This window comes from Sphingomonas zeicaulis, assembly GCF_050433225.1.
In the GTDB taxonomy this organism is placed as follows: domain Bacteria; phylum Pseudomonadota; class Alphaproteobacteria; order Sphingomonadales; family Sphingomonadaceae; genus Sphingomonas_D; species Sphingomonas_D zeicaulis.
The window spans coordinates 1-115,343 of sequence record NZ_JBNPXQ010000010.1 but is presented as its reverse complement, the minus strand read 5'-3'; the positions used below and the strand labels follow the sequence as shown (position 1 = coordinate 115,343).

The following is a 115,343-nucleotide window of genomic DNA, read 5'->3' as shown; positions in this document are numbered from 1 at the left end:
CCGATGCCCCTTCGACGCCGTGAACATAAACATCATCCAGCCATAAATAGGGCCTATAGATATCGTCAACTGGCGCACTGAGAATTCGCTGACGTTGCGAAGCGTCGAAAATCGTCCCTATACCCGATACTACGCGTTCCTCGTTAGATAGATGCTCCGCTCCCGCTTCCACAGTTGCCAGGAGCGCAAACGTTTCGCTCGCCTCAACCGATTGAACAATCTGATTATCATTGTTAATCGGGACTCGTACATAAAATTGCGTCACCGAACCGGTGAACGTCAATGATTGCGCCGAGTTCCATCCGGCGCTAGCCGTAGCCGAAGAGGTTACCTGAATGGAGTTTAGGTAATCATCGCCGATAACTGTTCGAATGTCGTCCAGCTCTAAAGATACCGTGACGCTCTCAAGCGGGCCTAGAGCCTTTGATATCGAGACCCGAAATACAGCATATCCCTCTCCTTCCGCAACGAAGCTGCGGCCTACCGATAATCGGGCCTTCGCGCCGCTTGCCAATATCGTGACTTTTGCTGGTGGTCCGACGACCACCATTTCAGCAGCAGGGGAAAGATATGCCTCGAAGGTTTCGTGGCCCTCATTGGCCAAATTTGCACGTATAGCAATATTCGCGCTTTGCCGGAGCGCCCCGGCGTTGAACGATCGAGCGGCGTTCACCAGGGGGACGAAATCCGTATTTGAAGCCGCGAGGGTAGATCCCCGAACCCCGTCGATAACCAATGCTTGGCTATGGCTAAGATGAGTCCCTCGAAGATCGATGTTGTCTGCGCCTAATCCTCCAATGATAGCCATCTGCGCAAACACATCACTTCCATCCGCGCGCTCAAACGACGGAGCAGATATGAAGCGTTCATACCTACCGGATTCGTCTAATTTTCGAAGGCTAAACTGAATATTAGACGCCGCAACATGAGCATCGCTCAATAGATGTGAATATCCCCCAAACCAGTCGCTTGCATGCCGCTTCATCAGACCTAGTTCGTCACCACGCGCGATCGTAAGCATTGTCTCCAATGCAAACACGCTTTCCGGCTCCGCCGCCAGAAGTGCGTTTACGGCATTTGCATTCTCTAAGTACGATCCAAACGCCTGCGCCGAGACTATATTTCCCGAAAGTACTTCCGAATCAAAGGCAACCCCACCGAGATTCACTTCGTCAATATAACGGTAAATTGCCCTCTTAACAACGATGTCGCCGCCTAGGATTTTAAACTGACCACCGGTTAAAGTTCGTGCAACGCCATAGTCGATCAACTTCTCAGCTGCGCCAGCATCGTTTGCAGAAACTCGAAACGTGATAGCACTCTTATCTCGACTGCTGACTGGTCGATAGACGAACTCGGACTTTCGCATGCCAAAATTACCGACAAAGAGATCGTCATCTACGTGCAACGCACCACCTGAAATCTTAATATAATTGTCCAAGATCGCCGCGGCTCCGGAGGCAAGGCTCACTGCCGCCGACTTCGACCCGCCCTTTCTCGAATACGCATTCGATACGGAAAAAGATCGACTTGCCTGGTCCCACGAGACGTCTGCTCCAGACCGAGGCGTGCCGCCGAACAATGAGCCAACGAGCCCGCCAACGAGAAATCCGACGAAGGCACCAACTGCGGCACCCACAGGACCGGCGAGCAGCGTCCCCGCCTTCGCTAACTCCGTCGCCGCGATAGCACCTAATGCAGCGCCTACCGAAGCGCCGATCTGCCCCCCAATATTCCCCGGGCTCCAAATCAGCGACGCCAGCTTCGCTCCTATAAAGGAACCCACGGCAGAACCAAGTGCGCCGCCCACGTTGCTAAATACATGGACACTTGAGGAGGTTCCCGTGGCGATGGACGTGAGATTCTGCGCAATTTGCCCGACAACAGCGCCGCCAGCCGAATTCAGCACCTCCGCCGCCAAGCCGTCGATACCGACAACATTGACAATTTCAGCAGTAAGATAACTAGAAAGCGCGCCGATTCCAGCAGATTGCAGGTCAGCAATGAACTCGCTTCCAAAGTCAGCAAAGGCTTCTTTTACCGAGTGACCCAAGCCATTGGCCGTTCCGTTGGACGTGAAAAGCACGCCATCTAGGATATCGCCGAAATTACTGCCTATAGTTTTAAGAGCTGCAGACGCTACAATGCCGGCAAGCGCGTTATCACCGGCAATTCTATATCCAAGCTGCTGTCCCAGCAATCCTCCAGCATCCGAAAATTCGATACCAACGGGATTTCCTGGGATGATGATATCACTGCGAATAACCCGGTTGGTACCGGAAGCAAAGGTTTTCCTTACCGTCAAACCACCGTTGCCCTCTTCCCTGCCAATAAGAAAAGGTATACCATCTACTTTTACAATTGAGCCATCGGCGTTTCGCGCATAAATATTTAAAATTCTCGACGTCTCAATCCATGCCCCCTGCATGTCGACGTACCCGTATGACGTCCCGATCGGGTTCCCCAACGGATCATTTATAGTTCGCTCACGCGTCGGGGCGATTCCGATACGGGGTACGCTAACGTTCATCAGAACAGGAAATGGAAATGCAGGTACAATGTTAGCCCGGTTAACCTCATCTCGAAGTTGCTTTGAGCTTGGCAGTCCAATGAAGTTCAGGTATTCATCTACGGCTTGTATCGAGGAGTTGCTTGCAATCGCCAGAAGCATCCGCTCTCCGGTCATCACTCCCATCCATTCGGCGGCGAGATGCTCCCCTTCTGTTTCGCCCAAAAAACCCAATTTCAGTGCGTATGCCATCGATGTGGCTACACTCAATGTAGTCAGACCCGGACCGTCGGCAAACGTGCTCACAAGGTACGCATAATAGCTCTCGTTTTGGGTACCCATGCGATTAAATACTGTCAGTCCATTCGCAACCTGCGGAATGAAGCTGCGAGCTCTTAGCATCTCTCTCCACACCGCGGCCGAAGCTGCGTCTGACCCAGCGCTTACCAGCGGCAAATGAGCGGTCCAAGCTGTTTCAGGCAGACCATAATTACCGAATACGGCAGAATGATAACTGTTATAAGCGTCCCATTTCATGTCATCTGACGAATTTAGCGGAAGCGATTTCCTCGCCGCCCAATCGGCTTTCATAAGATCAACGCTGACTTGAAGCCATTGTTGATCCGATAGGTGCACGCCCTTACTTTCCCCAATTCCGCGCGCGAAGCTGTTCGCCACAGCACCATTGATCCCGTAGTTGATTGCGACATCGCGGGCCAGCTCGCCATACTCATAACCATACTCGGCCAGCTGGTTATAGTACCGCTCTCGCGCATTCGCGTCACCGGAATTGACTATCGCCTCCAAAACGGCACGTCTTTCATTGTTCAACGGCTGACCCATATATCCCCCAATTAACGGCGCGCTTCGGCAACATAGGCGCTCATTTGAGCGCGAATGATTGCCAAACTCGGAAGGCACTGCTTATCAAAGTAAACTGTTATGTGAACATCTTGCTCAAACATATCGTACTTGCATGAGGGGTGCGGGACCCGGAGGTCGCTGCCGCATTCAAGAAGGGCAGATTGATCGTTATATACCGGATCTTTGTTCATGCACATTATACTAGGATCTGAGCTATACTTGTCATTCAAAGTAGTACACCGAAGAGACGGGTCAATATGACGCATGACATCCGCATCGCGCTGACGGCCATGTTGATCGCTGATATAGTTTTTGCGAACGATCCAGTAGTACTGCTCAACGCCATTTCTCGCCCCACTTTCGTGCGTAAACTGCTCAGCGGAGGCACGCGCAAGAATAGTCGGAGGAAAGCCCGCACGCCTATTGCCGCTGTTAAAGCCAGCATCACAATCGATAAGGCGCGGGTCGGTATTTGGGACACGGATACTTACGCCATGTGGCTGAACGTCCGCGTCAAAAGCCCTGACATGGCTACGCTTGAAGCAATATGTTGTGCCTGATATGCTGATACATATCCGATCTGGATCGGCTGATGGATCGGACTCAGATCTAGAGTTGGCCGAATCTGGTACCTTTGAGCAAGAAACGACGCAGCAGACGCCTATTCCAACTATCAGGCGAGAGATCAGACGACGTTTTTTGGTTATCATCGGCCTGAAGCCCCCACCTCTGATATAGTTCTTGAGCAAGCGTTCGGACTTTTTCGCAAAGCGAGATATTTCGTCCTCGCCACTGTCAGGCCGGGCATAACCGAGTCTTGTCGGAAGCTTGAGCTTGCTGGTTGCGAAGACCCGCTTTTATGCGGCCTAGCAGTCCAAATTGTTTGCGTGCTAGTCGACGCCGCTTGTTTGTACAGCGAGAGCGCTGAGTGCCGATTGCATTTGACGCGGCGCCCCGTTTCAAATTCGGCGCCCAAGTAGAGTTGCGAGAGTTTATCTCCCGCTTGAGCCGCCCGCGCCATACTGCGCAGCTCGAAATCGAGGTCCTTCTTATCCAGTTGAATTCCGTAGTATGAGTTCGGCACCGCACAGGAAGGTGCCAGGAGCACGAGATGCAATATTAGCATAGGATTCGCACAGCGCTTGGTAGAGGTGCCCTTCATCGCTCTCTCCCTGCTTCATCGACTGCTTGTGCTATGGGACTTAGGAGGTATTGAATTATACGGCGCTCGCTGGTCTTGATCTCTGCCTGCACTGCCAATCCCGGGCCGAGCAGCCGATCTTTTCCATCAATCCGGATAACGTGCCTCCGCAATTTGATGCGCGCCGCATATTTCGGTCCAGCATTAGGCCGCTGCGCACTTGGCGATTCGAGGCGCGATGCATCCGGGCCGGAGCCCTCGACTGCGTCGCGACTAATTGACTCGACTACCCCTTCGATCGTGCCATAATCAGTGAAATTGAATGCCTCGACCTTTAGACGGACCGGTTGGCCTTCGCGCACAAATCCTATATCTTTATTCAGAATCTGTGCCTCCACGTCGACGGTGGCATCGTCCGGAACGATTACCATCAGTGGTTGCGCGGGCTGGACAACGCCTCCAATTGTCGCAATTGAGAGCTGCTGGATCGTCCCGCTGACAGGCGCTCGAAGCATCTGGAATTGTCGGCGCCGTGCCGACTTACGAAGGTCTTCGGCTGCTAGATTTGATTTATCGATCGCGTCCGTCAGTTCATTGACAGCCGCCTTGGCGAAGCTTTGGCGCAATCTTGCTAGCTCTGCATCGAGGGCTCCTCCCGCAGCCTTGGCTTTCTCGGCGGCTGCCGCGTGAACATCGATGTTACGCATGTGCTCAACGAGTAACTGCTCGTATTCCAGCAATCGTATTTTTGAGAAATAGCCCCGATCGCTCAACTCCTTTCGAGCGGCAAGTTGGCGTTCGACATAAGGCAGCGTTTGCCTTAGCTTTGCCATCTCGGCTTCTGCAGAGGCCAGTTCCGCAGCGCGCTCCGCTCGCTGCTGGATAAGGCTTGCCCGCTGCGCCTCATATTCGCCGATGTGCGCATTCACAAACTGAATTTGCGAGCGCTGTACGTCTTGAGGCGTTCCTGGCGGCGCTGTGAAGAGGGCGGGGCGGCCGGCGAAGTAACTGAGCAACGCGTCGTTTCGTGCCCTTGCGATTTCTGCTGAAAGGCGGCTCTGCGCGGCTTGCGCCTCGTCGGCGCCCGCTATCGTTGGATCCAGCTCGATCAGCAACTGACCTGCTACGACATGCTGCCCGTTCTTCACGTGAATTGCGCGGACCGAACCGATTTCGATCGGCTGGATTAGCTTCACGTTACCGGATGGGACGATCTTGCCCAGCGCCACGGCAACGACATCGACCTTGCCGACGATGGACCACGCCAAAGCAACGGTGAAAAGGCCACAGAGCCCAAGCAGCAGAATACGTACCGCGGGACTCGGGGGCTTTTCCATGATCTCCAGCGCAGCCGGAAGGAACTCATGATCGCTGCGAGGCTTTGCGACGGCATCGGCCGCGTTTTGCAATCGCCATGCCTCGCGCAGTATCCTCCAGTGACGCGACAAGGCCGGTAGTCGCTCGTCGAGTGTCATGCCGCTGCCCCCATCTGGGAGGTGTATAGCTGCGCGTACCGTCCGCCCTTCCGCAAAAGCGCTTCATGAGTGCCTTCCTCCGTGATCGCGCCGGCCTCCACTGTGACGATCCGGTGGCATTGCCGGACGGCCGACAACCGGTGTGCGATCACAATCACCGTGCGCCCATGGGCGATCCGGCGCAAGTTCGCCTGGATGACCGCCTCGCTCTCAGCATCGAGAGCCGAAGTCGCCTCATCGAGGATCAGGATTCGTGGATCGCCGATAAGAGCGCGCGCGATCGCCATGCGCTGGCGCTGCCCACCCGACAGATTGTTTCCCCTCTCATCGATGATCGTGTCATATCCGTGGGCCAGTTCGAGGATGAACTGGTGCGCACCGGCCATCTCGGCCGCCGCGATCACTCTTTCCATCGGCATCGTCGGATCGCTCAGTGCGATATTCTCCCGAACTGTCCGGTTGAAGAGGATATTTTCCTGCAGCACGACACCGATTTGCCTTCTGAGCCAGGCCGGATCGACGAGGGCAAGGTCGGCGCCATCCACTAGGACCCGCCCTTGCTCGGGAACGTACAGCCGTTGCACGAGCTTGGTGAGCGTGGATTTGCCCGAGCCGGATGGGCCTACAATTCCCAGCATCTCTCCCGGCGCGATCGTGATCGAAACCCCGCGCAATGCCTCGGGGGCATCGGGGCGGTAGCGGAAGCGAACGCGATCGAAGGTCACGGCCCCCGCGATCGGCGGAAGACTGGCACGATTAGGATTATGCTCCGGCTCCGCCGGCGCGTTCAGCACATCGCCTAATCTATCGATCGAAATGCGAACTTGCTGAAAATCTTGCCAGAGCTGCGAGAGGCGAAGGATCGGAGCTGCCACCCTGCCGCTCAACATGTTGAACGCCACGAGCGCGCCAACGGTCATATCTCCTGCGATCACCGCCTTGGCCCCGAAATAGAGAATGAAGACCGTTGTCAGCTTCGAAACCAGCTGGATCAGGTGGCTGCCCCAGTTGGCGAGCTGCGTGACGCCGAAGCCCGTGCTGGTATAGCCGGCGAACTGCTTCTCCCACCGATCGCGCATCTGCGGCTCGACCCCCATGGCTTTCAACGTGCCGATCCCGGTCACGGTCTCCACGAGGAATGCCTGGTTCTCCGCCCCTCGACGGAATTTCTCGTCGAGCCGGGCGCGAAGCCCTGGCGTGATTAGTGCCGAGATCGCTGCATAAATCGGCACCGAGAGTGCAACGATGAGCGTCAGGATTGGCGAGTAGAGATACATCATGGCGAAAAAGACGATGGTGAAGAAGAGGTCGATCACCACCGTGACCGCGTTCGACGTCAGGAATTCACGGATTCGCTCAAGTTCGCGAACACGTGCGACGCTGTCGCCAACTCTCCGCGACTCGAAGTACGAGAGTGGCAGGTTGAGCAGGTGACGGAACAGCCGTGCGGACAGCTCGGCATCGACGCGATTTGTCGAGTGCGCGAAAAGCCAGTTGCGCAGACCGGAAAGGGCCGTCTCCCATGTCAAAACGACCGCAAGACCGATCGCCAGTACATCCAGTGTCGACAGGGACTGATGAACCAGCACCTTGTCAATCACGAGCTGGAAGAAAAGCGGGGACACGAGCCCCATTAGCTGCAGGAAGAACGACGCGAGTACGACATCGCGCAGTGGTCTGCGGTACTTGACGAGGGCGGGAATGAACCAGCTGATGTCAAAAGGGCGCGCTGCACCTGCCATTCGTTCGCGCGACGTAAGGAGCAGTACGTTTCCTGCAAAGCGATCGCTAAATTCCGCAATCTCCCAGAGCTCAGGCCGCTCGGCCAATCCGCGCTGCACAAGGACACGGCTGCCGCCGTCACCATCTTCAATTTTCAGTAGTATCGCCGCGTCACCGTCGATGAGCGGTGCGATCACCGGCAGCGGCAGCTTCCTCAACACCTTGATATCCGCGCGTCGTATACGAGCGATCAAGCCAAGCGCTTTGGCCGCTCGGGCCAGATCTGGCAACGACCAAGCCGCTTCGCCCCGGCCCCGGGCATGGATAATCTGCTCTGATTCGGCGGGCACGCCAAGGAACTTGGCGAGCAATACAAAGCTCGCGAGTGCTGAATCTAAGCCATTTCCGGACGCACGGGCGCTGCCCGGCGCTTCAAGAGCACCAACCACCATTACTCGGAGAGACCCCCGTCCCCACTCAAACAGATATCGCGCATAGATCAAGCCCGTGCCGGCTGAAACGGCTTATCGCGCAAAATGCGACGAAGGGATGGAATATCATCCGATTTGGACGAAATAGGACTGGAAGCCAGCGGCTTGGCCGCTTCCGTAGCTGGCAACTTCGGTGCCCACCGATAGCGGTCGCAACCCTCATTAAGGTCCACTACAATCCAGTGCGAACGGTCTTCAACAGCATTGGGTGTGTCTCATTTTCTGAGCAAATTCGGACATCGCGCGTTCCTTGCTAATGGGCTGATTTCGGGGCGAATTTCAGCTTCCCGAGGGGCATTTCATAGCCGATCCGGCGCCTGAAAAACACCGGAAAAAGGCGATTTGTAAGCAAATAGCCATAGCTTGGGGTCAAACCGTCATTGCCGTCAGGCACTTAGCTGCATCAAACCATGCAAACTCGTTCCGATGGATGTTGCTGCCGCGCGCGAGGTCCATTCCGAGGATCAGAAAGTTGGTCGAAAGCCGCTTCCGGACGGCGCCACTCTTGGATTTATTTGCCGGGCGAGGGCTTGCTGAGGGTCGGGATATTGACGGCAATCGAAGGCTGAAATGGAGCCGCTCTGTTCCGCAACTCGGCTTCGCAAGCTGCACTCCCGATCGCCCTCTTCGCCGCCAACATTCTTACCCTGCCGGAGATTGCGCCACACCGTTTTGAGGGGACCAAAGGAGTTCCTCGTCAGCGTTCGCGGAGGACACCGTCGCGGGCGGCGCCGTGCGCCGCCCGCCCGATTTTTGGCGGGAACCAACCTGTCTCATCCGGTGCCTCCGTCACGCCATTTCGCGTGGGCCCGAAGCACAGTTTCGGCCGCCGAAATTGAGCCTTGAAGGCGCGCCAGCTCGGCCCAGCGCGACATTGGCGCGAAGCTCTCAAAGCCAGCATCGCGCTCAATGCCAAGCCCGAACGGCAGCCTCACGCTGGCGATCTCCCGCAGCGAGAAGTAGCCCAGTTCCGGGCAGCCGATACCAAGGTCGGCAAGGCCGAAAAGCGTGTCGTCATCGTCGGCCAGCTCGCTCGCCAGCCACGTTGCCGCGCCCAGCGGATTGAACAGTTTGAGCGCCGGTCGGGGGTCGGGTTCATGGCGAGCGTTGATCTCCGCTGTGCGACGAAAACCATGGTTGGCGCGGAGCCTGTGGCGAACATCGAGGGGAAGAACGATCATGCCGCCGCCCTCCCCTCACCCGCCGGCCCCGTATGGTGCGCCAGCAGGAAATCGGCCGCCTTGCTGGCGGCGCTCGCGGCACGAAAGATTGCCCGGTTGTCCTCGCGCAGCAGCTCGAGCCAGCAGGCGAGATAGTCGGCGTGGCGGACAGTCGGAACGATGCCGAGCGCTGCGCACAGGAACGCGGAACCCATCTCCGCGATCAGTTCCTCGCGGGCATAGAGCTGGCTGCCGAACCCGCCCGAAAAGTCGCGCGCGAGCCGCGATCCATGCCCCGTCCAGTGGGTGAGTTCGTGCAGGCAGGTCCGATAATAGTTGATCTGCTCGAAGAAAGCGGGCTGCGGCGGCACCTGCACGAAATCGGCCGACGGCACATAGAATGCCTTGTCGCCGCCAACCCGGAAATCCGCACCCGATGCCGCAATCAGCGCCTCCGCAACCGGTACGATTTCACGCTCGGGGAGCGGGGCTAGATCCGTTGCCAGTCCCGGGCGCAAGCCATCGCACTGCGCGACATTGAAAACGGTGAAGCGCTTGAGAAACGGTACCGCCCGCGCCTCCTCATCCTCGCGGGTGGCGCGTTCCGCCTCGCTCTTCGGAATGAAACGATCGGCATAGACGACGGTGACACCGCGCTCGCCCTTGCGAACAGAGCCGCCTGCTTCCAGCGCCTGCCGGAAGGTGAGCCAGCCTTGCGAGGAATGGCCATGTTCGATCGCGGCACCCCACAGCAGCAGCACGTTGACACCACTGTAGCAGCGGCCGGTATGTGCGTTGCGCGGCAGACCGGGGGCCGCGGCACCGGCGCTTCCCCAAGGCTGCGCCCAAGGGAAACGCCCCGCCTCAAGCTCGCGTACAATCTTCGCAGTCACCTCGTCATAGAGGCTGACGCGAGACGGCTGAGGTTGCGCCACTTTGGCGTGATCGCGAGTATGACGACGTGAATTCGATCGCATGTCCTGACCTCCTCTCCGCCCTCACCAACAGGCCTTCCCCGGATGCGGGGGTGGGCGGCGAGAGGGACCGGAAAGGCCCGTCCCGAACGGCGGCCCGCACCCAAGGCGTCAGCCGCCGGGGCGCAACGCAGTGGAGCAGCCATAAGGCTTGCGGGCGGCCGTGACGGGCCTAGGAGGGAGCGATGCCCGCACCCGCGAGACGGGAAAGGCCATCAGCAAACACCGCGGCAATGCCGCGTCCGCGCAACCGGCACAGCCGGTTCATCCGCCAGCGATCGTCACCTCTGGCCGAGACCCGTCAGGGGCTCGGTGCGCAGGCTTGCCGGAGCATAGAGCGCGACGCCGGAGGCGGGCGGTACCCCTGCTCTTCTTTCACTCAACACCCGCAGTTAGGGCGTCGCTGCCGAGGAGATTTAGGGCCGCAAGCATTGTTGATGAGCGTGGCTTCACATTCCGCTTCCGACCCCGACCTAGTCGTTCAACTCAGCCACCGCGAACGTCTGCTCCTGACAGAACCTGCCGATGGACTGCGGTGAACCGGACCGTCACCAAGGCGCCCTAAAATCGGTCGTTCAGCTTCTACGTAGAAATCCAAAAGCGGTCGTTTGCACAGGCGTCTCAAATCACTCCAGCACCAGACGGCAAGGATAGCTGCATATCGCCTTAGGTGGGCGCCACCCCGCATCGGTCGTGCGACACTGAGGACAGAACTTTGCCCGTCTTCGGGCATAGTGAGCTGAGGCATTGGGTCACTCGGCCGCAATCAGGTCATCATTTTTGAGCGCACAAGCCGTGCAAAGCTGGTGGGGCCAACTTCGCGACATCAATCTTCCGCCCCGCGCCAGGGTCTTGTCGGGATCGGTGAGCGCTTGGGACCAGATGCCGCCGTTCGCCTCGATACGTGCCGCTGGCGCGAGCCACATGTCATGATGCGACTGCGCGGGCGGAGCGAGAAGAGCTTGGATCGCCGCGTGAGCGATCAGGTCTACGACAAAGCTGAGTTCAACGGCGCCGGCGGGCGTGAAATGATTGCCGCAAGCGGGTTCCTCCACGGTAGAGTTACCGTTCGGCCATTCGCATGCCACGAAATGGGGTTTGCCGGTCGCACCGATGCCGCAGCGCAAACAGCCGCCCTCGGCGCCGATTGTGACAGCATGGCCAGCGGCGGCATAGCTCTCAGACCATCCGTAAAGGATCGGGATTTTGCGACCGTTCACCACATGCCAGCGGTTGAGCGCGCCTTCGGCGTCCCAGCTGCCGGTCGTTGCGATGATGAGATCGCTGGCCGAGAGAAGGTCTTCATAGCCGTTGATTAAGCTGTGCGCGCCTGTCGCATGGCCAGTGATAGCCAGGTGCGGATAGTCCTTCTGGAAGCGCGCCGCGAGCTCGAGTGCCTTGTTCTTCCCGATCGACTCCGCGCCGAGTTCGTGCCGGCCGATATTGGCCCAGTCAAAATCCTTGGGATCGACGTAATTGTTCGTGCCAACGCCCGCCCGCGCAAGCCTTGCCGCGACCGAGCTGCCGACCGACCCGCAGCCGATCAGGGTCACCGTCTTGGCCAAGAGAAGGGGCGTGCGACTATCCTTGCCGCGGCCGTGGATCCATGCGGGATCGGCGCGCGAGACTTGGCTCTTGAGGACATGAGCGGCGGAATAAGTGCGCGCGGTGGCGATGGGTTCGGGCATGCCCTTGGGCGTAAACCCCTTGGTTAGGGGGCGTTCGACATGGCCGTCACGCGAGCTGATCTTGCGCGCAGAGGTGGTAGTCGCCGCAACGAGCCCGGCGCCGCCACGTCCTTCCGCGCCGATCAGGACGAGAACGTCCTTGTGGAGCGTGCCCGCAACCTCGGCAAGGATCGCTTCTTCGGCCTCGCCCGCCGCAGCCGCAAGCGCCATCAGGTCGGCGCCCGTCAGGGGATAGTCGGCCGGGACAGGCGGCTGTTCGAGCCACAGAAAGGCTGCGGGCTCGCTGTGATAGGCCTTCCTGCCGGGCAATTTACCGAACCGCTTGGCAAGCCAGCGATCCAGTTGCTGCTGACTCTCGCCGGCGATGACCATGCCCTTGTCGCGCCAGACGCGGATCTCGCGCGACGGGCCGACGGGGTCGATTAGGCTGGTGACCCTCGTGCGGATATCACACGCATAGGCCCAGTAGGTCAGGAACTCCTCGCGGAAATCGCGCTCGACGATGGTGCCTTCGAGCAGCTCTTCGATCAGCCGCGCTGAGCGGCCGATCAGGTGAAGCCCGACAGCTCCCGGATCCTCGGCATCGACTTCGGCCATGATCGGCAGGAGGCACAGTATGCCGTCGCGCTCGACATGGGGCCAGGTCAGCATCTTGGGCGGATCGACGAGCGCGGTGCGGGGATAGCCCGCCGGAAAGGCGCTGTTAACGAGCAGATCGATCTGGCGGACGACCTTGTCGCTGCAGGCCATATCGATCCGCCAGCCCTGTTCTAAACTGCGGCGCGGATAGGTGGCCTTGACCTCTTCGCGCGTCAGTCGCCGGTGACGGCCCGGCAGCTGCTCGCGCAGGGTGGCGTCGAGGCGCACCATCGCGCGTTCGAAGCCCAGCGCGCCGAAGCCCGCGACATTAGGCATGACGGCCCCCGCCCGACGAGGAAACCGCTGCGTTGGCATAGCTTTCCAGACCGATGAGCGCTGCCGACGTCGCAACCGGCGCCGCGTAAGAGGCGGCCCTGGCCTCGTCTTCGCCTCGCTCGCTGAAATAGGTCGTGTTGTAGACCTTGTCCCAGCAGTTGAGCGCCTCGCTGCGAGTGCAATCGTCGTCGAACAGCGGCTCGAGCCAGGTCAGCGCGTTGTTGAGCTTCTCGCGCAGCATCCGCGCCTTGGTGTCGTCGCTGCCGCTGGTGATGAAGTCGTTCGGGGTGACCGGGTGACGCACGACCAGATTATGACTCAGCCGATCGCGGATCGCCTTCATCGTGTCATAGAGCGCGCGGTCTTCGCGGTTCGCATTGAGCCGTTGGCACTCGACGACGAGGACGGTGATGCCGAAGCCTGACAGGATCGACCCGCTCCAGCTATTGCGGCTGCGGGCAAACTTCTTGATCTCCCGGACGAGGCGGCGCAGCTGCGCGCCATCGGAGCTGTTGCTGCGCGCCTTGTCGAACCAGTTGGTGACATCACGGGCATCTGAGCGCTTCCAGCCACTCGAGGCGGCAAGTTCATAAACGGTGGCGCCGTTCTCCTCGACCTTGCGGTAGACCGGCATGTCCACGTGATAGCCCTTCTCATAGAAGATGCGCACACAATTGCCGCGCACTTCGGGCGCGCATTTGAAGCTGCCATCATCGACCGCATCTCGCACCATCTGCCGGGCCTGGAGCGAGGTCATCTCCGCGCCGCGCTCGCCGACAAGGTCGGCCTTCTTGAAATAGACGCCGTCGTCGATGTCATAGTCATTCTGCGGGTGCCGTAGCATCGTCTTCATGGCGTAAGAGCCCTGCTTGACGAAATCGTCGGGAGCAGGCTTCTCCGCCTTTTTAAGACCTTCGCGCAGGCGCCTACGGTTGGCGTCGCGCCGCTGGCGCATCGCATCCTGTTCGGTCTGGGGCAGCGTCACCTCGTCCTTATGAAAGGCGCAGATATCCTTGTCGCAATCGTACATCATCGGTCCTTTCAATCGGACTCGGCCCGGCGCAGGGTTTTCGCCGGGTCAAGCGGGGGCAGGGCTTCGAGCATGGCGCGGATCAGCCGGCCATCGGCGTCGTTCGGATCGTCGCAGGCACTGCGCGTCGCATCGGCATCGGTATGGGCCTGCTGGATGAGGCGCTCCATCGCTTCGGGCCGGCTGTCGTCGAGCGCGAGGAATTTCATCATGCTGGCAGGCACAGGCTTGTTGGGGAAGCGGACCCGGCTGATAGAGCGGCCGCAATCGCTCATCGCGATGGCGAGGAGCCGCGCCATATTGTCATAGGCGAACTCCTGCGCGGAGATGCTGAGCGGAGCGACATCGGCGCCGAGCGTCCACCCCAGCATCGAGCGATTGACCTTATTGCCGCGGATATGCTCGCCTTCGGGGCGCGGGCAGGTGCCGAGCGAAAAGATCTCGATCGCCTGGCCAGGGGCAGCATTGGCAAGCGCGTCGGTAAAGCCCACCATGATCGGGTTGTTGGCCCAAAGCCCGCCATCGCAGAAGACCTGCTTGCCGCCCTCCTCACCCGAAGGGTCGTCGATCGCAGCAAGCGAGCGGTAGATCGGCGCCGCGCTCGAGGCGAGGCAGATATCGGCCAGGCGATAATGATCGTCGCGCGGGCCGCTCTTTGGGGTTTTCTTAAAGACCCAGGCCTTGTGCGTGCTCATCCGTACAGCCGGGATCGCCATTGAGATGCCGCGCTTGTGAAAGACATCGTCCAGCGTGACGTCGCCGAGCACCTCATCGAGCGCGGCGCGCAGAGCTCTGTCCCCCCGGCGCACATAGAAGCCGCCGGCGCAGGCCCGATAGATCGCGCTGAGCTTACCCTTGATCCGGTGGGGGAAGATCTTTGCGCCGTGCGCGCTGTACAACGCGACAATGTCGCGCATCGGCACCCCGATCGCGGCGGCGGCACCGACGATCGCGCCCGTGCTCGTGCCGGTGATCAGATCGAACCCGAGACCAAGGTCAAGCGCCCGACCATCTTCACGTGCCGCTTGCTGCGTCACCATGCGATCGAGAAAGGCAGCTGTATAGATGCCGCGCATACCGCCGCCATCGAGACTGAGAACACGATAGGGGCGCATAGACGATCCCTCGCCCTTGTCCGCTGCCCCTTCCCCCTGCAATGCGCCCATCGAATTGGTTGACCCGAGTCGTTGATCAGGGGATAAATATAACGCGAATTTGGCGAACCAATAAACTTTCTTTATGCGTTAACGGGTAGCGAGATAAATTAATGGCAGAAAGTAAGCCAGAACAGTCACTTACAGGTCCCCGCTGGAGCGTCCGCCGACGGCTTGAGTTTATCGAGTTTCGCCTGTTTTGGTCGGGTAAGCTCAATCGCAGCGATCTGACGGAGATGTTCGGCATCTCCGCCCCGCAAGGGTCGGCCGACATCAAGGATTATGAACGGCTCGCACCCGAGAACATCACTTACGACCCAACCTTGAAGGCGTTCGTCCGGACCCCGGCCTTCTCGCCGATTTTTATCGGCGCCTTCACCGACCATTATCTCCTCCAAATCGTCGCTGTGGCCGGGGGGTGGATGCGGATGGAGGATACCTGGTTCGACGCGATGCCCCGCGTCGAGGTCGCGGCGCTTAATCGCCAACCGACCAACACCGCGAACCTGCTCAAGGTCCTCGCCGCGATCGAAGGGCGCAAGGAGATCGATATCTCCTATCTGTCATTGACCGGCTCGTCGTCGGAGGCGCGGACGATTGCACCGCACGCCTTCGCGTATGCCGCTGGCAAATGGTATGTCCGCTCTTGGGCGCGCGAACATAATGACTTTCGCGATTATGTGCTGAGCCGGATCGTGGATGTCGCCGGCGAACGGCCTTGTTCAGTTGATCCGGCCCTCGATTTCGAATGGGCACACGTGATCAATCTCGAAGTCATCCCCAATGAGGGGCTGTCGCCCGAGCGACGCGAGGCGGTCGCCCGCGAGCATCGAATGCAGGATGGCAAGCTCCTCATACCCTGCCGGCTCAGTCTCAGTTTTTATCTGATGAGCGAGCATAATCTCGACGTCGAGCCGGGGGTGCTGAGCCCGCTCAAGCAACAACTCCAGCTTACGAACCGGGTAGAAGTCGAGCAGGCGCGCAGTGTCGCGCGGGCGCTCACCAACCAGGCCTTGCGCCGGGATCCTGTGACATGATCCTCGCGCCGCCCTGGGGCCTAGCGCAATGACGATTGCCGCCGTCGCGCTTTATGGGAGCCAAGCGCGCGGCGATGCGGTGCTGGGTTCCGATGTCGATCTGCTGATGGTTACCGATGAAGACCATAACCGGCATGTCGGCATAGGAACGCTCTCGATCTATTTCTATCCTTGGAACTCCTTGTTGCGCGATGCAGCGGCCGGCGATTTGTTCGTGTGTCACATCGTGCGCGAAGCGAGGTCGCTTCACGATCCCGAGGATCGTCTGGGCGCACTCGCCCGGTCGTTTCGTTTCAAGCCCTCTTACTGCGAAGAGATCCGCAAGGCATCCGATCTGGCCTGGTATCTGGCTAGCTTCCCCGACATGCTCAACGGCGCGCTGGGTGCCAAGCGGGTCGCGTGGACCGTGCGCACTATCCTGATCGCGCGGGCCGCGGAACGGCGTACGCCCTGCTTTGCCGCCGACGCATTGGTCGCCTTCAGTGGCCTGCCGCTGGTGGGGACGCTGATCGGGCGCAAAGGCGAGAGTCGGATCGCGGCGGACACGCCCGATCTGCTCGCGCGTTTCCTTCATCATTTCGGGTTGCCGGCGCCGATGCGATCCGGGGCGCCTGCCGATTATCACGCCTATTTTGCCGTCGAGCGCAATGAGGTCGCCCTGCAGACCCTCAAGGCTGACGTGAGCAACGATTTCTACGGCTGAGCCCGATTGTGTCGTTCTACCATGCGGGTTGGGCAGACGCCGGATGTCGCTTATTGGCAAGATCTTCCGTTCGACACGCCGCTAGCGAACGGCAGCTTCGTTGTCTAATTGATTCTCGCATTGCTCATTCCTTTTCCCGATCGCCAATGGTTGTCTTCGAGGTCATCGGACAGCTGAGGCAGCGTTACGTCCGAGCCTTCATGATCGCGGCCGAGCGGATTAGGTGGACGTCTCTGAGTCCCAAACGAGGTTTGACCCTCTACAAAGCTGACGAGATCGTCCTGGGCATGGCTGATCGGGATGAGGAACGCGGGGGATCAAACCCAGCGAAACTCGGTCTCGTTCAGCCAAAGCGAATGGAGTAAAGCAGCAAGCTTCCGTGCGACGGCCGTTCTGGCACGCCTTGGGCCTTTGGCTTCGGCCATTTTCCTGCCCCACGCCTGAAGGGGAAATGGCCGCTTCACCTGTGACAGCGCGACATTGGCCGCTTCGTAAAGCGCCTTACGCAACATGGGATCTCCCGCCTTGGAGATATGTCCGCTCACATCGCGTTCTCCAGATTGACTGCGTCGGGGCACAAGCCCCGCATAGGCGCCGACATCCTCGCTTCTCGCGAAACGGTGGGGGTCTTCGATGGTAGCAGTGAAGGTAAGGGCCGTGATCGGCCCGACACCAGGAACGCTCATCAGCCGGGTGCAGACCTCGTCCGCCTTTGCCCGGTCATTGAGCAGGCGATTGGATGCGCGCAGTTGCTCCTCAATGGCCTCCATGGATGCAATGAGTGGAGCAAACAGGGCCTTCAGATCTGGGCGCTGGGCGTAGAACGCCGACAGGCGTTCGGCACGCCGGCCCGGTGTTCTGGCGGTGCCCATGCGCAGGCCGAACAGCTTCAGGAGCCCCCGCAACTGATTGGCCATGGATGTCCGCGCAGTGATGAGTTGGGCGCGGATACGGAGGGCTGCCCTGTCGATATGCGTGGCCGATGCTTTCATGTGAACGCGCTTGTACCAGCCGGTGCGCGCCAGCTGAGCAAGCCCTTCCGCATCGTGGACATCGCTCTTGTTTACGCGTGCAGAAAGCACTCCCTTCGCGTGCCGCGCGCAGATACATTCTATCGCGACACCACGCTCGACCAGCCCATGATACAGGAAGGTCGATAGCGTTCCCGTCTCCAGAACCACGCGCACCAGCTCGGTACAATGCCTGTTGAGCCATTTGGCTAGGACGTCGGGATCGCTTGCGACAACATCGCGACGCAAAACCTTCCCCTCCACGTCGACAACGCAGATGTGCGTCGTCTTGTCACTCACATCCAATCCTGCATAGATCGACATCGGTCACCCTCCTGCATTGAAGCGCTAGTGCGACTTCGTACCATCCAGGAGGGTGGCTAAATCAATTACGCGGTGTCCCAGTAGAAGGCTGGGGCGCATGTCGAGGTGCAAACACGAATGTTTTCCAATCTTTCGAATACGTGCGACGCCTGTCCGGTTCGCATTGGCGTAGTGGTCGACCCGTCCTACAAGCTGCTTGTGATTAGCGGGAGCCGCCATGATTGTTGATGAGGATGCACAAGGTGCGCAGCGTAACCTGGTCGACGACTTCGAGCGGGCGGTCATGGCCGGCGACAACGAGGCGGCACGTCAGGCGCTTAAGGGGTTGGTCGCCGAAAGACGAGGCATCGCTTGCACGGGTTCACTGGGGGAACTCGTTGCCGGGTTGGCCAATGCCCCGGATGGACAGCAGGCCGCCGCAGTCGCGCTTCTGAGGGCGATAGCGGTGGGGGGTGTTGTCCAGGCGAACGAGACGAACCGCCTTGCGCGTTCCATCGTTACGGTGGTCGAGCGGGCTTTGCCCGATGCCCTTCCGTTCGGGCAAATAGGGCCGAAGATGCGGCAGACATTCGAGAGATATGCCGCGCTCGAGCAGGTGCACAGTCTCGTGGTCGCTCGTCTCCAGCCGCTTAGGACGGTCTACTCGTCATTGGACTCGCTACTGGCCGCGAAGGCCGATTTGATGGGAGCGTTCCGCCATCCCTTCGTCCGACAGTACCTCCTTCCTTTCCGCGGCGGGGAGGCGGCGGAGGCCGTCGACGCCATGATCGCTCGCCTCGAACGCGTTCGTCGCATGGAAAGCTCGCTCGCCGACGATGTCGGCGCGGTTCAGCGCGAGATCGCGCTGCAGAGGAGCTGGGCGAACGAGCATTCGTCCTTCCTCACCGGCGACCATCTTGCCCCGTTCCTGGATCGTATCGCCTTACTCGTCGAGGAGCTTCTGGCCGGGGCACGTGGTCGCTTCCGCACGACCATTGAACTCGGGAGTGCCGCTTCCGAGCAGCAGAAGCGTCAGCCCCTCCATGAGGTCGGACGGGCGCTGCGGATCATCATCCCGATGCGGGCGACGGGCCCTGGCGAGGCTAAGGACTTGGTTGCCAAGGTCACCAGCTCGAGCGATCACATCCTGGTGGATGATGCCGAGACGCGATTGCCTACCGTTCCGCCCGGTGGTTTCGCGCTACCCGTATCCGCGGAGGTCGTGGACGCTTGCACCTCGCTGACGCTCGAAGTGCAGGTTGCCTGGTCGGAGGTAGGCGGGGCAACTCCGCGCGAGGAGGTTTTCGAGGTCAAGGTTCTCGCCCAGCGACCTGACGTCGAGTGGCAGCGCTACAGGTACAGCAACCCGTATGCCGAGGCGCCGGCAGCGGGAACTAGGTTCATCGGCCGCTCGGAGCAGGTTCATGCGGTCGTGGCGCGGATCCTGCAGGAGCCGATGGAGCCGACCTACATCGACGGGCAGAAGCGGGTCGGAAAAACGTCGCTCGCGCAGACCGCGGTGGATGAAGCCATCCTTCAAGCCGGCGATCGGCGACTCCACAAGCTCTACGTCCTCTGGGGGAACGTGTCGGCGGAAAATCCCCGGGTGACGCTGCGAAACCTCGGCCGTGAGATCGAGGAGTTTATGCTGGGCGCCCTCCCGCATCGTGATCTGTATCCACGTGGAGACTACGATGGTTCGCTTGCGCCCCTCCTGAAGCTGGCTAATCTGGTCGCGGAACGAGAGCCAGACCGCCGCTTTGTAGTGATCGTCGACGAGTTCGACGACATGGCACAGGAGCTGTACCTCCAAGGTCCTTTGGCCGAGACCTTCTTCGGCAACATCAGGGCTATCACGGCGACGACCAACCTGTGTCTTCTACTCGTCGGCAGCGAGAACATGCCCTACGTGATGGATCGCCAAGGGCAGAAGTTGAATCGCTTCTTCCGCGTGAACCTCAACTATTTCTCCCGCGTGGACGAGTGGGACGACTTCGCCGAGCTTGTCCGCAAGCCGTCCGAAGGGATACTGGACTGGCACCGCGACGCGATCGACGAGATTTACGCCTATAGCGGGGGAAATCCCTATTTCGCGAAGATTCTCTGCCGAAATGTGATGGCAAGAGCGGTCAGGGAGCGTGATTCGGACGTGACGGCCGCCGAGGTCAGATCGGTTGCCGCCGATGCGATCTCCCGCCTCGAGAGCAACCAGTTCGCCCACATGTGGCAGGATGGCATCCATGCGCCGGTTGAGGAGCGCGAGATAACCGCGTTGAAGCGGCGGCGCGTGTTGGCGGCGATCGGCAGGTGCTTTCGGGACAACGAGCCGGCGACGCTCGCCAGCATCTATGTTCGAAGAGGCAACGCTAGGTTCCAGGAGGCAGAGCTCGCCGGACTCCTCGCCAGCTTCGTGTCCCGGGACGTTCTTGTGGAGAAGGGGGGCGTCTACGATTTTCGACTGCCCCTGCTGAGGATGTGGCTGATGGACGTGGGTCTCAGCCGCCTCGCCAACGACATGCTGGCCGAAGAGCTTGCGGAAATCGATCAGAAGCTTGAGGACGACGCCTACGTCCGGTCGGAGGAGATTGCAGCTTTGGTCCGCGATTGGCCTGAGTATCGTGGCCAGCCGATCGGCGAGGAACGGGTGCGGGCCTGGCTTTCGCAGCGATCTGGCAACAGGGAGCAACGGCTGCTTTTTACGCTTCTCAAGTCCCTGCGCGTGGTCAGCATGCAAGAGAATCTGGGGCGACTGCGGATCGCCGGGCAGATCATCCGTGATGAACTGGGAACCCCTGCGCGCAAGAGCTTAGCCGAGCGCCGAGGCGATGTCGTGGTGACCTACGTGGACGGCGAAGGGAAAAGTGGCCAGCGATACGCCGGGGACTTCGCCGAGGAGAACAAAATCGCCACCGTGGCGATACTGCCGCCGTCCAGCTTCGAAGCAGCCTTCCTCACCTATACGCACAAACACAGCCGCGGCATCTTCCCCAAGGCGATTGTGATCATCGACGACATTGTCGCGACCGGCGGATCGCTGTCGAGGAAAATCACCGCCTTCGTGAACACGCACATGGCCTTACTCAAGAAGGCACAGCCACTCGTCCTCGTGCACGCCCTCTTCGGCACGCCTCAGGGAACTGATCGAGTGCGCACGGCCATCTCGGCGCTCTCCTACGGCAGGATCGACTTCAGGGTGGGCGAGACGCTTACAGAGGATGACTTCGCGTTCGAAGGCGAAACTGGCGTGTTCGGGACTGTGGGCGAACGTGACCGCGCCAAAGCGATCGCGGTGGACGTGGGTAGCCGGATCTATCCGGGCGATGACCCGCTGGGATTTGGGGGCCAAGGGCTGCTGCTTGTCCTGCCCATGACGGTGCCCAACAACACGCTGCCCATCCTACATTCGCGCTCGAAGGTAGGCGAGCCAGAGTGGGAGCCACTATTCGAACGCTTGACCAACTGAACGACTTACGTTCGCCGGCCAGACAACTGCTGAATGTCGACTTATGGCGAGAGCTGACGTTTGACGCGCAGTTCGGGAATGGCAGAAAAGTCCCACGATGCGGCGTTCGCTTCGGACAGCAGCAGACCAGAATTGTTCGTTCAGTTCCGCTCCATTGAACGGCTGACCCTGACGAAAGCGCCCTATCGGGCTGATGGAAGCAAGCGCTAGGCAACACCTGCCTATTTCAGTCTTCGAATCGGATCGCCCATCCCATAACCGACCATTCTAACCTGGACTTCTGACACTGCTAAAGCCGCGGAAAACCTTGCGTCTGCGCACAATGTCAGGACCGTAAGGCTTTGACACCTATATCTTTATGTAGTGAAAAGGGCCGATCGCAGACATGTCGCTTTTGAAATTTATCTCAGCAAAATTCGACACCTCTTAAAACTTTCCGGACGGTTAATGGATCGATCCAGTCTAGAGCTTTGCCTCCGGGTAATGCCCTTTGATTTCCGCGTTGAAAAAGCGTCCCAGTGATTCCGCGGTCATGAGACGCTCGTTCATGAACGCAGGCACGTTGAAATATTGGTAAACGCCGCCGTGCCTGAATTGCACCTCGAGCATCTCTAGCTCGGGATCGTATCCGACTTCGGCCAAGTTCCCAGACGTTACAGGCTGCCGTTCCATCATTGCCCTCCCTCATTCTCGCCCGCCTCTGGCGGCTTCCACTTCGGATCCTGTGCACGCCATGCTGCGACAAGCTTACCGTAATCTTCAGTGCCCCGAGCACGCTTCCAGCTACTTGCGACGAGCGGATCCTCGCTGTCTGGGCGGCGGTCTTTCGGTGGCAGGGTAACGCGGCAACGCACTGGGAGCCGCGCAGCCTCGCCAGTTATGATGGCTTCCCCGGTCCTTAGAACCGAGAGGCTGTCGGCTATACCGCTCAGGTTGTCGGGCAAAGCGGCTTGTACCTTGCTGCGGTCAGTCGAGTTCGTGAGCCGCAACGCGATGAAGGTCCCACATTGGGAGAGAATGGTGTCGTCAATTTCTGAAGGGCGCTGGCTGACGATCATTGCACCGATTCCGAACTTGCGTCCTTCTTTTGCGATTCGCTGAACCATCTCGCGCGCAGGGTTGTCGGCTTCTCGACCAAGATACCGGTGCGCTTCTTCCATAACGATTAGTTGGGGCCGCCTTCGACCACCCTCGTCGCGCTCGCGACCCCAGAAAAGCGCCTCATAAATTATCGACAGAATCGCGCCGATTAAATCCAGGAGAACGGCACTGGGGATGCCCGACAGATCGAGCACCGTTATCGCCTTCTCGTGGCCGATCCAGCTTTCGAGAAGGGCGGGAAGGTCGTTCGCCACATGGCCGGTCAGGTCAGGCTCCCAATCGCCGGGCTCGAGCAAGAACTCGAACTGACGATCGAGCATACGTGACCGCATGCGATCGAGCTGCTTGCGAATGCCGAGCACACCGATGTTATTCTGATAGGGCGCCGTGTTCGTCGTTGTGTGCGGCTGGTAGGTCGGCAGGCGAAGCGTAGCCGCGTCACCGGGAAGCACGATCGCCGGCTGTGTCTTTGCCTGATCGAGCCAGGTTTTGACCTCTGGATCGATCAGCTCGAGCCACAGGTTTCGCAAGCTGTACGGGATCGGGCTATCAACGGTCATTGAATTCAGGTCGACGCCCGGCAAGTTATCCACCTGCGCTATCGTACTCTTGGCCGCAAAAATCTTGTCGAGGATAGCGGTCGTTGCACGATCATCCATCTTCCCGCACAGGAAATTAAGGATTTCGGTGGGCCGCAGTGCCCAATACGGAATGACCAGTTGCTTTTCATCGTCTCCAGGCGTGATCCGAAAAATCTCAGCGTTGTCGCCAAGCGCGCGGGCATATTCCCCGTGTAAATCAAGCAGGAGGATACGCGCGCTTGGAAAGCCCGCTCCACCCGGCGCCGAGATCGATCGCAACAAGCTGGCGACGGTCGTTGATTTGCCCGACCCGGTCGAGCCAAGCACTGCGCTGTGACGCGTGACCAGCTTGTCGAGGTCCAAGCGGACTGGAATGCTCTCGGCGTTGGCAAGTCGCCCTACCACCACCTGTCCGGCAAACTCGGAGCCGTAGATCTTGGCCAGATCCTCCTCGGTGACAAGATGAACCTCATCGTTCACGTTTGGATATTGGCTGATGCCCCGCTCGAACGACGCCTCGACAATCTCACCGACGAGTTGAACGGTCAGCCATCGTTCACCGCGGTCGAGCGCATCCGTGAGCGTTGCTGGTGTCGCACTTGCGCCGACCTCCGATATGATCGCGTAAAGATCATGATAGCCTTGAGGTATCCGCACGAAGCTACCGACCTGGCCAACCCGGTAGCTCCGTCCTCCGATGATCGCGATCCCCGAGGCCACGCCCTCGAACTGACGCACGCTTATGGTCGCACCCGCGACAGAGCCGACGTGTCCGAGAAGGGTCGGAGCGTTCATCAGGCCACCGACGCGGTGGTAGGAATTAGCGGTGGCGTTACCGCTGTTGTTACCGGCGCCGGTGGTGTGGGAAATGCTTGAACCGAGCGTGACGCCGCGAAGAACCGGGCGAAGGGTTCGATTGCTCCGAGCGTGAAGTTTCCGTCATTGTCGAGATAGGTCGATCTTATCGGGCCCCAATCCCTGTTCGGAAGTTCGGCCGGTGCCTTCCATGCGCCGCGGATGCCGTTCACTTTGGCTTGGTCACGCGCATACACGCTGAAGTTTGGCAGGCGGCGCGCAAGATCGCACGCTGGTCTCTCTTCCTCGAGGATCTTGTATTGAAACGCGAAGACGCTTGAGGATGGATTCGCTGCGAGCGCTTCATCCAACCGAGCTGCAATATGTGCGTCGGCAAAGGAGAAGCCGATAGAGACCAGCAGCGTGTCGGGGGTGAGCAAGAACGCACGAAGACGATCAAGCAACGCGGCGTAGGGGGCTTTCTGCGTCTGGTCGTACTTCAGATGTTCGGGGAAGACGAGGTGACTTGCCGAGCTTTGGCCCGTTCGGATCACTTCCCCCTTCGAGCTGGCACGCCAGCCGAGCGAGCCATGGAGCTTCCAAAGCCGCGTCCATCGCGAGGGAAGGTCGCTGCGTGACACTGACACGGGGTCGAAGAACGGTTCGCGACCGCCCGTGAAGCCATCGAAATACGGCGCTCGCACGGACTCAAAGGCTTCTTCGAACAGAAGGTCGTAGTTCGTGGTGAAAATCTCGACTGGATAGTCACGCATTGTGCCCGTGATCCAGTTCACGAGATCAGCATATGCCGATCCGCTATCCGGCAATCGAACGTCCACGATCTTGCCGATCTCGGAGCAGATCGCTTCTCCGAAAGTGGCAAAGCCGGGGCCATCGAGGTCGTGGACTTTCGCCGATCCGATGACTTTGCTCAGAGAGCGAATCCGAGAAAGGATCGTCTCGATGTCGTGCTGCGGGAGTTCGGTTTTCAAGCCGTCGATCTGTTGCTGGTAAGTCGGTGCAAGCGTCTTGAGGACCTGATCAGTGAGGCCCGCAACCGCCGGGATAAGCGGATAAGTACCATCAGGCTTGGCCATGCCGGCAGAAGCTCCGGCGCCAACCAACAGCCCGATCCGCTTGCGGCCCTGCGCGATGATCGTCCGTAGAGCCGCCATATATTGATCAGGATTGTGAACACTGACGGCCAACTTACGCTCCCCCGACGTTAGCTCCCGCGTCCTTGCTTCGAGCTGCCAGCGCAACATTCCACGCTTGATGTCGCCCGTCTATCGAGATCGTGAAAGAAGGGTGTCATTTCCGACCGGATTGGAGCGAGATAGACCCAAAGCCGCCGACCATCTTAGTGTCACAACCGAGCGGTCGTGACCCCCTGCCGGATCCGTCGATGCCGTTTTTTTAAAGGGGCCTGTCCCAAGAAGCCGACCAACCTTTGCGGGTCGCAGCCTGCGCTGAAGGAAAAACCATATCGGCTTTCGACAAAATCTGCCGTCAGGTGGCCAGCCAAGGGACGGCAGAAAAGTCCCACTTTGCGACGCTTCCGGCTCCCATCCTGGCGCGGATCGGTTCGCAGCGGACAACCGGGCTGACCGCTTTCGGGGACGCTTGGATCGGTGTTGGTCGGCGGATCCTGGCGCGGAGCGGACGTCATGCGTAGGAATTGGGGCTACCGCAGATCACGCCCACATTCAGACGATCGCAGCGTTACAATCGTAGCACAGCTCTGGACATTATTTCGGGATGGGAATGCGAAGAACGGACGATTACCGCACCTAGTTTGCGTCTCTGTGGATCATTAAATGCTTTACCCCTGACATACCTCGCGCTCTTATCTATAAGCGTGATTATTGGGAGGCATTGTGGACGACGAGCCGGACTGGGCGGCGGTGAAAGGCATCGCTGACGAGAAACACTGGGTCGAGTTCATTCCCCGCGTAGGGGGCGAGTTAGTCGCGCCTCACATCAAACGACAGGGCGTGAAAAATGCGGACTTCATGTTTCCCTATTCTCGGGTTGTCTTGGAATTAAAGGTTGTCGTTACAGAATTAGCGCACAGCGAGCAGATGCTCGCCAAGGTAGATGCTGCCTTTGCTCAATTCCCTGGAGGCCTTTCCGACCCGTATCTTCAACGTGAACTGTTTTCGATACTCCGAGTTCCACTGAAGCGCATTCTGAAAACCGCAAATCGTCAAATCAGAGAGACTAAGCAGGAGCTCGGACTCGTCGGATGGCGAGGGCTGATCGTCTTAGTCAACGACGGATTTAGAGGCATTCCACCAGATTTGGCGATCGGTTTGGTTGGCGACATTATGGCGAGCGAGAGTTATTCTAGTTGTGATGGCTTGATCTATCAGACCAATCATCTAGTTGAATTGCGCGACAATCCCTACGCCAACTGGCTCTGGATTCCCATGTACAACCCTCGAAAGTCCGACGACTTTGTAGAATTTGTGAATCACATCGGGCGTGAGTGGCGCGCGTTTCACGAAGAGATTGGCGGTCCAATCGAATATTCTGCCGAACACGAAACGATGGACTTGTCGAACAGCTATGTGGTGAAAGGACCGACACGACATGAACGATACGTAGGACCAGCCGAGGTTGCGAACGAACAATCACCCTGTGGCCGTTAATTAGCGCAGCGCGGCACTCGCCATGACAGGTGAACGAAGGGCTATTTTCGAACGTTTGGCTCTCCAAAGCGGACGGGCCGCTCTCCACCCCTTTCCCACGCTTCCGGGCCGCTATCCTGGCGTCTACCGATGTACAAAAGGGGGAACAACCCGCCCGACCGCTTTCGGCGCCACCCATTACAGAACGGTCATTTTCGTCGGCCGCATGAATGGCTCCTGCAACTAAAAGCGCCGTCCCATGATCGAGGATTGCGGTAGCTTCATCGCCTTACGCCGCTGCGGAATGCCTAAGAGCATCGATACGCTCAGAGCAAATCATATGCACCACCTGTCCAAGCTCCTCGACACGATTAGCCAACCATGACAGCTGTTCGGCGCTGATGCGGTAATGCTTGGAATAGCGAGCTTTTACATAAGCGTCCTTCAATTTCTCGAAGAGCGCCCTGTCAGTCTTCCGCTCGCGAGGCCAGATATCGACGAGACGCCTATCAATTCTCTCCGCTTGTGTTCGCAAAAATCCGAGATTGTGCACATGAGGAGTATAGAATGTGCAAACCAGGAGTACGCAATGATATAGGCGCTCAGTCGCTTGATGCAGGTCAAACGCCGCCTTCTTGAACCACCCCTGGGCTATGGCATGCTCGGCTGATCCATGGAATTGCTTAGCCGTGACGAGCCATTCTTCGAAATATTCTTCCGCCAACGCCAGCGCCTGCTCGGGCGTCTTCGGCTTTGGCTCATGAAGCTCAGTATCGCCGTGCTCATACAGCGCAATTCCATCCCGCCGAACGTCCATGAAGAAGAATCGGCCATGCGCGAGTCCGTCGTTCACCTCCTGCAATGTGTGAACAATGAAATTAACCGGCGTCCGGATCGTGCCGGTGATCCCATATTCCCGGATCAGGCGATCATCGAGCTTCGCCCAGTATTTGACATGGTCGGTCAGCCGCTTGTCGTTGACGATGATCAGCAGATCATAATCCGACTTATAGCCCTTGGCGGTATGTGGCTCGTCAACCCAGCCGCCCCGTGCGTAGCTGCCATAAAGGATGATCTTCTCGATCCGTCCCTTTTTCTTCCATTCGTGACGCGAGAGCGCGAAGGCGTCCTCGAACTCCTCGAAAATGATCTGCACCACGCGTTGCAGCTCGCGCTGCTTGGCCGGCGGGAGATGGTCAAGGTCGGTACGCATCACAGCCCTCCTAACCCGTTCGCCGCGTCGTCGCCACCACCCCGTACGGGATTGCCCATCAGGTCGGCAATCACGTCGCCGATGGTGTTGGCGGTCGCGATGAGGTCGCTGTCATCGAGGTGGGCATAGCGCACCGTCGACTGGATGTTGCTGTGTCCGAGCAGTTTGCCGATCATCGGCAGCGTCTCGGACATCGCCGCGGCATGGCTGGCATAGCTGTGGCGAAGGTCGTGCACCCGCATCCGGCCAAAGCCGATACGATCCCGCAGGCGAGACCAATAGGCGTAAAGGTCGACGACACCCCCGGTGTCACCATTCCAGAACAGTTCCGCCCTCTCCCGCGCGCGCGGGATCCGATCGATCACCGCCCGCGCCACTGATCCCAGCCAGACGGTCCGCGGTCCCGTCTTGCTGTCCACGAGCTTGAGCCGGTTGCCGCTAACCTGCGCCCATGTGAGATTGCGGATTTCGGACAGCCGGCATCCGGTCAGCAGCAGGAGGCGGAGCCCCGCCACCTGCAGGGGCTGTTGGTCCGCATCCTCGTCAAGCGCCCTCCCCAGCCGCACAAGCTCCTCCACGCGGAGGAAGCGCGCCTTTCGGCGCGGCGGATAGCGCTTGATGCCGCTGGCGGGGTTCGGTCCCTCCGGCCGCAACCCCCATTCGGCCGCCTTGTTGAAGGCAGCCTGCAGGATAGCGATCGTACGGTTCGCCGCCCCCGGCCCGCCCCCCGCGGCTACGCCCGCGAACCATCGCGACACGGCAGCGCGATCGATCTCGTCCATGCACTTCGAACCGAATGCGAAATCGAGATAATACTGTCGATAGACGCGGTGCGTCCGTTGCGTCGACGGCTTCCAGGTCGGTGCGGCGCGCTCCCAGTAGATCGCGAGGAAATCGTTGAAGGACGGATAGGAGCGCGTCTTTTGCCGATCGGTTGCCGGGTTCTCGCCCACCTGCGCGCGCAGGATGATGCGGCGAGCGATCGCTAGCGCAGCGCTCTTGCCGATGAGCACCGTGTTGCACATCGTCAATGTGCGAAGCCTGCCCTCCATATGCACCTGCACGATGTAGACGCTCTTGCCGCTGTAATAGTGGCGGATGCCGAAGCCGGGCAGCTTGCGCGACCATCGGGTTATGCGGTGCTGGCCGACGCCGGCATCCCGCGAAAGGGCATCGATGCCGACAGAACCCATCTCGTCGGCGATGATGCGCTGCAGGGTCCGGGCGTTCATGAGCGCATCCCCAGCGCCTGCGCAATCGATGCCGATACCCGCTCGGCGGCATCGACGATCGCCTCGTCCGCGAGATGCGCATAGCGCGCGGTGGTCTCGGGCAGCACGTGGCCGAGCAGCTTGCCGACCTTCGCCAGCGAGATGCCGTGCGTGATCGCAACGGACGCGAATGTGTGCCGAAGGTCGTGCAGGCGCACGTCCGGGATCGCGGCGGCGTGCCGGATTTCATGCCACTGCAGATCGATGACCTTCTGGTTGAGAACGCCTTGAAAAGCGGCCCCTGACGCCTGCCGTCCGACACGGTCGAGAACGGCATTGGCCTGTGCGTTGAGATAGAGACGCTTCGGGCCGGTCTTGCTGTCTGGAAGATCGATGTAGTCCGCGCCTATCCACTCCCAGCGCAATCCGGCGATCTCGCCGCGCCGGGCACCGGTATAGATGAGCAGCCGGACGAAGGCAGTGAATTCCGGACTGCTGCACTCGTGCTGCGCGAGCACCGCCGCGAGCCGCCGAAACTCGCGCCTGGACAGACAGCGCTCCTTGAGCGGCCGCTTGTAGCGGGCCATTCCCTTGCACGGATTGGAGCCCTCCGGGCGATAGCCGAGCTTCTCGGCGTAGCCGAGCATGACGGACAACACCGGGATCGAGCGATTGAAGTCGCCGCTCCGCTCAACCATGCTGTCACGCCACGATACGACATCGGCACGCGTGATCTGGGCGACCGGCTTGTCGCCGAAGACCGGCTTCAACCGTCGCTTGATCCTTGAGCGATTGCTCCGCCGGGTGCTGGGCTTCCAGTGCGGCGCGTAATCGGTCCAGAACTCCTCGGCGAATTGGGCGAAGGTCACCAGAGGCTTGGCGGCCGAGGGCACCACCGGCTGCGGGAGGCCGTCGAGCGCAGCGGCGGCGAGAACGCGCTTTGCCGCCAAGCGCGCAAGCTTGGGCGACATTTCCTTGGCGTCGCCAAGGATCTCACGCCGAGTCTTGCCGCGGTGGCGATACTGCACGATCCAGCGCTTCGCACCGGCCGCGGTGTGGCGCAGGCCGAAGCCCTTGACCTCATCGTCCCAGACGAAGCCGGTCGTGGTGAACCGGCGGCGCGCTACGTTCCCATTCAGCCGCTCGCTGGCGGCCTCGACGAGGGGGTGATTCGCGTTAGATTCTGGCTGAAAAAGAGCGAGCAAATGGCCATCGAAGGCCGTCGAACTTCGCTCACCTTCCATGAGAGGATTTTGATCTAAGACATTGTCTTTAAATGTATTATTTTTCAGACTTTGCACCTGGGTGCGTTCGGTGTGCCTACATCGCCGAATTGTAGAAGGCGTCAAGATCGCGTTTGAGTGCAGACATCGATTCCGGGTGAATGTAGATCATGTGGCCGGACTCATAATATTTGAACGTCAGGTTCTGCCGCAGCGCGGGGTCGAGCTGCATGTGCTTCAGATCATATTCGGCGCCGAAGAAGGGCGTCGCCATGTCATAATAGCCATTAAGCGACAGCACCTTCAGACGCGGATTTTGGCGCATCGCCTGGCTGAGATCGAAGGAGGTCGCGGCGAGGCCCTGGTTGCTGCCGTCCGGCGCCTTGTGCTTCTGATCCCAGTTGCCGCGGATGCCGCTGTAGAAATTGGGGCGGTAGGTGAGCGGCGTCTTGTAGCCGAGCGTGCCGAACAAATAGGTGTTCAGCGCGCCGATATAGGCGCCGCTGATCGCCGTGTCGGCGGCGTCGAATTCGGGAGCTTCGCCTGCGGAATCGAAGTCGATGCCCACGAAGCGCGAATCGAGGCGTCCCGTCGTCCGGCGCTGGTCGCGCATCAACTCCTTGCGGAACCGCGCCAGGTCGACGCGCAGATTGTTGCGGATCAGGAATTCGGGCGACAGACCAGTATAGGCGCTCATCTGCGTGGCGATGGCGTTGCGTTCGGCATCGCTGAGGTCGTCGCCACGTGCCAGTGCCTGCAGATAGGGGCCCCGCGCCCAGTCCCGCACCTCGGTCAGCCACGGCTCCAGCGATGCCGGGCGGTTGGCGAGGCGGTTATGATACCAGGCGGTCGCGGCATAGCTCGGCAGGTAGGTCACGAAGATCTGGTCGAAACCGGGCTGGCGGATGCCGTAGTTCAGGATCGAGGAGAGCAGGATGATGCCGTTCATCTGCACGCCCTTGGCCTGAAGGCTGTGGACGAGCCCGGCGCCGCGCAGCGTGCCATAGCTTTCGCCCAGGATGAACTTGGGCGAGTCCCAGCGGCTGTTGATCGTCAGGTAGCGCTGAATGGCCTTGGAAAAGGCGTCGATATCCGGATCCACGCCGAAGAAGTCGGTCTGCTTCGCCTTGCCCAGCGGCCGCGACAGGCCGGTGCTCATCGCGTCGATGAAGACGATGTCGGTCTTGTCGAGGATCGACTGATGATTGTCGACGATGCGGAACGGCGCGTTGGCGGCGACGTCGGTGGTCGGCGTATCGACGCGCACCGGGCCGAAAGAGCCCATGTGCAGCCACATCGTCGAGGAACCCGGCCCGCCGTTGAACATGAAGGTGATCGCGCGCGGCGCGGCACCCTTCGCCCGATCCGCGACATAGGCGGTGTAGAACATGCTGCCGATCGGATCGCCCTCATCGTTGCGGATGGTCAGCGTGCCGGGGGTGACGGTGTAGGCGATATTGCGGCCATTGATGGTGACGCTGCCGCGCTTGGGCTGGGCATCCTCCACCGCGCTGGCGAGCGCGCTGTCCGGATCCGGCGCCTCCTTGTCCTTCGCCGCCGGCTTGGCGGGTTCCTGCGCAAGCACCGGCGCCGTGGCGGACGAGGCGAGAAGGGCAGCGGCAAGGGACAGGACAATCAAACGCATGGGCAGCGATCCTCGATTTTGATGGGATAAGGTGTGATGGGCTCAGGCGGCGTTGGGGTTCTTGCCGCCGCCCGCGATCCATTCGTCGATCTTCTCTTCCAGCACCGGCAGCGGCACCGAACCGAGCCCGAGGATCAGGTCATGGAACCAGCGCTGGTCGAAATTCGCCCCCAGCTTCGCCTCCGCATCGGCGCGCTTGCGGCGGATCGTCATCTCGCCCAGCTTGTAGGCGAGCGCCTGCCCCGGCCAGCTGATGTAGCGATCGACTTCGGTCTCCACCTCGTGGCGGGAGAGCGCGGTGTGATCGAGCAGATAGGCGATCGCCTTCTCGCGGCTCCAGCCATAATGGTGGATGCCGGTGTCGATCACGAGGCGGCAGGCGCGCCACATCTCGTAGGAGAGGCGGCCGAAATCCTCATAGGGCGTGCGATAGATGCCCATCACCGTGCCCAGCCATTCGGTGTAGAGCCCCCACCCCTCGCCATAGCCCGAGAAATAGGTCTGCTTGCGGAAGTCGGGCCGATTGGGGCCTTCGAGCGCGAGCGCCGCCTGGAAACTGTGGCCCGGCACGCATTCGTGCAATGTCAGCGCCGGGATCTGGTACAGCGAGCGCGACGGCAGGTCATAGGTGTTCATCAGGCAGCTTTCGAGGCCGCCGCGGCCCGCCGTGTAGAAGGGCGCGATCGAATCCGGCACCGGCCGGATGGTGAAGCGATAGCGCGGCAGCAGCCCGATCGTGTCCTTCAGCGCGCCATCCGCGCGCTTAGCGACATAGGCGGAAACGCCCATCAGCTCGTCGGGCGTCTTGGCGTAGAATTGCGGATCGGTGCGCAGGAAGGTCTTGAACTGGTCCAGCGTGCCGGAGAACCCGGCCTTGGCCTTCACCTGCTCCATTTCCGCCGTGATGCGCGCGACTTCCTTGAGGCCGATCTCGTGGATCTGCACCGCGGTCAGGTCCAGCGTGGTATATTGCCGGATCTGCGCCTGGTAGAAGGCGGCGCCGTTCGGCATCTTCTCCGCGGCCAGCGTCGTCCGCGTCTTCGCGATATATTCATCGCGATAGAAAGCCAGCAAAGTCTTGTAAGCGGGCACCACCTGTTCGGCGATGATCTGCCGCGCCTCGGCGCGCAGCGCCTCCTGGTCGGCTGCCGGGATCGTGCCGGGCAAGCTGGCGAACACCTTGTAGAACGGGCTCTGCGCCGGATCCTCGGTGACATAGGCGGCGATCGAGGCGTCACGGCCGACGAGCGTCGCTTTCGGCACGCTGAAACCGCGCTTCAACCCGGCGCGCATGTTGGTGATATGCTCGCTGAAATAGCGCGGCAGATCGCGCAGGCGGCCGAGATAGCGGCGATATTCGTCGGCGGTGCGGAAGCCACCGCGCGGCTCGATGCCCGACCAGAAATTGCTGTCCGCATTGAATGGCATTTCCCAGATCCGATAGGGACCGTCGGCGACGAAGGCGGCGATGCTGGTGCGGTAGACGGCGTAGTTCACCTTCTCTTCCGCCGAGAGCTGGTCGACCGGCACCTTGTCCAGCGCCGCCAGCGTCCGCGTCCAATAGGCGATGCGCGCTTCCTCGCTCTTCGCGTCCACCTTGGGCAGATGATCGGCGGTCGCGGTCCACGCCTCATCATCCTCCAGCCGCGCGAATTCATTCTGCCGCCACGCCCATTCCGCCTCGTAGATCGCGCGCAGTTGCGCGTCGGCGGTCTCGGCGACCGCGGCAGTGGGCGCGGCCGAAAGCGCGAGCAGCGCGGCAAGGATGCGGGTGGCGATCATCGGATTGTTTCCCCTGTGCTTCATTCGTCTGGGAGCGGCTTGTGGCCGCCGCCGTCGCGGCTGGGCAAGCCGTTTCATGCGCGTCTCAGCTTTCCGGCGCCGCGTTGGGGTTCTTGCCCCCGCCGGCGATCCACAGGTCGATCTGCTGTTCCAGCACCGGCAGCGGCACCGATCCCAGGCCGAGGACGACATCATGGAACCAGCGCTGGTCAAAGCGCTCGCCCAGCTTCGCCTCCGCCTCGGCGCGCTTGCGACGGATGGTCATCTCGCCCAGCTTGTAGGCCAGCGCCTGCCCGGCATCCTTGATGTAGCGATCGACCTCGATCGTCACCTCATGGTCGGAAAGCGCGGTGTGGCTGGAGAGATAGTCGAGCGCCTGCTGGCGGCTCCAGCCCATGTGATGGATGCCGGTATCGATCACCAGCCGCGCGGCGCGCCACATCTCATAGGTTTCGCGGCCGAATTCCTCATAGGGCGTCTCATAGATGCCCCAGCCGATGCCGAGCCATTCGGTATAGAGCCCCCACCCCTCGCCATAGCCGGAGAAATAGGTGGTCCGGCGGATCGGCGGGCGGTTGGGGCCCTCCAGCGCCAACGCCGCCTGCAGGCTGTGGCCGGGCACGCATTCGTGCAATGTCAGCGGGTTGATCGTGTAGAGCGGCCGCGCCGGCAGATTGTAGGTGTTCATCACGCAGCTATCGAGCCCGCCGCCGCCGCCCGTGCTGAACGGCGCGATGTTGGCGGGGGTCGGCAGGATGGTGAAGCGATAGCGCGGCAGCAGCCCGATCGTCTCGTTGAGCTTCCCGTTCGCCTTGTTGGCGATGTAGGCGGAATGGGCGAGGAGTTGATAGGGCGTCTTCGCGGTAAATTGCGGGTCCGTCTTGAGGAAGTGGAGGAAGCCAGCGAAATCGCCCTTCCACCCCGCCTTCTTCATCGTCGCCTGCATATCCGCATCGATGCGCGCCACTTCCTTCAGGCCGATCTCGTGGATCTGCTCCGGCGTCAGGTCGAGCGTGGTGAACTCCTTCACCTTGGCGGCATAATAGGCCTTGCCGTCGGGCAGGCTCTCCGCCGCGATGTTGTCCCGCGCGCGCGGCATATAGTCGGTGCGCAGGAAGGTTAGCAGCTTCGCATAGGCGGGCGCCACCTGGCCCGCGATCAACGTCCGCGCCTCCGCGCGCAGCCTTTCCTGCTCGGCGGGCGGGATGCTGCCCGGCATCTGGGTAAAGGCGGTGTAGAAGGGGTTCTCCTCCACCGCGCTGCTGGCGAGCGGTTCGACCGTCTTGTCGCGGCCGGCGACCGCCGGCTTGGCCGCCACGAAGCCGCGCTTCAGCCCCTCGCGCATGTTGACGATCTGTTCCTCGACATAGCGCGGCATGTCGCGCAGGCGGCTGAGATAGTTGTGATAATCCTCGGCCTTGGCGAAGCCCTGGCGCGGCGCCAGCCACGTCCAGAAGCCGAACGCCTCCTCATATTCGCCGAACCGGATCTGGTTGACATAGGCGGTCAGCGCGGTGCGGAACACCGAGGCGTTGATCGACGCCTCGTTGGACAATTGATCGGCCGGGATCGCATCCAGCTTCGCCAGCGCCGCACTCCAATAGGCGCGGCGGCGCTGCTGGCTCGCGGCATCGACATGCGGCATGCCCGTGACAGGACGGTTCGACCCTTCCGGATCGAGCAGCAATTCATTGGTCCGCCACGTCCATTCGGCGTCGAGCAACGCGTCGAGCCGGGCATCGGCGGTGCCCTGCGCGAATGCCGGCGTGGCAGACGCGCACGCCAGCGCCAGCACTATGGCAACGGTCTGGCGCATCGTCAGAAGCCCGCCGCCAGACCGGACCTGCGCGGATCGGCAACGCCGGAAAGCCCGCCATCCGCGGTCCGCTCAATCGCGTGGATCGATCCGAAGTGCCAGTTATAGGGCGTGGTCGGCTTCACGACGACGCCATAGGTGCGCGCCAGATCGTCGCGGGTCTGCTGCGTCACGCGCGTCTCGATCGTCGCGGGCAGGTCGATCTGCGATCCCTGGAAACGCGGCGCATCCACCGCCTGCTCCAAGGTCATGCCATAGCCGAGATAATTGATCAGCGTCAGCGCCACCGCGCGCGAGGAGAGGCCGGGCGATCCGATCACCAGCTTGGGCTTGCCATCCTTGGCGACGATCGTCGGCGGGAAGGGCGAGATCACTCGCCGCCCCGCCCCGGTGCCCGTGCCCGGAAAGGGATTGCCGGTGTTCATCGCGATGCCATCCACCACCTGGCCGGTGGCGAAGGTGCTGCCATAGACGGTGTGGGTGACGGAGACCATATTGCCCTCCGCATCCACCGCGACGATGTGATCGGTGTCGGTCGAGCGCTGGTCCTTCAGGTCGGCGGGCGTCGCGGCCAGTTCCATCCCCGGCATCGGCGCGGCGGCGCTGGCGGCGGGCAGCGGCTTGGCGGCGCTGCCCTCGATCAGGGTCCGCATCATCGCCGCATATTCCTTCGAGAGCAAAGTCTGCAGCGGCACGTCGAACGACAGCGGATCTTTCACATAGCTGTCGGTGGCGTTCTCCGCGAAGGCGAAGGTGCGGCGCATCCGGTTGAAGCTTTCGGCGGACTGCGAATAATGCGGCTGCGCCTTCAGATCCCAGGGCTCGATGATGTTGAGGATCATCGAGATCAGCGTGCCCGCGGTCGAGGGCGGCGGCGCGCTGATGATGTCATGCCCGCGGAAGGTGGAGCGCGTCGGCTCCTCCCAGCGCACCTCATAGCTGGCGAGATCGTCCATCGTGATCTGGCCGCCGGTGCGCTGCGCCTCCGCCACGAATTTGCGCGCCCATTCGCCCTTGTAGATATAGTCCGGCCCCTCCGCGCCGATCCGCTTCATCGTGGCGGCAAGGCGCGGCCGGGTGACGATAGTGCCGACCGGCGGAACATAGCCGTTGGGCAGGAACTCCTCGCGGCCGGAAGGATAAGCGGAAAGCCGCCCCATCGCCGCCTCCGCCATCTCGCCATAGAGGAAGCTGTACATCGGGAAGCCGTTTTCGGCGATGCCGATCGCGGGCTTGAAATAATCCGCCCATTGCAACGTGCCGAAACGGTCCGCCGCCGCCTTCAGCCCGGCGACGGTGCCGGGCACGCCGATGCGGATGCCCGATGTTTCCGCGACGACCTTCTCGTTCGAGGTATAGGCGATCCAGCCCGGCGAATTGGGTGCGCCCTTCTTCGTCTTGTTGAGTTCGGCGTCGAGATAATAATATTTGCCGGTCTTCGCCTCATAATAGAGGATCGACATGCCGCCGGCGAGCGTCGTCATCTGCGGCTCGACGATCGGCTGGATGATCACGCCGACCAGCGCCGCATCCATCGCATTGCCGCCCTTGCGCATCACCTCCACCATCGCCTTGGTGACGAGCGGGTGGTTGGCGGAGGCCATCGCCTTCTTCGCGAGGACCGCCGGCTTGGCGCCCTGTTCCTGCGCGACCGCGGCCGACGGCGCGGAGATCGCGGCCAGGCAGCCCAGACAGGCCGTGATCATCAGCTTCGCTCGTTTCGTCATCATTGCCCCCTTGTTGGCGTGATGGAAGTCTGCGGTGCGCCGGTCAGGGCGCGAGGATGCGCACCCCGAACACGGGGCCGCAGCGTGTGGTGTCGTCGGCGGGCTGGAAGCGGATCAACACGCTGTCCTTGCCGCGGGTCAGATCCTCGGGGACCGCATAGTCGCGATCGAAGAACTCGCCGGGCACAGCGCCGTCCAGCCGCTGGGTGGCGATGCGGGTGCCATCGACGAGGATGTCGAACAGCTTGCTGCGCTCCTCGCCCCAATAGGTCGCCTGCAGCCGCAGCGCGCCGGGCCGCACCTTCGCGCGGAACTCGAAATAGCCGAAGGTGCGCGCATCGCGACCGTGGCGGCCGCGATAGGTGACGGCATAGCTGTTCTTCGCGACGAGCTGGTGATCGCGCTCCGACTGCATCTCGCCGAGGTTCATCACATCCACCGATCGAGCCGCGAGATCGCGCAGCCGCGCCTGCTCGGCGCCGAAAGCGGCCTGCTCGCGCGTCCAGCCGGCATCGTCGAACGCCTTGAAATAGACCGCGGTGCGCCGATCGCGCATCTGGAAGAAGGGCGCGAAGGCGAGATCGCCGGGCCGGGCGATGCCCTGCGTGCGAAACCGCCCCGCGGCGGCATTCACCGGCACGAAGCCGGCAAGCACATGGGCGGCGACCAGCGCGGGCGCCGGCCCGTCGAAGGCCTGGTCGGCAGGGCTGAGATCGGCGGCGAGCACGACCGGGCCGTGCAGCAGCGCGATGGTCGCGGGATCGTCATTGGTCGGCTCGGTGCGCAGCGCCATCGGCAAGGTCAGGATGATGCGGTCCCCTGCCCGCCACCGCCGGTCGAGCCGCGCATAGCCATCCGTAACCACCAGCGGCTCCGCCCTGCCGTTGATCGCCAACGCGGCGCCGCGACACCAGCCGGGGATGCGCAGCGCGATCGGAACGCGGCCGTCGCCCGGCTGCTCGACGGTCAGCGCGATGCTGTCACCGAAGGGATAGGCCGTCTCCAGCCGCAGCCGCGCCCTTTTCTCGCGCCAGTCCAGCACGGACGGGATATAGAGATTGACCAGCAGCGCGCCGTCATCGCCCGCCCACCAGATGCTCTCGCCATGCTTGGCATGGGTTTCCATGCCACTGCCGACGCAGCACCAGAAATGGTCGAACGGCTTCGACCATTCCCGCGCCGCGCCCGACATCAGCGGCACCATATAGGCGAACATGCCGGTCGCCGGATCCTGATGCGCGAGCATGTGGTTGATGTGCGCGCGCTCATAATAATCGAACAGCCGGGCCTCGGGCCGCCAGGCATAGAGATGCCGGGTGAGCTTGAGCATGTTGTAGCTGTTGCAGCTCTCGCAGGTCTCTTCGGTGATGTGCTTGCTGATCGTGCGCGGCGCGGTGAAATATTCGCGATCGGCATTGCCGCCGATGACATAGCTGTAATCGCGTGTGACGGTTTCCCAGAAGAAACGCGGCGCGACTTCATACTCGGGTTTCCCGGTGATCTCGTGCAGCCGGGCGAGGCCGATGATCTTGGGGATCTGCGTGTTGGCATGGATCCACGGCAGCGAATCCTGCCGCGCGCTCAGCGGATCGAGGATCTTCCGGTGCCGGATCCGCTCCGCGAGCGCCAGCCAGCGCGGATCGCCGGTGCGCGCGTGGAGTTCGGCGAAACTCTCATTGATGCCGCCATGCTCGCAATCGAGCACCCGCTGCACCTGGTCCTCGTCGAGCGCGGCGAACAGCCTGTCGATATAGCCACCCAGCGCGACCGCGATCGGCAGCGCCCTGGCATTGCCGCACCATGTCTGCGCAGCGAACAGGCCCGCGAACAGCTTGTGCCAATTGTAGAAGGGCACCCAGCAGCCGTTGAGATCAAACCCCATCGACCGGATGTCGCCCGCGACCAGCTCGGGAAACAGCGCCTTGCCGTTCTCCACCACATCGCCGCGCTTGCGCGAAAAGCCAGCGACATAGCCATCGCCATGCGCGGCCTGACAGGCGGCAAGTTCATCGACGATATAATCGACCCGCCGCCGACACTCCGCATCGCCCGTCTGCGCATGCATCAGCGAGAGCGCGGCCAGATAATGGCCGAGCGTATGGCCGGCGATCGTGTCGCTTTCCCACCCGCCATAGACGTCGCCCTTCGGCGCCAGACCGGCGAAGGCGCGGAAATTATGGAGCAGGCGATCGGGTTCGAGGCGGAGGAGATAGGTGCGGTTGGCCTCGATGGCGTCGAGCCAGATTGAGGGTAGGAGGCGGATGGAATTGATCGGCAGCGGGCGGGCACGCGGTGGCTTTAGCGTCGATCCCGCGGCGGCCAGCGCCGGACGCGACAGCAGGGCGGCTGTCGCCGTTCCGACCAGTAACATTCTGCGGCTTATCGACCCATACGCCATGTCGCGCCCGAATCTCCTCTTTCGGCGGCGATGGTATATTATACGGTATACGATGCAACCTTGCTGATCAGTGTATCCAATGTTGCGACGTTATGGCCTGTTTCCGTGCCGTAAGCGGCCAGGCTTAACACCATGAAGCTTGCAGTTCTGAGGACCGAGCTTGCCAATGCGACATGCCCGGTTGGATCGTGCCACCGCGTTGTGTAGGTTCGCCGACGTTGTGACGGCGATCTCCCGGCGAGGCCAGATTGATCAGACAGCCACGGCGGGCATGCTGACGAAAGGATAATCGCTCAACGGTCTCAAGGCTTCGATTCCGAAGCCGGCATTTGGCGCAAGCGGCCGCCCTTCCATGGTTGCGTACGCCCAGTTTCGACGGCCGGAGCCGCACCCGATCGGACAAATGCAATCCTCTGGGCCGATGAAGATGGCGTAATAGCATCGCCAGCGTTGATCCGACACCGAAACAGCCTGCTCGACCTCAGTTGTAGCGGCCTAGGTACATCATCGCGATGCCGTAGGTATCGATCAGCGCGTGCGCCATGATCAACGCCCAAAGGTTGCGCCCGCTGCGGAACCAGGCCCATGCGAACACGAGGCCCATGACACCGGTGAAGAGGATACCGAGCCAACCCTGAATGAAGTGCGCGACGCCGAAGAACGCCCCGCTTGTTAGGATCGCGGCGCGCCGCGCGGCGGCGCCTTCGCCGAAGATTGCGCTCATCTGATGCAGGATGAAGCCCCGGAACAGCACCTCTTCGCCGATCGCCGCGCTGGTCAGGGCGTAAGCGAGCAGTTGCAGTGCCGCTCTCTCGTTACCAACGAGCGCGCCATAGCCACTGTAGTCGATACGGGTCGCGAGTAGCCATTCGAGGAGCGGCTGACCGACTTCACCGAACAGAATGCCCGTCACCGTGACGCCGCCTGTCCAGAGCAGCGTCGATCGCCAACCGTGGCGCCGCAGGCCGACCGGCGCCAGCGTTCCCGCCTCCACGAAGGTCCACAATAGCGTCAGACCGGCTAACAGCAACACGCGAAGCGGGATGGCGACCGGCGCAAAGAGCAACGCGACTATCGTCGCTAGTGCCAGACACCGTACGGGTGTCCGTCGAAACAGCGGCAGGCCGTTCATCCGCAGCACGCCGTCACTTGGGCGTGGATCTTGGCCAAGTTCGACGCGACTGCCGCCACGCGATGCGTGGGACGAGCCGGGGCTTCGAAGAGAGAACGGTACCTTGTCATGTCAACGACCTTCCCGATGACGCCCGCGCGCCGACGCGGCAGCGATTCCGCTGACGCATCGGCGACATGGCCGCACGGGAAAAAACACCGTGAAGGTTGCGCGAACCTTGCGATCACCACCCAGGAGAGGGCCGCTGAATCGTCAGCGGTTGACGACGGGGCGGGAGAGATACGGTGCCTCCCACTACGTCAATCGCCACCTTCTTACGTAGCGCATAGGTGCTCCTGCCCCCTAAAACTTCGTGCGCCTGTCCGACGCGGGCCAGCGGCAGAACCGCACCTACGACGGACCGAACGGGGCCGCGTTCCGCGAGGTCGGTAAGCAGATCAAGTTTGCCTCGATTCTGACCTGTAAAAACGAAGTGATATGCAGCGTTTTTGCCCCACGCCTCGACAAGGTTCTGTGGCTGTGGAATATCAACGATGCCGACGACGCGTCCCATGTCCGCGAGCGCCAACGGACTACGCGTCAGCGTTTCGCCACCGATCGTGTCGAACACGACGTCGACGCCGCGGCCGCCCGTCAGCCGCGTCACGGCGTCGACATAATCCTCCATGCTATGGTCGATCGCCGCGTCGGCGCCGAGCGATCGCACGCACGCATGGTCTGCAACACGCGCGGTCGTCAGCACGCGGGCGCCTGTCGCCTTGGCAACCTGGATCGCGATCGTTCCCACGCCCCGGCACGTCCGTGGATGAGAAGGGTTTCGCCGACAACAAGGCATGCACGCGTCACGAAAGCTTCCACGACGGTGCCCCGACCAGCGTCAGGCTGGCCGCCTCAACATGATTGAGGTTCGACGGCTTGCGGGCCACAAGGTTGACGTCGACGACGTGCCGTTCGGCACAGGATCCAGGACCGATAGGAAGTGCACAGTAGGTCTATCGTCTGCCGCGAAACCCGTCACGTCTGTCCTCGCTTCTTCGACGACGCCGGGAACGTCATGTCCGATGATCGCTGGCAAGGGCACCAGATCGGCATAGTCACCGCGACGGATCTGGCAGTTTATGTGGTTTGACGGCCGTTGGATGAACCCTAGCGCGTAGCTGCCGGGCGCCGACTGCCGGCACGGGAACGTCGGGCAGTTCGAATGCGTCGGCCCGCCGGAGCGACTAAGTACAACCGCCCTCATGGTTTCAACCATTGGATATCTCCCGTGAGTGAATTCGGGAGCGCAAGAAGCGAACACCCCTATGGATCTCACGCTATCGCAACAGGAAGGCCGGTGAGCCGCCGTGCCTCCATGTCCTCGTGTGCGGCGGCGAGGCTGTCGAACGTATATCGGGCCACCTGGAGATCGCTGAACAGGCCGTCACGGATCGCGCCCCAGAGCTGCGCCGTGGCAACCGCCACCGTTTCGCCCCGAACATATTGCGGCGTGCCGCCGCCCCGGAGTTGGACGGCGCGAGAGCGGAGCTGATCGGCTGCGGGAAGCGTCTGTCCCGACGCGGCACCGATCGTGGCGATCACGCCGCCATCCCGCACATAGGCGACCGCCAACGGGAAGGTCGCACGTCCGACAAAGTCGTAGACGACGTCCACGCCGGCGGGTGCGATCGCGCGGACCCTGTCGGAAAGCGCTGGATCGTCGGCGACAAATGAATGGTCGGCGCCGGCCGCGACCGACGCCAGTTTCCCGGCCGATCCTGCCACACCGATCACCGTTGCCCCAAGCGACCGCGCCCAGCGCGACAGGATCGACCCGACGCTGCCCGACGCCCCGAGCACGAGGGCTACCTCACCCGCCTTCAGCGGGTGCAAGGCGTACAATCCCATCCAGGCTGTCAGGCCCTTCGCAAGGAAGGTCACCGCCACCTCGTTAGAGATGTCGTCCGGCAAGCGAATCAGCGCCTCGGCGGGGACCAGCGAAGCGGTTGCGTATGCTCCCTCGACGAAGAAATAGGCGACGCGGTCTCCCGGGGCAAAGCCGATCACCCCGGGGCCGATGACGTCGATCTCACCCGCCGCTTCGAAGCCCGGCGTGGCAGGAAGCCGCATCGGATATAGGCCCTTGCGGACCATGACATCGACATAGTTGATGCCGATCGCAGTTTGCACCAGTCGTACCTGCCCGGCGGCGGGCAATCCGACCTCTGCCTCCACCACTTTAAGGACGGCAGGTGCGCCAGTCTCCCATATCTCGATTTTCCTGGCCATGCTCGACTCCTCCGGATTTAACCGCGTCATGCGGGGGCGACCGGCCGCATCGTGCCGGCGTGCGGGAACCTGCCATGGCGATAAGCGGCGTAGTATCCCGCCAGCTCGTCGCGGGAGCCGGCAATGAACGGCCCCTGCGCCACGACCTCAATGTTCTGGGGTTTTCCGGCGTAGAGCAGTATCCGGGCGCCTTTCGCGCCCGCTCGTAGCGCGAGCGTGCTGGAACCGCCGCCGGCAGGACCGGTCCAGCCGGCCATGTTCTCCGACAGCGGTTCGCCACCGGCGCCAGCCGTCACCTCACCATCGATCACCACCATGAAGGCGTTATAGGCGGCGGGCAGTTCCGGCGCGAAGCTAGCGCCCGGCTCCAGTCGGATGTCGGCCAGCGTGACGGGCACCGCATTCTTCGTCGGCGCCGCCGCCTCACCCAACCGACCGCTGTAGACCCTAGCCTCGACCCCCGGTTCGACATGGACCGGCATCGTCGCGCGCTGCAGGATCTGCACCCTCGGCGGCATGTTGCGCTGTTCCTCAGGCAGGACCAGCCACAACTGGAACAATCGCATGTCAGTCGATACCATCGCATCTTCCGAATGGACGATGCCGCTGCCCGCCGTCATCCATTCGACGTCGCCTTCCGCCAGCCGGCCGCCGGTGTCCTCCATCGTACCGTTCAGCATGAAGGTTACGGTTTCCAGCCCGGCATGGGGATGCGCGTCACCGAAGCGCCCTTCCAGGGTGATGTGGTCATCCGCCATCAGGAAGAAGGGATCGGTGGCGTGGAAATTTCCCGGAGCCACCACCAGCGCCGCCTTGTGACGCTCGCCATCGAAGCCAGGCCCGAGCGGCGGTATGACGGTGACGCGATCGATCGATCTGTGAAGCATGTTTCATCCCTTCGGGTGAGGCCTGACGATTGCCGACCCAGTCATCGTGTCGATTTGTGCCTCATCATTTCGAGATACCCTCGGCACAATCAAGACGGGGATCGAAGAACTCAGCGTTGCTGGACGGGCAACCCGAACAGGGAAGAATTTTCGCGATCGATCCTCTACTCAGGAGCGATACCGAAACACTTGGCTGGCGCGTCAGGAGCAAAGCCATGAATTCCCTGCGTGCCTTCCTCGATGACCAAGCTCATAACTATCCAGCGCACGAGCGGCCGGCGGCCATCGATTCGCCCGCGTCCCCATCGCACAAGGCGAGGACCCGATCGGCTCATATGGCAGTGGGCGTCTTGGTCGGCGTGACGGCAGGTCTCGGCGGAGCATTGGTGAGCGCCGACCTAGTGCAGGTGCGACAGGTGCTGGGCTTGAGCCCGACCCAGGCGGCATGGCTGTCGACCAGCTATGTCGCCGCCGTCCCGGCGAACCTGGTGCCGATCAAGGTCCGGCAGCAATATGGCCTGCGGCGCTTCGCGCTGGTCGCCCTCGGCATCTACGCCGCCGCGGCGCTCGCGCGGGCTTGGGTCACCGACGTCGCGGCGATGCTGCTGCGTGCCATCGGCGGCTTCATTTCCGTGACGTTGATCCCGCTGTGCCTGTTCCACACGATGCAGGCGTTTCCAACAAAGTGGCGCCTTCGGGAGCTGATGCTGGGAATCGGCATAACGCAATGCGCTGTGCCGCTGGCGCGGCTGCTGTCGCCCTCGCTGCTTGACGTTGACGGGTGGCGTTCGCTGTTCCTGCTCGGAACCGGCCTTACACTGCTATCCCTAGCCGCGGTCGGCGTCCTGCGCCTTCCCCCCCGCCGAGCGAACACGCGTGTTCGAGCCGCGGGATCTCCTGACGCTCGTCCTCCTTGGCGGCGCTCTGGCCGCGATCGCTGCCATATTGGGCCTCGGGCGTTCGCAAGGTTGGCTTCACGCCAGATGGATTGTCGTGACGGTGCTTGCCGCTCCCCCAGCGCTGCTGGCGGCCGGCGTCATGGAGCTGCGCCGCGCGACGCCGCTGATCGATCTGCGCTGGCTGACACACGGAGACGTCTGGCGCTTTGCTGGAGCGGTATTCCTCATCCGGCTGGTGCTGGCCGAACAGGAGATGGCGCTGGGTGCAATGCGCGGGGTGGGCGCACCTCCGCACGAATTTGAATCGCTGGCGGTGGTGATGCTCGCAAGCGCGGTCACCGGCGTTCTCGCCAGTACGATGTGCGTAAACTTCGAGAAGATCGCACGACCGATGATGCTGGCCATCGGCATCGTCACCGTCGCAGCGCTGGTCGACGGCATCGGTACGGGACCGCTCCCGATGGCAAGCCTTTACGCATCTCAAAGCGCGATCGCGTTCGCGGGGACCTTCTTCCTTGGGCCGGCGCTGCTGCTCGGCATCATGAGCGCCTTGCGGCAGGGCAGCGGCGCACTCCTCAGCTTCATCGTCCTGTTCGGGGTCGTCAATGCACTGGGCGCGCTTGCCGGCCAGGCGCTGTTCGGCAGTTACATGGATTGGAGGCTCGCGGCGGGCGCGGCTGAGCAGGCGGCTCGATCCGACACGATGCGGCTCGCAGCGGTGCTTGGTCTTGCCACGACCCTGTACTTGGCGGTGCTCTTCTTGTTGCGCGTACGGCGGCGCCTGGCCGAGCTACGGACCGAAACAGGTGCCGGTGCGGCAAGCAAGGAAGTAGCGCCTGCCGCCGGTTCGGGATGGACACAGCCGCGTCGCTCCGGCGATCGGAGCGATCATCGCGGCGCTGGCGATCGGGGGTGTGATCTTGATCTTGGCAGCGTTCGGACGGGTCTGACATGTGCCTCAGATTTCGCGGTCGAACCTCTCGTAGAGAAAGTCGACGAGTGCCCGCACCCGTGCGATACCGGCGCGTGCCGGCGGCATGAAAATCTGCAGGTCGCCCCCCTCGTGCGGGAAGTCTGGCAGCACCACCTCGAACTCGCCGCGTGCCAGCGGCTCTTCAACCATGAACTTGGGCACGAGCACGACGCCTAGACCCGCGCGCGCCGCGGCCAGCAGCATCCGCCCGCTGTCGGTGCAGAAGCGCGAGTTTATCCGCACTGGCTCCCAGCCGTCTGGTCCCTGTAGTCGCCAGCGGCCGGGATCCAGCGCATACAGGATGGTATCGTGGTCGGCCAGGTCCGCCGGCCGGGCGGGACGTCCCCGCGCATCGAGATAGGCCGGGCTCGCCACCATCGCCCATCGCACCTTGGCCAGTTTGCGGGTGATGAGGATCGAGTCCGGCACGGCACCCGGCCAGATCGCCAGATCATAGGCCTCCGCGATCATGTCCACCTGGCGGTCGGTGAACCGGACATCGAACTCGATGCGCGGATAGCGCGCCGCGAACTCGGCGAGCAGCGGCGCCAGCAGGAACTCGCCGAAGGCGGCGGGCACCTGGATGCGAAGCTGCCCGAAGATCTCGCTGGTCGACTTGGTAACAACCTCGCGCGCCGACTCCAGCTCGGAAAGGCCGGCGGCGGCGCGCTCGTGATATTCGCGGCCGATATCGGTCAGCGTCGTGCCGCGCGGTGTGCGCGTCAGCAATCGGGCACCGAGCACCCCCTCCAGGCGGCTCACACGGCGGCTGACGATCGATTTGGCGACGCCGAGGCGCGCCGCTGCATTCGCAATGCTTCCCGTCTCCACCACGCGGACAAACGCGATGACATCGAGCAGATCGACCGGCGCGGGTTCCGGCATACGCAACTCCAGGTTCCTGCCTTGGCGGCTATTGCAACAGCAGACGAGGGGTAAACCAGCCGGCGACGCAGCGGAAGACCGCATACGACCTCATGGAGGAACCAATGAATCAGCCAGCATTCGCCAGTGCCGCGCACCAACAAGCCACGATCACCCCTGCCCGCGCGGCAGTGGTCGAGCACAAGGATGGACCGTTCATCATGCAGGACATCGCTCTAGAAGCGCCGCGAGCCGACGAAGTTCTAATTCGCATGGTCGCGACCGGCATCTGCGCCACCGACTCGCATGTCCGCCAACAATTGATGCCGTTGCCATTGCCCGCCATTCTCGGTCACGAAGGCGCCGGCGTGGTGATGCGGACCGGCGCATCGGTCACCCATCTAAGGCCGGGCGACCATGTCGTGCTGTCCTATCATTCCTGCGGCCAGTGCAAGCCGTGCCTGTCCTCGCATGCAGCCTATTGCGAGAAGGTCTGGGAGGCGAATTTCGCGGGGGCGCGGCTGGACGGCACCATCGGCGTCGAGCGACACGGCGCCGATGACCTCCACGCGCATTTCTTCGGCCAATCGTCCTTTTCGACCTATGCGCTGGCTCACCAGCGCAACACCGTCAAAGTGCCGGATGATGTCCCACTGGAGATACTTGGGCCGCTAGGCTGCGGCTTTCAGACGGGCGCGGGCGCGATCCTGAAGGCGATGAAGGTGCCGGTGGGCGCGAGCGTCGCGGTCTTCGGCGTCGGCGCGGTCGGCCTTGCCGCCATCATGGCGGCGAGGGTCGCGGATGCCGCAACGGTCATCGCGATCGACGTGAATGCCGAACGGCTAGAGCTTGCACGAGAACTCGGGGCGACGCACGTCGTGAACGCCGCCGACGGGCCGGACGTTACCGCCGCGATCCGCGCGATCACGCTACGCGGGGTCGAATTCGTTCTCGATACCAGCGGGCGGGCCGCCAACCTCGATGCCGGGATCGGCGCGCTGGCGCCGATGGGCCATTTCGGCTTCATCGCCTTCAACGCGCATTCGGGCGCGTTCGTCGACGCATCGCGCCTGACCATCGGGCAGACGCTGCAGGGCATCATCCAGGGCGACGCAATTTCCGCGCTGATGATCCCCGAGTTGATCGGCCTCTACCGCACCGGTCGCTTCCCGTTCGATCGGCTCATCACCTTCTACGAATTCGCGGACATCAACCGGGCATTCGACGACGTAGCCGCCGGCCGCGTCATCAAGGCGGTGCTGCGGTTCGGTCCCGCGCACGCCTGAACCACACAGAAGAAAGGAAGCAAAGCCATGTGCAACAGTCATCAAAAGCACATCATCGCGAACGATACGCCGGCATTCTTCGCGATCGACAATTACGGCTTCCCCGAAGCCAGCGATCATCCGGCCGATCCGCCGCACTACTATCCACCCTATTTCAGCAGCGAGAAATTTCGGACTCTCGGCTACCATGTCGAGGAGCTTCGCGACGGCTTCTACTGGGTTACCAGCGGCGGGTACGACGCGGCCTTCGTCGTGACGAACGAGGGCGTGATCGCGATCGACGCGCCGCCGACGATCGGCGAAAACATGCTGGCGGCGATCGAGGACGTCACCGACAAGGCGGTGACGCACGTCATCTACAGCCATTGGCATACCGACCATATCGGCGCCGCATCGGTGTTCGGCTCCGGCGTGGAGATCGTCGCGCACGCCATCACAAAGGAATTGCTCGAACGCTTTCCCGACCCGAACCGCCCGATCCCGACCCTGACGTTCGACAAGGAATACACGTTGAACGTCGGCGGCGTGACTCTGGATTTGTCGTACAAGGGCGAGAACCACTGCCCCGGCAACATCTTCATCTATGCACCGGCCCATCGAGTGCTGACCGTCATCGACATCATCAGCCCCGGCAGCGCCACCTTCATGCATTGCGATGCATCGCAGAACATCATGGGCTGGTATCAGGCGCAACAGCAATTGACGGAGTTCGACTTCGACTTTCTGGTCGCCGGTCACCACATGTCTTACGGCACACCCGAGACAGTGAAGGCCTCCATCGAATATTTCGCCGACGTCCTCGACGGCGCGCAGGCCGCGGTCGACCGCTTCTCCCGCTCCGACGCGCTCATCGGTATCCTCGACGGTGCGGGCTGGGACAAAGTATTCGTCGGAACAGAGAATTGGATCAACTCGATGGCGAATTACGCCACGAAGTATGTGCTCGAGAAGCGCAGCAGCAACGGGAAGTTGTGGTTGGAACGGCTGGCCGGGGTGACCACCCAGACTAAATATCACGCCTACACGGTGCTGGAGTCGATCAGGCTCGAGCGCCCGCGGCCGAACTATCGCATGCGCGGTGAGAATGCGCCGCCCTTCCTGACCTGATCCCCCGCGGCCTCGCGGCAGCCGAAACTGCCGCAGGCCGTCTCCTTCCAGACACGGGCCAGGACGCGCGTGCCACGGATCGGCAGGCCCGCACCCCTTCGCAAAGGACGATGCGATGACGAACTTTCCGGCCCGAAACTGGATCAACGGCGCCTTCGCCGCGCCGATGGCGCTCTCCCCATCGATCAACCCGGCGACCTGCGAGCCGATCGGCAGCTATGCCGACGACGGAGCTACCGCCACACGCGATGCGGTCGACGCCGCCGCGACGGCGTTCCGACGGACGCCATGGGCGCATGATGCCGAGTTGCGCGCCCGAGTGCTCGACCAGATGGCGGACGCGATGGAACGCCGTCGCGAGCGGCTGATCGCCATCCTCGCTCGAGAACGGCAAGATCCGGAGCGAGGCAGCGCTCGAAGCCGACGGTTCGCCAAGCAAGCTGCGCTACTGGGCGGCAATGGCTCGTACCGAGGCCGGGCGCGCCCTGCAGCCACGGCCGGGAAGCATCTCGATCGTGCTCCGACAACCGATAGGAGTAGCGGGAGGCGTCGTGCCCTGGAATTCGTCGGCCGTCCTCGCAGTCCGGTCGTTCGCACAGGCGCTGGCCGCCGGTTGCAGCCGGTGCTGATCTTCAGCGCGTTGCGGTCCGGCGACTCCTCCGACATCGCGGTCTGCACCACATAATCGATCTGCCCGGTCTCGATCAGGTGCACCATGGTTTGCGCTAGGGAGAATACCACGAGCAGTGCAGCAGTCGCTTGCCGAAGTAAGCTTCAGCGAAGATAGAGTCGCATAATGGATTTGCATGGCTTCGACCTCAACTTGCTGGTGGCATTCGACGCGTTGATCGCCGAACGAAACGTCACCCGCGCCGGCCTGCAAATTGGCCGCACCCAGCCGGCGATGAGTGCGGCGTTGGGCCGCCTGCGCGACCTGCTCCGGGACGAACTGTTCGTCCGGGGACCCAAAGGCCTGCAACCTACGCCGCGTGCTCTCGAACTGGCGGAACCGATTTCGCGCGCGTTACGCGATATCCAGCATACGCTGGTCTTCACGCAGGCGTTCGAGCCGAGCGCGGCGTCGATGACTTTCTCGCTCGGCTTGTCGGGCCACGCCGAGAGCGTCGTGTTGCCGCCGCTGTTGCAGATTCTCGCGGCCCGCGCGCCGCTTATCGACCTGCGTGTCCGCGACTACGCCACGCGGGACGAGGCAACGCGGATGCTCGATGCCGGCGAGGTTGACGTGGCGGTCGGCCTGCCGCCCGTCGATGGGGGGCGCATTCTGTCCGCCCGCCTGTTTCAGGAACGGTTCGTCTGCATCCTGCGGAGGGACCATCCCGCCGTGAACCAGGCGCCCGACATCGAACGTTTCCTGTCGCTCCCGCACATCCTCGTCTCGCCGGAGAACGAAGGGCTTGACGTGGCCGACGCAGCGCTCGCCAGCAAGGGTTTGAAGCGTCGGGTGGCGCTGACCATACAGCACATGGCGAGCGCACCCGCGCTGGTCGCCGCCTCCGACATGGTGGCGACGGTTCTTGAGAGTGTCGTACAACGGTCGGGCTGCGCGGAGCAGCTCAATGTCAGCGAATTCCCGCTGCGCCTGAACCCGCTACCCTTCGTCCTCAACTGGCACCGCCGGAACGACCAACATCCTGCTCAGCGTTGGTTTCGCACCTGCCTGTCTGGTGCTTTTCCCCAGGTTTGGCAGAGATCGGAGCAGGTCTGTGCGGATCTTCGAGAGCAATATTATTGATTGAACGCAAGCGGGGCGGCCATCCATGCGGTGGATGACGATGCATAATGAATATCGATTTAGATTGATCAATCCCGTGACCTAATTGTCCGGCAACGGCGCGACTTCATGCGCCAAGGCTGGAGCATCATCATCATGACGGACCGTAAGTTTCGTGTCGGCATTATCGGCGCGGACACACAGGCAAGCTGGGCAAGCGCGTCCCATATTCCCGCCCTCGCAGCGCAACCCTCGCTGGTCCTCGCCGGCGTTGCCACACGGCGCGAGGAGAGCGCCAAGGCGGCAGCCGAGGCGTTCGGCGCCGAACGCTGGTATGCCGACCCTTTTAAGCTCATCGCGGACGAAGGGATCGACGTCGTCACCATCGCCGTGAAGGTGTCGGCGCACCATGATCTGGCGATGGCCGCGCTGGCCGCGGGCAAGGCAGTCTACGCGGAGTCTCCCCTGGGAGCGACGCTCGCCGAAACTGAAGCGATGGCGGCAGCGGGCAAATCTCTTCACACCGCGATCGGTTTGCAAGGCCGGCACAATCCCGCCGTCCGCCGCGCGGCCGAACTGGTCGCTTCAGGCAAGCTCGGCCGCCTGTTGTCGGCGCGCGTCGATGCCACGACGTTCGGCTATGGGCCGCAAGTGACGAGCAACTACGACTATTTCAACAAGGCCGCGTCCGGCGCCAGCTTCATGACGATCACCGTCGGCCACGTCCTCGACGTAATCGAAGCCGTGCTCGGCGACATCACCCAGGTGGATGCGCGCACCGCATTGCACTGGCCGCAGATCGAGGTGGTCGACACCGGCGAAACTTCCACTCGCGAGATCCCGGATCATCTGGACCTGATCGCCGCGACGGCGAACGGCACCCCGGTAACGGTCCAGGTGCTGGCCGGCGTGCCCGCAGGCGAAGCGCGGTTCCGCTTCGACATCCGCGGCACGGACGGACGCCTGACGCTGACCGGCGATCACCTCGCCGGCGTGCAGGTCGGCGATCTCCGCTTAACGTCCTCCGTCGATTTTGCCGCTCCCGACGCGCCCATCGCGACCGGCGTCGGACCTACAGCGGCCGACTTCTGGGCCGGCGCGGCAATCAATGTCGGCGAGGTCTATGCCTCGCTGGCGCGCGATCTGGTGGCACGCACCTACCACACGCCCGGCTTCGACCGCGCGCTCCATAACAGCCGCCTCGTCGCCGCCATCGAGCGTGCGGCGCAATCGGGTGAGCGGCAGACGATCTGATCAGGGAGACATGTCATGCGCTTGCGCAAACTTGGCAGCAGTGGATTGTTCGTGTCCGAACTTTGCTTTGGCGCGATGACCTTCGGCGGCACGGACGGCCTGTGGGGACAGGTCGGCAAATTGGAACAGCAGGATGCCGATGCGCTGGTCGGCGCTGCGCTCGACGCGGGCGTGAACCTGTTCGACACGGCGAATGTCTACGCACACGGCCGGAGCGAAGAGATTCTCGGCCGCTCGCTCAGGAACATCGGTGTCGCCCGGGATCACGTGATCGTGGCCACGAAGGTGGCCTCGTCTATGGGCGAAGGGCCGAACCAGGGCGGCGCGTCGCGCCGTCACATCCTCAGCGAGTGCCATGCCAGCCTGCGCCGGTTAGCGCTCGACCATATCGATCTCTACCAGGTTCACGCCTTCGATCCCGTCACGCCGATCGAGGAGACGCTGGAGGCGCTCGATACGCTCGTGCGTGCCGGTGACGTTCGATACATCGGTCTTTCGAACTGGGCTGCCTGGCAGATAATGAAGGCGATCGGCATCGCCCGGGCGCGTAACCTCGCGCCGATCACCTCGCTCCAGGCCTATTACACGCTCGTGGGCCGGGACGTGGAGCGCGAGATCGTTCCGCTGCTGACTGCCGAACAGGTTGGCATGATGGTCTGGAGCCCGCTTGCCGGTGGCTATCTCAGCGGCAAATACGCCGATGGCGACAATCTTGACGCGGCGCGGCAGATTACACTCGACTTCCCACCTATCGATCGCGTCCGTGGAGAACCGCTGATCGGCGTGTTGAAGGAAGTCGCGGTCAAGCATGGCCGCCGGCCCGCGCAGGTCGCTATAGCATGGCTGCTGAAACAGCCCGTGGTATCCACCGTCATCATAGGCGCAAAGCGCGTCGAGCAGTTGCACGAGAATCTACAGGCAGCGGAGGTCGAACTCGATCCGGACGACATGCGCCTCCTAGGCGCGGCTAGTCGTCTTCCAAAAGAATACCCCGGCTGGCTGCTGAACCGGGAAGCAGAGCAAGATATGTAATCGATATTGCGATTGTTAGCATAGTGCGCACGACGGCAAGGGTTCCGCGAACGGCAACACCGAGTTTCTCCAACGCCGGCTTCCGCAACGCCTCCACCTCCCTATTCTCCTGACAACAATCATCAGGAGATCGCGACATGCCTGCAGTCCTCGTCCACGGCGTGCCCGACACCCACCGGCTCTGGGACACTGTCCGCTCTCATCTTGAGCGCAACGACATTATTTCGGTCGATCTCCCCGGCTTTGGCAATCCGTTGCCTTCGGGCTTCAGGTCAACAAAGGAGGAGTATCTCGAATGGCTGATCAACCGGATCGCTGAGATCGGCGAACCCGTAGATCTCGTTGGTCATGACTGGGGATGCCTGCTGACAGGCCGTCTTACGTCGATCCGACCGGATCTGGTGCGGACCTGGACCGGCATTAGCGGACCGATCGACCCGGAATATCCGTGGCACTATCTCGCCAAGATCTGGCAGAAGCCGGGCGAGGGCGAGCAATGGATGCAGGACCTCGACCTCGAGGAATTTGCGGCGAACCTCGTCGATGCGCAGATGCCGAAAGATGCGGCGGATGAAGCGGTTCGGCATATGGATGCCACCATGCGGGCAAGCATCCTCGCCCTTTATCGTTCCGCCATCGATGTCGGCGCGGAGTGGAAGCCGGGGTTAAGCAACACCACCGCGCCAGCTCTGGTAATCTGGGGCCTGGATGATCCGTTTTTGCCGCACCGCTTCGCCGACGAGCTCGGCAATGCCACCCACGCACGCGCCGTCGTGAAGCTGCGCGCCTCGCATTGGCCGATGATAGAGCGTCCGGCCGATGTCGCGCGCGAGCTCGAGGCCCATTGGGCTCAAGTTTAACTCCCTGCGCTTGGGTCACGTGGGCTCAACCCCCGCATCCGCAGCGCGACCGGCAAGCCTTGGTCATTAGCTATCAGCCCAAGCATTCGTCCGTGAACGAACCCATCGTGAAGCGGCACGGCGAGCATTGCCCGGGCTGCACCACACAGGAGCACGCCTACATGGCCAATTCAGCAAACACCCGGATCGGCGTTGGAATCGTCGGTGCCAGTGCCGATCGCGGCTGGTGCGGAATTGCGCACGTCCCGGCGCTGCAGGCGCTCGATGCGTTCCAGATCCGCGCCGTCAGCACGACGCGTATAGAGAGCGCGAAAGCGACCGCTAGTCGACTGGACGCCGACCTCGCCTTTGACACACATCAGGCGCTGGTCCTGCGGCCGGAGGTCGACCTCGTGGTGATTGCGGTCAAGGTGCCGGATCACAAGCAGATCGTTTCCGACGCGCTCGCCGCGGGCAAGATGGTCTACTGCGAATGGCCGCTCGCGCGAAACCTGTCGGAGGCCGAAGCGCTGGAGGGGCTTGCTCGCGAACGGCAGGTGCGCACGGTCATCGGCTTGCAAGGCAGCCTGCACCCGCCGATCCGCTACCTTCACGACCTGGTCAGGCAGGGCGTGATCGGCAAGCCGCTCAGCACAAGCATCCGAGCGCATCTGAACGACGATATGTGGGTCGGCCGATATGATCCGCGGTTCGAATATATGGCTCGCGCGGAGAATGGCGCCACGCTTCAAAGCATCATGCTCGGCCACGCGCTCCAGCCGCTTGCGCACGTCCTCGGCACATTCGAGGGCTTGTCCGCCATCGTCGCCAATCAGCGCGGCGGCGGCACCCGCCTCTCGGATGGCACGTCCCTCTCGAAGGACGCGCCGGACGAGATCATCGTCGCCGGCGTTCTCAAAGGCGGGATCGTCACGTCGTTGCACTACAGCGCCGGGCAGTCCGCCGGCTTGGTGTGGGAAATCCAGGGCACCGACGGCAGTCTGCGGGTCGAGACGGCGTCGGGCTACATCCACTTCGGCGACATGACCATAACGTTGCGCCGCGGCAACGAGCCTGTCCAGCAGCTACAGGTCCCACCCGCATATGCGGCCCCCGACCTGCAACTCGAAGCGCCCGCGGCGGGTGTTGCCCGCCTCTACGCCCAGCTCGCCGCCGACCTCTGCGACGGAACCGCAGATGCGCCGGACTTCGCAGTCGCACTCGATCGGCACCGGGTGCTCGAGGCGATCACACAGGCCGCCGAAACGGGTCATCGCCAGCATCTGGCCCAACCCGATCTAGTTAACTTCAATCGCTGAAAACCAAGGAAGGGTCGTGTCGTCGGGCCTTTCGGGCCGACGGCGAATTCGCCTTATCACGCAGCCAGCAGGAGACCTTCGCCGTGACCACCAAGCTCAAGATCGACTTCGTTTCGGATATCGCCTGCCCCTGGTGCGCGATCGGGCTAGGAGGCTTGGAGCAGGCGCTCGCGGCCTTGGAGGGCCAGATCGACGCCGATATCACGTTCCATCCCTATGAGCTGAGCCCGGACATGCCGGCGGGCGGGCAGAACGCCTTGGAGCACATCAGCAGGAAGTTCGGCATGCCGCACGACCAGATCCGTTCCAGCCGCGAGATGATCCGGGAACGTGCCGCCGGCGTCGGCGTCACCATGAACACTGCTGACGAGAGCCGAGTCTACAACACGTTCGACGCACATCGGCTGCTCACCTGGGCGAAGGATGAGGGGCGGCAACTGGACATGAAACGCCGCCTCCTGGCGCTGTATCATACCGATCAGGTCGATCCCGGTGACCATGATGCTCTCGTGGCGGCAGCCGAAGAGGTAGGTCTGGACGGATCAGCGGCGCGTGCGGTCCTTGAATCCGATCGATACGTCGAAGAGGTCCATGCCGAGGAGGAGCTTTGGCGTAGTCGCGGCATCAAAAGCGTTCCGGCGGTGATCGTCAACGACCGACACTTGATCTCCGGCGCGCACCCCCCCGAGGAATTCGAGCGGCAGCTGCGTCGTCTCGCCGCCGAAATCGGCGTTGTCGGCTGACGCCCGCTCTTGGGCGCTCTCTGACGCAACGCGCGTCATCATACCTATGATCGAGCGCTTCATTGCGACGGTTCGGGAGTTCGCGGATCACGCCGATCGTTCCGATCCTGGACCGCTGGGCAATCCCGGATTGTCCGCCCATGTATGCGGGCTGCGGCAATGCTGTCGGTACGTCCCCCCGTCCAACCGCCTCTGCGATCGCAATAAGAACGGGCACCGTCGGGCTCGCTTCCGTACCGACCAGACCACCGCTGATGGAAGCGCGCCAGCCTCTTCGGCAAGCCGCCGGAAGATCACGCCACCGATCTCACCTCCAACCGAGGACTCGCAAGTGACCCTCCGAACGTGGCGACGAACTCCGCAATGCTGTCAGGTCCGCGGCTGTCCGCGATGGCAGCCTCAATGCCTTCCTCGCCCAACGCCTTCGCGAACGCACAGCCGATGTCGCCTGCGCGATAACACCAATCGTTATGAGCCGGTCCTTCAACAACGTGTGTCCGTCGACCGGAAAACGGACCGTGAATAGCCATATCAAAATTCGCAGATGAATTGTTTGAGTTTCAAATCTTGCTTGAAGATTGGATCCCATGGAGACACTCGCGAACCTGGAAGCGTTTGTCCGTAGCGCGGAGGCAAATAGCTTCTCGCGCGCGGCTCGCCGGCTCTCCCTCACGCCGGCGGCAGTCAGCCGCAACGTTGGCATGCTTGAACGAAATCTGGGCGTGCGGCTGTTCCATCGCTCGACACGCAAGTTGGCCCTGACGGAAGAAGGTGAAGCCTTCTTGCAGAGCATTGGTGACAGCCTTGCCGATCTTCAGAGCGCAATCGACGGAGCCTCGCAGATTAAGGGCGAGCCGGTCGGCGTCCTGAAAGTGAGCATGAGCCTTTCCTTCGCCATGGGTTACGTCATTCCCGCGCTGCCAGAATTTCTCAGCAGCTATCCGGGCATCCGGCCGGATTGGCATTTCGATAGCCGCCAAGTCGACTTAATTGCGGAAGGCTTCGACGTCGCGATCGGCGGAGGCTTTGATCTAAATCCCGGGATTGTTGCCAAGGCGCTAGCGCCTGTTCACGTCGTCGCCGTCTGTGCGCCAAGCTATTTCGGCAGAAAAGTTCTACCGACGAGCCCGGCCGATCTCGCCGAATACGATGGGATCCTCATGCGCTTCTCGACATCCGGTCGCATCCGGGAATGGATGATGCGGAATGCTCAGGGTGATGAGGAGCGCGCGCTGTTGAAAGAGACTGTCGTTATGAGCGATTCCGCCCCGATGATCCAAGCGGCCCTTGCGGGGCTTGGCATCGCAATGGTCGCTATGCCCGACGCCCTTCCGCATTTGGAGAGCGGCACGCTGATACGCATCCTGCCGAAATGGTATGCCGATGCGGGATCAATATCCCTCTACTACTCAGGTCGCGCCTTACAACCGCTCAAAACCAGAGCGTTCATCGACTTCTATACGGAACACTTTCGGCGAGAGCGCATCAGCGCACGGTTCGCTGGAAGCCTCAAATAAGCCTGCGCAATCCATCGACCTGACGATTGTTTCGAAAGAAACGACGGGCCCCTCGATTGCCTCTTGCCAACAGGCGCCGGAAGGTCGGACGCTGCTGGAACGGAGCGAGGTGCCCAATAGCTATCATCCGCGGGTTATGTCAGCCCGCAGCTTTTAGAGTACACCTGATCATACCTTGGCATCAGCCTCTGGGCGAATCACGGAAGATCTTGACCGAGGTGGCTGCGAGCGCCGGGAATCCCGCCCACGTTGCGCGATAGGACGATCACAGCCCCTCCCTGTACTGGGCCAGGTTTTAGGTAAGCGTACCTCCATCAACCGTGATGATGGTGCCCGTGATCTGGCGGGCGGCACCCGATGCGAGGAAGGCGACCGCAGCTGCCACGTCCTCAGGCTCGCCATACCGCCCCAGTGGGATCAACGCCCGCTGGAAGTCACCGAACTCGCCTTCGGCCGGGTTCATTTCTGTATTCGTTGAACCAGGCTGCACCAGATTGACGGTGATATCGCGAGGACCCAGTTCGCGCGCCAAACCTCGCGTAAACGATTGGAGGGCGGATTTCGTCATCGAGTAGACCGTCGATGGCCCGACAATCCGCTCGGCGCCGGCGGACCCGATCGTGATAATGCGCCCCCCGGCTGTGAGGTGAGGCATGGCCGCCTGAGATGCCAGGATCGGAGAGCGCGCATTGACGGCAAAGAGCGCGTCGATCTCGTCGACCGTGAAGTCCGCAACGTCCTTGTAGGTCGCGATCGCGGCGTTGTTGACAAGGATATCAAGACCCCCAAGGGCTTTAACCGCCTCGTCCACCGAGCGCGCAATGGCACTCGGATCTGCGCTATCGCCCTGAATTGCAACGGCGGCACGGCCCTTGCTCTTTATCGTTTCCACCACCTTTGCCGCACGATCGGCGGAATGCGCGTAGGTGATGGCGACGTCCGCGCCTTTTTCCGCGAGAGCAACCGCAATGGCCGCACCAATTCCGCGTGACCCTCCGGTCACCAGGGCGCGTTTTCCAGTCAGCTCAGTCATCAAATATTCCTTCCTCAGTGTTTGCGCGACGGGCGCGCTGCATGGCGGCGTTCACCGTTCATCACGCGATCGATGTTGGTGCGCACCCTGAAGATGGGCGGAATAACGCTTTACAATAAGCGGCAAATCAGTTGATTGATCTTCAACGGATCGTTTGCAATAGATGAAAATGCCGGCCCGCGACCGAATACCACCCGCCCGGCTAGGGGCGCGATGCCGGGGTACGGGTTCGGCGTAAGGAACGTCCGCTAAATCAACTTACACTCTTAAGAGTGAACGTTCCGGCTCATCCGGCACCGACGCTCTGAACCCATCATTCTATTGTCGTCTGGGGCGCCGCTTTGGATGCAAGTACAAATCGGGGTAGATCGGCACGTAGTCGGATGCTGTCATCTGTCCGCCCTGGACGAGCAGCGCGATAGCTGCGGGCCTGTATGGGAGTTCGCGGACCGGAACCACATCAGCTTTCCGCGCTTCGCTAGCGCTCCGCCATTCCCTGGTTCTTCCGGCCCCGTCTCGCCGACCAATGTGCCATACCCTCCTTCGACCGCCTACGTCCCCGACGCCTCTGGCCGCTGTCCCGGCTTACGCCGCGACCGCTGCCGGAGCTCTGTAATCCTCTTTTCTGGTCATGACCGCCCAAGCGATGCGCGCCATCTTGTTGGCCAGCGCCACCGAGACGAGCATGCGCGGTTTGCGCGCCAGCATCCGCTCAAGCCATGATCCTGCCGGCGCGCCGCGCACGGTCGCCTGCCTGACGACCGAGCTGCCGCCGATGATGAGCAACCGCCGGATGGTTCGTTCTCCCATCTTCGAGATCCGGCCAAGCTTCTGCTTGCCTCCCGTCGAGTGCTGGAGCGGCGCGAGCCCGAGCCAGGCGGCGAAATCGCGACCCTTGGTAAAGGTCTCGAGCGGCGGCGCGAGCGCGACGATCGCGGTGGCAGCGATCGGGCCGATGCCGTGGATGGTCATCAGCCGGCGCACTACCTCGTTCTCGCGGGCCCGCTTGGCGATCTCCTTGTCGAGGTTGGCGATACGGTCGTCGAAGCTCTGCGAGCATGTCGGCCATGACGCGCAGCATGGCCAGCGCCGCCTCGGGCAGCGACGATTCCATCTCCTCCTCGTCGAGAAGGTCGGCGAGCATTGTGACCTGCGCCAAGCCGCGCGGTGCGACCCAGCCGAACTCGGCGAGGTGGCCACGCAATGCGTTGACCAGTTGCGTGCGCTGCCGGACGACGAGATCGCGGGTGCGGACCACCATGCCGGCCGCCTGCTGCTCCTCGCTCTTGACCGCTACGAACTGCATGCCCGGTCGCTGCCCCGCCTCGCAGATCGCCTCCGCATCTACCGCATCGTTCTTATGCCGCTTCACGAACGGCTTGACGTAGGCCGGCGGGATAAGCCGCACCTCATACCACATCGCCCGCAGCTCACGCGCCCGGTGATGCGCGCCGCTGCACGCCTCCCTCGCGACCAGGCTCGCCGATTGCTTCGCGAAGAAGTTGAGAAGCTTCGCCCGGCTCAGCTTGCGGCTAAACACCATGCCGCAGCGCTCGTCAGCGCCATGCGCGTGGAAAACGGTCTTGGCGATATCCAGCCCGATTGTGATAGCATGCAACACGGACGCCTCCCTCAGTGGTGCTTCAACACCTCCACTCTGGCACATCGATGCCGTCGGGCGGCGTCCACCCCTTGAGCTTCCCGGAAACCGGCTGGGTGAGGCGAGCGACCATCGACAGGGCGCTTTCCTGCCGGTCCGCCTCGAGACGCTCTACCAGCAGTTTCTGTCAGGAGCGGATGGTCGCGGCCGCAAGTCTGAACGACCAACTCTGGTCAAAAGCAAAACCCGACCTTTACCAAGGTCCCGACGAACGCATCCCCCAAACTGCGCCAAACCATCCTTGCCACGGTTTATCATATACCGTATACGATGATGACGCACTATGGAGAACCCCGGAATGAATGCGTCAAATGTCCTGTGGCAGGGCGTCTATCCTGCTGCCACCACCCAGTTCGCTGATGACCTCTCGATCGATCTCGATGAAACGCAGAAGGTCCAGACGGCCCTGGTGGACGATGGCGTTGACGGGCTGATCCTGCTCGGCACCTGTGGCGAGAACAACTCGCTTGAGCCTGATGAGAAGCGCACCGTGCTGGCCGGCGCGGTCGAGGCGGTCGGTGGGCGGGTGCCGCTGGTCGCGGGCGTTTCCGAACTCACCACCGCACGCGCGGTGCAATATGCGAGGGATGCCGAGGCGATCGGGCTGGATGGGCTGATGCTGCTGCCGGCGATGGTCTATGTGCCGCGCGCGGAGGAACTGATCGCCCACTTCGCCGCGGTGGCCGAGGCAACCGCGCTGCCGATCATGCTCTACAACAACCCACCTGCTTATCGCGTCCAGATCGGCTTCGACGTGCTCGACGAACTGGCGGCGATCCCCAACATCGTCGCGGTCAAGGAAAGCGCGCCCGATCCGCGCCGCTTCACCGACGTGATCAACCGCTATGGCGATCGCTACACGGTGATGGCGGGGCTGGACGATGTCGCGCTCGAAGGGCTGATGCTCGGCGCCAGCGGCTGGGTTTCCGGCCTCACCAGCGCCTTCCCCACCGAATCGGTGCGGCTGGTCGCGGCGGTGCGCGAAGGCAAGTTCGATGAGGCTCTGGCCATCTACCGCTGGTTCATGCCATTGTTGCATCTCGACGCGGAGCATGACCTGGTGCAGTCGATCAAGCTGGCGGAACAGATCATGGGGCGGGGCAGTGAGCGCGTGCGGATGCCGCGTATGCCGCTGACCGGCCAGCGCCGGGCGGACGTGATCGCCTGGGTGGAGGCCTGCGCCGCGACCCAGCCCAGCAAGATGGCGGCCTGATCCACCGCATGCGGCACAGCTTCTTCTGCATCGATGGCCACACGGCGGGCAATCCTGTCCGCCTCGTGGCCGGTGGCGCCCCGCTGCTGCGCGGCGCCAGCATGGCGGATCGGCGGATCGACTTTCTCGAGCGGTTCGACTGGATCCGCACCGGGCTGTGCTTCGAACCGCGCGGGCATGACATGATGTCGGGCGGGTTCCTCTACCCGCCGACATTGCCGGACAGCGACATCGGCATCCTGTTCATGGAAACCAGCGGCTGCCTGCCGATGTGCGGGCATGGCACGATCGGGATCATCACCTTCGGCCTCGAACATGGGCTGATCCCGGTCTCCACGCCCGGCAAGCTGCGCGTGGAGGTGCCCGCGGGCGTGATCGACATCGATTACCGCACCGAGGGGGATCGGGTGGCGGGCGTGAAGATCCGCAACGTCCCCTCCTATCTCGCCCAGCGCGGAATCGCGATCGACGTGCCGGGCTTCGGGCCGCTGACCCTGGATGTCAGCTATGGCGGCAATTATTACGCGATCATCGAGCCGCAGGGCGCCTATACCGGGCTGGACGATCTCGGCGCCTCGCGCATCGTCGAGCTCAGCCGCACGATCCGCGAGCTGGTGCGCGCGGTCTATGAGCCGGTCCATCCGCTCGATCCGCGCATCCGCGGCGTCAGCCATGTGATGTGGGCGGATCGGCCACGCGGCGACGGCGCCGACGGGCGCAACGCGGTGTTCTATGGCGAGCGCGCGATCGATCGCAGCCCGTGCGGCACCGGCACCTCGGCCCGCCTCGCGCATCTCACCGCGCTCGGCCGGCTGGCGGTGGGCGATGCCTTCGTCCACGAAAGCTATATCGGCAGCCGCTTCATTGGCCGCGTCGAGGCGGCGACGACCCTGGGCGACATGCCGGCAATCATCCCCTCGATCGAGGGATCGGCGATCCAGACCGGGCTCAACACGATCTCGATCGATCGGGCGGACCCCTTCCATGCCGGGTTCTCCGTCACCTGACAGGCCGCAATGGCCGCAATCACACAGCCATAACCACGAACAGGGGGTAGCGCATATGGGTCTGCTCGGGCCGATCAAACCGATCGACAGCGGCGAAACGAAGCAGCATGGCCGCAGCCTGAAGGCGACGCTGAGCTGGCCCCATCTGATCGCGCTTGGCGTGGGCGCGATCGTCGGCACGGGCATCTATACGCTCACCGGCGTCGGCGCCGATCGCGCCGGGCCGGCGGTGATCCTGGCCTTCGCCATCGCCGGCGCGGTCTGCGCCTGCGCCGCGCTCGCTTATGCCGAACTCGCGACGATGATCCCGACCGCGGGCAGCGCCTATACCTATACCTATTCGGTGCTCGGCGAGGCGCTGGCCTGGGTGGTCGGCTGGAGCCTGATCCTCGAATATTCGCTGGCCTGCTCCACCGTGGCGGTCGGCTGGGGCGGCTATCTGGTGGGCTGGGTGCAATCGGCGGGGATCGAACTGCCCGCGATGCTGCTCGCGGGGCCCCATGGCGGCGGCATCGTCAACCTGCCCGCGGTGCTGGTGTCGCTGACGGTGATGGGCATGTTGCTGGCGGGCACACGGGAGAGCGCGACGCTGAACATCGTCCTCGTCATCATCAAGCTGGTCGCGCTCAGCATCTTCGTGGTCTTCGCGCTGCCCGCGTTCAATGCGGACAATCTCACCCCCTTCATGCCCTATGGCTTCGGCAGCACCGAGGTGGCCGGCGCGCCGCGCGGGGTGATGGCCGCGGCGGCGATCGTCTTCTTCGCCTTCTACGGTTTCGATGCGGTCGCGACCTCGGCCGAGGAAGCCAAGAATCCGGGGCGGGATCTGACGATCGGCATCATGGGATCGATGGCGGTCTGCACATTGATCTACATGCTGGTGGCAATCGCCGCGATCGGCGCCCTGCCCTATCTGACCCTCGCCAACTCGCCCGAACCGCTCGCGCTGGTGCTGCGCACGCTCGGCCAGCCGACCGTTGCCTATCTGGTGGCGCTGGCGGCGCTGATCGCCCTGCCCTCCGTCATCCTCGTCATGATGTATGGCCAGAGCCGCATCTTCTTCGTGATGTCCCGAGACGGGCTGCTGCCGCGGCGGCTGAGCCAAGTGTCGGCCAATGGCTCGCCCAAGCTGATCACGATCATCACCGGGCTGTTCGTCGCGGTCGCCGCCGGCCTGTTCCGGCTGGACGAGATCGCCGCGCTCGCCAATGCCGGCACCCTGATCGCGTTCATCGCGGTGGGCCTCTGCCTGATGGTCCTGCGCCGCCGCTCGCCCGAACTCATCCGCGTGTTCCGCTGCCCGGCGCCCTATCTGGTGGGGACGCTGGCGGTGCTCGGCTGCCTCTATCTGCTGTTCAGCCTGCCGAGCTCGACCTTGATCAACTTCCTGATCTGGAACGCGATCGGGCTGATCATCTACTTCGCCTATGGCCGTAATCGCAGCGTGATCTCGACGACCGGGGTGGGTGCCAGCGAAGCGGGGTTGCCGGCTTGAGCAAATAAAGCCCTCTCCCCCCACGGAAAGAGGGCAGTTCGGCGTGACACGAAATTCTCTGCAAGAGGGGGAACAGCGACATGCAACTCACCCGCAAAGCCTTTCTCGGCCTCGCAACCTCCGCGCTCGCCGCAGCGGCAATTCGCCCCACCCTTGCCGCCACACCCAAAACGATGGACAAGCTGAGCCCCGCGCGGCGCACTCTGATCCGCGGCGCCGACATCATCACCATGGACAGGGCGCTCGGTGAGATCACCGCCGGCGACGTGCTGATCGATAAGGGCCGTATCGCCGCGGTCGGCAAGGGGCTGCGCGCGGACGATGCCGAGCTGGTCGACGGCCGCGGCATGATCCTGATGCCCGGCATGATCGATGGCCACCGCCATATGTGGGAGGGGATGGACAATGGTGTGATCGCCAAGATCTCACGCAGCATCGGCAATTATAACGAGTACAAGCTGCGGACGATGGTCTGCTATCGGCCGGAGGATGCGTGGCTGGCGCAATACGCCAGCGCGATCCAGGCGATCGATTCCGGCGTCACCTCGGTCATCGACTATTGCCATATCTTCCACACCGCCGAACTCGCCGAGCAGGGCGCACGCGGGCTGATAGACTCCGGCATCGCCGGCACCTTCTGCTATCAGGTGTCGCACAGCCCCACCTACGAGGCGGGGGACACGGTGCGTATGGCGGATGCCAATGCGATGCGCAACGCGCCCGCCGACGACATCCACTGGCGCACCGTCAAGCAACTGCGCCAACTGGTGTTCACCGGCACGGACGGGCTCATCCGCTTCGGCCTGTGCCTCAGCCCCGGCATGAACGGCCGCCCGATAAAGGATCTGGCCGCCGAGTTCGCCAAGGCGCGATCCTATCAGCCGCACATCGTCGCGCAGCATCATCATCGCGCGAAAGAGGTGCTGGCGCCCGACCTTTTCAACCAGTTCGAGCAGCTCGGCCCTGCGGGGCTGCTTGGCCCCGACTATCACGTCACCCATGGCAACGGCATGACCGACGCCGAACTGGCGCTGTGCCGCGATACGGGGACGATGATCTGCTCCACCACGATGGGCGAGCACAGCTATCCCTACCCCTCCGTCCACGGCCGTGCGCGCGAAATGGGCGTCGCGGTGGGCATCGGCGTCGATGGCGCGCTCGCCTTCACCCATGATTATTTCCAGCATGTCCGCGGCGCCTTCTACAATCTGTTCCGCACGGACGAGGGCAAGGCGATCGCTGCGCGCTACCAGGGTGAGGATGCGCTCGATTTCGTCACCCGCCTCGGCGCCCGCGCGATCCGCGAGGAGGGCGTGACCGGCACGATCAGCGTCGGCAAGCGCGCGGACCTGCTGCTGCTGCGAACCGACCGCATCAATTTCCCGATCGTCGGCCCGCTCGCGGATCGCGTCGCCAACTATGCCAACCAGCCCGATATCGACACGGTGTGGATCGCCGGCGTCGTCCGCAAGCGCGGCGGCGCAATGGTGGGCGTGAACATGAAAGCGCTGAAGGCGAAGATCAACGAGGCATCGACCCGGATCAACCGCGACGGTGCGACCATCAACTTCGTATAAATCCCGCAGGGAGACGGAAACAGGATAAAACCACGGGTCGATGAGCACCGCTCATCGACCCGTGGATAGCCGGCCGGTCCGGCCCTGCCGACTATTCGGGAAGTGCGGGGTTCCAGCCTTCGGGCAAGGTGCCGCCATCGGCGATGAACTGGTCGAGCCGCGCCTCGAGCACGTCGAGCGGCACCGATCCCAGCGACAGGATGCAATCGTGGAAGGCGCGCTGGTCGAAGGCTGTGCCGAGCTTCGCCTCGGCCTCGGCGCGCTTGCGGCGGATCAGCATCTCGCCCAGCTTATAGGCGAGCGCCTGCCCCGGCCACGCGATATAGCGGTCGATCTCGGTTTCGATCTCGCGCTCCGAATGGGCGGTGTGATCGCGCATATATTGCTGCGCCTGCTCTCGGCTCCAGCCATAATGGTGGATGCCGGTGTCAATCACCAGGCGGGAGGCGCGCCAGATCTCGTAGGAAAGCCGGCCGAAATTCTCATAGGGCGTGTCGTAGACGCCCATCTTGGTACCCAGCCATTCGAGATAGAGCGCCCAGCCCTCGCCATAACCTGAGAAACTGGTCTGGCGGCGGAAGTCGGGCCGGCCCTTGGCTTCCGCGGCAACCGCGGCCTGGAAGCTGTGTCCTGGATTGCATTCGTGCAATGTCAGCGCGGTCAGCGTGTAGAGCGGCCGTGAGGGCAGGTCATAGGTGTTCATCAGGCAGCTTTCGAGGCCGCCGCGACCGCCCGTATAGATCGGCGCCAGCGCCGGCGGCACGGGCAGGATCGTGAAGCGCCGCCGCGGCAGGAACCCGATATAATCCGCCAGCACGCCATCCACGCGCTTGGCGACATAGGCGGAGAAAGACAGCAATTCCTTCGGCGTCTTCGGATAGAATTGCGGATCGGTGCGCAGGAAGACGAGGAATTCGGCCATGCTGCCCTTGAAGCCGGTGTCGGCCTTCACCGCCTCCATCTCGGCAGAGATCCGCGCGACTTCCTTCTTGCCCATTTCGTGGATCTGCTCGGCGGTGAGATCCAGCGTGGTGAAGCCCTTGATCTGCGCCTGGTAGAAGGCGGCGCCGCCGGGCATCTTCTCGCCCGCCAGCGTGGTACGCGCCTGCTTCATATAATCGTTGCGAATGAAGCCGAGCAGCTTCGCATAGGCGGGAACCACCGTATCGCGCACCACGCCCTCGGCCTCTGCCTTCAGCGCGGCCTGCTCCGCCGCCGGGATCGAGCCGGGAATCGCGGCGAACGGCGCCATGAAGGGATTGTCGGCGCCCGCTTCGGCGTAGGGCACGATCGTCGCGTCGCGGCCGGTAACGACGATGCGTGGCACGCTGTAGCCGCGCTTGAGCCCGGCGCGCATGTTCGCGGTCTGCTCGTCGAAATAGCGCGGAATGTCCCGCATCCGCGCGATATAGGCGCGGTAGGCGGCAACCGTCGCGAAGCCGCCCGAGCGCGGGTGGAGCCCCGCCCAGAAGAAGGTGTCGGCGTTGAAAGGCGCTTCATAGGTCTTGTAGCGGATGTTGGTGGCGAGCGTTTCCACCGAGGCCTTGAAGATCGCGTAATTGACCTTCTCTTCCGCCGAGAGCTGGTCGAGCGGGATCGCCTTCAGCTCGGCGAGCGCCTTGTCCCAATAGGCGAGCCGCGCGGCCTGCGACGCGGCATCGACGCGCGGAAGATGGTCCGCGCCGTCGATCCAGCGGCCGCTCGCGTCCTTCACCCGCGCCAGTTCGGTCTGGCGCCAGGTCCACTCGCGTTCGTACAGCGCCTTGAGGCGCGCATCGGCCTCCTGCGCATGGGCAGGCGAAGCCGCCACGACCGCTGCCGCCACCATGGCGAGCGTGAAGCTTCTCATCTCATTCCTCCGTGGTCGCGGCGGTACGCCGATCAGTTCGCCGCCGGCTCGGCGTTGACGATGGTCATGATGCCGGGGGGCATGCCGCGCTCGGCCTTGGACTTGTTCACCATGTCGCGAAGCTGTCGGCGCAGGTCCGCGGCGTCATAGATGATGCCGTCCTTCACGGTGTAGGCGATGCCGCCGATCCGCTCGACCTTGCCGGTGTCGTCGTTGAGCTTGATCGTGCCGGTGCCGAACAGCAGCTTCATGTTGGCGGCGGGATTGCCCTTGACGATGGCGAGGTCCGCCTTGCGCCCGACGCGGATCGTGCCGACCTGATCCTCATGGCCGAGCACCTTGGCGCCGACCTGCGTCGCGGCGTGGATCACCTCGAGCGGCGAGAAGCCGGCCTCGCGCATCAGCTCCATCTCCTGGATGTAGCCGAAGCCGTAGAGATTATAGATGTAGCCGGAATCGCTGCCGACCGAGACGAGCCCGCCGCGATTCTTGTACTCGTTCACGAACTGCATCCACAGCCGGTAATTCTCCTTCCATGCCATCTCGTCTTCGGTGGTCCAGTCGAACCAATAGGCGCCGTGGTTGACGCGGCTGGGGCGGTAGAAATCCCACAGCCCCGGCAGGGTATAGTCGGCATGCCATTCCGCGCGGCTCATCCGCATGAAATCGCGGCTGGTGAGATAGGCGGTGAAGGTGGGATCGAGCGCGAAATTGCGTTCCAGCAAGGTGTCCATCACCTCGTTCCACTTGTCCGATCCGGGCTTGGCGGTCTGCGCCCACAGCCGGCCGGATTCGCCGAAGCGCATCTGCTCGTCATTGTTGATGAAGTCGGCGGGCCAGGCCTGGATGCGCTTGTCGGTGAACATCGCCTCGGGCAGCCCGTACCAATGCTCCATCGATTCCAGGCCGTGCGCCGAGGTGGTCAGCACATTGGCATAGGCGACGCTGGGCTGGGCATGGTGCATCGTGCTGCGCAGCCCGATCTTCTTGGTTTCCTCGATCGCGGCGAACAGCACATCCTCGGCACCGCCGATGAACTTGATGCCGTCGGCGCCGCGCTTCTTGGCCTCCTGGATGGCAAGGCGCGCCTGCACCGGATCGTTGATCGGCGTGGTGCGGATCTGGTGGAACATGGGATAGATGTCGATGCGCGGCGCGACGATCTCGTTGCGGGCGGAGCGATCCTTGATCCCCTTCAGCCATTCGATCGGCTGCCCGCTGCCGAGATCGCGCACCGAGGTGATGCCGTTCGCCATCCACAGCTTGAGGATATATTCGGACGGCACCTTCTGGTCGTCCGCCATATTGTGGAGGTGGACATGGCCGTCGACGAAGCCCGGCATCACCGTATAGCCGGTCAGGTCCATCTCATAATCGCCCTTGGCGGCGCGTGCGCCTTCGTCGATCGCCTTGGGCACGCCGATGCTCTTGATCTGGGCGATGCGGTCATTCTCGATGACGAGGTCGATAGGCCCCTGCGGAGGTGCGCCGGTGCCGTCGATGATCGTCACGTTGCGCAGCACGATGCGGGCATAGGGGCCGACGCCTTCCTTGCGCGCGGGGATGGCGTCCGGCGGCGCGGTTCCGGCGGGCGCCGCCTGCGCCACGGTCGGCGTGGCGAGGGCAAGCGAGGCGGTCATGAGCAGCAGAGCGTGGCGCAGTTTGAGCATGGCGCGGAATTCCCTGTTGATGGTGCGCAAGGAAAAGCCGGCGGGCCCCGAAGTGCCCGCCGGCGCTATGGTATCGATCAGAATTTGACGCGGGCACCCGCAAAGAAGCGGACCCCCATCAGGTCGTAGAGCGAGATGTCGACATTGGCGTCGCCGACATAAGTGGTGCCGAGGATCGGCGGCTGCTTGTCGAACACATTGTCGACACCGCCGAAGAAGGTGAAGTTCTCGGACACTTCATAGTTGGTCGAGAGATCGAAATACCAGACCGGGTCGAGCTTGCCGATGCTGGTCGTCACCGTCTTGTAGGGCTTGATCGCACCGACCATGCGGCCCTGCGCACGCAACGTTAACGGGCCATTGTTGTAGGATGCGTTCACGTTCAGCTTGAAGTCGGGGATGATGAAGCCGCCATTGCCCTGCGAACAGCCGCCGCCATAGCGACCGGCGCAGTCGAGCGGCTCGGCGGTCGACAGCGTCTGGATCGAGCGTTCGAACATCCAGCTGGCGACGCCCTGCAGCGAGAGATTGGCATCCTCGCCGAAGAAGGTCGGCAGCGAGGTGCGATAGTCCACCTGCGCGTCGAGGCCCTTGGCCTTGATCGAGCCGATATTCTGCAGGTTGACCATCACATAGTCGATCTGGCCGTTGGGCAGGCGGCGGATCGCCTGGCAGGTCGTGCTGTTGATGTCGCCATTGGCGAGGCAGTCGTTGAGGGTCTGGATGTTGTTGATCGAAGCGACGGCGTCGTCGATCTTGATGTTGTAATAGTCGACCGTGATGTTGAGCCCTCGCAGGAAGGGCGGAGAGATGACGCCACCGATCGTGTAGGTCTTGCTGGTCTCCTCCAGCAGATTGGGATTGCCGCCCGTCTCCTGGTTCATGCCCAGCGCCGACTGGTAGAAATTGTCGATGTCACTCGCGGGCACGCCTGTCGCGACGCAGATCGCCTTGACCGCCGCACTGCGCGTGTCGGACGTGGCCGAGGTGCGGGCGCACGGGTCGGCGCCGCCGACATAGCCGATCGATCGCGCCGAATAGAGTTCGCCGATGTTGGGCGCGCGGATCGCGACGTTGTAGGCGCCGCGGATGCGGATCCAGTCGACCGGCGCATATTCGCCGCCGGCCTTCCAGGTGAAAACCCCGCCCACCGTCGAATAATCCGAATAGCGGGCGGCGCCTTCGAACGCGAGCGTGTCGATGAAGGGCATGTCGCCAAGGATCGGTATGCGGATTTCGCCGAACACTTCCTTCACGTCGAAGCTGCCCGACAGCGCCTTTTGCGAGCCGGTGCCATATTCGCCGGCAAGATCCTGCGCGCTCGGCGTGAACGCATAGCGATCCTTGCGATATTCGGTACCGAGCGCGACCGCGACCGGCCCGGCGGGCAGGTCGAGCAAGGTGCCGCTGATCGAGGCGCCGGCGACCTGCCGGACGAACTCGTCCTCGGAACGGCGGATCGGCGTGAGGAACACGCCGGCTTCGGGAGAAATCGCATTGAGACCGAAGATATTGACCGGCACGCAGCCCAGGATCTGCGTACGGCACACCACCTGGCCCGAGCCATTGGTCACCGTATCGAGGCCGAGGCTGAGGCGGGTCTGCGAGATTACGCCTTCGGCGCGCGTATCGGTGCGGTTGCGCTGATACTGGTAGAACGCATCCCAGCGCCAGTTATGGCCGATCATGTCAAAATCGCCGCGCACGCCGCCCGTGAACGCAAGCTGGTTGCGCTCATAGAAGGAATTGCGCGTGCCGAGTTCGTCTGCGCGGCGGCCCGCACCGACGACCGATGCGGTGCCATCGCCATCGGGATCGAAGATCGCGGTATTGGCGGCAAAGAAGTTGCGCACCGCAACCGGCAGCCCCGGATTGGTCGCATAATTGGGCACGAGCAAGGTCTGCGAGGCCGCACCCGGCGTAACCGGCGCGAAGGAATCCGGTGCCAGACGGGAATCATTCTTCGAATTGATGTAGAACGCCTCGCCATAGACGGTGACATGATCGCCGACATCATAATGCGCGAGCGCGGAGATGTTGCGACGCTCCTGCGGGCGCTGCAAATAGTTGAGCGGCGCGTAATTATAGGTGTCCTGCGGCTGGCAATAGGGCAAGGGCGTGCCATTCTCACCGAAGCGGATGCCGGTGATGTTCGGGCAGGCCCCGGTGGGAGTGACATTGACGCCGACGAGCTGATCGCGCTGCGCCTGGCTGAGGCCGATGCGTGTACCCGGGATGTTGCCCGAACCGGAATAGACGAGTTCGCCATTGATCTCCGCCAGCGGCGTGCGGCTATAGGCGCGAGACGACTGGAAGAAAGGCTCCTGCTTGGCCCAAGTCGCGGCCACCGTCACATTGCCACGGCCGTCGCCGGTGCTGGCGCCATAGGTGAGGTCCAGCTTGTAGCTCGCCGCATCGCCACGGCCGGTGATGCCCGACTGCGCCGACATTTCGACACCCTCGAACTTGTCGTTGAGGATGAAATTGACCGCGCCGGCGATCGCGTCCGAACCATAGACCGCCGATGCGCCGCCGGTGATGATTTCGACGCGCTTGATCAGCGAATCCGGAATCGAGGCAAGGTCGACTTCGCCGCCCGAGTTCGCCGGAATGAAGCGGCGCCCGTTGACGAGCACGAGGCTGCGCGAGGAAGACGGGCTCTGCGCACCGGGCTGGTTTAGGCCGCGCAGGTTGACGGTAAGCACGCCGCTGCCGCCACCGATATTGGCAGCGGAATTGTTGCCGGATGCGAGCTGCGGAAATTCGTTGAGCGTCTTTTCGAGTGAGACATTGCCCGAGGCCTTGATCTCGGATTCACCGACCACGGTCACCGGGCTGGGTGCAGTCAGGTCCGAACGGACGAGACGCGATCCGGTAACGACAATATCGCCGCTTGCGGACGGCTGCGGTTCGGTGACGCTTTCGGCTTCCTGCGCCGCTACAGGCTGCACCGCAGCCAGCAGAAGCGTTCCAAATATGGTGGAGCAGAACAATGTCCTGCGATGCGTTCGTCGGAAAAAGCTTACATTGCGCGATCCAATCATGCCAAATCCCCTTTTTTGTCCGATAGGAATCTCGAGACGCACCTCTCCTGTCAGGTGAATTATATTTTAGTTTTATTTTAGGTATGCAGACCGGAGTCAGCTCAGATCTGAATGAAGGCCCATTCTTCGGACCATGGCAGGCGTGACATCTGCCGCGACGGGCCCGTCTCCTGTACGATGAAACCATCGGAGAAATTGGCGCCGGTGCCGGTTTCCGGATCGAACATGCCCGGTTCGACCGAAAACATCATGCCGGTGTCGAGTACGGTATGGTCGCCGAGCGCCAGATACGGCGGCTGGTGGCCTTCCATGCCTTCGCCATGCGCGGGGCGATGGTAGATATATTTCTGCATGCCCGCGGCAATCTGCATCTTGTGGATTTCATAGGCGACGTCGGAACAGAGCGTGCCCTTGCGCGAGAGATCCTTCTGCATCAGGCAGCCGTCGCGCGCGGTCTTCCACACCTTTTCCATATGGCCAGTGCGCGGCGCGATCATATAGGGTCGATAGAGTTCGCCGCCGCAGCCGCCGATACGGACAACGCCCGCCACTTGGATCGCCTTGCCGCGCTCGATCTTGTTGTAGTGAAACTGGTTGGGATGCGGATAGCCCGTCGCCTGCCCGACGCGGCAACCGACGCCGACGCTGACACCCACCGCCTGATGCGGCTTGCCCGTCGATTTCAGGTCTTTCATGACCAGTTCGGTGCCGAACTTCATCGCCGCATTGGCGACCTCATAGTCATAGAGGTCGGTGCCGTGCGTCATGATCAGATCGCGCGCGAAGCAATGGATCCGATCGAAATAGGTATAGGCGCGGCGGGTAAGCTGGATCTCCAGCGGATTCTTGCGCTGGCGCATATACATGCAGTCGGCAGCCGCCGAGACCATCGGCGAACCCAGCACCTCGACCACCGGCTTCTGCCGCGAAGGCACCAGTTCGCGATCGACCGCCAGCTTCTTGCCGGCAAAGCCGCGCTTCTTGAGGCCTTCGAGCAGCCACACCCACAGATCGCGGGTCGGCCCCTTGGTCAGCTTGCCTTCCTGCGGCATCGCCCCGGCCACGTCGAGCCAGTCGAAATACATGTCACCATCTTCATACCACCAGGTCTGGATAAGATCGCGATCGAGCGCGGGATAGAACCAGATCGGGTGCGTGCCCTTGGTCGGGATAAAGCAATGGATCATCCGCTCGGTGGTCGTGAAGAACAGCCCGGTGAAGTAGATGACGTTCCACTGGTCGGTGAGCAGGATGCCGTCGAGCCCGGCCTTTTCCAGCTTCGCCTGCAGCGTCTGCGTCCGCTCCTTGCTCCAGCTCAGCGGCAACCGGTCGATGGTAACGTCCGGCAAATTGTCCTTCGGCAGGAGCAGCTTGGCGGATTCCGCGCCTGTCGGTAGCGTTCGCTTTTCACTCTGTGCCGCCACTGGACCACTCAATGTGGACGCGGCAGCCGCCGCCAGTCCGCCGCCGATGAAATGCCTTCTCTGCATCATGACCGCCCCCGATTCTACAAACTGTATACGGGATACGATATACGTTGTCGGAGCCGTGTCAACGTGTTGTCCGCGTACCGTCATCAATCAAGGCTGAAGCGCGGCGTTTCTCGGCATTTTATACTTTAGGCTTGAAGGAAGCGCTTCGCTGCGACGGGCGGGCCGGACAATCCGTGCAACCGCATGGCATGGTCGACGCGCAGGAATTTATGCGCTTATGTCGGCCACATGAAACAAGTTAGCATCCCTCGGTCGGCATTCGCACATAAGCTGCGCGCATCTTGGTGGCTTGAAGCTGTTGCAATAACCTTGCTGGCGGCGGTGTCTTCACCAGCATATGCAAATGCCGACGCACCGATCCCTCCTAAGTCGGAACGCGCTCCGGAAATACGGCTGGCCGACAAGGTCGTGACCCTGCCTGTTGTCATGGTTCGGGAGTTTCCGTTTATCGAGGGATCGATCGCGGGCGTTACGGGCAAGCTCATGCTCGACACGGGCATGGAACAGGCTCTCACCGTCAATGACCATCGCGTCCCGATGTCGGGCGGGCGGACGATCGGAACAGGGTTCTTCGGAAGCGGGCAGACCTTCGCGGTCCGCCTCATGCCCGAACTGGCCGACATACGTATCGGCGGGCTGATTTACCCACGCGCGACGGCCGTACCCACCCAGGATGCCCGCCTGCTCGAAGGCATCACCCCGGATTTCATCGGTTGGCTCGGCCATCACGCCTTCGCGACCCATGCGCTCAAGCTCGATTATCGGAACGCGCGCGCGACCTTCTACAAGGAAGGTGAAGCCAACTATCTCAAGGGAGAACGCGTGATCGCCCATCTGCCGTTCGAGATACGCAAGCTGCCCAACCACCCCGTGATGGCAGCACGCATCGGAGACATGGCGGTCGTCGCAACCTGGGACACGGGGCAATATGGTACGCTATATACCAGCGAGGAGACCAAGGCCCGACTGTTGAAAGAGGGGCGTCTGACGCCGTCGCCCACGATACCGGACGGTTTCGATCTTCATGGTTTGCAGTTGAACGGACATGACATGCCAGTCGTGCGGGGGATCACCGTCGAGATCGAGCCCTCCCCCGCTGCAGTACCAACGGGGATCACCGAGCCCGATGAACTGGCGATCGGCTACGCCCTTCTACATCAGTTCAAGACAGTGTGGGACTATCAGCAACGCCGTATCTATTTACTGGAACGATAGGGTCGAAGAGCGGCTGTTGTTTCGTACGAATATCGCCCTGAGTAGCCATTGAACCTGGCGGAATCGCTACTCAGGGCAATGGCTGGGGTTACCGTTCCAGCCCTTCAGCGCTTGCCGGTCTGGGCAACTTCATCCTGCGGCAATTGCCGCCGCAGATCTTCAAGCGTCTGCGCGATATGTTCGTGCATCAACGGCAGCAGCGCATCGACGTCGCGATCCAGCCACGCCTTGAAGATTTCCCGATGCTCGTCATTGGCGCGCTCATCACGCCCGAGAGGTTCGAGATGCTTGCGGACATAGCGTTCGGACAACACATGGAGCCGCTCGAGGATGCTGTTGGTCACGAAGCTGCGCGACGGGCGGATCAGCGCCAGATGGAAAGCGCGGTTGAACGCCCCCACACCTTCGCCATGCTCGTCGGTCACGCGATACAGCGTTTCCAGCGTGTCGGTGGCAAAGGCGCGTTCCTCATCGGTGGCGCGCATCGCCGCGCGCGCGACGGCCGCAGGCTCCAATGTCAGGCGCAGGTCGAACACCTCCTCCGCCTCGTCTGCGGAGAGCGGCCGGACGAAAAAGCCGCGATTGGCCTGCGCGCGTACCAGACCTTCCTGTTCGAGCCGCCCCAGCGCCTCGCGCAACGGGATCTTGCTGACCCCCAGTTCCGCTGCCAGTGCATCCTGACGAATGGCGCCATCGCCGGCGACCGCACCCGATAGTATTCTATCCCTTACAAGTTCCACCAATTGATCTGAGAGATTACGAACAACGAGACTCATATTCTTTCCTACAACGTCAAGCTGACAATCTTCTGTCGCGGTTATTCGACAGGCGCAATTGCCGTCGGCACCGGCACATCCCCATCGACTCAACCCCGTAGCCTATTTGCCAGCGGTTCGTATACGATATATGGATCGGGGATGGCAGAGAGAAATCGTGCGGGTTCCACAGCCCTCGTCATCGGCGCGGGCGTCATCGGTCACGCCTCGGCCATTGCGCTGCAGCGCGCGGGGCTGGCGGTAACGCTCGTCGCGCCGCCGACAGGCCCGGAAGCGAGTTGGGGCAATGCCGGCCACATCGCCACCGAACAGGTCGAACCGCTCGCGTCCCGGGCGACGATCATGTCCGCGCACCGCCGGGTGTTCGTGCGCGGCGGCGCGCTCGGCCTGCCGCCGCGTGACATTGCGGCGTGGCTGCCCTTTTCAATGCGGCTACTGCGGTCGTCCGGCGCGTCGCAATTCGCCGCGGGCGCGCGCGCGCTCGGTTCGATGCTGGGCGGGGCGCTGCCGGCGTGGCGCGCACTGCTCGAAACCGCGGGAGCAGGGACGCTGCTGCGCGAGGAAGGCCATTTCGTGCTGTGGGAAAGCGCGGCCACCGCGGAGGCCGGGCGTCGCCGCTGGGCGCAGACCGATATCGGCGCCACCAGCTTCCGCGGTGCCACTCGGGAAGAACTCGCGCAGATCGGAAGCTCGTTTCAGGTGGCGGCCGCCGGCGCGATCCGCTTTGCGGGCAGCGCCCAGATCGCCGACCTTCCCCAACTCGCGCGCGCACTGGATGCGGCGTTCGGCGCCGGCGGCGGGCAGCGGCGGCTGGGCCGCGCGATCGGGCTGGAACGGCACGGCGCGCGCGCGACCGCGCATCTCGACGATGGCGAACGGCTCGACGCCGACATCATCCTGGTCGCCGCCGGTGTCGGCTCGAAGCCCTTGCTGGCGCCGCTCGGCCACCATGTCCCGATCATCGCGGAGCGCGGCTATCACATCCAGATGGCAGCACCCGATTGGCCGCGCGATCTGCCGCCGATCGCCTTCGAGGATCGATCGATGATCGTCACGCGCTTCGAATCCGGGCTGCGCGCCGCGAGCTTCGTTGAATTCGGCCGCGAGCACAGCCCGCCCGATCCCCGCAAATGGGCGAGACTGCGCCGCCATGCCACCGAACTCGGCCTGCCCGTCGCAGAAGACACAAACGAATGGATGGGCGCCCGCCCCACGCTTCCAGACTATCTGCCGGCCATCGGCCGAAGCGCGGCGGCGCCCAATATCCTCTACGCCTTCGGCCACCAGCATCTCGGCCTCACGCTGGCCGCGGTAACGGGCGAAGCCGTGGCAGCCATCGCCACCGGCAGTACGGCGCCGTTCGACACCACGCCCTTCGCGCTCGAGCGCTTCTGAGCACTCCCCTCGCCCTGTCCTGGAGCAATCCGGCTCCCGAAACTATTTCCCGGTAACCCTGACGCCGATCCGCGCTGCAAGTTTCAGGACATCGGCATAGGTGGCGGCATCGTCCACGATATCGGCCGAGGGCGCATGCGCCGTCAGCGTCGTGGCGCCCATGCGATCACCGAACAGGATGATCGCCACCGCCCGATCGTCCTGCCGCGAAATCCAGTAGAGACCCTGTACGTCCTTGCACCGGGCGTGGATTGCCTCCGCCCAGGCACGGGTCTGCGGATAGACATTCTTTTCGCTGTCGATCAGGTCGCCGCGCATGATCCCGAGTTTGCGCAGCGCCGTGCCGGTGAGGTCCGCGAGCTGCAGATCGGCGGTCACGACGATCTGCGAATGAAGATGCTGCCTGAGCTTTCGTTTCGCGTGCGTCTTCAACCCGGCGACGAAGGGCACGTCATGGAATACGGTCTCCATCGCGGCGCAATCGAACGTCGTGCCGCCATAGATCGTGGGGATGCCGTTGCCCTTGGCATCGAAGATCGGGCTGAACCGCGCATTGCCCTTCGGCCCCGGATTGAACTGATCGGCAGCATAGATTGCCGGGTGGATGCGATGGATCACCCGGCCCTTCGACCAGGAGATGCGCTTCACCAACGCATCGAGGCGGGACGGCGGCGTCGGAATCGTTGCCGCCGGCACAGCGCGGTCACCAGGCGGGAGCGGAGCGCCCGCCCCCGTCGCCTCAGCCATGCGCGACGCCGGCAATCTCATCCTCGGCGGCGGCGAGCACCTGCTCCGGCGCCGCCTTGAGCAGGTCCATCGGCCGCGCCCCGCCGAGGAAGCCGTTCACCGACGCGAACCAGGTCGCGACATCCCATTCGTCGAGCTGCCCCTCGAAACAGCGCAGCACCGGCGCCATCCCCTTGAACGGACGGTAACCAGCGTCGCCGTCGAGCGCATAACCCGGATAATAATCATTGCCCTGCTGGCGGATCGCGAAGATCCTGCCTTCACGCTTCCACTTGTTGGGCTGCGCGCTGGCGTTCTGCCCGTTGAACCCGGCCAGTTTCGAAAGCTGCGCCGCCGTCAGCCATTCGGCCGATTCGAGCACCGCGGTGCGCGCCTCGGCATTCATCTGCGCCTCAAGGATCAGATGCTGCGGCAGCGGCACCGACGGCACGAGGGCGTCGACGATCTTGGCGATCGCTTCCTGATCGCGCCTGCCCAGCTTCGCGAGCACGAGCGGCGCGATCAGGCTCACCGCTTCGGCAAGCGCGCGGGCAACCTTCGGATTGGCATGTTCGAGCGTGAGCATGACGACCTGATCGTCATCGGCCGTCGTCAGCCGCTTGCGCAACTCGGTCGCCGTGCCCGCAACCGCCTCGAAATTGATGGAGCCGAGCTCCCCGGAAAACGCCGTCGCCATATGCCAATCCAGTCGGATATATTGGATATGGATATAGCATCATCTCCCGGATATTCAACACCAAGGCCCCTCATCCTCTCCCCCTGAGAAGGATGAGGGGCCGGCGATCAGGGATTGACCAGCGTCACCGGCTGCTCGATCCCTCCGCGCTTGTAGACGACGCCGCCCTTCATCACGAAGTCGATCGCCTCGACCAGCTTGATGTCGCCGACCGGATCGCCGCGCACCGCGACGATATCGGCGTAGCGCCCCGCCTCGATCTTGCCGATGTCGGGCGACCCGACCAGATCGGCACCACCGCCGGTGGCCGCCACCAGCACGTCGATCGGCGCCATCCCCGCCTCTACCATCAGGGCGGCTTCCTTGGGATTCTCCCCCGCGCCGGTGTCGCTGCCGAAACCGATCTTCACGCCGGCCTTGTAGGCGGCGGTCAGCTTGGCGCTGCCGGTGCCCATCGCCAGCACCTTCTTCAGCGTCGACGAATTGAGCGTTTCCGGGCGCTTCTGCGCGGTTTCGTAAAGCTTGCGGGTCGTCAGCAGGGTCGGCACGAAATAGGTGCCCCGCGCCTTCATCAGCGCCCAGCTCTCGGCATCGGCATAGGTGCCATGCTCGATCGAATCGGCGCCCAGCCGCACGGCATTGTCGATCGCCGCCTTGCCATGGCCATGCGCGGCGAGCTTGAGGCCCAGCGCGTGCGCGGCTTCGGCCGCCGCCTGGATCTCGGCATTGCTCATCAACTGCGCCTTGGGATCGTCGCCGCTGCTGACCACGCCGCCCGACGGCATGATCTTGATGACGTTGGAACCCAGCTTGTGCTCCTTGCGGACGAGCGAGGTCACCGCATCGGCACCATCGGCCAGGCCGGCACCGAATTCGGGCCGCGACACGTCCGACGCCAGGCCATGGCTCCAGTCATTATGGCCGCCGGTGGGGCCGATCGCCTCACCCGCCACCCACATGCGCGGGCCGACGATCGATCCGCGGTCGATCGCGGCGCGCAGCGCGACATCGGCGCCATAAAGACCGCCAAGATCGCGGATCGTCGTCACGCCGGACAGCAGGATCGCGCGCGCATTGACCGTCGAGGCGAGCGCGACGTCGATCGGCGAATAGGTCATCGTCTTGGCGATCGGATTGCCCGTGCGCGGCAGCGAGGTGATGTGGGTGTGGCCGTCGATCAGGCCGGGCAGCACGGTCTCGTCCTTGAGGTCGATCACCTCGGCGCCGGCCGGCGTGACATGGCCCGGCACCACCGAGACGATCCGGTCATCCTTGATGATGATACTGGACGGCCCCTGCAGCACCCGCTTCTCGCCGTCGAACAGGCGCCCGGCATGGATCACCCGATCCTGCGCGGCGGCGCTGCCCGCGCCCAGCACCAGCGCGAGCAATGCCGCGCCCGCCTTAACCCCCTGCGTTCTCATATCTGCCCCCCTTCGGCATTCACGTGATCGAAACCTGCCCGCCACGGGCGCGCTCCCCATAGGGGCTGAGCAGCAGCACCAGCCCGGCGGCGCACATGCAGATCGGCACGCCGATCGCGAGGATCGCGGTGTAGGATCCGCTCTGGTCGAACACGAAGCCGAAGGCGAGCGGCCCCAGCCCCATCGCCACCATCACCGCCGCGAACAATGTCGAGAAGATCTGCGCGAAGCAGCGCAGCCCGAAATAGCGGCTGGTGAGATAGGCGAGCATGTCGACCTCCGCCCCCAGGCTGCCGCCCAGCAGCAGCGCCGCCGGCAGGAAGGCCCAGAGCGGCAGCGGCAGCGCGAGCAGCGCGAGCCCGATCGCGGAGAGCGAAAAGAACAGGAAGGCGATGCGCCGCGCATCGTGGCGATCGACCATGAAGCCGATCAGCAGCCGGCCGCCGAACGTCGCCATGCCGAACAGCGAGGCGATCCACGCCGCTTCCGCCGCGGAAACGCCGCGATCCTGCAGCAGCGGCACGAGGTGGGGGATCAGCCCGTAGAGGACGAAAGCCAGCACCACGAAGATGCCCCCGAGCACCCAGAAATCGGGCTTGCGCATTGCTTCGCCCATCGTCGCGCCCTGCACGCCCGCCTGCACCTCCGGCTGGTCGTGCGGCGCGTCATGCACGGGCGCCTCGTGCAGAACGAACAGCGCCAGCGGTACGGTCGTGGCGAGCAGCAGCAGGCCGAGCCCGATATAGCCGGCGCGCCACCCCATGTCCGCCACCAGCGTTTGCGTCAGCACCGGCACATAGGCGAAGCCGAGCCCGGTGCCGCTGCCGGCGATGCCGATCGCAAGGCCACGGCGATGATCGAACCAGCCGGTGAGGATGCGCATATAGGCGGTGCTGTTCGAACCTACCGCGAGCGTGCCGATCGCGACATAGAGCGCGATGAACTGCCAATAGGCCTGCACGAACCCAAGCCCGACCATGCAGCCGGCGAGCAGCAGCAAAGACGGGATCAGCACGCGCCGCGCACCGAACCGGTCGATCAGCCTGCCCGCGATCGGCATGCAGGCGGCGGTCGCCAGCATCATGATCGAAACCGCGGCGCTGATCTCCGTCCGGCTCCAGCCGAATTCGCGCGCCAGCGGATCGGCGGCAACCCCCAGCGAGGAAAGGCCGAAGGCGGCCGGGCCGGTCGATATGCCGAACAGGCTGACGATGACGACCAGCCATGGCCGGATGCGTGAATTGGGCATGCGCGTGAAATCCCCGAAGCCGCATATGTGCGTGCGGGGCTTACGATAAGGCCGTGTTGATCGCTGTCAATGTATGACAATCATACATCGAACATCATGTTCGATCGCGCCGTGCCGATCCGCCTACCGTGTCGAGGAACGCCGCCACTTCGCGCTCCGCCGCATCCGCATTGCCTCGGCCGATCGCCGCGATCAGCAGGCGCTCCGCCGCCAGCGTCGCCTCGCGATTGGCGGCCACGCGGTAGAGCTGCTCACGGCCGAGCCTGAACGCGTCGTCGACCAGCGCGGCGCAACGGGCAAGCAGGCGGTTGCCCGCGATCAGGCGGATCTCGTCGCGGAGGCGATAATGGGCAGTGGCGAAACTCTTGGCGCGGCCGGCCTGATGCGCCGACGCCATCTTCTCAATTTCCTTTTCCGCCGCGGACATGCCGGCGCCGTCGCGCACCGCCGCCGCCGCCGCGCGCGCGATCGCAATGTCGAGCACGCGCCGCGCCGCCAGCCGCTCCCGCCGGGCCGACGCATCCTCACGCGGCAGCGCATAGCCGCGATCGGCGGCCTCCAGCACGCCCTCGCGCGCGAGCCGGATCAGCGCCTCGCGCACCGGCGTGCGGGAAACGCCGAAGCGTTCGGCGATGTCCACCTCGATGATGCGATCCCCGGGCGCGATCGCGCCGGCCTCGATCTGGTCGCACAGCCGCGCCGCAACCTTGTCGCTCAACCGCTCCGTCGCTCGCTTGGCCATAAATTCCCAGTCGTTCCGCCCGCCCATGTACCGCGCCGGCCTGCCGCTGACAAACCGCCGCAGGCGCCTTCATCAATGTATACATTCAGTATACATTGAGTATACAACGCGCATCGAATCAACGCCCCGGCTCGTCCGGGCAGAGGAGAATCCATGGCCTACCGCACGATCACCGCCGAACAGCTTACGCCGCGCATCGGCGCCATCGTCTCGGGCATCGATCTCACCGCGCCGCTGTCCGCCGAGCAGGTGACCGATCTCCACCAGGCCATCGCCGACCATCAGGTGATCTTCTTCCGCAACCAGGCACTCGATCCGGTGTCGCTCAAGCGGCTGGGCCTTCATTTCGGCAATCTGCAGGCGCACGCGCTGAAGGGGCTTCCCGATCATCCCGAAGTGCGCAAGCTCCACGCCGACGAGACCTCGAAGCATGTCGCTGGCGAGGAATGGCACAGCGACATGACCTGCGCGAAGAAGCCGCCTATGGGCAGCATCCTCTATCTCCACACCTTGCCCACCGCAGGCGGCGATACCGCCTTCTCCAGCATGTACGCCGCCTATGACGCGCTGTCGGAACGGATGAAGGCCTATCTCGAAGGGCTCACCGCCACGCATGACGGGCGGCTGGCGTTCGGCCGCTTCGACCCGACCGGCAGCTATCCGATCGCGGTCCATCCGGTGATCCGCATCCATCCGGTCACCGGCCGCAAGGTGCTGTTCGTCAACAAGGGCTTCACCAGCCACATCAACGAGCTGCCGCCGGCGGAAAGCGAGGCGGTGCTCGACTTCCTCTATCACCATGTTGAGAACGCCTATTTCCAGTGCCGCTTCAAGTGGGAACAGCATTCGGTGGCGTTCTGGGACAATCGCTGCACCCAGCACCTGGCGATCTGGGATTATTTCCCGCAGGTCCGCTCAGGCTTTCGTGTCCAGATCGAGGATCCGGATCTTGCCGCCGCGGCGTAAAATCCTCTTCGGGTCGCACAACCGAAGTGAACGAAGCCATCGCAGCGCTGCTGCGATGGCTTCGGCATATCTTGTGCAGCGTCGGCGCGAACGCCCGGTCGCGGGTCAATCCGCCTTGGCGATGCCCAACTTGCGCCGGCGCGGCTTTGCCGCCGGGGTCGGGGCGGGGTCCGGCGCCTCGACGCGCTGCGGCTTGCGCCCCAGCCCTGCCGCCAGCGCCAGTTCCTTGCGCCGCGCGGAATAGTCCGGCGCGGTCATGGGATAGTCGGCGGGCAGCTTGTAGCGTTCGCGATAGGCCTGCGGCGACAGGCCATGCGCGGAAAGATGCCGCGTCAACGTCGCATAGGGCTTGCCGTCGATCATCGAGATGATCTTGGCCGGGTTCGCGAGGCTTTTCCGGATCGTCGTAGCCGGCTCATAGACCTCCTCGACCGGCGCCGGCGCGGCCTGGAGCCCTGCAAGCGCGGCATGCACTTCGGCGATCAGCCCACCGACGTCCGCAATCGGCACTTCATTGTTCGCGACATAATTGGCGACGATGTCCGCCGTCATCTCGGTGAGATCGGAATCAACCAAACGAAGTCTCCCTTGCGCCGCGCACCATGGCACGCCAGTCTTTCTGTTCGCTGAACAGCGCCACCATGGTGCCATGTTCTTGCGGCGAACGCGACCTCTGTTGCACGCAGGCAGGCAGGATTGCACCCGCTGCGATCGCGCGGCGCTAGAGGGTCAGGCGATCCCGCAATTCCCGTTTCAGCACCTTGCCGATGGCGCTGCGCGGCAATTCGTCCAGCCGGTGGATTGCGCTGATCCGCTGCGTCGCGCCGAGACGCACGTTGACCGCCGCCAGCACCGCATCGATATCCGCGCCGGCATCCTGCAGCACCACGAACGCCGCCGGCGTCTCGCCCCAGCGCTCGGACGGCACGCCGATCACCGCGGCATCGGCGATTGCTGGCTCACGCATCAGTTCGGCTTCAAGGTCGGACGGGTAGATATTGAAGCCGCCGCTGATGATCAGATCCTTGGTGCGATCCATCAGGATCAGGAAGCCATCCTCGTCGAAGCGGCCGACATCGCCGTGGCGGATGAAGCGGCGGCCGGCGGCGTCATGCCATTCCGCCTCTCGCGTCTTCGCGTCCTGGTTGCGATAGCCGGTCATCATCGCGTCCGAGCGGCCGACGACTTCGCCCATGCCGCCGGGCGGGACTTCCCTGCCCTGCTCGTCGATCAGCCGGATGTCATGGCCGGGCGCGGGCTGGCCCACCGTGTGCAGCTTGTCGGGATGTTCGGTCGCCAGCAGGATGCAGGTGCCACCGCCCTCGGTCATGCCGTAGAGCTCGACCAGCCGGCCCGGCCAGCGGCGAATGATATCGGCCTTGAGCGCGGCGGCGAAGGGGGCCGATGTGCAGCTCTTGTGGCGGAAGCGGCTGAGATCGAAGCTGTCGAAATCGGGCAGCGCCATGATCCGCTGATATTGCACCGGCACCAGCATCGCGTGCGTCGCGCCTTCCGCCGCCGCGACTTCGAGAAAGCGGCGCGCATCGAATTTCGGCAACAGGATCACCCGGCCGCCGCCGGCCAGCGCCGGAATGAAGCTGACCAGGGTCGTGTTGGAATAGAGCGGCGTCGAGATGATCGTGATCGCGTCCGCCTCATAGCCAGAGGCCAGAGAACGCCTGATATGGCCGGTGCGCATCGCATGGCTCTGGACGATGCCCTTGGGGCTGCCGGTGGTGCCCGAGGAATAGATGATGTTGAACGCGTCGTCGGGCTCGATGGTGACGGGCAGCGGTCGCGCGCCCTCGGGCGCCATCCAGTCTGAAAGCGGCACGCCGGCAGCGCTGTCGTCAAACGCGATCCGCCGCACATCCTCCGCGATGCCCGCATCGGCCAGCCGCCCGCCTGCGGCGGCATCGAGAAACAGGTGCCGCGTCGCGCAATCGGCAATCATCGCCGAGATGGCGGCAGGGGTCGCCGAGCCGGTCAGCGGCGCCGCGACCGCACCGATGCGGATCGCGGCGCAATAGGCCAGCGCATATCCGACCGCGTTCTGGCCGACGATCGCGACCGCATCGCCCTTGCCGACACCATCCGCCTGCAACTGCGCGGCTACGCGGTCGATGCGATCGTCGAATGCGCGCCAACTGAGGCTGGCGCTGTCGTCGCCGATCGCAAGCCTGTCCGGATCGAGCGCGGCGTTGCGCTTCAGCAGATCGCCGAACGTGACGAAGCCCTGCTCCAGCAGGTCGGCAAGGCTGCCCGCCATCTCAATAGCCCGAAAGGCGGGCGAGCCGATCGGCGTGGAAATCGGCATCGCCGCAGAGTTCGGCGAGCACGCGCTGTCGCTTCATGAAGAAGCCGATATCATATTCGTCCGTCATGCCGATGCCGCCATGCATCTGCACGCCCTCCTGCACCGCGAGCAGGCTGGCGAGGCCAGCCATGCCCTTCGCCACCGATACGGCGCGTTCGGCACCTTCGCCTCCATCGTCGAGCAGTTGCTGCGCCTTGAGCACCGCGGCGCGGGCCACCTCCAGCTCGGCATAGAGATGCGCGGCGCGGTGCTGCAGCGCCTGGAAGCTGCCGATCGCCACGCCGAACTGCTTGCGCTCGCGCAGATATTCGACCGTCCTGTCCATCGCGCCGCCGCCGACGCCCAGCATCTCGGCCGCGGCGCCGGCACGCACCGCGCCGAGCACGCGATCCAGCGTTCCCCGGCCATCATCGACCGCGCCGATCACCGCATCGCCATCCACCTCGACGCCGTCGAAGGCGAGCCGTGCCGCCATGCTCGCATCGGCGAGGCGATCGGCGGTGATGGACAGCCCGGCCGCACCCTTCTCCACTGCGAACATGGTAACGCCGCCCGCATCGGCATCGCCGCCCGAGGTGCGCGCGGCGACGATCAGCAGGTCGGCGACGTGGCCGAGCGGCACGAACCGCTTGGCGCCGCTCAGCCGGAAGCCATTGCCCGAGGGCTGGGCATGCAGCCCGATCGATTGCGGCCGATGTCGCGCACCCTCGTCGATCGCCAGCGCCGCCACGGTTTCGCCCGCGGCGATTCCGGGCAACCAGCGTTGCCGCTGCGCGTCGCTGCCATCCTTCAGCGCGGTCACCGCACCGATCGCGGTGCCGAGGAAGGGCGACGGCGTCAGATTGCGCCCGACCTCCTCAAGGACGATCCCCGCCTCGACATGGCCGAGGCCAAGCCCGCCATTCGCCTCAGGCATCAATATGGCGTTGAACCCCATCTCGCCGAATTGCCGCCACAGCGCCGGCGAGAAGCCCGCCGCGTCACCGGCATCGCGCAGCGCGCGCATATGGCTGACCGGCGCCGCCTCGGCGACGAAGCCGCGCGCGGTGTCGGCGAGCATCGCCTGCTCATCGTCATGGAACATCGGCATGGATCAGGCTCCCGGCAGGCCAAGAATGCGCTTGGCGATGATGTTGAGCTGTATTTCGGACGTGCCGCCCTCAATCGAATTGGCCTTGGTGCGCAGCCAGCTTCGCGCCGCGGCGCCGCCATGCGATCGTTCGCTGTCCCATTCCAGCGCGTCCGATCCGCCCGCCGCCATCGCCAGTTCATGGCGCTGCTTGTTCAGCTCGGTGCCATAATATTTCATCATCGAAGGCTGGGCCGGGTGCGCCTTTCCCGCCTTCAACTGGTCGATGAAGCGCTCGGACATCGCCTTGAACGCCTCGGCACGCAGCTCGAACAGCGCGATGCGCGCGCGCAGCACCGGATCGTCGAGCCGGCCGTCGGGTTCGGCGCCGAGACGCGCCAACGCCATCTCGCCCAGCGACGCCTCCCCGCTGCGCAGCCCCATGCCGGAAATCATCTCGCGCTCATGGCCGAGCAGATATTTGGCGACGTCCCACCCGCGGTTCAGCTCACCGACCAGATTTTCCTTCGGCACCTTCACATCGTCGAAGAAGGTCTCGCAGAAGGGCGAATAGCCCGAGATCAGCAGGATCGGCTTGGTTGAGACGCCCGGCGAGGCCATGTCGAACAGCACGAACGAGATGCCTTCATGCTTGTTCGCCGGATCGGTGCGGACGAGGCAGAAGATCCAGTCCGCCTTGTCGGCATAGCTGGTCCACACCTTCTGGCCATTGACGAGGAAATGATCGCCCTTGTCCTCGGCGCGCGTCGCCAGCGAAGCGAGATCGGATCCGGCATTGGGTTCGGAATAGCCCTGGCACCAGCGGATCTCGCCGCGTGCGATCTTGGGCAGATGCTCCAGCTTCTGCGCCTCGCTGCCATATTTGAGCAAGGCCGGCCCGAGCATCGAGATGCCGAACGAGTTCAGCGGGCTTCGACAGCCGAGCGCCGCCATTTCCTGTTTCAGGATCTTCGCCTCGGCCGGCGTCAGCCCGCCGCCGCCATAGGCGGTCGGCCAGTCGGGCACCGTCCAGCCGCGCGCCGCCATCACCTCCAGCCAGTGCTTCTGCGCCGGCGAGGTGAAGCGCGCGTTGCGCCCGCCCCAGCACACGTCCGCCTCCGAACGCATCGGCCTACGCATTTCGGCCGGGCAATTCTCGATCAGCCAGGCGCGCGTGTCGGCGCGAAAGACATCGAGGCTGGTATCCGCCGCCTCAGCCATTGAAAGTCTCGCGCTTCGCGGCCTTCGCCTTCAACAGGTCGGAGAGGCGCAGCGCCGGCATGCGCGCCGCGTGCTTCTCCAGTCCGGCGACCACCGTATCCAGCCCGATCGTGTCCGCCCAGAACATCGGCCCGCCGGTCCACGCCGGCCATCCATAGCCGTTGAGCCAGACGATATCGATGTCGGACGCGCGCTGCGCGATACCCTCTTCAAGGATCAGCGCGCCTTCATTGACCATCGGATAGAGCAGCCGTTCGCGGATCTCCTCGTCGGAGATGCTGCGCTGTTCGGTGCCAGACTTGGCGGCAAAGTCGGCGATGATCGCCTCGACCTCGGCCGACGGCGTGCGGTTGCGGTTGGCGTCGTAATTGTAGAAGCCGCGGCCATTCTTCTGCCCGCGCATGCCGGCTTCGCACAACAGGTCACGCAACGTCTCGCCCCTCGACTTCGCCGGATCCCAGCCAATGTCGAGCCCAGCGAGATCGGCCATCTGGAACGGCCCCATCGGGAAGCCGAAGTCGAGCAGCACGCGGTCCACGTCTGCCGGCCGCGCGCCCTCCATCAGCAGCGCATTGGCCTCACGCTGGCGCGGCGAGAGCATGCGATTGCCGATGAAGCCGTGGCAGACGCCCGAGACGACGGCGATCTTCCCGATCTTGCGCGCCAGCGCCATGCAGGTCGCGAGCACCGCCGGTGCGGTCTTCGCGCCGCGCACGATCTCCAGCAGCTTCATGACGTTGGCGGGCGAGAAGAAGTGCAGCCCGATCACCGCTTCAGGCCGGCCGGTCGCCGCCGCGATCTCGTCGATATCGAGATAGCTCGTATTGCTGGCGAGGATCGCACCCTGCTTTACGATGGCGTCGAGGCGACCGAACACCTCCTTCTTGATCTCCATCAGCTCGAACACCGCCTCGATCACGAGGTCGCAATCGGCGAGATCGGCATAGTCGAGCGAGCCGCTGAGGTTGCCCATCGCCTTTTCCACCGCCTCGGCGGTCATCCGCCCCTTGGCGGCGCTCGCCTCGTAATTCTTGCGGATGATGGCGATGCCGCGGTCGAGCGGGGCCTGTTCGCGTTCGATGATCGTCACCGGGATGCCAGCGGTCAGGAAGTTCATCGCGATGCCGCCACCCATGGTGCCGGCGCCGAGGATGCCGACCTTCGCGATCGGCAGCGTCTGCGTGTCGGCGGGCAGCCCGTCGATCTTGGCCGCCGCGCGCTCGGCGAAGAAGAGATGGCGCAGCGCCTTGGACTGGGTGCCGTTCATCAGCGCGAGAAACAGCGCACGCTCCTTCGCCACGCCCTCGGCGTAGGGCAGCGCCACCGCCGCCTCGACCGCCTGGATACAGGCTTCCGGCGCCTCGAACCCCTTCAGTCGCCGCGCATTGGCCTTACGGAATTCGGCGAAGGTGGCGGCATCCGTGCCGGCGATGCGATCGGCGCGCGTGCTGGCAACCGGATGCTCCGGCTTGCCGGCGACGCTCCGCGCGAAGGCGATCGCTTCGTCGAGCAGCGCATCGTCCGCAACCAGCGCGTCGACCAATCCGATCGCCGCCGCCTTCTTCGCCGGGATCGGATCGCCGGTCACGATCATCGCCAGTGCCGGTTCGACGCCGACCACGCGCGGGAGCCGCTGGGTGCCACCAGCACCCGGCAGCAGCCCCAGCTTGACCTCGGGGAGACCCAGTTTCGCCGAGGCGGCGGCGACGCGATAATGGCAGCCCAGCGCCACCTCCAGCCCGCCGCCGAGCGCGGTGCCATGGATCGCCGCGATCACAGGTTTGCTGCTCGCTTCGATCGCGTCAATCACCGTCGGCAGGCCGGGTTCGCGCGGGGCCTTGCCGAATTCCGTGATGTCGGCGCCGGCGAAGAAGGTGCGGCCGGCGGCGGCGATCACCACAGCCTTCACCTGCGGATCGCCTTCCGCTTCCGCAATCGCCGCGGCCAACCCTTGGCGCACATCCGCGGAAAGCGCGTTCACCGGCGGATTGTCCGAGGTGACGATCAGGATCTCACCATCGCGGCGCGTGGTTATCGCAGGCATGTCTTCTCCTTGGGCGGTCGTTCGGCGAGGGCCGATCCGGCGAGGATGCGACGCCGCACGGCGATCCGCCGCGCTTCCGCCAGAGCCCCTCTCCGTAACATACCCTCTTTCTTAATTTCTCGACTCATTGTCGATGCGAAGCTACGAATAGCCCCTGTGATGCGGAAGAATCAAGGATAAGCCGCACATACCGAGATTTGAGATTGTAGGGAGAGGAGCCGATGCCTGTTGAGGATATGGCGACCATAACCGCCCGCGAGGGCACCGCCGCATGGCCCGCCATGTCGATCGCGGAAGCAACCCGACGCCTGTGTGCGCCGGGCGCGCTGTTCGAGATGGAGACGGTCACCATCGGCGGCGTGCCCACCCGCACCTGGAAGAACCAGCCGCCGACCTTGGCCGCACTCGCGAAGGCGGTGCATGCCGGCTATGCCGACCGCGAATTGATGGTGCTGGAGGACGACCGCGTCACCTATGGCGGGTGGTTCCGCGCCGTCGCCACACTCGCGGGGAAGCTGGCCGAAGCGGGTATCGCCAAGGGAGACAGGGTGGCGCTGGCGATGCGCAACCTGCCCGAATGGCCGGTTGCCTTCTTCGCCATCACCAGTCTCGGTGCGATCGCCGTGCCGCTCAATGCGTGGTGGACGGCGTCAGAGCTCGCCTACGGTCTGACCGACTCCGGCGCCCGCCTGCTGATCTGCGACGGTGAGCGCTGGCAGCGCATAGCGCCGCTCGCGGGAAGCATCGCCACATTGGAGGCGGCCTGGGTCGCCCGCGCCGGCGCCGCCGACCTTGCCGGCATCGCCCGCCCGTTCGAGGAAGCGATCGGCCCCGTCGCCGGCTACGCCAATCTTCCCCCGCGCGACCTGCCGGGGGTGGAGATCGCGCCGGACGATGACGCGACGATCTTCTACACCAGCGGCACCACCGGCACGCCCAAGGGTGCATTGGGCACGCATCGCAACATATTGACCTGCAGCCTGGCCAACGCCTTCTCGATCCACCGATCCCACCTGCGCCGCGGAGAAACGCCGCCGGAAACCGTGCCGCGCGTGACCTTGCTGGTGATCCCGCTGTTCCACGTCACCGCGTGCAACGCCGTGCTGATGGGCACGCTCGCGACCGGCAGCAAGCTGGTGCTGATGCGCAAATGGGATCCGCTGGTGGCGCTTGGCCTGATCGAGCGTGAACGGATCAACAATGCCGGCGGCGTCCCCACCATCGCCTGGCAGATCCTCGAACATCCCGAGCGCGCGAATTTCGACCTCTCCTCGCTGGAAACCATCGCCTATGGCGGCGCACCCTCCGCCCCCGAACTGGTACGGCGCGTGCATGGCGATCTCAACGCAGCGCCCAACAATGGCTGGGGGATGACCGAGACGTCGGCTACCGTCACCCACCATGGCGCCGAGGATTATCTCCAAAGGCCCGACAGTTGCGGCCCGCCCTTGCCCGTATCCGACCTGCGCATCATGGCGCCGGACGGCAGCGCCGAATTGCCGGTCGGGCAGGTCGGCGAATTGTGGGTGTCCGGTCCGCAGGTTGTTAAGGGCTATTGGGGCAATCCGGCTGCGACCGCGGCGACCTTCGTTGACGGCTGGGTGCGCACCGGAGACCTTGCGCGCATCGATGCCGAGGGCTTCTGCACGATCGTCGATCGCGCCAAGGACATCGTCATCCGCGGCGGCGAGAATATCTATTCGACCGAGGTGGAGAATGTCCTCTACGCGCATCCGGCGGTGACCGACGCGGCGCTGATCGGCCTGCCGCACCGGACGTTGGGCGAAGAGCCGGGCGCCGTCGTCCATCTCGCGCCTGGCGAGCAGGCGACCGAGGCGGAACTGCAGCAATGGGTGCGCGATCGGCTGGCGCCGTTCAAGGTGCCCGTGCGGATCGTGTTCGCGCACGATACCTTGCCGCGCAACGCCAACGGCAAGATCTTGAAGACCGAGCTCCGCCAGTTCTTCGAGCCATTCCGCTCCGGCATCTGACCGGGGCGGAATGGTGAGCCGCGAGTTGTCGCGCCACGGTCCTTATGCCATTCCCGGCGGATGCCGAACAAAGTCCCGACCAGCAGCGTCACCCGTGCAGCCCTGCTGGATCGCGTCTGGAACGAACCACTGATCGCCGTCGCCGCGCAGGTGGGGCTCAGCGCCAACGGCCTCGCCAAGCTGTGCGACCGCATCAACATCCCCCGCCCCAACCGCAGCTACTGGTTGAAGGACAAGGCCCAGCGGGCGCGGTTGAAACCGGCGCTGCCACCCTCCCCGCCGGGGGTGGGGGAATTGATCGCGCTGGGCGAACGCACGCGATTGCGCCGGGAGCAGACCCGCCTCTCCCTCGAGGATCGCCGCGCGCAGTTGATGGATTTGGCCGCCGGTCTCGTCGTCGACGAGGGCGTGCAGGAAGTCACGATGAAGCGGCTCGCCCGCGATATCGGCATCAGCGAAGCGCAGGCGCACAATTGCTTTGCGCGTCGGCTGGACCTGCTGCTCGCGCTCACCCGGCGCGAGCTCGCGCTGGTCGAGGAAAGCCGCAAGGGGGTGATCTCGCGCGGCACCAACGTGATGACCAATGTCGTGTTGTCCACGCTCAGCTATCTGCACGAGGCGCAGGCACGCGGCCCCCTCCTGCAGGCGCTGCTGATGGTGCCCGAGATCCGCGCCGAGCTGCGCGCCGAACGCACCGAGATCGCCAGGCGCGTGCGCCAGCCGGTTCTGGATTCGATGATCGCACGCCACGGCATATCCGAAGCACGCGCGATGGGCACCAATGCCGTGCTCGCTGCGATCTGCCTGCGCGCCGGCAGCCTGCTTTCGGCGGGCAAGACCAGCTATGCGGTGGCCGAGCGGCTGTGCCTGCCGATGGTCATCGCCGGCGCGCAGAGCAATGCCGCGCGGCCGGACGGCTTCGAATAAGTCTCAGCGCATCGGCCTGAGCGCGTCGAGGCTGCTCGTCACCAGCCGGCTGGTGAGTTCGCGCCCCTCCTCCAGCGTCAGCCCGCCTTCGTGGACCAGTCGGCCGGCATCGCCCGGGATCACGATCAGCAGTTGCACGAGCGTCAGCGCCTCGTTCGGCCCCATGCGCAGCTCGCGCGCGACCAGCGCCGCGACGCGATGATAAAGCCGGGCGCGAAATGCCGAGGCCGCCCCCGAAAGCTGGCGGGCCACAGCGACCTCACGCAGCGCGACCTCCAGTGCCATGCCATGTTCGGCGATATGCGCGAGATAGATGTCGGCAGCGGCGAGGCAGCGCTCCTGCAGGCTGCCGTTGGCAACCGCCGCCTCGATGCCGGCCTCCCGCAGCCAGTCGAGATGGCGCGCGAGCACTGCGTCGAGCAGTCGGTACTGATCGGGAAAATAGGCATAGACGAGCGCGCGGCTCGCCCCCGCGGCATCCCCCACCGCGCGCATCGAGAGCATCGCCGATCGGGTGGCGTTGAGCTGCGCATCAGCGGCATCGAGCAGTTCGTCGATCCGGTCGGCGGCCCGCTTGCGCGTCCGCCGCTCATCGCCCTCGATCACCCCGCTCCCGCCATCCTCTGTCATCCGGACGGGATATGCCGAGCGGCGGCCGGCGACAAGCACCGGCCGCCGCCCGCGCTCATTCGGCCGCGATGGCGTCGACCGAGACAGTCTTGCCATACATCATGAAGTCGTAATTGGTGCGGTAGAACATGTCCTTTACGGCCTCGTCGATGCCGTCGAGCGACTTCTCGAACTTGCCCAGCGGATCGCGCGTGCCTTCCGGGTGGGGATAGTCGCTGGAGAACATGTAGAGTTCGGGCCCCGAATCCCGGATCATCCGGCCGACATCCTCATTGGGGAACGGCGTGAACCGCACCGCGCGGCGGATATAATCGGACGGCTTCATGTCCATCGATTGCAGATAGGGATCGGTCTTGCGGAAGGATTCATAGCCATGGTCCAGCATCCGCAGGAATTCGGGCACCCAGCCGGCGCCGGATTCGATCACGCCGCCGCGCAGATCGGGGAAGCGCTGGAACACGCCGTCATAGATCAGGGCGGTCAGAAATTCCTGCGGCGCATACCAGAGGCAGAGGAAATCGGGGAAACGCAGATTTTCGCCACCGCCATGCAGATCGGGCGAACGCGGGCGGCCATTGTTCTGGAATGCCTTCGGCTGGCCCTTGGTCCCCGGCCCGATGTGCAGCATGAACGGGATGTTGTTGTCCGACAGGAACTGCCAATAGGGATCATAATCGGTGTGACCGGGTGAACGCTCGCCCGGCGCTGCCGCGGAGAACATCATCGCCCCCGCCCCCTTGGCATGGGCAAAGCGCGCTTCTTCGAGCGCGCGTTCCGGATCGTCGAGCGGCGTATAGGCGACCGCGACCAAACGCGGATCGACCGAGCAGAACGCGATCTGCGCCTGGTTGAGCGCACGTGACGCAGCATAGGCCCGATCCAGGCTGGTCGCGCGCCCGATCGCACCAAGGCCGAAAGTCGGAAAGACGAGTTGGCTGCTGAACCCCAGCCAGTCGAGCGCCTCGACCCGCTCCTGTGGATCGAAGGCGCCGAAGCCGGCCCAGCCCTTCTCGCCCTGGATCGGATTGGCCGCCGCCTTCGCCCGCGCCTCGGGATCGGACTGCCGCTTCATCGCATGTTCGATCATCTTGACGATGCGCTCGCCGCCCTCGCGCTTGGAGTAGACGCCGGAATAGGCCTCCTTGAACTCCCCCTCCAAATAGGGTGCGAGCCAATCCTGCGTTTCCATCGAATGCGCGTCAGCGTCATTGATAATCCGCCCGTTCGCGTAGGTCACAGCCCTCTCTCCATTCTATGTCTTGCCTGGTGGTGCTGAACTCAAGTCGCACTTATTGGTGATTGTGTCAAATGAGTCGTGACGGAGAATGGCGCTGCCGGCAGCCATGTAAAAAAGCGCTCTCCCGCACGTCCGCGGGAGAGGGGGCACGCATCTGGGCTGAGGACGAAAAGTTCCTCCGCGCGCTTTGCATGGGGAGGGGACCGCGCGTAGCGCGTGGTGGAGCAGCCGGCTCGGACCCAGTCGCTCGTGATACAGAGGGATCAGATGCTTCGGCGCCACCCCCACCACCACCAGCCTACGGCTGGCGGCCTCCCCGTTCCGTGGAGGACAGCATCCTGCCGCCCGCTTCGCGACGAGCACCACTCACCCGATGAAGCGTGCTAAACTGGCCTCATCACTATTGGTGCCGCTGTTGATCAGCCTGCCGCCGGAACTCGCCCCTCACCTGAACGGCAGCTCTTCCGCCCACGGAAAGAAGTCCGGCATCCCCGTCGAGACGACATCAGGAAACCGCGCCTCGCGCTTTTCCAGAAACGCCGTGATGCCCTCGCGCGCATCCGCGCTGCGGCCGCGCGCCTGCAGTGCGCGGCTGTCGACGCGATGCATGTCCATCGGATGCGCAGCCGCCAGACCCTGCCAGATCATCTGCCGGGCCAGCGCAATCGAGACCGGTGCCGATTGCGCGGTCAGTGCATGGGCGTGAGCGATCGCCGCATCGAGCAGATCCTCGGGCGCGTGGATCGCCTGCACCAGCCCGCGCGCCTGCGCCTCCGCCGCGTCGAAGATGCGGCCGCTGTAGATCCAGTCGAGCGCAGTCGGCACGCCGACCAGCCGGGGCAGAAACCAGCCCGAACAGGCTTCCGGGGTGATGCCGCGGCGAGCGAAGACGAAGCCGAAGCGCGCGCTGGATGCCGCGAGGCGCGCATCCATCGGCAGCAGCATCGTCGCGCCGATCCCCACTGCTGCGCCGTTTATTGCGGCGATGATCGGCTTGAGGCAGCGGAACATCCGCAAGGTTACGCGGCCACCGCCGTCACGCCGCACGCCGTCGACATCGATGTCGCCGGTGCGCCCGCCGGGCTTGTAGTCAAACGTCTCGCCGCCCTGCCCCAGATCGGCGCCCGCGCAGAACGCGCGCCCCGATCCGGTCAGCACCAGCGCGCGTATCGCATCCTCCGCATCGACATGGTCGATCAGGGCGAGCAGATCCTGCATCATCGCAACGCCGAACGTGTTCATGCGCTCCGGCCGCGAGAATGTGGCGACGGCGATGCCGTCGTGCATTGTCAGTTCCAGGGTGCTGAACTCAGGCATCGACGTCAGTCTCCCTCTGATATGCCGCAACAGGGCTGCGCGTCAGCCGCCCTGCCCTACCGTCACCACCACCTTGCCCACGGCCTTGCGATCGGCGAGCCACTGGATCGCATCGCCGCCTTGCTCGAGCGGCCAGGACCGGTCGATGCGCGGGCTGATCTGGCCCTTTTCCCACCAGTCGAACAGTTGCGTGACATTGGCGCGGTTGCGCTCCGGTTCGCGTCGCGCGAACGCGCCCCAGAACACGCCGCGCACATCGCAGCTCTTGAGCAGGGTGAGGTTGAGCGGCAGCTTCGGAATCCCCGCTGGAAAGCCGACGACCAGATAGCGCCCTTCCCATGCGATCGAACGCAACGCCGGTTCGCAATAGTCGCCGCCGACGGGATCGTAGATCACATCGGCGCCGCCCTCGCCCACGGCTTCCTTGAACGCCTGCGCCAGCGCCTTGGACTGGTCCGGCGTGAACGGCGCGCGACCATAGATCAGGGTCGCATCGGCACCGGCCTCGCGGGCGGCCGCCGCCTTTTCCTCGGTTGAGACCGCTGCAACGACACGCGCACCCAGCGCCTTGCCGATCTCGATCGCCGCCAGCCCGACCCCGCCGGCGGCCCCCAGTACCAGCAGGGTCTCGCCGGGGCGCAACGCACCGCGATCGACCAGCGCGTGGATGGTGGTGGCATAGGTCATCAGCAGTGCCGCCCCTTCCGCCGGATCGCGCCCCTGGGGGAGCTTGAAGGCACGCTCGGCGTCCAGCACCATCTGTTCGGCAAGTCCGCCATGGCCGGTGACCGCGATCAGCCGGTCGCCCACCGCCCAACCCTGCACATCGGCGCCCACCGCCTCGACGACGCCACTGATCTCGCTGCCCGGCGCGAAGGGGCGCTGCGGCTTGAACTGATATTTGTCCTCGATGATCAGCACGTCCGGATAGTTGATGCCACAGGCGAGCACGCGCACGCCCAGTTCGCTGCCCCCCGGCAGAGGCACCGGCAGATCGAGCAGGGACAGGGTTTCGGGGCCGCCGACCGCGGTGGAGACAAGTGCTTTCATCCGGTTTCCTCTCTTTTCAATCCTGCTCGACGAGCCGTGCGCGGAGCCGCGCCACCACCTCGCCATCCACGCCGACCGACTCCAGATAGGCGGACATCGTTCCATGCCCGCGTTCGATCGCGTCGAACGCCGCGGCGACATAGCCGGGTTCCGCCGCCATCATCGCCGCGATCGCCTCGGGCGGGTAGCGCCGCCGAAACTCCTCATCGCCGCCGGTGCGGACCACGGCGCGCGCCATATCGCCGGCCTTCCGGCGCGGAATGGCGCCGGTGAAGGCATAGTCGGCGACGATCTCGGCCCGGCCCGCGCCCAGCGCCGCGAGCAGCAGCGCCACCGACACGCCGGTGCGATCCTTGCCCGCCGAACAATGGATCACGCAGGGCTCGGCGCCATCGGCGACATGGCGGATGATCGCGCCGAACGTCTCGCCCATCGCGGTCGGCATCTCCGCGTAGAAATCACGCATCAGCGCCTGAGCGCCCGCCAAGGTCGGCGGATAGTCCAGCGCCATGTCGACCAGCCGGCGCTTGTGGCCCGGGCGGAAGACATGGGTGGTCAATGCGGGGTCGATCCAGACGGTCGGGTCAGCCTCCCGCTCGCGCCGCGCGCGCAGGTCGAAGATGGTCGTGATGCCGAGCGCGGCAAGGCGGTCGAGATCCGCCGGGGTCAGATTCGACAGCCGGTTCGACCGATAGAGCCGGCCGCGCCGGATGCGACCGCCACCTTCGACCGGATAGCCACCAAAATCACGAAAGTTGCGCGCCCCCTCCAGCCCGATCAGCCGCTCGGCCAGGGCCTCGGGAAGTGGCGCGTGGATCACGCCGCGACGACGAACTGGGTGATCCAGCGCGCGACGAGCGCGGGCGCCTCGATCTCCTCGACCAGCAGCTCGACGTCGAGCGTCTGCTGAAAACGGCCGGGCTGCTTCTCGACCAGTTCGGCGACGGTAAAGCGCGCCCGGACGGCCGAGCCGGCGCGCACCGGTCGCACGAAGCGAACCCGATCGAAGCCGTAATTGATCCCCATCGCGACCGGCGGCATCGCGGGCCGGGGCGCGCGCTCATGGAGGTGCGGCAGCAGCGACAGCAGCAGGAAGCCATGCGCGATCGTGCCGCCGAACGGCGTTGCCGCCGCCCGCTCCGGATCGATATGGATGAACTGGCGATCCAGCGTCGCCTCGGCGAAGGCGTCGATCATCGGCTGATCGATCAGCAGCGTTTCCGAAACATAGGTCTGGCCGACCAGCCGGCCGGCAACATCCTCGTCCAACATCGTTTCAGGTGCCATTCGCGCACTCCCTTGTCGCCGCTTTTTGGCGGCGGTTGGCGCGGGGAGCAACCGAAAACGACGTGGGCGGATGATTTTTCGTAAAAGAGGTATGTTCCGGCAGACAGCAAAGCGACTGTGCAATATAGTGCATTCCGGATCAAATCCGGGGTGGGGCCCGCTCCCTTCCCGTTCGTCCCGATCGAAATCCAAAGCAGGGCCCAGCGAACCCGAGACGGGAGACACACTCCGACAAGGTCTCGGTTCTCGGCTGAGCTCGGACTACGCCCTCGGCTTCGCTCGGGGCGAGCGGGAGATGTTCAGGCGTTTAGGAATCCCGGTATGCCCGCCACTCACTCCCCGACCAGCACCCGATCGTCGAACATCCCGTCCATGATCACCGACGCATAGATCGCGATCGCGCGGTCGCGTGGCAGGCGGGAGGCCCATTTGCGCAGGTCGAATGCCGAATTGAGCATGGCGATGATCGTCTGGCTGGCGACCAGCGGATCCACCACGCGCAGCGAGCCTTCGGCCGCCCCCTCGGTGAGCGTGCCGGCGAAGCGCAGCGCGGTGCGGTTGGAGCGCTGAACGACTTCAACGCGCACCGGTGCCGGCAGCGCCTGCAGCGCCGTGGTGCGGGTCAGCGGCCAGCTCGCCTCGAACTGGATGTCGAGCAGCGAGGCGACCGCGGTCGACAGGCTGTCCCATTCATTGCTGCGGCTGCAATGCGCGCGGCTCTGCATGTTGGCGACGCGCTTGTAGCTGCGCCGGAAACATTCGAGCACGAGGTCGTCCTTGGCATCGAGATGGTGATAGAAACTGCCCTTCGTCACCTTCAGCTTCTCGACGATGCGCTCGACCGAGGCGCCGCGATAGCCGCTCTCGTTGATGAGTTGCGTGGCGACGCGCAGGAAATTCTCGCGTCCGCCCTCGCCTGCGCCGAAGTCCCCGCTGTCCTCCGCCAGCATCCGCGGCCGCCAAACCGCACCCGGTATTGCGATGCCCCTCGCGAGGATGTCGAACAGCCGTTTGGTCACGCGCGGAAAATCGTCCAGCGCATATTGGCTGATCCAGATCGGCAGCCAGAACACCAGTTCAAGCAGGATGTGCGCGCGGGCGGTGAGCAGATCCTTGTGCGCCTCGTCCGCCGGCGCGCCGAAGAAGGCGCGCACCTCGCGGAACAACGCCTGGTACTGCTTCTCCAGCGGCACGCGCAGGGGCTCCTCCAGCGCGCGCACGTCAGACAGGCTGGCGAGCGGCCGGGCATCGCCGCGCAACACGGCGGCGCGCAGTTCGGCATGGAGCTGGACGAACCGGCGCACCCGCGCCTCCGGCGTCGCCTCGGCGCCCGCAACTCGGACCATTTCGGTCAAGCGCTCGGTCGTCCGCTCGAACACCGCCGCGGCCAACTGGTCCTTGCGGCGGAAATAATAGGTGACGCTGGTGGTGTTCAGCCCGACCGCCCGCGCGACGTCGAGCAGCGCGGTTCCCTTGGCGCCGCGCTCGTTGATCAGGTCGGTCGCCGCGTCGAGAATATCGTCACGCTTGCGCTCGAAGCGCTGTCGACTGCGCGGCGCGCGAGGCGGGGCGGTCGGAGCGGTTTTGGTCGTCATGGATGAACTCTTATGCCCGATGCCGGCTGATCACAAAGCCGTATCGATGGTATGGCGTTCAACACTTGCAAACCAGCACAATTTGAACATAGGGTATCACCAATCACGACAATGATGGCGATCTGCGAGGATGAACATGGGAGGCCAGGACGGCGGCGGCGAACGCCTGCCCGCAGCGGATTTTGACGCGACAGCGCTGGGCGCATGGCTGTCTGCCCATGTCGCCGGCTTTGGCGCTGTCTCCCGCATCGAAAAGTTTCCCGGCGGGCAGTCCAATCCGACCTATCGGGTGGAGGATGGCGCGCGTGCCTATGTCGTCCGGCGCAAGCCGTTCGGGGCGATCCTGCCCTCCGCCCATGCGGTGGAGCGCGAATATCGGCTGATCGCGGCGCTCCATCCCACCGGCTTCCCGGTCGCCCGGCCCTATGCGCTGTGCGAGGATCCGGCGGTGATCGGCGCGCCCTTCTATGCGATGGAACTGGTCGAGGGGCGCACTTTCTGGGACGGTGCCCTGCCCGGCTCGACGCCGGACGAGCGTCGCGCGATCTACGAACAGATGGTCGACGTCCTCGCTGACCTCCACATGATCGATCCGGAGGCGGTGGGCCTCGCCGACTATGGCGCGCCGGGCAATTTTTTCGAACGGCAGGTCCGCCGCTGGACCAAGCAGTATCGCGCGTCGCAAACCGAAGAGATCGAGGCGGTCGAGCGACTGATCGAATGGCTGCCCGCCACCTTGCCGGCGCAGGCGCGTACCTCCATCATCCACGGCGATTATCGCATCGACAACATGATCTTCGATGCCACAGCGCCGCGCGTGCTGGCGGTGCTCGACTGGGAGTTGTCGACCTTGGGCGATCCCTTCGCCGACTTCGCCTATTTCGCGATGAACTGGGCACTGCCCAGCGGGGAACGGCGCTCGCATCTTGGCGGGCTCGATCTCGCGGGGCTCGGCATTCCCGATCTCGATGCGGTCAGCGAGCGCTATTGCGCGCGCACCGGGCTCGCCGGAGTCGGCCAGCTCGACTGGTACTTCGCCTATAATCTGTTCCGCCTCGCCGGCATCGTCCAGGGCATCCGCAAACGCTTCCTCGACGGCAACGCCTCGAGCGCCGAGGCGGAAGAGGCATCGAAACGCGTCCGGCCGCTGGCCGAACAGGCGTGGGAATTCGCGGTCCGCGCCGGCGCCTGAGCCGCGCAACGATATCAAGGGAGAGAGTGATGGAATTGTTCGACCTCAAGGGCAAGGTCGCGGTCGTGACTGGATCGTCGCGCGGCATCGGCAGGGCAATCGCCGAGGAACTGGCAGCGCATGGTGCGAAGGTGGTGATCTCCAGCCGCAAACAGGATGCCTGCGAGGCGGTGGCAGCCGAGATCAACACGAAGCATGGACCGGGCGCGGCGACGCCGATCGCCGCCAGCATCTCCTCCAAGGAGGCGCTGCAGGAGATGGTGGCGACCACGCAGCACACCCTCGGCCCCATCGACATCCTCGTCTGTAATGCCGCCAGCAATCCCTATTACGGGTCGATGGACGGCATCTCGGACGAGCAGTTCCGCAAGATCCTCGACAACAACATCCTTTCCAACCACTGGCTGATCCAGCTCGCGCTGCCCGACATGCGGGCGAAGCGCGACGGCGCGATCGTGGTGATCTCGTCGATCGGCGGGCTCAAGGGCTCGGACATGATCGGCGGCTACAATGTCTCAAAGGCGGCCGATTTCCAGCTCGTGCGCAACTATGCGGTCGAGAATGGCCGCCACAACATCCGCATCAACGCGATCGCGCCCGGTGTGGTGAAGACCGATTTCGCGCGCGCGCTGTGGGAGGATCCCGCGGTGCACGACGCTACCGCCAGCCGCACGCCGATGCGCCGGCTAGGCGACCCGCGCGACATCGCGGGCGCCGCGGTGTTCCTTTCGTCGCAGGCCGCGGCGTGGATGACCGGCCAGGCGATCGTGGTCGATGGCGGCGTGACGATATGAGCGGCGCGCTTGCGGGCAAGGTCGCTGTGGTCACCGGCGCCGCCTCCGGGATCGGCCGCGCGAGCGCGCGCCGTTTCGCCGCGGCGGGCGCGCAGGTGCTCGCCTTCGATCGCGCGGCGGCGGTGCAGGAGGTTGCTGCCGAGCTTGGCGGCGGGGCAGTCGCAATGGAGGGGGATGCCGGCGCCGAGGCCGATGTGGTGGCTGCAATCGAGCGCGCGGTCGTCTCGTTCGGCAGGATCGACATCTTCTATGCCAATGCCGGCATCGTCGGTCAGGCGTCCGGCGGCATCTTCGATACGACGCCGGAGGTTTGGGCTGAAACCTTGCGGGTCAACCTGATCGGCCCCTTCCTCGCGGTGAAGCATGCCGCGCCGCGCATCGCCGATTTCGGCGGCGGTGCAATATTGTGCACAGCCTCGGTCGCAGGACTTCGGTCGGGCGCGGGGCCTGCGCATTATTCTGCATCCAAGGCCGGCGTGATCAACCTCGTGCAGACGGCGGCGCAGCAGCTTGCCGGCACCGGCGTCAGGATCAATGCGATCTGCCCCGGCCTGATCGAAACCGGCATGACCCGCGCCGCCTATGACCATGCCCGCGCCGCCGGCAAGCTCGACCGCATCGGCCAGCTCAACCCGCTGCTGCGCGGCGGCGAGCCCGAGGAGATCGCGGAGGTGGCGCTGTTCCTCGTCTCGGACGCGGCCAGCTATGTCCATGGCCAAGCGATCGCGGTGGATGGCGGGCTTTCCACCTCGCACCCCACGGTCAAGCGCCCCGGCGACCAGCGCGGCGCGGCATGGTAGGCATCGCCACTTTGCTCGACGCCGCCGGGCGCGATCCCGGCCGGCTCGAACTCGACCTCCCCGAAGGCTGGACGCAGGGCCGCACCGCCTATGGCGGGCTGAGCGCGGCAATCGCCTATCGCGCCGCGCGCTCCGTCCAGCCCGACCTCCCGCCGCTCCGCGCCGCGCAGATCGCGTTCGTCGGCCCGGTCTCCGGCGCGATCACCGCGCAGGCGACTTTGCTCCGGCGCGGCCGGACCAGCGCATTCGTCCGCGCCGACCTCATCGTCGACGCGGCGGTGATGCTCAGCGCCACATTCCTGTTCCTCGACGAGCGCCCCTCCGAGGTGCAGCTCGACGCGCCGGCGATGCCCGACGTCCCCGCCCCCGAGGACGCCGCGCCGGCGATGCGCCGCGATGCCCCCGCCTTCACCGAGCGGCTGGATTATGGCCATGGCCTGCCGTTCACCGAACGCGGCAATCCCGAGTTGCTCCGCTGGGTGCGCCTGCGCGACCGCGACGGGCTCGACACCGCGACCGAAATGCTCCTCGTCGGCGATGCATTGCCGCCGGGTGCCGCCCCCTTGATGCCCCGCCCTGCCCCGATCAGCTCGGCCAACTGGACGGTGAACCTGCTCACCCCGGCCCCGGTCACGAGCGACGGCTGGTGGCTCCTCCAGTCCCGTGCGGACCATGCCGCTGGTGGCGTCAGCAGCCAGGCGATGCGGGTGTGGAACCGGGGTGGAACGGGGGTGATGACGGGGTGCCAGACGGTGTCCATTTTCGCCTGATCACCCTGCCCGATCAGAACCGCGCCTCCAGCTTCACCCCCACATGCCGGAACGAATCCGGGCTGAAGAACTGGATCGAGCCGCCCGGATTGATCGCCGGGGTCGGCGAGGCGCTGATGTTCGCCGCCCAGATCTTGTTGAGCAGATTGCTGGCGTAGATCGAGACGCGCCAGCTGTTGTCGTCCGCACCCACGCCGATCTGGCCGCCGAGCAGGCCATAGCCGGACTGATAGGTCAGCGGGTTGTTGGTGGCGGAATAATAGACGCTGCTTCGATGCGTCCAGTCGGCGCTGACGAAGCCGGTGAAGCTGCCGAACAGCGCCTGCGGTTCCCAGCCGGCGCGAATATAGTATTGAAACTCCGGGGCATTATCGACGACGTTCCCCTTCACGTTGATCAGCCCGCCGACGCAGCCGGGCTGCGGCACTGCCGCCGCCGGGTTGGCCGCTGTCGGCGCATAAACGGTATAGCAGGAGACGCCGGGGAAATCGCCGAAGCGGGCGTGCAAATAGGAGCCGCCGACGTCGAGGAAGGCATCCGGCACCGGGCGCGTCGCGACGCCGAACTCCACGCCCTTTACGATCACCTCGCCGGCATTGGCGATGCGCGACACGAACTGGCCGTTCTGCGGCGTAGAGACCTGCGCCTGGAAATCCTCGTAGCGGGTGCGGAACAGCGCGATGTTGAACGAGACGCGGCGATCGAACAATTCGCCCTTCGCACCGACCTCTATCGAACGCGGAATTTCGGGGGCGACGCGCTGGTCGTCGGCACCGTTCAGGATCAGCGAGGGCGTGATTGAAAGCCCGCTGAAGCCGGGGCCTTTATAGCCGCGCGCATAGGTCGCGTAGACCATGAAGTCCGGCACGACCTCATATTTCAGGCTGCCGCGGAAGGAGAAATTCTCGGCATCATTCTTCTGCCGGATCTCGTCAAAGCAGTTGGGCCGCGCGGGCAAGGTGGCGGTGCGCACGCAGGGCGTAACATAGGGGCCATCGAAACCGATATAGCCGGTCTGCGGAATGCCCACCGCGGGATAACCGAAGCGCAACGGCAATGTCGGGTCGAGCAGCGGTCCCGACTGGAAGCGCAGGTTGAGCCGGTCGATCGTGTAGCGGCCGCCCACTGACAGTTCGAGCTTCGGGGTGATGTGCAGATTGACCTGGCCGAACGCGGCATAATTGTCGTTGCTGACGATCGAGCGGCCGGCACTGGTCTGCTGCACCGCAGTAGCAGGCAGGGTCACCGGCGCGAGCCCAGGCGAATTGGGAAAATAGCCCTGCGAACCGATGATGCCATCGTTGCTCGACCAGAAATAATAAAGCCCGGCGACGAAATCGGCAAAGCGGCCCACGGGCGAGGCGATGCGCGTTTCCGCGCTGAAATTCTCGTTGCGCGTGTCGCCGCCATTATAATTGACGTAATCATAGTCGATGAAGTCGGCGTCGTAGAAGTTGCGCTTGTGGCTGTTGCGATAGGCGAGGATCGTCGTCCAGTCATAGCCGCCAAGCTTGACCTCGGAGGTCAGCGAGGCACCGCCGGCACGGCCGAACCCGTCAGCCTCGGCGTCGGCGGCGATGGCAAAGTTCTTCCGGCTCGGCACGATGCCATATTTGGCGTTGACGATCGCCGAGGCGCTGCCCGCCCAAGGCACCGATCGCAGCACCTGCTGGCAGCAGAATTCGTCTGACCAGTTATAGTCGCCGGAGAGCAGCAGCGTGACATCGGGCGACGCTTCCCACAGCACCTTGGCCGTGAAGCCCTTGTTGTCGATCGCGTTGAGATCGCGCTTGAGCACCGGGCTCTTAACCCAGCCATCGAGGTGGTTGTAGACCCCGGTCACGCGCACCGCGAGATTGTCGCGCAATGGCACGTTCAGCACAGCCTGGATGATGCGCTCGTCATTCTCGCCCAGCGACACGCGCACCTGTCCCTCGGGTGCGTTGAAATCCGGCCGCTTGGTGTAGATGGCCACCACGCCCGACGAGGCGTTCTTGCCGAACAACATGCCCTGCGGGCCGCGCAGGATCTCGACGCGCTCGATATCGGTCAGCGTCTGCAGCGCCGACGGATCGCCCAGCACGACGCCGTCGAGCACGGTTGACACGCTCTGTTCGATGCCGCTGGAGAAACTCGACGTCCCGATGCCGCGGATCGAGAAGGCCGACGATCCCTGGCCGGTGCTGACGCGGAAATTGAGGCTGGGATCGATCGAACGCAGGCTCTGCAGGTTGACGATGTTCTGCCGGTCGAGTTGTTCGCCCGAGGTGGCGGAGATCGCCAGCGGCACATCGTTCAGCCGCTCGGCGCGGCGGGTGGCAGTGACGATGATGTCACCGGCGGCAAATCCGTTGTCGCGGGGCGCGGTGGCGCTCGGTGCGGATGGCTGAGCCGGTTCGGCGGTCTGCGCATGCACGGCCTGTACGGCCAACAGGGCGCACAGCACTGGCACCGAGGCATGCATCCGCAGCGAATTGATCTGGATTCCCATCGCCCTCTCCCTGGCCGTTGGCCCGCATCGGCTCCTGCGACACTGGGCGAGACGATACGTGCCCCATCACTGGTGCGTGGGTCAATGACAATCTGCACCACTGATCTTCCGCTCTCCGGGGTCGATACGCCGCGCGCTTCACGAGGGAAGATCGTCATTTTCTACGTAATGATGGTTTTGGAGTCATTTGCAGCATCGCGATGAGGCAATGCGTTTCGCCCGCTGAGGCGCCACGAGCTTGCACGGCTCTCTAGAGGACGGATGGAGCAGGAGCGATCCAACCGCCATCAATCAGCGAGCAATCGCCCGAGCCGCCACGCAAGAAGCCCACTTCTGCAACCATAATGACGATCCTATTGGAGAGATTGTCAGATATTGCGGCGCACCATGGCCGCACCATATTCCATCACGCCCCGCCTGATAATTGCGACACGCAATCGAAGCTGATAAATGGTGCGATTATCAAATCGCAGAAAACATGATGGAGAGCGATATGAAGGAAACGGTCGCGCGCGTCGCGCCGGAGCCGGTGCCAACCGGTGGCTGCCCAGCGGATCCGGCAGGCGCGCTGCCATTATGGACAGCGCTGGCGGCGCGCGGCCAGCTTTTCTCGCATTGGGCAGAGCGGTTCGGCGACGCGCCCGCGCTCCATTCCGCGCGGGGAGACCGCAGTTTCGCCGATCTTGATCGCCGCGCCAACCGTCTCGTGCGCTGCCTGCGCGCTGCGGGGCTGAGCACCGGATCCCCTGTCGCGGCGTTGTGCGGCAACATCCCCGCCTTCGTTGAGATCCTTCTCGCCTGCCAGCGCGGCGGCTATCGCTTCACCCCGGTCAACTGGCACCTTTCCGCCGAAGAAGTCGCCTATATCGTCGAGGATTGCGGCGCGCGGGCGCTGATCGTGCAGGCCGATTTCGCCGATCGCGTGCCCGCATCCGCTGCCGACGGTCTGCTTTTCGCATTGGCGGTGGAAGGCACCGCGCCCGGCTTTGTCGACTATGAGGTGGCGATCGCGGCGTTTTCCGGAGACGCGCTGGACGATCCCGTCCTCGGCCGCACCATGCTTTACACATCGGGCACGACCGGTCGCCCCAAGGGCGTGGTCAAGCCAGGCGCAGCGACGGTATTGCCGATGCGCGAAGGCAGCAGCTTCGGTTATCGCGACGGCGATGTGAATCTGCTGTGCGGCCCGGCCTATCATGGCGGACCGCTGGCGTTCGACCTGCTGTTCCCTCTCGCCTCCGGCGCGGCGATCGTAATGATGGAGCGGTTCGATCCGGCGGAGGCGCTCGCGCTGATCGCGCGCCACCGAGTGACGCACACCCACATGGTCGCCACCATGTTCCAGCGCCTGCTCGCCCTGCCCGACGCCATGCGATCTGCCGACGATCTCTCCAGCCTGCGGATGGTTGTGCATGGCGCGGCCCCCACGCCGCCGGAGGTGAAGCGCGCGATGATCGATTGGCTGGGGCCCGTGCTGTGGGAATATTATGCCGCAACCGAAGTGGCGACACGCATCCACATCACCTCGGAAGAATGGCTGCGCAAGCCCGGCAGCGTCGGCCGCATCCCGCCGGACAGCGGCGCCTGCGTGCTCGACGAGACGGGCGCCCCCTGCCCTCCCGGCGTCACCGGCCGGGTAAGCTTCCCCAATATTGCCGCGCTGGCGCCACGCTATCACAACGCGCCCGACAAGAATCGAGATACCTTCGGGGGCAGCCATTTCAGCGTCGGCGACATCGGCCATATCGATGCGGACGGCTATCTCTTCCTTACCGGCCGCTCGGCGGAAACGATCATCTCGGGCGGGGTGAACATCTATCCGCAGGAGATCGACATGGTGATGCTCGATCATCCGGCGGTGCGACAATGCTGCACGGTCGGCACGCCCAATCCGGAATGGGGCGAGGAGGTGCGCGCGGTGGTGGCACTGGCCCCGAACTGGCGGCCATCTGCGGAACTCGCCGCCGATCTGATTGCATTCGCGGCCGGGCGGCTGGCGCGCTACAAGCTGCCGCGCGCTGTCGATTTCGTTAACGAACTGCCGCATTCCCCGGCCGGAAAGGTGCTGCGTGCGGACGTCCGTCGTCGCTACTGGGACTCGCTGGCCCGCCACATCTGAGGCGCACTATTATCACAAGCACCATTAATCCTCTTGCCTATGCAGCGGATCGGTGCAAACCTCCCGACAAAGACCGCCATGATATTTTGACTAATGCACCGATAAGTGCATCAGTTGGCGGCACCAGGAGGGATGAATGGCACCTCGGCAGCCACAGAAGTTACCCGGATTTGCCACCAGCGATCCTGCGCTGCGGCGCGGCGACTGTCGCCAGCCGACGGAGTGCTAGACCATGGCCACCCGCACGCTTGACGGCACATCGTCGCCCGCCCCCGCCATTCCCCCCATCGCCGTGCCCGGCCCGGGCACGATCGATCGACCACCGCCGCTCACCCGCTCGATCCGGCTGAGCTATGGCGTGGGCGCGATCGCCAACGGCGTGAAGAACGTGTCCTTCTCCGCCTATCTGATGTTCTTCTACAATCAGGTGGTCGGCGTGCCTGCGGGGATTGTTGCGGCGGCGCTGGCGTTGACGTTGGTGATCGACGCGATCGCCGATCCTTTCCTCGGGCGCTGGTCCGATGTCGTGCGCACGCGCTGGGGGCGGCGCCATCCCTTCATCTATGCCGCGGCGCTGCCGACCGCACTTTTCTTCGCGCTGGTGTGGTTTCCGCCGAGTGGCCTGTCTCCATGGGCGATCGGCTGCTGGGTGTTCGTGACCGCGATGATGACGCGTGTGTCGATCAGCGCGTTCGAGATCAACACGCAGGCGATGACCGCGGAACTCACCAACGATTATGGTGCGCGCACGCGACTGTTCTCGCTGCGATACTGGTTCCTCTATATCGGCCAGTACGGCTTCAGCGCGATTTCGCTGCTCGTGTTCTTCGCGGCAACGCCGGACTATCCGCGCGGGCAGCTCAACCCGGAAAGTTATGTCGGGTTCGCGCTGCTGGGATCGGTGCTGATCTTAGCCTCAATCCTGGCGTGCGGGCTCGGCACGCATCGCTGCATTCCCTATTTGCGGCAGGCGGAGGTACGCACCACGCGTACCAGTCCGGCGACGCATTTTCGCGAGATGCTGGCAGCCTTCAAAAGCCGTGCCTTCCTGGCAATCTTCGGCTTCGGCGTGTTCAAGTTCACCGCCATCGGGCTTTACGCAGCGACCGCGCTCTACTTCAACACCTACCTGTTCGGACTGAGCGCCGCGCAACTCGCGCTGCTGACGCTCGACAGCCTCGTCGCCGCCACCATCGCCGCACCGCTCGCCCCCATCATGTCGCACTGGCTGGGCAAGCGGGCCAGTTCCATGCTGTTCGCTGTCGCAGGCGTCGGGTTGGGGCTCAGCCCGCTGTTGCTCGCCTATTTCGATCTCTTCTTCGTGGCCGGAGATGCGGGGCTGCTGCCGACGCTGTTTGCGATCGGCGCGGTCTATGGCGCGATGGTGGCGATTTCGCTGATCAACACCTCATCGATGCTGGCAGACGTCGTAGAGGACAGCGCAGTACACACCGGCCGCCATGAGGCCGGCACCTTCTTCGCCGCGTCCAGCTTCATGCAGCAATGCTCGACCGCGCTGGGGCTGGTGGTCAACGGGCTGATCCTCACCTGGGCGGGCTTTCCCGAAAAGGTGAAACCCGAGCGGGTCAGCGACGCGATGATGGACAGCCTTCTGGTCCACTATATCCCCATCGCGTTCCTGCTCTGGGCGGTGGGTTGCCTTATCCTGCTCTTCTACCCGATCGACCGCCGGCGCCACGAGCAGAACCTGGAAATCCTGCGCAGCCGCCGCGCCGAGGCGCTGGCGCGGGAGGCGGATAACGCCGCGCTCGGTGCGCCGCTGCGGTGATATAGCATGGTACCGGGCAGCCTTCTGCTGCCCGAGGCCCCTCCCCTGCCCCCAGCACGCCCGAATGAGGGTGACGATCGGGAACGGTGTGACCATATGGCCAGCCGCGGATATCCTCGCGGAAAGGCCAATTGATGAAGAAGATCGGGTTCCTGTCATTCGGGCATTGGAGCGACACCCAGCATTCGGCAACGCGTTCGGCGAGCGACGTGCTGCTGCAGTCGATCGATCTGGCGGTTGCCGCCGAGGAACTTGGCGCTAACGGCGCCTATTTTCGTGTCCATCATTTCGCCCGCCAGCTCGCATCCCCCTTCCCGCTGCTGGCGGCGGTCGGCGCCCGCACGCAGCGGATCGAGATCGGCACCGGCGTGATCGACATGCGCTATGAGAACCCGTTCTACATGTTCGAGGACGCAGGTTCTGCGGACCTGATCAGCGGTGGCAGGCTGCAACTCGGCATCAGCCGCGGCTCGCCCGAGCAGGTCATCGATGGCTGGCGGCATTTCGGCTATGCGCCGGCGGAGGGGCAGGACGCATCCGACATGGGCCGTGCCCATGCCGAGACCTTCCTAAAGCTTCTCGACGGCAAGGGCTTTGCCCAGCCCAATCCCAATCCGATGTTCCCGAACCCGCCGGGGCTGTTGCGGCTCGAGCCTTTCGCGGACGGGCTGAAGGATCGCATCTGGTGGGGTTCGGCCTCCAACGCCACCGCGGTTTGGGCCGCGAAGATGGGCATGAACCTGCAGAGCTCGACACTGAAGGCGGACGAGTCGGGCCAGCCGTTTCACGTTCAGCAGGCCGAGCAGATCCGCCTCTTTCGTACCGCGTGGAAAGAAGCCGGGCACACCCGAACGCCGCGCGTGTCAGTTTCGCGCTCGATCTTCGCGCTCGTCGACGACCGCGACCGCGCCTACTTCGGCCGGGGAGACAGCAGCGACCAGATCGGGCTGATCGACAATATGCGCGCTGTCTTCGGCCGCACCTATGCCGCCGAGCCTGAGAGGCTGATCGAACAGTTGCGCGCCGACGAAGCGATTGCCGAGGCGGACACGGTGCTGCTGACCGTGCCCAACCAGTTGGGCGTGGCCTATAATGTGCATCTGCTCGAGGCGTTGCTGACGCAGGTCGCGCCCGCGCTCGGATGGCGATGAGGCGCCGCGGCAAGCCCCAATGAGCGCGCCTGGGTGGACAACCCCGCGGCTCGTGCAACGGGAGGGCGCAGCGGTCGTACCGAGAAAGCCTATGCCGCCTCCCCGCCCTGTCTCATGTTCTCCGGTGGCGGCTGCCCGGTTCCGCCCGAGTTGCGGGGTCGTCGATCAGCAGTGCAGGCACGTGACGATCCGGCCGTGACACCCCTGCCCGATGTCGACGCGCCATGCCCGGGCGGAGTGCCGCACGTTGCCATTTGGCAGCCACGGCCGCGGCGGTCTCGCGGCGGTATGAATTTCGTCGGTTTATTACAAGTTGATGCGTCGTCGTTGACGGGTCGGCTGTTGCATGATGGTTGATCGATCGTGCGCCTTTGGCTTGCGCCGCCGGCGGAGGTGGCGTTGAATCTCCTGCTGATGAACCGGCAGCGCCATTTTCAGTTCGCAGTCGCAAGCTGCTTAGCAGCGTCATGTTACCAACATTATTGGCACGGCGCGCAATGTTGCGCCGCTTGAGCTAATTGTCGTTGGCTTTGTCTGAAGCGATGGCGGAAGCCTGAGACACTCTGTCCGGGATGTCCATGCCCGTGGTGGGCGTTCCCCATCCCCCGCATGTAGCTGTCCAGCGCACATTTCCATCAAACGGCAGCGCCCAGCGAACGGCGCCGGAGGCGAGCGCCAACCTCTCCGTGCTGGCGGAAGGTATTTGAGGCGTTCTGCAACCAACATTGTTGCGTTTAACCATATGTGAGCAACCGTCATTCTCGCGTTATCAATGCATAGCACGCGCGTTTACAATCTCGAATCGGCAAGCTCCTTGCCTCGATCCCAGGTCAGCGATTGGTAAAGCGCGCGAGGTAGCTTGTGTGCCTGCCTGATCAGCGCCGAGACCAAGGTGACGGTTTCCTTGCTCGCGACCTTGGCCAGGACAACGTAGCGGCATTGGCGTTCGACCAACGTCACGATGTGACTGTTTCGAGCCCGCAAGAGGAGATCACCCCCCCCCAATGCCCGGGCACGGCGCGGCCCTCAACCGCCGCGGGTCTTTCGCTGATCGAGATCGCATCCTTGATCTGGCCGAGCCCATCGCGTTTCAGGCTGGCATGGCGCGACCGCCGGATCGTGCGCCTTGCCCGCAGATGCTCGAGCAACTCCTTCTTCAGCACACCACGCGCCTGGATATACAGGCTTTTGTAGATGGTCTCGTGTGACACCCGATGCCGCTCTTCGTCCGGAAAGCTGCGCCTGAGCCAGCCTGCGATCTGCTCCGGCGACCATTTGCGCCGCAGCTTGGCCGATACTGTTCGCCGCAAGGCGGGCTGGCAAGCCAGCTTGCAGAGCTTGGGACGTCGCCCACGCTCCCAGGCCGCCTGGTCCGACACCGTCGCACGATAGGCGTCCCGCCCACCATTGCGACCGATCTCACGGCTGATCGTCGAGGGCGCGCGCCCAAGCAGGGCCGCCAGCGCCCGCACCGATCGCCCACGCTCGACCGGCCGTATCCCTCCCGACCGCGACAGCACCGAAAAGATCGATGACGACTGCCGGTCGATGTGGCGACCGATCGAACTCATCGACTCGCCGCGCTGCCAGGGGTCCCAAATCTCAGCTCGCTGCGCTGCCGAGTAATGGGTCCGCTGCTGCTGCTTCATCGCTCACACCGCTTCTTGCTTCGGGCATGACGTGTTGCAACCACCTGTTGAACCCGCCTTCCTTATCGGACAGAACTGGGCGCGGAGAAGGCGGGGTGGCAAACCGGCGCCGACGACCCTCGAAGGGGGCGCCGATCTTCACGAGCCCGAGAATCATTCGCCAAACGACGAGACTTCGAGGCCAGTCAGAGAACCGGCGCAGGCGCCTCGACGTCGTCGAGCGGCGCCGCGGCATCGAGTTCCAGCAGCGGCTTGATCACGCCGTCGCGCAGATCATAGACCCAGCCATGCAGCGCCAGCGGAATGCCGGATGCCCAGCGTTTCTGCACGACGGCTGTACGGGCGAGGCGAATGAGCTGCTCGCGAACGTTGACCTCGACGAACCGATTGATGCGCGCATCTTCGTCACCGGCATCCTCGATCTCTGCGGCGTGCGCCGAATGAACGGCGCGAGCGTTTGCAAGCCATCGATCGACCGCACCCTCGGTGCCACCAGTCCGCGCCGCCTTGATTCCCCCGCAGCCATGGTGCCCGCACAGAATGATATGCTTCACCTCTAGCACGCAGACCGCATATTGCAGCACCGCCATGCAATTCAGGTCGTGATCGTCGATCAGGTTCGCAATGTTGCGATGAATGAACATGCCGCCTGGGGGCGTCATCGTGATCTGCTCAGGTCCAACCCTGCTATCTGAACACCCGATCCACAGAAAATCGGGCTTCTGGCCCGCAACCTGCCGGCTGAAGAAGTCGCTGTTCTCGTCGAGCAGTTCAAACGACCAAGCGCGATTGGCAAGGAGCAGTTGTTTGTACAATCTCATGCGAAGCTGACCTCGAGCCCGGGGGCATTGATGAGCGGGGCGCTGCGCCGGGCGATGTCGCCCCGGACAACCACCCTGATGTCGCGATATATCGCTCCCGTGATGAACGCATTGATGACATCGATGTTGTCGAGGTCGACGTAGTTCGTCGACGAGAGGTCGATCAGGAGGTTGCGGCCATCGGGGACGCGGGCCAACTCGCGTTGCAGTTCATATTTGTGGATGAAGTACAGGTTTCGTCGGGCGCGGATGAGGCAATCATCATCGTCGCAAACAAAGGTGATCGCCGAACGAAAATTCCTCCCCACGACGAAAACGAAGCCGATCGCCAGACCGACCAGGATGCCAGTCAGCAAATTCGTCAGGAGGATGGCCGCGACGGTGGCGACGAACGGGATGAACTGCGTCCAGCCCTGTCGATAGCGTTGGAGAAACAGCTTGGGCTTGGCCAGCTTGTAGCCTGTGGCGATCAGGATCGCGGCCAGCGCGGACAGCGGGATATGGTTCAGCACCGTCGGAATCAGCATGACACTCAGCAACAGCCATGTTCCGTGCAGGATGGTCGACAACTTGCTCTCCGCGCCCGCCTCGACGTTCGCCGACGAGCGGACGATCACCGACGTGACGGGAATACCCCCCATCAGGCCCGAGACGATGTTGCCGCTGCCGTGCGCGAAGAGTTCGCGGTTCTTGTCCGTCAACGCGCGTCGCGGGTCGATCTCGTCGACCGCCTTGACACTGAGAAGCGATTCCAGCGTCGCGACGATTCCCACCGTCACCGCGGTGGCCCAGACTGCGTGGTTCCCGATCGCGGATAAATCCGGCAGTTCGAATAGCGATAGAAAGCCGCCGACGCCGTTCGCGACCGGCACCTGGACAAGATGCGAAGGCTGAATGTGCAGCGCAGGGGCCACATAGCCCAGCATCAGATTGCCGAGAACGCCGATAAGAACGACGATCAACGGTCCGGGAACGAACCTGAGCAATCCCGTTGAGGGGCGGGCATGATCCCACCAGAAGAGAAAAAATAGGCTTGCGGAGCTTATCAGGAGCTCGCCCCACAGAACGCTCTCCCGCAGCGCATGAGAGATCGCCGAGAAGGTAGTGTAGCCGTTCGCCTGGAAGAAGGCGAAACTGCCGGAATAGTCGCCGTCATAACCGACGGCATGCGGTACCTGCTTGAGGATCAGGATGAGGCCGACGCGGCGAGCATGCCGGTTACCACCGAGGATGGGACGAACTCGCTGAGAACGCCCGATCGGGTCAGGCCGAACAGGATTTGCATGATGCCGGCAAGAACCACCGCGAGCAGAAACGCCTCGAAGCTCGGCAGCGCCTGAATGGCGTCAAAAACGATGACGGTGAGCCCCGCCGCCGGTCCGCTCACCGACAGTCGCGCTCCGGACAGGGCCCCGACGACCACACCGCCGACCACACCCGCAATGATGCCGGAAAAAAGCGGCGCCCCGGACGCCAGTGCGACACCGAGGCAAAGCGGTAATGCGACCAGGGCAACGACAAGTGAAGCAGGAGCATCTGATTTGATCGACTTCAACAAATTGCCTGACGGCACCTGATTCCCCTGATCCCGAGAAAAAACGTTACCGCTGATCCCTGTCATTAAATGCAATATTTTCACACTAAATTTGCATACAGCAACGATTTGATTTATCTCAAATTTGGGAAGGATCGGTAGAATTTCGCGAATTTAAGGCAGGCCGAGTAAGGCTCATTAGGCGGAATATTTTTCGTTTACCAAGGGTTTTGGCTCCGTCCGCGTATCTGCCGCTCCGTCTGCGGACCGGCCCACGCTCTTTCCGATCTCCATCGTCATGCGGTCGCAACACGTGCAGCGCCCACCTGGATCCGGCTCCAGACGGGTCACGCCAAGCGGCATCTGAACAACAGGGTCTCGATTTCGATGATTTTCAAACGCTGGCTAAGCGCGTTTTCCCAGGACATGGCAATCGATCTCGGCACCGCGAACACGCTGGTTCATGTCCGCGGGCGGGGCATCATCCTCAACGAGCCTTCCGTCGTTGCGATCGAGACGGTCGACGGCGCGAGCCGCGTCAAGGCCGTGGGTGACGATGCGAAGCTGATGATGGGCAAGGCACCGAGGCAGATCAGGGTTGTCCGGCCGATCCGCGATGGCGTCATCTCCGACATCGAAGTCGCCGAGCAGATGATCAAGCATTTCATCCAGAAGGTGCATGGCGCCCGGCGTCTGCCTCGCTG

General features: G+C 63.5%; 84 protein-coding genes and 3 pseudogenes (1 of these 87 running past the window's edge). 33 read left to right on the top strand and 54 right to left on the bottom strand.

The genetic code is table 11. From position 1 onward, the window contains the following. Window positions 1-3,352 carry the 5' end (the start) of a cadherin domain-containing protein gene (locus FHS96_RS25510; protein WP_429598565.1) on the bottom strand. 10,229 nt of this gene lie to the left of the window's left edge, so 3,352 of the gene's 13,581 nt are visible here — the first part of the coding sequence; it begins with the start codon at window positions 3,350-3,352; its stop codon lies beyond the left edge, outside the window. Window positions 3,353-3,630: 278 nt separating this feature from the next. Here FHS96_RS25510 and FHS96_RS25505 point away from each other — a divergent pair, with 278 nt between their 5' ends. Next, window positions 3,631-3,933 (top strand): hypothetical protein, encoded by a 303-nt coding sequence (locus FHS96_RS25505; RefSeq protein WP_429598563.1) that lies wholly within the window; start codon window positions 3,631-3,633, stop codon window positions 3,931-3,933. Window positions 3,934-4,531: 598 nt separating this feature from the next. Here FHS96_RS25505 and FHS96_RS25500 read toward each other — a convergent pair. From FHS96_RS25500 to FHS96_RS25470, 7 genes are all read right to left on the bottom strand, one after another. After that, complete coding sequence (locus tag FHS96_RS25500; RefSeq protein WP_429598561.1) at window positions 4,532-5,989, bottom strand: HlyD family type I secretion periplasmic adaptor subunit; 1,458 nt, start codon at window positions 5,987-5,989, stop codon at window positions 4,532-4,534. Next, window positions 5,986-8,163, bottom strand: a complete 2,178-nt coding sequence (locus tag FHS96_RS25495; protein WP_429598559.1) for a type I secretion system permease/ATPase — start codon at window positions 8,161-8,163, stop codon at window positions 5,986-5,988. Before FHS96_RS25495 ends, FHS96_RS25500 begins: the two co-directional genes overlap by 4 nt. Window positions 8,164-8,975: 812 nt before the next feature. Next, window positions 8,976-9,383, bottom strand: coding sequence for a DUF2958 domain-containing protein (locus FHS96_RS25490; RefSeq protein WP_429598557.1), 408 nt, complete (start codon window positions 9,381-9,383; stop codon window positions 8,976-8,978). Next, a complete protein-coding gene (locus tag FHS96_RS25485) occupies window positions 9,380-10,339 on the bottom strand; it encodes an ArdC family protein (RefSeq protein WP_429598555.1) in 960 nt (319 codons plus the stop codon). The genes FHS96_RS25490 and FHS96_RS25485 overlap by 4 nt, the downstream gene beginning before the upstream one ends. A gap of 749 nt (window positions 10,340-11,088) precedes the next feature. Then, the gene (locus tag FHS96_RS25480; RefSeq protein ID WP_429598553.1) at window positions 11,089-12,894 is read right to left on the bottom strand and encodes a ThiF family adenylyltransferase; all 1,806 of its coding nucleotides are present in this window, start codon (window positions 12,892-12,894) and stop codon (window positions 11,089-11,091) included. Window positions 12,895-12,931: 37 nt separating this feature from the next. Continuing rightward, window positions 12,932-13,969 (bottom strand): cyclic GMP-AMP synthase DncV-like nucleotidyltransferase, encoded by a 1,038-nt coding sequence (locus tag FHS96_RS25475; protein WP_429598551.1) that lies wholly within the window; start codon window positions 13,967-13,969, stop codon window positions 12,932-12,934. Window positions 13,970-13,980: 11 nt separating this feature from the next. Then, window positions 13,981-15,084, bottom strand: a complete 1,104-nt coding sequence (locus FHS96_RS25470; RefSeq protein WP_429598549.1) for a patatin-like phospholipase family protein — start codon at window positions 15,082-15,084, stop codon at window positions 13,981-13,983. Between the two features lie 152 nt (window positions 15,085-15,236). On the opposite strand from FHS96_RS25470, the gene FHS96_RS25465 reads away from it, so the two are divergent. Next, window positions 15,237-16,160: a BrxR family helix-turn-helix transcriptional regulator gene (locus FHS96_RS25465; protein WP_429598547.1), complete on the top strand. Its 924-nt coding sequence runs from the start codon at window positions 15,237-15,239 to the stop codon at window positions 16,158-16,160. 28 nt (window positions 16,161-16,188) lie between these two features. Then, the gene (locus FHS96_RS25460; RefSeq protein WP_429598545.1) at window positions 16,189-16,863 is read left to right on the top strand and encodes a nucleotidyltransferase domain-containing protein; all 675 of its coding nucleotides are present in this window, start codon (window positions 16,189-16,191) and stop codon (window positions 16,861-16,863) included. Window positions 16,864-17,180: 317 nt separating this feature from the next. On the opposite strand, the gene FHS96_RS25455 is transcribed toward FHS96_RS25460, so the two are convergent. Beyond that, window positions 17,181-18,197: an IS110 family RNA-guided transposase gene (locus FHS96_RS25455; RefSeq protein ID WP_429598543.1), complete on the bottom strand. Its 1,017-nt coding sequence runs from the start codon at window positions 18,195-18,197 to the stop codon at window positions 17,181-17,183. A 217-nt stretch (window positions 18,198-18,414) separates the two neighbouring features. Between FHS96_RS25455 and FHS96_RS25450 the strand changes: the two genes are divergently transcribed. Next, on the top strand, window positions 18,415-21,639 hold the full coding sequence (locus tag FHS96_RS25450; RefSeq protein WP_429598541.1) for a phosphoribosyltransferase-like protein: 3,225 nt from the start codon (window positions 18,415-18,417) through the stop codon (window positions 21,637-21,639). A 462-nt stretch (window positions 21,640-22,101) separates the two neighbouring features. Here the strand turns inward: FHS96_RS25450 and FHS96_RS25445 are convergent, their stop codons facing one another. Genes FHS96_RS25445 through FHS96_RS25435 form a run of 3 tightly spaced genes read right to left on the bottom strand, consistent with a single transcriptional unit; the run spans window position 22,102 to window position 25,324 of the window. Next, entirely contained in the window at window positions 22,102-22,311 is a 210-nt protein-coding gene (locus FHS96_RS25445) for a KTSC domain-containing protein (protein WP_429598539.1), read from the bottom strand. Further along, complete coding sequence (locus tag FHS96_RS25440; RefSeq protein ID WP_429598537.1) at window positions 22,311-24,116, bottom strand: ATP-binding protein; 1,806 nt, start codon at window positions 24,114-24,116, stop codon at window positions 22,311-22,313. Before FHS96_RS25440 ends, FHS96_RS25445 begins: the two co-directional genes overlap by 1 nt. Then, complete coding sequence (locus tag FHS96_RS25435; RefSeq protein ID WP_429598535.1) at window positions 24,116-25,324, bottom strand: SIR2 family NAD-dependent protein deacylase; 1,209 nt, start codon at window positions 25,322-25,324, stop codon at window positions 24,116-24,118. Before FHS96_RS25435 ends, FHS96_RS25440 begins: the two co-directional genes overlap by 1 nt. Before the next feature lie 669 nt (window positions 25,325-25,993). Between FHS96_RS25435 and FHS96_RS25430 the strand changes: the two genes are divergently transcribed. Further along, window positions 25,994-26,767: a hypothetical protein gene (locus FHS96_RS25430; protein WP_429598533.1), complete on the top strand. Its 774-nt coding sequence runs from the start codon at window positions 25,994-25,996 to the stop codon at window positions 26,765-26,767. Window positions 26,768-27,035: 268 nt separating this feature from the next. On the opposite strand, the gene FHS96_RS25425 is transcribed toward FHS96_RS25430, so the two are convergent. From FHS96_RS25425 to FHS96_RS25365, 13 genes are all read right to left on the bottom strand, one after another. Beyond that, window positions 27,036-27,959, bottom strand: a complete 924-nt coding sequence (locus FHS96_RS25425; RefSeq protein WP_429598531.1) for a HEPN domain-containing protein — start codon at window positions 27,957-27,959, stop codon at window positions 27,036-27,038. Then, window positions 27,959-29,191, bottom strand: coding sequence for a tyrosine-type recombinase/integrase (locus FHS96_RS25420; protein WP_429598529.1), 1,233 nt, complete (start codon window positions 29,189-29,191; stop codon window positions 27,959-27,961). The genes FHS96_RS25425 and FHS96_RS25420 overlap by 1 nt, the downstream gene beginning before the upstream one ends. Next, a complete protein-coding gene (locus FHS96_RS25415; protein WP_429598527.1) occupies window positions 29,188-30,471 on the bottom strand; it encodes a tyrosine-type recombinase/integrase in 1,284 nt (427 codons plus the stop codon). Before FHS96_RS25415 ends, FHS96_RS25420 begins: the two co-directional genes overlap by 4 nt. Before the next feature lie 19 nt (window positions 30,472-30,490). Continuing rightward, window positions 30,491-32,038 carry a S10 family peptidase gene (locus FHS96_RS25410; RefSeq protein WP_429598525.1) on the bottom strand — a complete coding sequence of 516 codons (1,548 nt, stop codon included), beginning with the start codon at window positions 32,036-32,038 and terminating at the stop codon, window positions 30,491-30,493. Window positions 32,039-32,080: 42 nt separating this feature from the next. Further along, window positions 32,081-33,820: a DUF885 domain-containing protein gene (locus tag FHS96_RS25405; protein ID WP_429598523.1), complete on the bottom strand. Its 1,740-nt coding sequence runs from the start codon at window positions 33,818-33,820 to the stop codon at window positions 32,081-32,083. An 85-nt stretch (window positions 33,821-33,905) separates the two neighbouring features. Continuing rightward, complete coding sequence (locus tag FHS96_RS25400) at window positions 33,906-35,636, bottom strand: DUF885 domain-containing protein (RefSeq protein WP_429598521.1); 1,731 nt, start codon at window positions 35,634-35,636, stop codon at window positions 33,906-33,908. A 2-nt stretch (window positions 35,637-35,638) separates the two neighbouring features. After that, window positions 35,639-37,363 carry a gamma-glutamyltransferase family protein gene (locus FHS96_RS25395; protein WP_429598519.1) on the bottom strand — a complete coding sequence of 575 codons (1,725 nt, stop codon included), beginning with the start codon at window positions 37,361-37,363 and terminating at the stop codon, window positions 35,639-35,641. 43 nt (window positions 37,364-37,406) lie between these two features. Then, window positions 37,407-39,734: a beta-L-arabinofuranosidase domain-containing protein gene (locus FHS96_RS25390; RefSeq protein WP_429598517.1), complete on the bottom strand. Its 2,328-nt coding sequence runs from the start codon at window positions 39,732-39,734 to the stop codon at window positions 37,407-37,409. A gap of 508 nt (window positions 39,735-40,242) precedes the next feature. Continuing rightward, on the bottom strand, window positions 40,243-40,893 hold the full coding sequence (locus FHS96_RS25385) for a CPBP family intramembrane glutamic endopeptidase (RefSeq protein WP_429598515.1): 651 nt from the start codon (window positions 40,891-40,893) through the stop codon (window positions 40,243-40,245). A 223-nt stretch (window positions 40,894-41,116) separates the two neighbouring features. Continuing rightward, window positions 41,117-41,680, bottom strand: coding sequence for a zinc-binding dehydrogenase (locus FHS96_RS25380; RefSeq protein ID WP_429598513.1), 564 nt, complete (start codon window positions 41,678-41,680; stop codon window positions 41,117-41,119). A gap of 90 nt (window positions 41,681-41,770) precedes the next feature. Further along, window positions 41,771-42,136, bottom strand: a complete 366-nt coding sequence (locus FHS96_RS25375) for an alcohol dehydrogenase catalytic domain-containing protein (protein WP_429598643.1) — start codon at window positions 42,134-42,136, stop codon at window positions 41,771-41,773. 68 nt (window positions 42,137-42,204) lie between these two features. Next, window positions 42,205-43,161 carry a zinc-binding dehydrogenase gene (locus FHS96_RS25370; RefSeq protein WP_429598511.1) on the bottom strand — a complete coding sequence of 319 codons (957 nt, stop codon included), beginning with the start codon at window positions 43,159-43,161 and terminating at the stop codon, window positions 42,205-42,207. A gap of 26 nt (window positions 43,162-43,187) precedes the next feature. Continuing rightward, entirely contained in the window at window positions 43,188-44,048 is an 861-nt protein-coding gene (locus FHS96_RS25365; protein ID WP_429598509.1) for a pirin family protein, read from the bottom strand. A 215-nt stretch (window positions 44,049-44,263) separates the two neighbouring features. Between FHS96_RS25365 and FHS96_RS25360 the strand changes: the two genes are divergently transcribed. Continuing rightward, window positions 44,264-45,250 (top strand): MFS transporter, encoded by a 987-nt coding sequence (locus FHS96_RS25360; protein ID WP_429598507.1) that lies wholly within the window; start codon window positions 44,264-44,266, stop codon window positions 45,248-45,250. Window positions 45,251-45,905: 655 nt separating this feature from the next. Here the strand turns inward: FHS96_RS25360 and FHS96_RS25355 are convergent. Then, window positions 45,906-46,889 carry a LysR family transcriptional regulator gene (locus FHS96_RS25355; protein WP_429598505.1) on the bottom strand — a complete coding sequence of 328 codons (984 nt, stop codon included), beginning with the start codon at window positions 46,887-46,889 and terminating at the stop codon, window positions 45,906-45,908. Window positions 46,890-46,909: 20 nt separating this feature from the next. On the opposite strand from FHS96_RS25355, the gene FHS96_RS25350 reads away from it, so the two are divergent. The 10 genes from FHS96_RS25350 to FHS96_RS25305 all read left to right on the top strand — a co-directional run bounded on the left by FHS96_RS25350 (window position 46,910) and on the right by FHS96_RS25305 (window position 57,613). Further along, window positions 46,910-48,070: an NAD(P)-dependent alcohol dehydrogenase gene (locus FHS96_RS25350; RefSeq protein ID WP_429598503.1), complete on the top strand. Its 1,161-nt coding sequence runs from the start codon at window positions 46,910-46,912 to the stop codon at window positions 48,068-48,070. Between the two features lie 27 nt (window positions 48,071-48,097). Further along, on the top strand, window positions 48,098-49,177 hold the full coding sequence (locus FHS96_RS25345; protein ID WP_429598501.1) for an MBL fold metallo-hydrolase: 1,080 nt from the start codon (window positions 48,098-48,100) through the stop codon (window positions 49,175-49,177). A gap of 115 nt (window positions 49,178-49,292) precedes the next feature. Continuing rightward, window positions 49,293-49,862, top strand: coding sequence for an aldehyde dehydrogenase family protein (locus FHS96_RS25340; RefSeq protein ID WP_429598499.1), 570 nt, complete (start codon window positions 49,293-49,295; stop codon window positions 49,860-49,862). A gap of 111 nt (window positions 49,863-49,973) precedes the next feature. Next, on the top strand, window positions 49,974-50,930 hold the full coding sequence (locus FHS96_RS25335; RefSeq protein WP_429598497.1) for a LysR family transcriptional regulator: 957 nt from the start codon (window positions 49,974-49,976) through the stop codon (window positions 50,928-50,930). Window positions 50,931-51,038: 108 nt separating this feature from the next. Beyond that, complete coding sequence (locus FHS96_RS25330; protein WP_429598495.1) at window positions 51,039-52,163, top strand: Gfo/Idh/MocA family protein; 1,125 nt, start codon at window positions 51,039-51,041, stop codon at window positions 52,161-52,163. 15 nt (window positions 52,164-52,178) lie between these two features. Then, the gene (locus FHS96_RS25325; protein WP_429598493.1) at window positions 52,179-53,195 is read left to right on the top strand and encodes an aldo/keto reductase; all 1,017 of its coding nucleotides are present in this window, start codon (window positions 52,179-52,181) and stop codon (window positions 53,193-53,195) included. A 137-nt stretch (window positions 53,196-53,332) separates the two neighbouring features. After that, entirely contained in the window at window positions 53,333-54,055 is a 723-nt protein-coding gene (locus tag FHS96_RS25320) for an alpha/beta fold hydrolase (protein WP_429598491.1), read from the top strand. A gap of 92 nt (window positions 54,056-54,147) precedes the next feature. After that, a complete protein-coding gene (locus tag FHS96_RS25315; protein ID WP_429598489.1) occupies window positions 54,148-55,353 on the top strand; it encodes a Gfo/Idh/MocA family protein in 1,206 nt (401 codons plus the stop codon). 83 nt (window positions 55,354-55,436) lie between these two features. Next, window positions 55,437-56,096: a DsbA family oxidoreductase gene (locus tag FHS96_RS25310; RefSeq protein ID WP_429598487.1), complete on the top strand. Its 660-nt coding sequence runs from the start codon at window positions 55,437-55,439 to the stop codon at window positions 56,094-56,096. 587 nt (window positions 56,097-56,683) lie between these two features. Then, window positions 56,684-57,613 (top strand): LysR family transcriptional regulator, encoded by a 930-nt coding sequence (locus tag FHS96_RS25305; protein ID WP_429598485.1) that lies wholly within the window; start codon window positions 56,684-56,686, stop codon window positions 57,611-57,613. Between the two features lie 295 nt (window positions 57,614-57,908). On the opposite strand, the gene FHS96_RS25300 is transcribed toward FHS96_RS25305, so the two are convergent. Both FHS96_RS25300 and FHS96_RS25295 read right to left on the bottom strand, forming a co-directional pair. Beyond that, on the bottom strand, window positions 57,909-58,646 hold the full coding sequence (locus FHS96_RS25300) for an SDR family NAD(P)-dependent oxidoreductase (RefSeq protein ID WP_429598483.1): 738 nt from the start codon (window positions 58,644-58,646) through the stop codon (window positions 57,909-57,911). Between the two features lie 585 nt (window positions 58,647-59,231). Next, a pseudogene (locus FHS96_RS25295) lies at window positions 59,232-60,267 on the bottom strand (IS110 family RNA-guided transposase). Between the two features lie 337 nt (window positions 60,268-60,604). Between FHS96_RS25295 and FHS96_RS25290 the strand changes: the two are divergent. The 4 genes from FHS96_RS25290 (at window position 60,605) to FHS96_RS25275 (ending at window position 65,598) form a co-directional block, all read left to right on the top strand. Continuing rightward, a complete protein-coding gene (locus FHS96_RS25290) occupies window positions 60,605-61,519 on the top strand; it encodes a dihydrodipicolinate synthase family protein (protein WP_429598481.1) in 915 nt (304 codons plus the stop codon). 8 nt (window positions 61,520-61,527) lie between these two features. Then, window positions 61,528-62,526 (top strand): 4-hydroxyproline epimerase, encoded by a 999-nt coding sequence (locus FHS96_RS25285; protein WP_429598479.1) that lies wholly within the window; start codon window positions 61,528-61,530, stop codon window positions 62,524-62,526. A gap of 55 nt (window positions 62,527-62,581) precedes the next feature. Further along, window positions 62,582-64,021, top strand: coding sequence for an amino acid permease (locus FHS96_RS25280; protein ID WP_429598477.1), 1,440 nt, complete (start codon window positions 62,582-62,584; stop codon window positions 64,019-64,021). An 80-nt stretch (window positions 64,022-64,101) separates the two neighbouring features. Then, on the top strand, window positions 64,102-65,598 hold the full coding sequence (locus tag FHS96_RS25275) for an amidohydrolase family protein (RefSeq protein WP_429598476.1): 1,497 nt from the start codon (window positions 64,102-64,104) through the stop codon (window positions 65,596-65,598). Between the two features lie 91 nt (window positions 65,599-65,689). Here the strand turns inward: FHS96_RS25275 and FHS96_RS25270 are convergent, their stop codons facing one another. The 4 genes from FHS96_RS25270 to FHS96_RS25255 all read right to left on the bottom strand — a co-directional run bounded on the left by FHS96_RS25270 (window position 65,690) and on the right by FHS96_RS25255 (window position 73,651). Then, entirely contained in the window at window positions 65,690-67,447 is a 1,758-nt protein-coding gene (locus FHS96_RS25270) for a DUF885 domain-containing protein (RefSeq protein WP_429598474.1), read from the bottom strand. A 32-nt stretch (window positions 67,448-67,479) separates the two neighbouring features. Beyond that, window positions 67,480-69,117, bottom strand: a complete 1,638-nt coding sequence (locus tag FHS96_RS25265) for an amidohydrolase family protein (RefSeq protein ID WP_429598472.1) — start codon at window positions 69,115-69,117, stop codon at window positions 67,480-67,482. Between the two features lie 77 nt (window positions 69,118-69,194). Beyond that, window positions 69,195-72,161, bottom strand: a complete 2,967-nt coding sequence (locus tag FHS96_RS25260; protein WP_429598470.1) for a TonB-dependent receptor domain-containing protein — start codon at window positions 72,159-72,161, stop codon at window positions 69,195-69,197. A 101-nt stretch (window positions 72,162-72,262) separates the two neighbouring features. Continuing rightward, window positions 72,263-73,651: a M24 family metallopeptidase gene (locus FHS96_RS25255; RefSeq protein WP_429598468.1), complete on the bottom strand. Its 1,389-nt coding sequence runs from the start codon at window positions 73,649-73,651 to the stop codon at window positions 72,263-72,265. 186 nt (window positions 73,652-73,837) lie between these two features. On the opposite strand from FHS96_RS25255, the gene FHS96_RS25250 reads away from it, so the two are divergent. Further along, window positions 73,838-74,869 (top strand): hypothetical protein, encoded by a 1,032-nt coding sequence (locus tag FHS96_RS25250; protein ID WP_429598466.1) that lies wholly within the window; start codon window positions 73,838-73,840, stop codon window positions 74,867-74,869. Window positions 74,870-74,973: 104 nt separating this feature from the next. On the opposite strand, the gene FHS96_RS25245 is transcribed toward FHS96_RS25250, so the two are convergent. Further along, window positions 74,974-75,645 carry a GntR family transcriptional regulator gene (locus FHS96_RS25245; protein ID WP_429598464.1) on the bottom strand — a complete coding sequence of 224 codons (672 nt, stop codon included), beginning with the start codon at window positions 75,643-75,645 and terminating at the stop codon, window positions 74,974-74,976. 141 nt (window positions 75,646-75,786) lie between these two features. Between FHS96_RS25245 and FHS96_RS25240 the strand changes: the two genes are divergently transcribed. After that, entirely contained in the window at window positions 75,787-77,040 is a 1,254-nt protein-coding gene (locus tag FHS96_RS25240) for an NAD(P)/FAD-dependent oxidoreductase (protein WP_429598462.1), read from the top strand. A 42-nt stretch (window positions 77,041-77,082) separates the two neighbouring features. On the opposite strand, the gene FHS96_RS25235 is transcribed toward FHS96_RS25240, so the two are convergent. The 5 genes from FHS96_RS25235 to FHS96_RS25215 form a co-directional block, all read right to left on the bottom strand. Then, the gene (locus FHS96_RS25235; protein WP_429598460.1) at window positions 77,083-77,787 is read right to left on the bottom strand and encodes an RES family NAD+ phosphorylase; all 705 of its coding nucleotides are present in this window, start codon (window positions 77,785-77,787) and stop codon (window positions 77,083-77,085) included. After that, window positions 77,780-78,463: a hypothetical protein gene (locus tag FHS96_RS25230; RefSeq protein WP_429598458.1), complete on the bottom strand. Its 684-nt coding sequence runs from the start codon at window positions 78,461-78,463 to the stop codon at window positions 77,780-77,782. Before FHS96_RS25230 ends, FHS96_RS25235 begins: the two co-directional genes overlap by 8 nt. 107 nt (window positions 78,464-78,570) lie before the next feature. Continuing rightward, entirely contained in the window at window positions 78,571-79,887 is a 1,317-nt protein-coding gene (locus FHS96_RS25225) for a metal-dependent hydrolase family protein (protein WP_429598456.1), read from the bottom strand. Window positions 79,888-79,906: 19 nt separating this feature from the next. Beyond that, a complete protein-coding gene (locus tag FHS96_RS25220) occupies window positions 79,907-81,136 on the bottom strand; it encodes an MFS transporter (RefSeq protein ID WP_429598454.1) in 1,230 nt (409 codons plus the stop codon). Window positions 81,137-81,230: 94 nt separating this feature from the next. Then, window positions 81,231-81,854 (bottom strand): GntR family transcriptional regulator, encoded by a 624-nt coding sequence (locus FHS96_RS25215; protein ID WP_429598452.1) that lies wholly within the window; start codon window positions 81,852-81,854, stop codon window positions 81,231-81,233. A 177-nt stretch (window positions 81,855-82,031) separates the two neighbouring features. Here FHS96_RS25215 and FHS96_RS25210 point away from each other — a divergent pair, with 177 nt between their 5' ends. Further along, a complete protein-coding gene (locus tag FHS96_RS25210) occupies window positions 82,032-82,844 on the top strand; it encodes a TauD/TfdA dioxygenase family protein (protein WP_429598450.1) in 813 nt (270 codons plus the stop codon). A 105-nt stretch (window positions 82,845-82,949) separates the two neighbouring features. Here the strand turns inward: FHS96_RS25210 and FHS96_RS25205 are convergent, their stop codons facing one another. From FHS96_RS25205 to FHS96_RS25185, 5 genes are all read right to left on the bottom strand, one after another. Further along, window positions 82,950-83,420: a Ros/MucR family transcriptional regulator gene (locus tag FHS96_RS25205; protein ID WP_429598448.1), complete on the bottom strand. Its 471-nt coding sequence runs from the start codon at window positions 83,418-83,420 to the stop codon at window positions 82,950-82,952. A gap of 145 nt (window positions 83,421-83,565) precedes the next feature. Beyond that, window positions 83,566-85,113, bottom strand: a complete 1,548-nt coding sequence (locus FHS96_RS25200; RefSeq protein WP_429598446.1) for a class I adenylate-forming enzyme family protein — start codon at window positions 85,111-85,113, stop codon at window positions 83,566-83,568. A 1-nt stretch (window position 85,114) separates the two neighbouring features. Beyond that, window positions 85,115-86,251 carry an acyl-CoA dehydrogenase family protein gene (locus FHS96_RS25195; RefSeq protein ID WP_429598444.1) on the bottom strand — a complete coding sequence of 379 codons (1,137 nt, stop codon included), beginning with the start codon at window positions 86,249-86,251 and terminating at the stop codon, window positions 85,115-85,117. A gap of 3 nt (window positions 86,252-86,254) precedes the next feature. Continuing rightward, window positions 86,255-87,451, bottom strand: a complete 1,197-nt coding sequence (locus FHS96_RS25190; protein ID WP_429598442.1) for an acyl-CoA dehydrogenase family protein — start codon at window positions 87,449-87,451, stop codon at window positions 86,255-86,257. After that, on the bottom strand, window positions 87,444-89,495 hold the full coding sequence (locus FHS96_RS25185) for a 3-hydroxyacyl-CoA dehydrogenase NAD-binding domain-containing protein (protein ID WP_429598440.1): 2,052 nt from the start codon (window positions 89,493-89,495) through the stop codon (window positions 87,444-87,446). The genes FHS96_RS25190 and FHS96_RS25185 overlap by 8 nt, the downstream gene beginning before the upstream one ends. A 221-nt stretch (window positions 89,496-89,716) precedes the next feature. Between FHS96_RS25185 and FHS96_RS25180 the strand changes: the two genes are divergently transcribed. Then, entirely contained in the window at window positions 89,717-91,486 is a 1,770-nt protein-coding gene (locus FHS96_RS25180) for a class I adenylate-forming enzyme family protein (protein ID WP_429598438.1), read from the top strand. A gap of 60 nt (window positions 91,487-91,546) precedes the next feature. Next, entirely contained in the window at window positions 91,547-92,413 is an 867-nt protein-coding gene (locus tag FHS96_RS25175; RefSeq protein ID WP_429598436.1) for a TetR/AcrR family transcriptional regulator, read from the top strand. A gap of 3 nt (window positions 92,414-92,416) precedes the next feature. Here the strand turns inward: FHS96_RS25175 and FHS96_RS25170 are convergent, their stop codons facing one another. From FHS96_RS25170 to FHS96_RS25140, 7 genes are all read right to left on the bottom strand, one after another. Continuing rightward, window positions 92,417-93,019 carry a TetR/AcrR family transcriptional regulator gene (locus FHS96_RS25170; protein WP_429598434.1) on the bottom strand — a complete coding sequence of 201 codons (603 nt, stop codon included), beginning with the start codon at window positions 93,017-93,019 and terminating at the stop codon, window positions 92,417-92,419. A 79-nt stretch (window positions 93,020-93,098) separates the two neighbouring features. Then, window positions 93,099-94,280 (bottom strand): amidohydrolase family protein, encoded by a 1,182-nt coding sequence (locus tag FHS96_RS25165; RefSeq protein ID WP_429598432.1) that lies wholly within the window; start codon window positions 94,278-94,280, stop codon window positions 93,099-93,101. A 444-nt stretch (window positions 94,281-94,724) separates the two neighbouring features. Beyond that, the gene (locus FHS96_RS25160; RefSeq protein ID WP_429598430.1) at window positions 94,725-95,597 is read right to left on the bottom strand and encodes a crotonase/enoyl-CoA hydratase family protein; all 873 of its coding nucleotides are present in this window, start codon (window positions 95,595-95,597) and stop codon (window positions 94,725-94,727) included. A gap of 42 nt (window positions 95,598-95,639) precedes the next feature. After that, on the bottom strand, window positions 95,640-96,647 hold the full coding sequence (locus FHS96_RS25155; protein ID WP_429598428.1) for an NADPH:quinone oxidoreductase family protein: 1,008 nt from the start codon (window positions 96,645-96,647) through the stop codon (window positions 95,640-95,642). Window positions 96,648-96,663: 16 nt separating this feature from the next. Continuing rightward, a complete protein-coding gene (locus tag FHS96_RS25150) occupies window positions 96,664-97,467 on the bottom strand; it encodes a tyrosine-protein phosphatase (protein ID WP_429598426.1) in 804 nt (267 codons plus the stop codon). Beyond that, on the bottom strand, window positions 97,464-97,934 hold the full coding sequence (locus tag FHS96_RS25145) for a MaoC family dehydratase (RefSeq protein WP_429598424.1): 471 nt from the start codon (window positions 97,932-97,934) through the stop codon (window positions 97,464-97,466). The genes FHS96_RS25150 and FHS96_RS25145 overlap by 4 nt, the downstream gene beginning before the upstream one ends. Before the next feature lie 332 nt (window positions 97,935-98,266). After that, window positions 98,267-99,529 carry a TetR/AcrR family transcriptional regulator gene (locus FHS96_RS25140; protein ID WP_429598422.1) on the bottom strand — a complete coding sequence of 421 codons (1,263 nt, stop codon included), beginning with the start codon at window positions 99,527-99,529 and terminating at the stop codon, window positions 98,267-98,269. 130 nt (window positions 99,530-99,659) lie between these two features. Between FHS96_RS25140 and FHS96_RS25135 the strand changes: the two genes are divergently transcribed. From FHS96_RS25135 to FHS96_RS25120, 4 genes are read left to right on the top strand one after another with little or no spacing between them, the layout of a single operon-like run. After that, a complete protein-coding gene (locus FHS96_RS25135; RefSeq protein ID WP_429598420.1) occupies window positions 99,660-100,721 on the top strand; it encodes a phosphotransferase family protein in 1,062 nt (353 codons plus the stop codon). Between the two features lie 29 nt (window positions 100,722-100,750). After that, window positions 100,751-101,515, top strand: a complete 765-nt coding sequence (locus FHS96_RS25130) for an SDR family NAD(P)-dependent oxidoreductase (protein WP_429598418.1) — start codon at window positions 100,751-100,753, stop codon at window positions 101,513-101,515. Then, window positions 101,512-102,315 (top strand): SDR family NAD(P)-dependent oxidoreductase, encoded by an 804-nt coding sequence (locus FHS96_RS25125; protein WP_429598416.1) that lies wholly within the window; start codon window positions 101,512-101,514, stop codon window positions 102,313-102,315. The genes FHS96_RS25130 and FHS96_RS25125 overlap by 4 nt, the downstream gene beginning before the upstream one ends. After that, the gene (locus FHS96_RS25120) at window positions 102,309-103,085 is read left to right on the top strand and encodes a thioesterase family protein (protein ID WP_429598413.1); all 777 of its coding nucleotides are present in this window, start codon (window positions 102,309-102,311) and stop codon (window positions 103,083-103,085) included. Before FHS96_RS25125 ends, FHS96_RS25120 begins: the two co-directional genes overlap by 7 nt. A 13-nt stretch (window positions 103,086-103,098) precedes the next feature. Here FHS96_RS25120 and FHS96_RS25115 read toward each other — a convergent pair whose 3' ends face one another. Continuing rightward, window positions 103,099-105,576 carry a TonB-dependent receptor gene (locus FHS96_RS25115; RefSeq protein WP_429598411.1) on the bottom strand — a complete coding sequence of 826 codons (2,478 nt, stop codon included), beginning with the start codon at window positions 105,574-105,576 and terminating at the stop codon, window positions 103,099-103,101. A gap of 493 nt (window positions 105,577-106,069) precedes the next feature. On the opposite strand from FHS96_RS25115, the gene FHS96_RS25110 reads away from it, so the two are divergent. From FHS96_RS25110 to FHS96_RS25100, 3 genes are all read left to right on the top strand, one after another. Further along, window positions 106,070-107,695, top strand: coding sequence for an AMP-binding protein (locus FHS96_RS25110; RefSeq protein WP_429598409.1), 1,626 nt, complete (start codon window positions 106,070-106,072; stop codon window positions 107,693-107,695). A 232-nt stretch (window positions 107,696-107,927) separates the two neighbouring features. Further along, the gene (locus tag FHS96_RS25105; protein ID WP_429598407.1) at window positions 107,928-109,484 is read left to right on the top strand and encodes an MFS transporter; all 1,557 of its coding nucleotides are present in this window, start codon (window positions 107,928-107,930) and stop codon (window positions 109,482-109,484) included. 134 nt (window positions 109,485-109,618) lie between these two features. Then, a complete protein-coding gene (locus FHS96_RS25100; protein ID WP_429598405.1) occupies window positions 109,619-110,635 on the top strand; it encodes an LLM class flavin-dependent oxidoreductase in 1,017 nt (338 codons plus the stop codon). 801 nt (window positions 110,636-111,436) lie between these two features. Here FHS96_RS25100 and FHS96_RS25095 read toward each other — a convergent pair. The 3 genes and pseudogenes from FHS96_RS25095 to FHS96_RS25085 all read right to left on the bottom strand — a co-directional run. Beyond that, window positions 111,437-112,284, bottom strand: a pseudogene (locus FHS96_RS25095) (IS30 family transposase); the annotation flags it as partial. Window positions 112,285-112,469: 185 nt separating this feature from the next. Then, on the bottom strand, window positions 112,470-113,105 hold the full coding sequence (locus tag FHS96_RS25090; protein WP_429598403.1) for a carbonic anhydrase: 636 nt from the start codon (window positions 113,103-113,105) through the stop codon (window positions 112,470-112,472). Then, window positions 113,102-114,726, bottom strand: a pseudogene (locus tag FHS96_RS25085) (SulP family inorganic anion transporter). The gene FHS96_RS25090 and the pseudogene FHS96_RS25085 overlap by 4 nt, the downstream one beginning before the upstream one ends. A gap of 300 nt (window positions 114,727-115,026) precedes the next feature. Between FHS96_RS25085 and FHS96_RS25080 the strand changes: the two are divergent. Next, on the top strand, window positions 115,027-115,343 hold a 317-nt coding region (locus FHS96_RS25080), incomplete at its 3' end, for a rod shape-determining protein (RefSeq protein ID WP_429598401.1).

What these genes read in the sequence shown, in the direction of transcription:
- FHS96_RS25505 (WP_429598563.1), top strand. Translation starts at nt 3,631, where the DNA reads ATGACGCATGACATCCGCATCGCGCTGACGGCCATGTTGATCGCTGAT.
- FHS96_RS25500 (WP_429598561.1), bottom strand. Translation starts at nt 5,989, where the DNA reads ATGACACTCGACGAGCGACTACCGGCCTTGTCGCGTCACTGGAGGATA.
- FHS96_RS25495 (WP_429598559.1), bottom strand. Translation starts at nt 8,163, where the DNA reads ATGGTGGTTGGTGCTCTTGAAGCGCCGGGCAGCGCCCGTGCGTCCGGA.
- FHS96_RS25490 (WP_429598557.1), bottom strand. Translation starts at nt 9,383, where the DNA reads ATGATCGTTCTTCCCCTCGATGTTCGCCACAGGCTCCGCGCCAACCAT.
- FHS96_RS25485 (WP_429598555.1), bottom strand. Translation starts at nt 10,339, where the DNA reads ATGCGATCGAATTCACGTCGTCATACTCGCGATCACGCCAAAGTGGCG.
- FHS96_RS25480 (WP_429598553.1), bottom strand. Translation starts at nt 12,894, where the DNA reads ATGGTGCGCCTCGACGCCACCCTGCGCGAGCAGCTGCCGGGCCGTCAC.
- FHS96_RS25475 (WP_429598551.1), bottom strand. Translation starts at nt 13,969, where the DNA reads ATGTACGATTGCGACAAGGATATCTGCGCCTTTCATAAGGACGAGGTG.
- FHS96_RS25470 (WP_429598549.1), bottom strand. Translation starts at nt 15,084, where the DNA reads ATGCGCCCCTATCGTGTTCTCAGTCTCGATGGCGGCGGTATGCGCGGC.
- FHS96_RS25465 (WP_429598547.1), top strand. Translation starts at nt 15,237, where the DNA reads ATGGCAGAAAGTAAGCCAGAACAGTCACTTACAGGTCCCCGCTGGAGC.
- FHS96_RS25460 (WP_429598545.1), top strand. Translation starts at nt 16,189, where the DNA reads ATGACGATTGCCGCCGTCGCGCTTTATGGGAGCCAAGCGCGCGGCGAT.
- FHS96_RS25455 (WP_429598543.1), bottom strand. Translation starts at nt 18,197, where the DNA reads ATGTCGATCTATGCAGGATTGGATGTGAGTGACAAGACGACGCACATC.
- FHS96_RS25450 (WP_429598541.1), top strand. Translation starts at nt 18,415, where the DNA reads ATGATTGTTGATGAGGATGCACAAGGTGCGCAGCGTAACCTGGTCGAC.
- FHS96_RS25445 (WP_429598539.1), bottom strand. Translation starts at nt 22,311, where the DNA reads ATGGAACGGCAGCCTGTAACGTCTGGGAACTTGGCCGAAGTCGGATAC.
- FHS96_RS25440 (WP_429598537.1), bottom strand. Translation starts at nt 24,116, where the DNA reads ATGAACGCTCCGACCCTTCTCGGACACGTCGGCTCTGTCGCGGGTGCG.
- FHS96_RS25425 (WP_429598531.1), bottom strand. Translation starts at nt 27,959, where the DNA reads ATGCGTACCGACCTTGACCATCTCCCGCCGGCCAAGCAGCGCGAGCTG.
- FHS96_RS25420 (WP_429598529.1), bottom strand. Translation starts at nt 29,191, where the DNA reads ATGAACGCCCGGACCCTGCAGCGCATCATCGCCGACGAGATGGGTTCT.
- FHS96_RS25410 (WP_429598525.1), bottom strand. Translation starts at nt 32,038, where the DNA reads ATGCGTTTGATTGTCCTGTCCCTTGCCGCTGCCCTTCTCGCCTCGTCC.
- FHS96_RS25405 (WP_429598523.1), bottom strand. Translation starts at nt 33,820, where the DNA reads ATGATCGCCACCCGCATCCTTGCCGCGCTGCTCGCGCTTTCGGCCGCG.
- FHS96_RS25400 (WP_429598521.1), bottom strand. Translation starts at nt 35,636, where the DNA reads ATGCGCCAGACCGTTGCCATAGTGCTGGCGCTGGCGTGCGCGTCTGCC.
- FHS96_RS25395 (WP_429598519.1), bottom strand. Translation starts at nt 37,363, where the DNA reads ATGACGAAACGAGCGAAGCTGATGATCACGGCCTGTCTGGGCTGCCTG.
- FHS96_RS25390 (WP_429598517.1), bottom strand. Translation starts at nt 39,734, where the DNA reads ATGTTACTGGTCGGAACGGCGACAGCCGCCCTGCTGTCGCGTCCGGCG.
- FHS96_RS25385 (WP_429598515.1), bottom strand. Translation starts at nt 40,893, where the DNA reads ATGAACGGCCTGCCGCTGTTTCGACGGACACCCGTACGGTGTCTGGCA.
- FHS96_RS25375 (WP_429598643.1), bottom strand. Translation starts at nt 42,136, where the DNA reads ATGAGGGCGGTTGTACTTAGTCGCTCCGGCGGGCCGACGCATTCGAAC.
- FHS96_RS25370 (WP_429598511.1), bottom strand. Translation starts at nt 43,161, where the DNA reads ATGGCCAGGAAAATCGAGATATGGGAGACTGGCGCACCTGCCGTCCTT.
- FHS96_RS25365 (WP_429598509.1), bottom strand. Translation starts at nt 44,048, where the DNA reads ATGCTTCACAGATCGATCGATCGCGTCACCGTCATACCGCCGCTCGGG.
- FHS96_RS25360 (WP_429598507.1), top strand. Translation starts at nt 44,264, where the DNA reads ATGAATTCCCTGCGTGCCTTCCTCGATGACCAAGCTCATAACTATCCA.
- FHS96_RS25355 (WP_429598505.1), bottom strand. Translation starts at nt 46,889, where the DNA reads ATGCGGTCTTCCGCTGCGTCGCCGGCTGGTTTACCCCTCGTCTGCTGT.
- FHS96_RS25350 (WP_429598503.1), top strand. Translation starts at nt 46,910, where the DNA reads ATGAATCAGCCAGCATTCGCCAGTGCCGCGCACCAACAAGCCACGATC.
- FHS96_RS25345 (WP_429598501.1), top strand. Translation starts at nt 48,098, where the DNA reads ATGTGCAACAGTCATCAAAAGCACATCATCGCGAACGATACGCCGGCA.
- FHS96_RS25340 (WP_429598499.1), top strand. Translation starts at nt 49,293, where the DNA reads ATGACGAACTTTCCGGCCCGAAACTGGATCAACGGCGCCTTCGCCGCG.
- FHS96_RS25335 (WP_429598497.1), top strand. Translation starts at nt 49,974, where the DNA reads ATGGATTTGCATGGCTTCGACCTCAACTTGCTGGTGGCATTCGACGCG.
- FHS96_RS25330 (WP_429598495.1), top strand. Translation starts at nt 51,039, where the DNA reads ATGCGCCAAGGCTGGAGCATCATCATCATGACGGACCGTAAGTTTCGT.
- FHS96_RS25325 (WP_429598493.1), top strand. Translation starts at nt 52,179, where the DNA reads ATGCGCTTGCGCAAACTTGGCAGCAGTGGATTGTTCGTGTCCGAACTT.
- FHS96_RS25320 (WP_429598491.1), top strand. Translation starts at nt 53,333, where the DNA reads ATGCCTGCAGTCCTCGTCCACGGCGTGCCCGACACCCACCGGCTCTGG.
- FHS96_RS25305 (WP_429598485.1), top strand. Translation starts at nt 56,684, where the DNA reads ATGGAGACACTCGCGAACCTGGAAGCGTTTGTCCGTAGCGCGGAGGCA.
- FHS96_RS25300 (WP_429598483.1), bottom strand. Translation starts at nt 58,646, where the DNA reads ATGACTGAGCTGACTGGAAAACGCGCCCTGGTGACCGGAGGGTCACGC.
- FHS96_RS25290 (WP_429598481.1), top strand. Translation starts at nt 60,605, where the DNA reads ATGAATGCGTCAAATGTCCTGTGGCAGGGCGTCTATCCTGCTGCCACC.
- FHS96_RS25285 (WP_429598479.1), top strand. Translation starts at nt 61,528, where the DNA reads ATGCGGCACAGCTTCTTCTGCATCGATGGCCACACGGCGGGCAATCCT.
- FHS96_RS25280 (WP_429598477.1), top strand. Translation starts at nt 62,582, where the DNA reads ATGGGTCTGCTCGGGCCGATCAAACCGATCGACAGCGGCGAAACGAAG.
- FHS96_RS25275 (WP_429598476.1), top strand. Translation starts at nt 64,102, where the DNA reads ATGCAACTCACCCGCAAAGCCTTTCTCGGCCTCGCAACCTCCGCGCTC.
- FHS96_RS25270 (WP_429598474.1), bottom strand. Translation starts at nt 67,447, where the DNA reads ATGAGAAGCTTCACGCTCGCCATGGTGGCGGCAGCGGTCGTGGCGGCT.
- FHS96_RS25265 (WP_429598472.1), bottom strand. Translation starts at nt 69,117, where the DNA reads ATGCTCAAACTGCGCCACGCTCTGCTGCTCATGACCGCCTCGCTTGCC.
- FHS96_RS25260 (WP_429598470.1), bottom strand. Translation starts at nt 72,161, where the DNA reads ATGATTGGATCGCGCAATGTAAGCTTTTTCCGACGAACGCATCGCAGG.
- FHS96_RS25255 (WP_429598468.1), bottom strand. Translation starts at nt 73,651, where the DNA reads ATGCAGAGAAGGCATTTCATCGGCGGCGGACTGGCGGCGGCTGCCGCG.
- FHS96_RS25250 (WP_429598466.1), top strand. Translation starts at nt 73,838, where the DNA reads ATGGCATGGTCGACGCGCAGGAATTTATGCGCTTATGTCGGCCACATG.
- FHS96_RS25245 (WP_429598464.1), bottom strand. Translation starts at nt 75,645, where the DNA reads ATGAGTCTCGTTGTTCGTAATCTCTCAGATCAATTGGTGGAACTTGTA.
- FHS96_RS25240 (WP_429598462.1), top strand. Translation starts at nt 75,787, where the DNA reads ATGGCAGAGAGAAATCGTGCGGGTTCCACAGCCCTCGTCATCGGCGCG.
- FHS96_RS25235 (WP_429598460.1), bottom strand. Translation starts at nt 77,787, where the DNA reads ATGGCTGAGGCGACGGGGGCGGGCGCTCCGCTCCCGCCTGGTGACCGC.
- FHS96_RS25230 (WP_429598458.1), bottom strand. Translation starts at nt 78,463, where the DNA reads ATGGCGACGGCGTTTTCCGGGGAGCTCGGCTCCATCAATTTCGAGGCG.
- FHS96_RS25225 (WP_429598456.1), bottom strand. Translation starts at nt 79,887, where the DNA reads ATGAGAACGCAGGGGGTTAAGGCGGGCGCGGCATTGCTCGCGCTGGTG.
- FHS96_RS25220 (WP_429598454.1), bottom strand. Translation starts at nt 81,136, where the DNA reads ATGCCCAATTCACGCATCCGGCCATGGCTGGTCGTCATCGTCAGCCTG.
- FHS96_RS25210 (WP_429598450.1), top strand. Translation starts at nt 82,032, where the DNA reads ATGGCCTACCGCACGATCACCGCCGAACAGCTTACGCCGCGCATCGGC.
- FHS96_RS25200 (WP_429598446.1), bottom strand. Translation starts at nt 85,113, where the DNA reads ATGGCGGGCAGCCTTGCCGACCTGCTGGAGCAGGGCTTCGTCACGTTC.
- FHS96_RS25195 (WP_429598444.1), bottom strand. Translation starts at nt 86,251, where the DNA reads ATGCCGATGTTCCATGACGATGAGCAGGCGATGCTCGCCGACACCGCG.
- FHS96_RS25190 (WP_429598442.1), bottom strand. Translation starts at nt 87,451, where the DNA reads ATGGCTGAGGCGGCGGATACCAGCCTCGATGTCTTTCGCGCCGACACG.
- FHS96_RS25185 (WP_429598440.1), bottom strand. Translation starts at nt 89,495, where the DNA reads ATGCCTGCGATAACCACGCGCCGCGATGGTGAGATCCTGATCGTCACC.
- FHS96_RS25180 (WP_429598438.1), top strand. Translation starts at nt 89,717, where the DNA reads ATGCCTGTTGAGGATATGGCGACCATAACCGCCCGCGAGGGCACCGCC.
- FHS96_RS25175 (WP_429598436.1), top strand. Translation starts at nt 91,547, where the DNA reads ATGCCGAACAAAGTCCCGACCAGCAGCGTCACCCGTGCAGCCCTGCTG.
- FHS96_RS25160 (WP_429598430.1), bottom strand. Translation starts at nt 95,597, where the DNA reads ATGCCTGAGTTCAGCACCCTGGAACTGACAATGCACGACGGCATCGCC.
- FHS96_RS25155 (WP_429598428.1), bottom strand. Translation starts at nt 96,647, where the DNA reads ATGAAAGCACTTGTCTCCACCGCGGTCGGCGGCCCCGAAACCCTGTCC.
- FHS96_RS25145 (WP_429598424.1), bottom strand. Translation starts at nt 97,934, where the DNA reads ATGGCACCTGAAACGATGTTGGACGAGGATGTTGCCGGCCGGCTGGTC.
- FHS96_RS25140 (WP_429598422.1), bottom strand. Translation starts at nt 99,529, where the DNA reads ATGACGACCAAAACCGCTCCGACCGCCCCGCCTCGCGCGCCGCGCAGT.
- FHS96_RS25135 (WP_429598420.1), top strand. Translation starts at nt 99,660, where the DNA reads ATGAACATGGGAGGCCAGGACGGCGGCGGCGAACGCCTGCCCGCAGCG.
- FHS96_RS25130 (WP_429598418.1), top strand. Translation starts at nt 100,751, where the DNA reads ATGGAATTGTTCGACCTCAAGGGCAAGGTCGCGGTCGTGACTGGATCG.
- FHS96_RS25125 (WP_429598416.1), top strand. Translation starts at nt 101,512, where the DNA reads ATGAGCGGCGCGCTTGCGGGCAAGGTCGCTGTGGTCACCGGCGCCGCC.
- FHS96_RS25120 (WP_429598413.1), top strand. Translation starts at nt 102,309, where the DNA reads ATGGTAGGCATCGCCACTTTGCTCGACGCCGCCGGGCGCGATCCCGGC.
- FHS96_RS25115 (WP_429598411.1), bottom strand. Translation starts at nt 105,576, where the DNA reads ATGGGAATCCAGATCAATTCGCTGCGGATGCATGCCTCGGTGCCAGTG.
- FHS96_RS25110 (WP_429598409.1), top strand. Translation starts at nt 106,070, where the DNA reads ATGAAGGAAACGGTCGCGCGCGTCGCGCCGGAGCCGGTGCCAACCGGT.
- FHS96_RS25105 (WP_429598407.1), top strand. Translation starts at nt 107,928, where the DNA reads ATGGCCACCCGCACGCTTGACGGCACATCGTCGCCCGCCCCCGCCATT.
- FHS96_RS25100 (WP_429598405.1), top strand. Translation starts at nt 109,619, where the DNA reads ATGAAGAAGATCGGGTTCCTGTCATTCGGGCATTGGAGCGACACCCAG.
- FHS96_RS25090 (WP_429598403.1), bottom strand. Translation starts at nt 113,105, where the DNA reads ATGAGATTGTACAAACAACTGCTCCTTGCCAATCGCGCTTGGTCGTTT.